This window comes from Pseudomonas lini (assembly GCF_001042905.1).
Taxonomy (GTDB): Bacteria; Pseudomonadota; Gammaproteobacteria; order Pseudomonadales; family Pseudomonadaceae; genus Aquipseudomonas; species Aquipseudomonas lini.
In genome coordinates, this window is sequence record NZ_JYLB01000003.1 from 687754 (window position 1) to 803096 (window position 115343).

Below are 115343 nucleotides of genomic sequence, written 5' to 3' on the forward strand. Positions count from 1 at the left end.
GTCCTGGCAACATTGGGATGGAGCTGGTGAGAAATCTTAGAATCAAAACCAATCTAATGCGACCACCATCATCATGAAATCACTGCTTATCATTTTCACGATAATACTCGTCGCCTTTCTCTACATCGGATTTTACGAGAAAATGGAAGACGCCTCCCCGGAAATAGTATTCTTCATCAAGAAAGCCCCGACATTTCAAATTAAGTTTGAAAATATTTTTGCGTACGAATCAGATGACAAAAAGTTGAGTGAGCTAAGCGACACGGAGCGGCAGTCGGTCATCCAGTACTGCAAATATCGATTAGGGGTGACTACGACATTGAAAAACCAAAACGAGCTTGAGGGATGTAAAAAAAGGTAATATCAACGGTTCAACAGCAAATTGGATCAATAATTACGATTAGAATATTCGACATTTTCGCCCCCCACTTTACTCACAGGACTAACTAAATAATGCGGGCAGCAGCGTTTGTCTTCTTGGCATTTTCTACCATCATAGTAACTATCACAGGGTTTTGGGGTTGGGTATCAAACAACATATTCCCAAGCCAGACTTGGGGTTTATACTCTCGTTCTTTTTTTGAAGATATACTAGCAAACGCTCATGGAACAATAATAGACCTTTTTGTGGTCGGTCTGATCCTCTACTGGTTTGAGCAGCGCCGGAACGAGAGAGACGAAACCGAACGCACTCGCCGCCTTCGCGAAGATAAAGCGCGGAGAAACCGTGAAGATCTGGCTGACTTACGTTACGACCGCTCAACTGATGCACCATACAAAGTGCTCGGAACAATTCGGCGCCTTCTTGACCTTGAAGAAAAAAAACTGAAACTTTCAGAAATAAATCTTTCAAGGTTAGAAATAAGAGACCTAAAATTAGAACATAGCGATCTCCACGCGACGATATTCAAAGACAGCCGATTACTTCGCGTAAGCATTGAAAGCTGCAGATGTGAAGCTGCTATATTTATTGACGCACAACTTGAACACACAACATTCTCTAAAACCGACCTACGTCGCGCAAAATTCCAACACGCCATGCTAAAAGGAATTGATTTCACCAGTTGTGATGTTGCTCACGCGGACTTCAGCGGAGCGGACTTGAGCAGCGCAAACTTCCGTGGTGTCGACTGCAAAGGGGTGAAGTTCACTAATGCCATTCTTCGATCGACAAACTTCATTGGCGCTAAAAATCTAGATCCGTACGTAGTCGAGCTTGAAAAACTTCCTAGGGGACCAAAAGTTACGCCTTACAAGGCCCCATAGTACGTAGAAAAAAAACTGGGGGGGAATCCAACCACCCTCTCTGGGGGTTTCCCCCTCCTCAGCAAGCAGCCAGTTGACCTTCAGATTAACATGCAGACGATACGCACAGTCAAGGCTACCTGCAGCCCATGGTATCCAGGCTCACGCTAGGCGTTACAGGATTGTGGTGAACTACTCGAAGAAGGTGCAGCAGTAGTAGAAAAAGGGGACTGATTTATTTACTCATGCTATCTCGCTTAAGCTCTCCCATTCCTTTGCTTACTTGTCCTGTACACCACAGCAAGACTCGCCCGAACCCCGCAAGCCCAATCCTGATAAACTCCCCACCTCCCAGCCTCACCCATTCCAGAAACGCCAATGTCCCCAATCACTGCCACACCCGCCCCGCTTTCCCGCCGCTTCTCCGTCGCCCCGATGATGGATTGGACAGACCTAATTAAAATTTGCTTATATTTCAGCGTAATAAAAACCAAATTGTCCTTGCTGTAGCAAAAATCAAGCAGAGAAAAAAGCAGGAATTCCCGAAAAGCTATTCTTTACACGAAAGTCAGTCCAATCCATGACATTCCGACCTGGCATCCAAGACATGGCGCTAGAAGTTTCTCAAACTAGCCAATCCCCATGACCGCTGCGTTGAAGATAAAACTGAGTAAGGGATTTGAACCCCTTTCGTCTTCACCGCATACCGCTGTAGCTCGAGCGGCCGCCAACGTACGCCCCGGCTAGTCATCTTCATCTTCTAGAGCTTCCTTATACTTTCGTTGACGCGCCATCGCCGCCCTTGAGTAGTTCGACATACAGGTCAAATGCGGACTCTGATCTTCGCATTGTCGGCTGGTGCTCAATTCGACTTCCTGCATCCGCCGTTGCATCCTAGCGCTGGTGAAATTGCGGTCGAGAATGTCACTGCTATGCTTGGGCTTTCTCGAAAGGAATCGACACCATGCCAAGCGATTATTCACTGTCGGATGTACTGGAAAGGCTGTTCGAAAACCAGCAGGCCCTGGAGGCGGCCATTATGGAGTTGACCCTGCTGATCGAGGAGCAAGGGGCACAGGAAGTGGGCGGAAATGTCCGTGGCGCACTGTGGAGCATGGGTGAAAACGCCGGTCATATCAAACAAGGCCTGGCTCGATTGAAGAAATTGGACATCGGTTAACCGACTACACACCAAGGGCCCGTCGACAGGTCATGTCGAGGTGAATTCGGTTAACCAGTCCGGTTCACCTCATAGGCAACTATCGGCCAAGAGCGGACGGTCGACGACAGCGGAGAACCGCTATCAATGACCATCAGCTTAATATCTACCAGTCTGCAACACCGCATTATCAATCGGTGACGAACCGTATGGTCATGATCGTAGTCGAATATTTAATAGGGGTAATCCCCGGCGGCCACAAATTTTTTACGACAGGACTTACAAGTGGTGAAACATCAGCTAGTTTCATTAGACACAGTCAAGCCTTTTTCGTAAAAACGAAAAATAGCAGCCTGCCGACTCCTTGAGGAGACTTTCATGAAACGCACTTTAACAGCAGCAGATTGCCATAGCAAACACTAGACTGGAACAGTGTCGAGTAGATTACCTTGGGCCAGCTGATCCAATGAAGTTATATTTCCATAAATTCCTGAAAGACAATCCGCAATCAGTATTGCACATTTTGACTAACCACTATGCGTACCGCTATAGCACTAATTCTTATCGTCGGAGTTGGATCGAATAGCGGATGCAGTAGCTTCACGTTCTCACCACTCCCAAAATTTGAAGGAAAAATTGAGGGTGCGGCGTAGTGCAAACCCCGGTACCTGGATATGGTGAAGAAATACCAGATCATTCCGCCTGAAGAAGAGACAGCCAAGAAACTTGGACTTGTAAAAGAAGGTTACGTATATAAATTGGCAGCGACTCTTACCCTCCAAGATGAAACCTCACATTCTCAGTATGACTTTACAAAACCAGATTATTTGGAGCGCATACCTAAATTGTCAGTAGATGAGTGGAATGGGTTTCAGGCTGAGACCTACAGGTACCAAAATGAAAACACTCATGGCTATGAGATGATTGTAGCTTTTCGGGGTACTGACCAATACTTTATGGATTATGTTTTTTCAGAATTTTGGTATCGTACAAATACAGAATAAACCAGCGCGGGAGTACTTGAGGAAAGCTATCGCTTACAGAGGTGCGAATCGCAATAAATTTGGTCCTAGAGTTGTGGTGACCGGTAACTCATTAGGCGGAGGTTTAGCGGTTCACATTACTAACCATCCAGAGACGGCCGATCTCGTAACTGAGGCCTAGCTCTTTAACCCAAGCCCACGATCTGGTATAGCTGCTCCTGCAATCCATCAAAGTGTCCTTGAGTGAGTATTTTATGGCTCATCCTATCCCTCGGCTGTCTACTGCGTTTACCTCCTCATTGAATAAATAATTCCAATCCTAACTTATCGAGAATATCAACAATTGAATGAGCAACTGCCACTTCTGGCTGATCTTTAAGACCGCCCACATGAAGTCCAACAACGTTGTGTGTTGCGGGGTTTATCCAAACACTCCCTGAATCGCCTTGATCACTAATTCTCTGCTCGCCACCAGGTACGGGTGTAATGCAAAAAGCTTTGAGAAAATAAGTTTGGTTGTTCAGACTTGGATATACCATTGGAAGATCCTTGCTTGGATAAGCTTCTATTATTCCGTGCGTTTCTTTTGTGGCAGCGCCGTACTTAACAACCGGTATTCCGGCCCTTGGCTGTTCAACACCTACAATAGAAAACCCAAGATTTAATATTTCACTAGAGCATGAGATCCCGCCATTCAATACAGCAAATCCAAAATCGTAACCGGTCACTGGCTCTAGCATTGACACGGTAGTGGCAACGTCTCTGGCACTTCTTGGTTGCTGAATTGTCTCCTTCCCCCAAGCTAAACTGCCCTCCAAGACATGCCAATTGCTAACCAAACCTATGCGGCCTAAGTTATCCCTAGCAAAGAAGCCAAGAGTTCCAGCGGTTTGCCTAAACAAGTTTCCTATTAGTGCTCCAGATATTAATGGATTCAGAACGTCATAGCTGTTGTTGTGTGGGTAATATATGCGCTCTATAACGTCACACCTGACGCCGTTTATATTTTTTGGTAAGACATGATCCTTTAACAGCCTATCTAGAGATATTTTATTGGGTACGTGAAAGCGAATTCCAAATTTTTTTAATCTTTTCCCTTTTTTATAGACGTACCCATAATCTACGCCAATAGAGGCTGGGTAGCTCCTTGCTAGTGCAGACGCAATTTCCAGGCACTTTTGGATATGTTTACTAATCATGAGCCCTCCTAGAGAGTACCTTGACGTAAAGGCATATTGATACTATAGCTTAGTATGTATTTAAAAAATCGCAAGGTGCAAGGGATTGGAAATGTTCAGGTAGTTGGTATGTCAGTTGAATACAGCCTATCAATAGGGGACGACCTATGAATCACTCTAAATCAATAAGCATTACTTTTTTTGTTGTCTTAGCGTTTGCTAAAACCTGCCTAGGTGCAGAGCCGGCGCAGACCGTGGCGACTTGGGATGAGTCATGCCCTATTGAAAAAAAAGACGGCACCGCTCAATCCTTTGGTGTGGCTGTAACAGCTATCCTTATACCAAAGGCGGCGGAGGCTGCCGTAGATGCAGTTGGCGCGGCTATAAAGGCTTCCGCCGACACAAGTACCGTCATCAGAGCATCACAGCCTGTTTACTCTAAATTTTACAAAGTTACTCCACTTGGGGAAATTGTCTCAAATAAAAAATGCCTTATAATTCGTAAAGGGATCTATAGTGCAAGTGATTTCAGTATTTTGGATGGAGCCCGAAGCCTTGGGGCTATGAAGCCAAACGATCAAATGTATTTTGAGCTGAGGCTTGAACAAGACCCAATTGACAAAAAATTTCTCCGATTTAGACCACTGTATGCAAATATCAAGGAGTTTGAGGACTCCAGCTTTTGGACAAAAAGCAGGCGTGTAGACCTACAAATAACATTAAAGTCAATGTATGCCGAACAAAATTTTGGCTCAATCACAATATCTTTTACAGATGTTACGAAAGGGTATGAGTTAAAAGTCAATGACCCGCGACTAACCTTCCTCACTAGCGATTCATTTGCTGCTCCTCAGTTAAACGATGTTAGCGCAATACAGGCCGCACAAGCGAAGAAGGGGAAAGATCGTGTTGATGCCATTTCATATATTGATAATGGAGGTGTAACAAACGATTTTGAATACAAGAAAGATGTAGTAAGCGTGTACTCAGTAAACGGCGCTCGGGACAACTTAATAAGTTACTGCAAGTCACTTAAAGCATCAAGCGCAGATTCACTTTGCTCCGGATGGGAGTTACAACGGCCGGAAAGGGACAAGCTTATTAAAATCTTGTCGAACGCAGAAAAAAGCGATGACTTGAAAGTTAGAAGAATTAGATGGGCTAAGGAAGTTTGCAAAGGGTATGTCTCTAAAAATGGACCGCGATCTTGCTTTGGTGACGATCAGAAAGCTGACTATCCTCAAGCAGGATATATTTCTATAGTAGGCAGCATTAGCCATACAAGAGAAGCAAACAAATTTGGAGTCGCCCTAGCAAATGTAATTAGTAACTCCGCAGGAGATCTAGGTAAAGCCGTGGGAGATCAATTGCCCGAGGCTAGGAAAAAAACCGCAGACGCTGCTGAATCGGCCAAAAGGGGGCGGACTCAAGACATAATAACCTCAAGTGCTCAGCTAGAAATATCTCAAAATATTTTGGACACAGCGCTTAAAAATAGTGCTTCCACTTCCGATGATACCATGCTCCAGTACCGCTTAGATGTTCTAAAGGCAAAGATAAAAGTCAACAACGCATACTATGCTGCGGGGTTGACTCCGCCATATTCGGAATATGAGTAATTTCATGTTTCCTCGTGATTCTCAGTCGTACAAGATCAACATAAAGGTCGGCCCACGCAGAAAATCGCATGAAAATTTCAATGAGCTTTGTGCTTTAAGCGTGACATCGAGCTAATGTCCAATAAGGGGATGCTGCCGTTCCATCGTTCAAATCCTCAGAACGTATCTGTACCCCGTTGCCAAATCCGGCAACGGGGTGTGCTTGGCAAGCATGCCTAGTCCGACGATGCCTATGAGATTCCGTACAACTTGTCGCGCGTGGTGGCACGAGGGTTTACACCGCGCCAGCGCCGTCCATTCATCCATCGGAACACTGTCCGAACAGCCCGAGATTCCCTATATGGACACAGAAGCTCCTTCAAACGTACTCCCTGGCCGATGCCCTATCGAAACAACAAGTGACCCGACGGATGAGCCTGAAGACATAGATCAAGGCACCATGAAGCTGATAGTGGGCCTTATTGCAGTGTCTCTGGGAGCAGTGTGCACCCTCTTGGCAGGCAAATGGCTTGCTTCTATCAGTGAAGCATACGTCCAAGGTGGTTGGGCGCGGGACGTATTTGTGGGGTCCCTGTTCTCAATTGCCGCGTTCCTACTTGCCTATCTTGGCGGTTCGAAGTGCGAGGCCTGGCTGAGCAAGATTGCTGCAGTCGCTGCACTCGGGGTTGCGTTGTTCCCATGTAACTGCAAGCTATGCCCAGCTGTTGACGAAGCGGTGCGCACGGCGGGAGCCGCGTTAGCCAGCTGTGTTGAGCCCCCTACGATGGAACGGGTGCCCGGCGTTCATCTGGCGTCCGCTGCAGTTCTCTTTTTAGTCCTTACCGCGTTTTGCCGCATTTTCTACCTCAGGGCTAAACGAAAATGCGAGCAGTCGCTCACTCAAAAGCCGACTATGGCCGGCCGACGAATGGTGATCTACTTAATATGCGCTATCGCAATACTCGGATCGGTTGCCGCGTTAGGAGTTGGGGCGATATTCCACTTGGACGAAAAATACCGAGGCTTTGTATTTGCAGGCGAATCGGCCGGTCTGTTCGCATTTGGCATCTCTTGGTTGACCGCCAGCAAGGTTGTACCCTGGCTTGCGGACGATAGAGAGAGGCTGCACCCCACACTCAGGAGGAAACGGAGGGCCGCCATTGATTCTGGTGCAGGCATTAGTGGGCCTAAGGCAAGGCCTTTGCGACCACAATGAAGGCGGTCGCATTCGATCAGCTCCGGCCCACAATTGTTGCGCTGTGGAAAGTCAGTGTATGACCTGGTCAGGCGATGCGATCGGCTGTACGACCAGCATGAGGACTCCGCCCTCGCTCGCAAAAAGGTTCAGGCTGACTGCAGTTTGTGAATGCAGCAGGTTTAGCAGAAATTGAAGAACTCTGGGTATGCCAGGTTGAGGTACGACTTGCAGAAGCCGGTAATGAAGACATGCCCTTCCTCGAGCGTCATCGGCTCGACGGGATTGTCTTTGCCTTTCGGCATCAACCCATGGCGAGCGTCGTAGCCGACAACGTCGAAGTTGTTAGCATTGTTTGTGAAACGCGACTTGGCTGTCTTCGCTACGGGGACACTGAAGCCCTTCTGCCTGGCTAGGGTCTCCATGGTTTCCATGACCTTGTAGTAGGTCGACCAGCTCCCAGGCTCGGAGAAGTACTTGAGCATCATGTAGATGTCTTCCTTTTCGGTCGCGAGGATCACAAGCACAAAGCGCGGCGAAACCAATGAGGCATCAGCAAGATGCTTCCGCCACTTACGGTGTGACATCCGTGGGGGGCGTCCGATGAGCCTCAACACGTTAGCCTTCGGCCGGAAGGAAATCGGGCTGTCCCGGTAGCGGATTGTCCGAACGGATTGCTTCCATGCGTCGAGGCTGAAAAACTCGGCTGTGCTGTTAAATATCCCCAAGAGCTCGTACGTCAACTGCCAGACGACTTCCTCATCCCGCAGGCCCTCGAAATACAGCGTGTTGAAGTAGTAACGGTCGTTCGGGCAGTCATGCCAGTCATCGACACCGCCCCAGATGCGGAAATAGTCTGACCTGCTTCCTGCATTAGCAAGTGCCTCGAGATCCTTGTGATCGCCTGTCAGCTCCACTGACCATTCGGCCTGTTTGTAGGGGGCCTCAAAGCCTGCTTTGTAATCGCTATAGCCCGCAGTTCCTTCCTCAAACGAGCGTTGATCGCTAAAGGCCTCTCCAAGGGATGCCTGGTACTGACCGCCCTGAAAAATACGATCGGCCAACTCCAGGGCTTCAGATACAGGCATGCGGACCCCGTCACGCTCGACCCACTCTTCTTGGTCGCTATCTGTAGGAATGTCGGTTTGGAGTTGAGTCATCATGTCACCACATACGGCTACGCACTTGTCGGGCCGCTGGCACCGTCAAATCCCCGACTTTGAGGGGCCAGGTCGGCGCCAGGGCCATTGGCTGCCGAGTATATCCAGTATCCGCTGGTGCGACACGACCTGGTGATCCTGTGAACGCGTCGCCTTCAACCTAGCCGGCCGATCTTGCGGCAGCCTTGGCACAGGCATACCCGGACCCAGTGCAAGCAGCCAGCCGACTCATTTTCCAAGGCGGCTCAGGCCGCGACTGTGGGCCTGAGCTGGGGAAGACATTCCCAAGCCTGACTCTCGATGCTCTGGCCAGCACCATGGCTCAAGGCGGTTACGCTGCGCAAGATACGAGTCGGGTCGATAACTGCCGGTCGTGGATGACTGCTTTCGACCCAGGCTGTGTGAAAACGTTTGTGAGCGTAGCGACTACCAAAAATAGGGCTGAAAACCGCCTTTCTATGCAAAATCCGACCTCACAAACCAGCCGATCAATTTCAGATTTCACGCACAAGCGCGCTCTTCAATTTCTGGTTGGGGTTTTCACACAGCCTGGACCCATAGCTGCCGGTCAGATACGGCAGAGTTCGGCCAAAAGCGGACAGTTGCGCAGAGTTAGCAGCCCTTCCTTGAAGCTTGAAGGCGTCTACAGAAGCAGGGGCGATTCAGGCTCAACGTCTTGCAGCAGCTGATCGGTCTGCCTCCAGAGGCCGGCACTGCGGGCATTGCGCCTATCTGAGCATTTGTGACAGCATCGCCCGATTATCCTCAAGAGTTTCCTGCTATCGCCATAGGACAATCAATGTCCCATAGGCGCGGGCGAAGGCTAGCCAGTGGCCAGGGGCTGAGATGAGGCGGTAGCCAGGCCACCATTACACAAGGATAGTTTTGGTTATGTCGTACATTAACTTGCCCAGTGATCAGCAAGCTGCAATCAGCGACGTCGACGAGACGGTGCTTCGGGCAGCAGTACACAAGTGCCTAGATGAAGAGCGCGTAGGGCCGATTCATGGCCTTGATCTCAGTAACTGTGGGCCCTACGTGGCTACCAAGCTCCATGGGTTCCAACAAGCGATCGCTGAGTACAGCAAGGCCAAGGCCCATGCGAAGCGCGAACGGACTCGGCAAGATGCGCTGCGTGCCGGCAGTGACCTCGTTCACGCCGTGCAACAAATGAAGGGGCGGCTCAAAACTGAGCGCCAAGAGGGGGAGCTGTTTTACATTGACGATCAGATCAGGCCGCCTTTCCACCTCAGCAAGCGGCTATCTGTGCGAGTGCCGTTCCGCTGGCGAGCGTCACAGTCTGCGGACTGGGATCACGGGCAACTGACTTTCGTCTACGACTTTTCCCCTCAACCCAACTACACCCAGTTGCCGCCCAAGCGCAAACCTAGCGCCGCCAAGGTCGCGAGGGATCTCGAAGATCGCCTGTTCGAAGAATGGGAGCGCTTGAAGATGCAGGCGCTCTTCTCTCTGAGAGAGTTCTTCCGCAAGGGTGGCGACGGTGATGCTGTGCCTGAGGTATTCTCGGTCAGGCCTAGTCCCCACGGCGGAGGCCTGAATAACTTCAGCTGCAATTTTTGGCAGCCCGAGAGGCCGGCCCCATAAATTCGAGCAAGCCATCAGCCATCAAGGCCGGTGGCTGGTGTAAACGATCGTCCGCTCACCATGTCTGCACGGACCATCCCCAGCATCGTGAACCGCACACCATCACGATGACGCCGAGCCTTGCGTTGGCTCAGGGCCAAGGCGTTGATCGTAGCCGGGCGATGCCATTGATCATTTCAGGAGTGGATGATGGAAAAGGAACAATCGGCTACCAAGATCGCTGGCCCTAAGCCGCAAGACTTCCTGCGAGCAAGACGTCCGGAGCAGTTCTCGGATACTGTAAAGCTACAAGAATCGACCATCGACCGCTCCATGCTGGAGTACCACTTCGAGACTCTGAACAATCGAAGCCAAGAGCTTCAGTTCGAGATATTCGTACGGAAGCTTTGCGAGCGAGAAATCTGTCCCAACCTGGTTCCCCAGACCGGCCCAACAGCAGGTGGCGACGGCAAAACCGACACAGAAACTTTCCCTGTCGCCAACCAGATCGCCTTCTTCTGGGGGCTAAACGAGTCCCCAGAGTCCGAGCGATGGGCATTCGGTGTCAGCACCCAGAAAGATTGGAGGGCAAAATGCAGAAAGGATGTCGAGAGCATCATGTCAACAGGGCGTGGCTACGTCCGAATCTTCTGTGTCACCAGCCGTTTCATCAAGAACAGCTCCAGGGCAGAGCTCCAAGACGAGCTTTCCGAAAAGTATGACGTCAATGTCACAATCCTCGATCGAACCTGGCTGCTTGATAAAACGCTGCAGCCCAAGAATCAGCACCTTGCTATCGATCACCTAGGTCTTACAGGCAGCATTGACAGCACAATTCAGATCGGCCCATTCGATGCTGACAAGCAGATCCAGCTAGCAGAGATCGAACGCCAGATCGACCAGATTGAAGATCCAGGCCGTTTGACCATCCCCCAGGTCGATCTCTACACCAAGCGTGCCATCATCTACAAAGAGCTTGAGCGGGATGCCGCTGCTGTACAGCATCAGTTCGATATCGCCGTACGGACAGCGAAAAAATTTGGTACCCCAAGACAGCATTTTGATGCCCTTTATCAGCTGACATGGGCCGCGTACTGGTGGCTGGAAAATGCCGAACTCTTTGAGGAAACCTTTGAAAAAGCGCTTGGCGTGGCCCAAGAGACCGACAACGTTGAGGTATGGGAGAAAGTCGTAACGTTGTTCAATCTAGTGGTCACCACTCATCGAGACGGCAAGTGCACCCTCGATGTGGTTTCCCTAGAGGCTGCCATTCGAGAGAAGTTGAACTCGATAGCCGAAGACGCGGATATGATTAGCGGCGCATTGCAGGCCAAGACTTCTTTGGCGCTTTTAGACCTGTTGACGGCTGAAAGTGAGGATCAAGTCAACACTACCTTTAACATTCTGAGCACTATAGTCGACAGCGCCCATAAGCTGATTGGTTATCCTATGGCTCGCCTCGTCAATTTGTTGGAAGCTCTCGATGTGGCCTTTGGAGATCTCAAGGCCTACGAGGATCTGATGGATAAGGTCATTGACGATGCCGGTGCACGGGAAAACAGCCGGATAAAGGCAGATAAGTACCTGAGGCGCGGAGCGCTGAGCAGCGACAAAAAGGATTACTACAGGGCGATCAAGTGCTTTGGGTTGTCCCTCTATGGGTTGTATAGCAGCGAGAGCAAGCGGGAAATTTTCGCTGCCCTTTATATGCTGTCCCATGCGTATGAGAAGCAGGGGTTGCTCTGGGCTGCGCGAGGGGCAGCGATGATGGCAGCGTACCTTGCTACCGCTGATGCGCTGAAGGAACAGCGAAGCAGTGCTAAGCAAGCCGCTATTTACCAACGACTCATGTGGATTGAAGGTCAGCTAGGTCGCTTGGGCCAGTCGCTGACTTGGTATCACCTGGCTCACCTCATCTCTCCAATGCTGGATGAAAATCCTTGGACAGATAGTCAGAAGATCAATTATGAATGTTTGATTGGTAAGCTATTCCTCAATGCCAATTTTTCAGATATTGAGAGGCTGGCGTGGTTGCCGGATAAACTGAATCAATTGGATCTAGGGCTCAGTGCGGACGCACTATTGGTTTGCTTAGGTCATGAAGATAAAGCGGGGCCTGAGGGCGAGCCAATTGATTTTCAATTTATGAACATGTGGCGCAGCATTGATATGGGAGCTCCGGTGGCTCCGCTCGACCTTTATCTAGACCGCTGGACGACCATAAGCTCCTACATCCTGGGTTGTAAGGTGTCTGTATCCTTCCCAGTGAAATCCCCCTGCATTGAGCTGGCGCAGCAATTGCTGGCTGTACTGGAAAGCTTTTGCGCACCGATGATGTCAGACCATGCAGCGGCTACAGTGCCCGCCGTGAATATTGATATCTTATTGGAAGATGAGGATGACTTCATACTGCAGCACAGATTCGATACTGCTGCGCAGGTGACTTCTGCTGAGATTCTCTGCTCGCCGTTCAGTATTGCCAATTTAACCGACGAGCAAAGAAGTAGAATCCAGAACTTTTATAGTGAATTCTGCCTTCACTTTGTCTCCATCGTTTGCCCTCAAATTGGCTGGTCGAAACTGGAAGAAATGCTTCGAGACGATAAGGCCTTGGAGCGCGCAGTTATCTTCAATTCTAATGTTGGCTTGGATAGCTATTTCATGGGGCGCGATGCAGTACCAGGTATGGTTTCTCACAATGATGCGGTCTTCGAGTTGTACAAGCCAACACGAGAAGCCACTTGGTTTGAACATCACAACATAGAACCTATGGATTGGCGCCCTAAATCGAATGTGCGCGAGGAGCGTCCAAAACATCCGTTTCAGTTTTCAACAATGAAACATAGAGAGCTTAAAGTAGTTTCTCTCATTCAGGTGAGTCTGTGGGATCAAGCCGGTTGGAAGGGCTTAGGCTTTCAAACATGCGAAGGCGAAATTCCTTTGCTGATGTTTGGCTTCGAGCACACCGCTGTTGGGAATAAAATATTCGAGAATATCGCAAAAACTATCGGGGACAAAGATCCCAATAACACTTTGCGCATCGCATTGATACGTGGCATTAGCAGGCAGAATCCTGCGCATTATCGTGTGGTTGTTACAAGCAATATTGATCGGTCTGATGATGGCTCTTCGAAAGTCCAAACAGCCCTTTCTAGAATCCATACTATGACGCCAAGCTCTTCTGTAAATATTGACAGATTTTTGAAAGATTATGAGGTGCACAAGAAGTGTGATGTTGCTACGGTGAATGCCGAAGGAAAGCTCGTTAGCCATTTATTAACCTCTGGGGTTGTTGTCATGCATGCCTGGGAGATCGATGAGAACGACCAGGAGATTTCGGCTATCAAGCCTGACGACGATGTTCTTATTCCGGTAGGCATGGAAAACCCGCCAATCAGCCGTGCGCTGGCGAAGATTCGTTCATTTGAAGCCAGATAAGGGTTAGTCACTTGCGGCTGGCTGACCCATACGGCCATCAACGGCGCCTGGGGAGCTTTGTGCCTTTGCGACGAACGACGCATTCGGCTGAAGTCAGATTGGTCCGAGCATCCGCTTCTGGGCCGAATGCGGTCATTGGGCATGGCATTCAAGTAAAGAAGTGCGGATAGGGATTCGAACCCCTTCCTAATCCTCATCAGGCCGCCACAGACCAGAAAACACACTGTTTTTACGCCGCGTGGAAGGCGCCACGCGGTCTATAGCGGCCCTAGTTTTGCCCTAAATCTGCCCTAAAACTCAAAGGGATCCTCGTGAGATTCATTACGCTTCCGTTGAGACTTCTGATACTGCTCATACTCATAGGCTTGCTCTGCTTCATGATCCAGATCCTGGTCTGTCTTGCAGCCAGTGACGGCCAACGGATCTTCTTCCACAAAGTCCCAACCATCCCGAAAAATAAGCTGTATCTGAGCATCAACATAGAATTCACTGCCGTGCCAAACCCGGTCTAGGTCCTGCTCTCCTTGGTACTCGAAGTAAACTTCAAGTGTGAGCATGCCGTTAGTTTCATCGTAATCCGCCGACGATATCTCCAGGTTTTCTATAGTGAATCCTGTTGCATTCGTATCAGCAATGGCTCCACTGAAGGCATCTTCGACCAGGGAACCCAACGCCGCCCATATAGAATCTCGGTACAGGACGTCTTCTAAGTTTGAAACGCCTACAGCCCGCCTCATGAGACGGGGATCACTGGGGTTGGCTTTTGATACTGCAACCATTTCATGGTAATGAGCGAAGCCGGCATCTCGGGCAACATGTTCTTGCGCCATGGCAAGTGGAGCACCCATGGATTTCCCGTAGGCCTTCGCTTCGCGTTTGATTAGGTTGATATAGCTGTACTGGGTCATAGCTCTACTCCAGATCGGCGCATGAATTTACGATTGCTTGCTCACCGCGCGCCTGGGTAGGAGCTACGCGAATGGGGGAACTGCGTTGTGCCACGATGGTGTTTGACTTCGCCAATGCAAGCGGCAGGCGCCCATCAGCGCCTTTGGATATCTATCCACAAAACGCGCTAGCGTTCAAGTCCTACCGTTTCGTGCCACACCCCGATTGTGTTGGAGTACTAGCGCAAAAAAGCCCTACAACCTAAAAAACAAAGGGCTGCGGGGCTTTTTTGACAAATCGTAAGCACTGTTCATTTGGCATTAAATGGCATTAGTTGGCGTCCGATTTGCCCCATTTTTGCCCCATAGAATTTTAGAGAATAGCCCCCCGCCACCTTCCACTCGCTCGATGATCGAAGCCTAACAAGCATTGAGTACTACGCAATTGCCTAACTCTCTCCAGATCGTTCTGCCGATCTACAAGCCCACGTTTTCTCTCAATTTCTGCTGCTACGCTGAAATCACCATGGAGGACTCCCGATGCCCGACTCTGACCTACTCCCTTCCCTACTGTTCAAGATCAACGAAAATCAACTCGCCCTCGAAGCCGCCATTATGGAGCTCACGAACTGGGTCGAGCAGCGGGGAGCCGCAGATGTCGCCGAAAACGTGCGTAGCGCCCTGGATGCGATCAACCGCAACGAAGAGTTCATCAAGTTGACTCTTGCGGTGCTGATGACGCCAGAGTAATCCCTGATAGAACAAACCATCCAGCCTCCGTGACGGCGCTGATAGCGGGCCGCCTTTGTAACCCTAACCTCTTGAAATTGGATGAATAGCATGAGCGTGATTTCTGGTGATCCAGCAACCCGGTTGGCGTTTTCGATGCATGAGAACAAAGGTGTGTATGCCGTACTAATCGGATCTGGCTTGTCTAGATCAGCTGGTATTCCTACCGGGTGGGAAATCACCATGGAACTCATTAAGCGTGCCGGCATAGCATCAGGGGTTCTTGATCAGGAAGACTGGCATGCTTGGTACGTTGAGCGTACTGGTAATCAACCAAATTATTCGACCTTGCTCGAAGAGCTTGCCACCACGCAAACAGAGCGCAGAGCTATCATTCAAGGTTTTCTTGAACCAACCGAACAGGAGTTGGAAGACGGCATGAAAATGCCTACCCCTGCTCACAGAGCCATCGCAGAGATGGTGAAGGCTGGTTTCATCAGAGTAATCATCACCACGAACTTTGATCGTCTCATGGAGAACGCACTACGCGAGCTCGGAATTGAGCCAACAGTCGTGAGTTCCGTTGATACGCTCGCTGGAGCAGAACCGATCACTCACACCCAATGTTATATCCTAAAAATTCATGGAGACTACAAAGATGCTCGGATTCTCAATACAGATGTAGAGCTCGGAGATTATCCATCCGAATTCAATGTCGTTCTGGATAGGATTCTCGATGAGTTTGGTCTGATCGTTTCGGGATGGTCTGGCGATTGGGATCATGCGCTGCGATCAGCTTTCACAAGAGCTCCTAATCGACGCTATCCTACTTTTTGGGTGACCCGCGGTCGATTATCTGAGCGCGGAGACGAATTAGTAATGCAACGAAAAGCAATCGTTGCCAATGCCTCGGACGCAGACTCTTTCTTTTGTTCCTTGCAGTTAAAACTCCAGACGCTAAGTGAGTATCACCAACAGAATCCGGCAAGCATGGAACTTACCATCGCCATGGCGAAACGGTTCTTATCGAAGCCTGATCACAATATCCAGCTTGATGACTTAGTGACGACAGAGTTGCGAAAACTCGCTGATCATTACTCTCCTATTTTTGCCGACCCTGGGGCTGTGATGGGGCAGGACTATGCAACCTGGATCACGAACTATGAGACCTCAACAGAGACTATGGCTCGTCTTTCAGGTGTCTTGGGTAGGTGGGGAAATGGAGCTGAAAAAGACTTGGTACTTGATGCTATTCGAGTTTTGACAGCAGAGGCGCTGAAAAATGGATCAGGGCTAAACGTATGGCTTGAGCTGAAAAAATATCCTGCTGTATTGATATTTGTGGCCTACGGATTAGGCCTCACGCGTGCAGGAAGACTTAAGGAACTCTACAGCCTACTTGAATCGACTATTGCTATCGATTCCCGCATCACCATGTCCATGGGTGAGTCATTCAATCTTGGGTATTTCGAGTCAGTTACCCAGAAATCAATCTGGCAATCACTTCCGGGACAAGATCAAATGAAAACACCACTTAGCAATCGCCTTGCTGAAGAGGTTACCCCACGCTGGGCATCAAGCTTTGCGGGCCTAGGCGATCCAGTGATGCTGTTTGACCGCTTCGAATTTTATTGTGCACTGTACTTTACAAAAACACGCAACGTCACCGAATCAAGCATCCAAGAGCATATTGAAAGAGGACAGGCTAAACACATTATTACCGGACGCTCGGGATGGAAAAGAGAAACCATTAGCACGATTGAAGAAGAGATGTCCCATGATGAATTCAGGACTCCTTTGCTTGAGGCGGGCTTTGCATACGGAAGTCAAAAATTTCTAGAATTATTTTTTGCATGCCTGCGTCAATCTGCACAGAGGTTTTGATCAACCGGTCGACTCAACACAATGGATTGACTTACTACACACCTCATCTGCTGCATTGCCAGTGGTAGGAAAGGTCCAGCACACAGGCGAAGAACAGGAAATCCGGGAACATGGGAAAGAAGCAACAGAATGACAAAAAGCGACATCACTTCGTGCCCAAAGCCTACCTAAAGGCCTTCTGTAACGAGAGTGGCCGTGTGTGGGTCTATCGAAAGGACAACCCTCAGCAACCTCGCCCTGAGAGTCCAGACTCCACCCAGTTTAGGAACTATTACTACTCACAGCCGAAGCCCGATGGTGGCCAAGACAACAACGCACTTGAGGACTTCTTTTCCACAATCGAGAGTGGTTGGCCAAAAACGGTTGCGAAACTTCGCGCCAACAGGGATATGAATGATCAGCTATCCAACCTTTTCGAGTTCATGTCACTTCAACGGGCGCGCGTACCAGCCGCAAGAGACCTAACCGAGGGTATCGATGCGCACTTCGTCAAAAGTCAGTTGACATCGATGCATGCCAGAGGGGAACTCCCTACGCCTCCTCTAGGCTTTGAAGATCTACCAAACATGGCGGAAGTCGCCATTGACCCGCATCGTAGTATCCACGCGATGGTCGACATGTTCCAAGGTATGGGTGCTTTGTATGATGTGATCGGACTTTCCGTAGTACACAACAAAACCAGTCGGCCCTTCCTTACCAGCGATAACCCTGTCATCTGGTTCGACCCGTCCATCACCTTCGAACAACAGTTGCCCTACACTGTGAATCTACCCCAAGGTCCAGTAGCCTTGATCTTCCCCATCAGCCCTCACCTAGCAATCGTCGGCGACACCGCGCTCGCCCAGAGCTATGCTAAGCAGGGATTGTTGCAAGCCGAGATCGACGACGAAGAGCTGATCAAAGCAATAAACGAGCAAATCTGCCGTTTCGCCTACGAGTCCATTCTGGCTTCAGCGCTGGGCCAAGAAGATCTGATTCTCAAACACGCTGAGTGTTCTCCTGTCCTGGAAACTAAGGAAATCCGCGGGTGGAACGGATCGATAACAGTCCATCAGCAGGTGTTCGGAAAGAGACACACGAAGCCTAAGTGGTAGCAATCGCGTCAGCGCTATTTATCAGATACCTATCACAGCGCAGCCGAGATAGTGTATAAAAATTCACCACAAATGTGCGAACCACATGGAAGAAGACTGCATGAGCTATTTCAACAACTTTGAGAGACTTTTCATGCAGAGAAGTTTAGAGCTTATTGATACATACGAGGGAGAGTATGAAACCACACAATTGCTGAACACTCTCATCGGACTTCTGTTTTTTCCAAATGAAAGAATGTCGGATATAATTCCTGAAAAATCTCTTTTAGATATAGAAGCTTGGGGTTTCAGACCAGACTGCATTGTGAATGCCGGAGCACACAAAACCCCACAAGAAATAAACCTGCGAGAATTAGTAAGACGACTTAGAAACGCCGTCGCTCATTGCAACGTTTCACCTTTCCCAAATGATCACCGACCGTGTGAAGGCTTTTTCTTCTCAGATAGAAATTATTTTGAGGCAAAGATCCCAACAGATCAACTTAAAAACCTTTTGAGAGGACTTCTTGCCAGCTTACTTAACCAGTAAAACATGAATCCCGGCTAAAGTTTTTTATCCTAATCAAAATAAAGCTATTTTTGTGATTTGCTATTCAGGTAATCATCAATCATCGCATTAAAGTTAACGCCAACCCCAGCAACATTTGGATTAAGGGTTATATATCTGTTAATTTTCGCCAAAATCGAACCTGCCTGAGCCACCCCATTTTCGGCAGGAAGTTCATACAGCGCAACCATCAGACCTTGTATCAAGTCCTTGAAAAAAGGTTCTTTAGCCACCAACTTTTTTATCAAACCCAAAGCATTTTTAACGTCTGATGAATCCTTCGTAAACAACGCAACATTGCATCTAGCAATCGCATAATCGAAACGATTAGGATTACTCATTGTCTCAGGAACGAGCGCATCCAATATTTCTTTTGCCCGTTCTGGGCGTCCCATCGCAACCTGCAAGTCCGCCAAGAATACATTCGCCAAAGGCGTAGGCTCAATTGAGAGCGACCGATGATAAAGTTTTTCAGCCATATAGAGTTCGCGAAGAATATGATAGCACTCGCCAACTTGCAGCCAAATATCTGCTATCGCATCACTTTTATAATTTTTTTCATCAACTTCAGCGACCAATAAATCGATAGCATTTCTCAGCATAGCCTCATCGTTCAGGATCCGCCCAAGCTGCATAACTGCCATGCCGAGCAACCGACGTCCATGGACACTTCTCTCAGCAACAGGAATAGCTTCATATGCCGCTACGGCCTCACGAGCTAATATCTCAGCTCGTTCAGACTCATTCAAAAGAAAATACTGGATCGCAATCAAGAATCGATAATGAAACCTCGAAGATTCCGAATCAGTCAGCTCAACTACTTTGGAGGCCAAAGTAATTATGTCGATATACCCCAATTTATCTGAATATGCATCCAGATAGACCTCAAGCAACTCAGAGCTACGTATATCTTGCCATTTATATTTAGCCAGCACAGCCCGAGCTGCAGCATAATCGTTTTTAATAGCTAAATTAAAAAGCGCTTCCTCGCAGGAGACAGCCCACCTCCACCTTACATCATCAATGGCGGTCGTTAACTCACCAAGCATCTGAGGATATAACTCAATAATTCCGCACTCACCATAAAGCTCCCGCGCGCCTTGCACTAGCTCACACAAAGCCTTTATATCTACATCTAAAAGCTCGCCATCATAATGCTTCAGCTGTAGCAGGGGAACCGTGTGAGCCATGTGACAAAGCCGATACCACGTTATGTGAGCTCGAAGATATATCAATCTTTGCACTGGGGAGTCAGATGAGTTTACTTTCTTGGTGTAGTCATACTTGCGCCACTCATCCTTGCAACAATTCTTAAACCGTTCTCCTGAACCACAGAGGCAGTTTTCCCGGCCTTTCGGCTCTAAGCTTTCCAGTGGAATACGCATCAAGCTATCTCAGTGATTTAGGCCGGGTATTCCATTACACCTCACCACAATAGTGAAGCTAGCTTTCTTGTTCAAGCGACCCCGAGGCATCTGGGGGCGCTCAACCATACCACGGCTCGCTCGGGGCTAAATGCTATCACCCATCAGCTATTCGATTAAAAAAGCAGACCAAGGCCAGCAGGCTGCCAGTTCATTATCACGAGCTCACCGCTAATCTCTGCCTTGCCCTGCCGTTGGTTAGTGTTGCTGTAACGGATGTCCAGTGTCTCGAAGTGGAAGCCCTCGAACACGCGGCGGATATCCGGGTGGTCGTTGATGCTGACCATTACTTTGCCCTTGCAACGGCGCATGAAGTCGGCCATCCGCTCGTAGTTCTCAAACGGAAAGTCCACGCCATGGCCGACCTTGCCCCTGCTACGGCCCTAGGAGGAAGACTTTCGTATTGAGACCCTGAATCATCTAGACAGGCTCGCAAGTAAAAAAGGGGACGCCCATTAGGGGCCTCCTGAGACGCAAAATTGGCCTGGGGTTTTCGACAGAGTCACGTATCCAGCCTATTCTTCCTGGGTGTCTCGCACCACCCCATTCTACGTCAGCGATACTGTGAAATGGACTTGCTGGGCTGGTGCTACAACGCTTTTGACCAGGTACCCGAAGCCGACTCTAGAGGTCTCACTGTGCCCAGCAAGAAATTTTCATCTACCAAGGGTGCATTTAAGCAAAGCATTTGGTGCCTAGCAGTAAGCCACCACGAGGGCTGACACATGAAGCTCCAGGTAGGAATCACCAGTGAAGGTCTTAGTCTATGTTTCGGAGAGTGTCAGCGACTTGAACCATCCGCAGACGCCAATCAAGTCTCGCCCAGAGGCAACTATGTCTACGCGCACTATGATGAAAAAGGCACGCCATTCTATATCGGAAAGGGGAAAGCGAAACGGGCATGGGACAACTCGCGCCATCAGCTCTGGCATCGATATGTAGAGCGTCACCTAAAAAATAAGTACACGATCCGCATACTTGCAGACAACCTCTCTCCTGCGCAGGCCGAGAGTCTCGAAAATGAATGGATTGCCCAAGAGTCAGAGACTCTAGTCAACTGGATCAATTTTGGACGAAAGACTGATTTCGATGCTCTGAATAAGTACCACGCACTTCGCGATGCAAACCGCGAACTCATTGTGGCGACGCGCTCATTGGAAAAGTCGGACCCAGAACTCGCCATTTCGCGCTACTACCAAGCCATAGCTGACACCGAGGCATACGCTTCACTGCAACTTGAGCGCGGATTGATTGGCCTCCTGCTGGATGAGGAAAGACAGGAGTTCGGCTACTCGGGTGAACTGCAAGCCCTTGATCGTCTCACTCTCTGCCTCACGTACCTTGGACGCGCCCTTGAAGCTCGGTCTGTGACAGAGGAGTACTTTGCAAAATATCGGGCCGATCAGGAGCTTCGTCTTGCCGAGTCGATCAAGAAGCGTGTTGCCAAAGCAACTCGGTCATAGCAACCACTATACTGGCTGTTGCGCTGATGAGTGATCACCTAATTGGTTGAGTAAAAGGGCCGCTGCTATGATTTCTTCTCCATTACGCGGGCGGCTGATAGGAGAGGAGAAATGGACGATGGCGGCAAGGAAATCGAAAAGGTACTGGGTCAGTTTCATAAAAGGTTTCTCCAGTCCCTGCAAGCATTGAATCAACGCATGGCAAAAGCTATACCGACAATTGACCTAGGCGCCCCCAAATTTCGCTCACTCGCTGATCGAATAGCTTCAATCAACTGGGAAGCTGTTCAGACAAAAATGGACGAATTCCCGCAGCGTTCGAAAGAGGCTATGGATATTGCCTCAGCAAAAGGTTGGTTTTTCGCTTGGACGGGATCCCTCCGAGAAGCATACGCAGTCACTGATCAGCTCCGAAGTATTGATAAAGAGCAGGTCAATGAGTTCATGGCAGAACATTACCGATCCAGAGTGGATTGCTTATCTGAAAACCTATCGAAGCAGTTCCCTGCTAGAGCGATAGCGATCAGCGCAGCAGTACGAGCCCACAAGCGCGCAGATACAGACGGCTACACGTTATCGATCCCAGTATTCATTGCTCAAGCGGATGGCATGATTTCGGAGATTCTTGGAGCGGTATCTGCCTTACAGAAAGTAGGCAGCAAGCTTACGAAGCAAGGAGCAAAGGAGGGAGAAACCAGGGCAGCCTATGCTTTGAGAAACAAGGTTGCCGACGAAGAAGACCTAAACTACGTAAACCCTATATTGGCTCTTCACGACTTGGATTTTTTGATGAACCAGGGGGACAGAGCTGCTTCTACTCAATCCTCAGGAGGTGAGTTTTCCGCGCTGAATCGCCACCAGGTAATGCATGGAGAAATATCTGACTACGGAACCGAACTCAATAGCTTAAGAGCTTTTTCTTTTCTATGTTTCGTCGGGTTACACCTACCTGCTTTTCTTAGCTGGAAGGGCCAAGATAATGTCTAGCTGAGGCATCACAAGCGTGACTGGAGTGATCCTTGAATGCTTGGTCGAAAACGAACGCAAAATACAAAACCTCACTCAGCTCCCCGACACCTTTTCGGCAAAATATGATCACTGGCAAGGTACGCTTGCAGGAGATAAAAGCCGAGTTACAGGAAGTGGCTCATGTTTAAGATTAACCCTACCCAGAACCGTATCGCACCGCTGGAAATCAAGCGCTTTGGGGAACTGGGCTTCACCGAACGCAAGCATTTGCAAGAGTGGCTGGAAAACTGCCCACAGGCTCTGGCTCAGGGCGATGGTGAGGAACTGCTGATCATTCAGAAGGAGTTTGATGGTTTCGATGATACCCGTGAACGTCTCGACCTTTTAGCCCTTGATAAGGAGGGAAATCTGGTCATTATCGAAAACAAGCTCGACGACTCTGGGCGTGATGTTATTTGGCAGGCACTAAAATACGCCAGCTACTGCGCCAATCTGAGTAAGGCCCAGGTGATTGAAATATACCAACGCTATTTAAATCAGAAAGCACATGAATTCGGCCAGCCTGCGGCCAGTGCTGCTGACAACCTGATCGAGTTTCTAGAGATCGACGGACTGGAAGCCGCACAGATCAACCGAATAAAGACACAGCGGTTGATTCTAGTCGCCGCTCGTTACCGCAAAGAAATTACTAATACGGTACTGTGGCTCAGTCAGTTTGGAATCGCCTGCCAGTGTTTCAAAGTGACGCCCTATCAGTCTGGTGACGAACTGTTCCTCAACTGTGAGCAGATTATCCCCACGCCGGAGTCTTCCGATTTTATGATCGGAATGGTAGCTAAGGAAGATGAGGAAAAAAGTGCCGACAGTGAACAGAAGCATCGTCACACCCTGCGACAAGACTTTTGGGAGCAAGCGCTGGAAGCCTTCAGTCAGAGTAATTGCTCCGTGTACAACAACATCAGCCCAACGAAGGATCACTGGCTCAGCGCCGGTTCTGGTCTGAGTGGTATGCCATATCAGCTTATCTTCGGTAAAAACGAAATACGGGTCGGTCTTAGCCTGCAAAACAGTCAGGCCGCTGCGAACAGCTTTGTGTTCGAGCGCTTGGCGGCAAAGAGAGACGGGATTGAAGCGGCGTTTGGACATAGTCTGGTTTGGTTGCCGATGCCCAACAAAAAAGCCTGTCGTATCCAGTACACCAAAGACGTTGATGGATACGACAGATCGAACTGGCCTGAGATGATCCAGTGGATGATTCAGCACATGACTCGGCTGGAGCAGGCAATGCGCGAACCGCTGAAGTTGATTAACAAGCAGCTGAAGCAGAAGAACTTATCTGCTGATGACATGCTGGAAAGTGCGGCAGACTGAGTCGTTCCTGATTTCGTAGCGCTTTTGGCCGATTCTGTTGAAAAAGTCGGTTCGGCCAAACAGCCTGGTCATTGACTGGCTAAAACGCCTTTTTTGCACACTGCTACGTGAAATCCGAGTCCGGAAGCCTCTACCGAAAGTAAAGATTTCAATCTCGGACGCATACTTTTCTGCTGCGCAAACCATGGTCGACTTTTTCAACAGAATCGGCCGATTACTGCCTGTCACCACCGGCAAAAACCGCTCCATAGTTGCCAGGCAACGATGAGGCTTAATGGTTCGTATTTCACGCATCATGAACACCAACTGAGTGTGATCGTAGATTTGTCTGTTGTCACTCAGCGCGTGTTGGATTTTCTGGGGGGGTATCGAGATGGTATTTAAGGATCCGCAGCACTCCCTCTGCCTCGTTCCCCTTCAAAGAGAGGCTCGCTATGAGACTGGAACGGCTTGAGATACTTGCGTCAGGCCATGACGGGATTGGGCCGATCAGCTTATCATCAGTCGGTTGCGTTTTTTAATTCTGCGAGTGGTGTGGGTTATGCTGTTTTATGTCCAGCAGGTGAACAAGGAAAAAGGTTCTAACTTCCATCAAGTTGTGCTCGATTTCGCGACATCGTCAGACCATGTGAGTTTTGCTCGACTCCTCAATGATCGAGCAGCCTTGGATGGTTCGGTGCAGGAGAGTAGCTCCTCGATGATCCGCTTTTCATACGAGCCAAATGGATACAGCAGTTTTCGAGAGGGGTCTTGGTATGAAATCGATCCCAAAGCCTTTGATAGTGCTGAGTATGTTCCAGTCGAGATGAATGCTGCCGGCGGTTTGTTCTTGGGCGCGGAACTCAACAACGTACCTTGGACTAAGGTTTCACATGCTAAGAAACTTGCTCCGCCTCAAGTCGCTACCGTTTCCACTGTACCTATTCAATTCCTTACCGATCCGGACCCAACCGGCATAATCACCCTCACAGTTGTGAACTGCGGCCATGCAAATTGGAACGAGATCGAAACCCCCAGCGACAGGATCATTTACGATGTTGGAGCAAGTCGCCTTTTCACCAAAGCTGAGGTCAGAGCCATCATTGATAGCCGCACGATCAGCACTGAAAAACGGCCTATATGTCTATTCATCAGTCACTGGGATGTTGACCATTACTTGGCTCTGCTTGAATTCACGCCCATCGAACTTGCCAAATTACGCAATGTGGTAGTGCCAAGTCAGGTCCCCAATACGGCTACTTTTGAGCGTGTTCGCCGCCTCTTAGCTGACAACAATGTACCTCTGACAGCAATCCCACCGGCTGAGAGACCTCCTAAGTCGTCCCGCGTAATCGCTCTTGCACAACACTGGCGCCAAGGCGCGTTTACCCTATTTCGTGCCACATCGGGACGTGCTCGTAACCAGACGGGCATTGTGCTGGGTGTTCAAGGATCGAATCAGGTGGCGCTGCTGACAGGGGACCACCATTACGACAAAGTACTGGCCGCGTCAGGAGATGTAACAAGCTACAGTAAAACTGCTTGTGTCCTTGTGACGCCTCACCATGGTGGCGCTGCTGGCAACGTGTCAGCTAAGGACTGGCAAAACTTTTTTTCAACGTTGACTACCCCGATTTCGTGTGGTGCCAATAGCTACGGCCATCCGATAGGTGAGGTGGAAGCTGCACTGAACTCTATGCAGTCAGGAGTTCCGCTTTGGCGAACTGACCAAAAAGGGACATGGATCACGACACTGTAACTACCGGAGTCTCGATTCGAGACAGCACTTTAGATGGTCGAAGTATATGGGCCAATCAAAAATGATTTTGAATAGGAGCGGCGATCGGCATTCTTTGAACTTCAGCTGGATCGCTCTCATAGGCTTTGTGCAGTGCTCATTACCGTGCGAGCATACCTGTCATAGTCATCAATCTGTTTGAGCTCTGCAGGATCTGCAGGATGAGCTGATGAGGGTAGCCCTCGCTGTGACGACGTAGCGAATGGATGCCACTGTAGACTTACGAGTTCATAGCAGACCAAGACACGTCTTTGAACTGGACCAGCATGGCCGACGCCTCAACCGGTGCTTTTTTCACGATTGCATCAACCATGTCTGAAACCTGAGGGAGCTTGTTGGCGACCCGCTCGCTTTCCACCGTTGGTGGTGCGGTGAGCTTCTGGATGGCCTGATCGGTCGCCGCGTACAGCGCATCCACATTACTCGGGAGCCAGAAACAGAGACAGTTTCCTGGCACGACCTACAGAAAAGAAAAACGGTCACCGAGATGACCGTTTGTATCGGTTGGCTTCGTACCGAAGTATTTAGCCTTGTTGCCGATAGTCCCCACCATCGGAATGACTGATACGCGTTAGAAGATAGGTGACTTGTATCGACAGGGCAAGGCCATGGCATACAGATTAGGAATAGACCTGGGCACCGCGTCCATTGGTGCTGTCGCCATCCGCATTGAAAACAACGAACCGCACAGCATTGACTGGCATGCAGTACGCATTTTCAGAGAACCAGTAGTAAACACTCCGAAAGGGCTGCAGCCCAAAAAAGCGGCCCGCCGTGACGCACGGCAATTGCGCAAACAGATTGAAAGGCGAGCGCGACGGTTGCGCCGCATTGCCAACCTGATCCCATTGCTGGGGTTGCAGAAAGCCGAAGTGAAGCTGGGGCGCGGTCAGGATTTGACCACATTGCGCGCCATCGCAGCGCGCCAACCGGTCGAGCTACACGAATTTGCCCTGGTACTGCTGCGCCTGGCCAAACGTCGTGGTTACGCTGGTGGATTTCGCGATTCCAAAGACGGCGTAGTCAAACGCTCCTGCGACAAACTGGGCGAGGAAATGAGACTTCTTGCCGAAACTCAGAACCTGCAGGAAGTAACTCTGGGCGAATACCTGCTGTATAGACAGGATCACGGGCTGCCTGTCTGGCTCAAAGCCGAGCGTCCAGGTCTGGAACCGCGCTATGCCCTGCGCGAGATGGTAATCGCCGAGTTCGAACAGCTCTGGACAACCCAGGCCCGGCACCACCCGATCCTGGCCTCCAGTCATCTCGGCAAGCCACTCAAGCAATGGTTCAATGAAGCACTGTTCTACCAGCGGCCACTGAAGTCTCCCGCCCACATGGTCGGCAATTGCCTGCTTGAGCCCAATCTGCCACGTGCCCCACGCGCTCACATGGCAGCCCAACACTTCAGAATCAATAAAACGCTCCATGACATGCGCTGGGGTAGCGGACGACGGGCTGAACGCCTGTGCAAGGCGCAACTCGACGTGCTGCGTCAGATTCTGAATGATCCAGCCAATGCCGATGGCAAGGTCAGCTTCAAACACCTGCATCAAGCCTTGAGCGAGACGGGGTTGAGCGATGCGCGAAGTCGCACATTGAATCTGGAGCGCAGCAGCCGCGATCAACTTCCCGGCAACAGCACGATTGCTCGTTGGCGCACGCTGGGACTGCACGATCAATGGCAGATGCTGGCCCCTCGCGACCAGACATCCGTCATCAACCTGCTGGCGGATCTGGGCGGGCCGGAACTGTTGAACACGGAAGACTGGCACCAGAATATCCACAAGAGTAGCGCCAAGGCTGGCGGTACCAACCTTTATCGTCGATTCCGACCCGAGGTCGTTGATTTCATCAATGCGCTTCGCGAGTGCAAGGACAACAATGGACAGCCAGCTTTCAATCGCCTGACAGCTATGAAGTTCGAGGGCGGACGCAGCAGCTATTCGGTCAAGGCCTTGGAAAAACTGAACACCTGGTTCAATGATCCTTGGTGGCCCGACGAGGGTCCGGGGGCCAAGCGTGGTAACGAAATAGACGAAGAAGCAGCACTACGGGTCTGCTATCCACATCGTTATTCGCAGCCCCAAGAGCTGCTCCAACGACTCGAGGCCGCTCCGACCACGGGCAACGACGTGGTCGACGGAGCCTTGCGCGAATTACGCAAGATCATCAACCAATGCATTGATGCTTTGGGTGAGAGGCCAGAGGAAATCGTCGTCGAAATGGCACGAGAGATCGGCAAGGGCGTCGTTTGGCGGAAAGAGCAGGAAAACCGCATACGGCAGAATGAACTCGCCCGAAGGAAAATTGCCAGCGAACTGGAAAAGCACGGACTGAGCGCCAACAACACCCGGATACTGCGCTATCAACTCTGGGAAGAGCAGGATTTGCACTGGTGCCCCTACTGCGCCCATCCCATTAATCTGGAAGCGGCCACCTCGGGCATGACGCACATAGAGCACGTCCTGCCACGCTCGCTCACCCAGATCGGGCGTAAACGCAGCGAACTGGTGTTGGCCCACGCCGGTTGCAACGACCTGAAAGCCGATCAGACACCTTGGCAAGCATTCGGCCATGATGCCGAGCGCTGGTCTGCCGTCGAACGTGCTGCCGCCCGTTTTAAGGAGCTGGGTAATAAGTCTTACGCCAAGGACCGCGCCAAGGCGCTGGGCTTCTACCGCAAGGCGGAACTTCTCCTGCTGAAGGATTACGAAAGCGAAGTACTGAGCGACGAATCCATAGCCGACTTCGCCGACCGCCAGTTACATCAGACCTCCTGGATCGCCAAGGCTGCAGCCCAGTGGTTGCGCACCATCACCCCGCTGGTTTCCGTCTCTCGCGGGGAATTCACCGCCCTACTACGCCATCAATGGCGACTCGACACAGTGATCGCAGAAGCGCGTCTTGATGAAAAACTTCCTGTTCTGGATATCGATGCGTGCCCCGTATCTCCGGAAGCATTCCAGCAGTTCCGGAAACAATGGGAAGGGCATCCACCGGACAACCTGACCGAACGGACCGAGCGCAAACTTGAAAAACGCCTCGACCATCGCCACCACGGCATAGATGCCTTGGTCATCGCGCTCACCAGCCGAAGCCTCTACATATCTCTGGCCCGGCGCTACGTTGAAGAAAGCGAAAGGCGCGCCCGCGGCGAGAGAGTCCGGCATGATTGGTCCATCGAGCCGACTATGCACAATCTGCGTAACCAAGCTCTGGGTATGGTCCGTACCTGCAACCTGACCCACAAGCCTGACCGCAACCCAGCCGGCCGACTATTCAAGGACACCGCCTATGGCGTCCACTTTCCAGAGGAGGGCGATCGGGCACAGCTGACGCTGCGTAAACCTTTGACCAGCCTGGCCGACGAAAAGTCTGCCGAGAAGACTCGCAAGAACCTGCACAGCATTGCCAGCAGTGAGGTACGCCTACTCGTTCTGGAAGCATTCGAAGCACGCCTCAGTGCCGGGCAGAATCCGAAACAGGCGCTCTCCGAACCGGTACCCTACCCCGCCTATGGCACCGGAATCTGGCGAGTCCGCTGCATGCAAGGCTACGCGGACGATGCCGTCCGTATTGTCCATAAAAGCCGTCAGGGCGAACACGAAAAGCGCCTGCTCAACGATGGCTATGCCTGCTTGGAAATAACCGCTGGGGAAAATGGCAAACACCAGGTACGCCTTGTCACTCAGCGTGAAGCACAAGGCCGCGGCTTCATGGAGAACCGGCAGCAAGCGAAACGCGTATTCAAGGGAGATACGGTGATCAACCGGCGCGACGGCCGTAAATACCTAGTGGGCTACTTCAAGGCCGAGGGCTATATTTTCCTCATCCCCCACACGGACACCCGCAACTTCGACAAGATCAAGGAGGCGAACTCGGGCAAGAAAAGGGTTTCCTTCAACCACGCTCACCAACTTGAGCGAATCTAGTCCGAGCACCGGGTACTGCTCATCGAACATCAGGCCTATCTGAGCATCGACCCTGGGGCGTCTGTGCGTCCGCCGACCACAGCAGGAGAACCTGTTCGTCCTGCCCGCTGACATTGCCGTACTCTGCCTGCACCACCCGGCCATCACGGTAACGGCCCACACCCTGCAGAACCTGAGCCAGGAAGGCGCGATCGTCTTGGTGACGGACGACCAACATCTACCGCTGGCCTAGGTCTACCCCCTGCTCGCTCCCATGCGTCAGACACTGCGGCTGCTCCAACAGTTCGAGCTGCAGGAGTCGCCGTGGCGCGGCAACGCCTAGTGCAAGCTCGCCTGCGGGGCGAAGCCGCCGTTCTGCGCAGTTTGGGCATGAAGGGCACGCTTTTCCTAGAGCGACTGGCCAACAAAGTGCAACCAGGAGACAGCGACCGATGTGAAGGCCAAGGCGCCCGCCACTACTGTAAACACCTGCTGCTTGAGGGTTTCCAGCGCAGCAAGCAGAGTGCCACCGACCAGCTGAATGCCCGCCTCAACTTCGGTTATGCCATGCTGCGCTCGCTGATCGCGCGCAATCTGGCTTGTGCCGGCCTTAATGGTTGCTTGGGCATCGGCCGCTGCAACTAGCAGACCCCCTTCAATCTGGCCGATGACGTGATAGAGCCTTACCGCTTTCTCGTCGAATGGCGGGTCGCGCGGCAACTCGAGGAGCATGGGGAGCAACCTTTCGATGCGGCCACCCGCAAGAGCCTGTTGCAGTTCATGTCCGACACCATCCCCATACTGCGAGGGGACTACCGCCTGCCTGCAGCGATAGCTGCCACGGTCGACAGCTGGGTGCAGACACTCGACGCAATTCATGCACACCGGCATCCAGGTAAGATAACGCTACCGGAGTATGAACGATGGCCATTAACGGATGGCGGGTCATGTGGGTGATCGCCGTTACGACTGCCCGATGACCAGCGCTGAAGCCCGGCACGGCTATGCGAAATTCCGAAAGTCACTGCTGCGGGCCAACTTCATCCAACTGCAGAACTCGCATTACGTCCGCCACTTTCCGAGCATGGCGACGGCGAGGCTTGCATTGCTCGTTTGCGGTACGACATTCCCGAACGTGCGCAACTGGCGTTCTTTCTTGTCACCGACAAGCAGTACGCCATGACTCGGGAGTATTTCGGCGAATGCAGCGTACGGAAAAAGCCAGAGGCCCCGGAGTAAATCGAGCTGTTCTGAAAAAAAGCGCAACCCTAACAATGGGTTGCGTAATCAAGAGATTATCAGTCATTCCGATGGTGGGGTATCGGAACTTAGAGCTTCACGCAGTCCGCGCCGGGCACAGGTTATCAGTCATTCCGATGGTGGGGTATCGGAACAGGTGCCAACGCCGTGGCTGATGACTTTCCAGGTTATCAGTCATTCCGATGGTGGGTATCGGAACTTGACCTGATCGCTGGTGGCGCCGAAGGAAGAAGGAGTACACACGAAGCTTAGTTCGCGGAAAATGCAGCAACAAAACTCGGATATCGACTATGCGACCGGATACCTAGTTTTGAAATTTTACGCTTCCGTACTGACTATTTATCGGTTACCTGAATGATTATTTGCTTGCTATTTATTCGTTTGCTTAAACGAGCAGCTAGAGTAGCACTGATAGCAATAACTTTTCTCAAAAACGATAATCGACTAAAATCATCAAGCTATTGATTAAATTGAAAATTATCTTAAAGCCCGCGAACAGATCCGCGAAGACTTTGCTTGACAAACAAGTCATCAAGTCAGTCAAGAATACTTAGTGACTTAATTTTTGAGGGGTTTCGATACGAGTTATTCTCACTTATAAATCTTTCGCTTTTTTAGCCTTCCTTTCTCATATAAATAAATAATTAATAATATATATAAGAAAGAGTAGCTAAAAGTAGCGGGCAAAGGCTCTGCCCTGCGGGAGCAGCTGAGCCCTTCCTGTCGGTTCCTTTCAGGCAGCCGTAAACCGTCGGCCAGCTTTTCAACCGGCCGTAGTTCGTTCGTACTTCAGTCCTGCGGCTAGGGTTTCGTCGCGTTTATAGTTCACTTCAAGGGTTAGGAGCGTCTGGGGGGTCGCTCCTTTTCAGGAGGGGCTCCCTTTTCGGGTGGGTGCAGGAGTGGATTAAGGACGGCCAATCAACGCCGCAACCACGCGCTGGATTTGCTCCAGTTCTGCGGCGGTTAATTGGCCTTTGTACTGCACCTTGCGCGCTACCCAGTCGACTCTTTTGACTTGATCGGCCAGCGCTGGGTTGGGCTTGGCCCCGGCAGTCGGCACCTCGAACGGATAGCCCTTGATCTGGGTCGTCATGGGCACACAGATCATCATGCCGCATGCCCAGCCTGCGGGCTGAACTGCAACCACACTACGTCGCCCGCGTTGGGCACATAGCCGCTTTTAGCCATTACCAGACCTCCTTGCCCACCGGTGGCCCCCAGTCGACCAGTTCATGGCGGTTCTCGGGGGTCACCGTGGCTAACAGGGCGGCCAGATCAATCGGCTCGCGCACCGGTTCGACGATCAGCCGGGTGCCTTCGACGCGCACGTCGACCTCCAGGTCAAGCTCAAACACGGTGCCGCCGAGCACGGACGCCGGCAGACGTAGGGCCAGACTGTTGCCCCACTTCTTGATATTGCTTTTCATAGTGGTCCCTCCGGGGTATTTGCATTCGTCGCCACACCACCGCGTATCTACAGTTGTATCTACGTGAGTGACACGGGGCAGGTCGGGCTCAGTTGAGCAGCTTGGTCACCCACACGGTGAGACCAGCCACGGTGATGAACAGGCCAATGGCGAAGGCGAGCGGATACCAGAAGGTCTCGCGGGTGAACTGCCGCGCTTCGACGTTCGGCGTTCGGGTCGCGGGACCGACAAGCTTCATGGTCTCGGCCCGTAGCCGGACAATGTCAGCGTGGATTTTTTCGAGTTCGGCTTGGGTCAACATGCGGTTCTCCTTCTGGCCCCCATGCTTCAAGTTCGCGGCCTACCGACGGCGCTTCCAGCCATGCGGTCTCTTCTGCCGACCTCGGCACCTTCCAGTCGCAGCGGGCCAGCAGCTCGTCCAAGGTGTAGTGGGGTTTCTGCTTCGTGCGCTTCATCGGGGTTGTCTCCTTCTCAGGCAGGTCCGGCTCACACATGCAGACGGACGGTCATGTGATGCCCACGGCGCGCATCACCGCTAGCATGGTCTTCAGGGTGGGGTTGCCCTTCTCGCTGAAGGAGCGGTACAGCTGTTCGCGGGCCAGTTCGGTCATGCCTTTCGCGCGGGCGACGAACACCCCGAAGCAGATCAGTCCCAGCAGCATCTGCCGGGCAAAGCGTAGCCGCTCGCCTTCATTGAGTGACACTCCCGCCCCGCGAACACCGTGGCCAGGCCCATAAGTCGGGCCTGTCCATCAGAGACCCACCACGCGGCCCATGGCCTCCAGCGTGTGGTCGTCGCGTTCCCTAACGATGCCCAGCGAGAAGCCGGGCTTGCGGTCTTCCTTGTCGGCAATGACCAGCAGGGCGAAGGCCTTGCGCATCGCTTCGGCCTTGGTGATGCCGCGACGGCGAGAAATGTCGTTGAGGGCTTGGTCGATCTCGTCGGACAGGTCGAGGGTCATGCGCGGCATGGGACTCTCCAGATAGGTGGAGGCGTAGTTACGCCGGTTTAGTGGAGCAGCCTGTAAATCACGGTCATGATCACGGCGATGACACAGTAGAGCCCAGTCACCACGGCCATCGGATACCAGAAGGTTTCACGGGTGAACTTGCAGGCCTCGACTGTCGGTTTCGGGACCTCGGTACTGACCTTGCGCGACTCTTCATTGCGCTGGATCGTCTGGTCGATCAACTGGCTGATCGCGGCATGGATCTTGTCCAGTTCGGCTTGGCTCAGGCCGTGGGTGGTCATGGTGTTGACTCCTCCTTCTCAGAAGGGGTTAAGAACGGCCAAACCTCCTTGCCAACTGGCGGCCCCCAGTCGACCGGCGGATGCCGATTCTCAGGGGTGATGGCCGCGATCAGGGCGTCCAGATCAATCTCCGGTGTATCCATTACAGGCCCACTACGCGGCCAACCGCTTCCAGGGTGTGGTCCTCACGTTCACGGACAATGCCCAGCGAGAAGCCGGGTTTCTTCTTCTCGGCGTAGGCCACCGCCAGCAGGGCGAACGCCCGGCGCATGGCTTCGGCCTTGGTGATGCCGCTTTGCTTGGCGATGTCGGTCAGCGCGCCGTCGATCTCGTCCGACAGGTCGAGGGTCATTCTGGGCATGACGGGTACTCCAGTCGAAGGAATTGAGTGGAAATCTTACTGCATATTGCAGTTACTGCCGCTACTCCGTCCGACCACTGGCCTGGTGCACCTTACGCCCGTCTACCTGCGGCTGTTTGGCGCTTGCCGCAGTTGTGGTGGAGGCGCGTGGTTTCGGCTGACCTTGGCGTAGCCAGTAGACCTCGCCCAGCGGGTCGCCGAGGTCGAAGCTGGTGGTGCCATTCGTGGTCGAAGTCGCCGAGGTGCAGCCGGGCGAAGACCATCAGATCGTCCAGCACGGCGCGGTCCAGCCCTCTGGTGGTCGCCGACCGTGCCGTTCCAGTTCGGCACAAAGGCTCAACGCGCCTCTGCGCTGTGCGCGCCCTCCCCCCGGTTCACTCAGCGGCTGTAGGCGGCGAGGCTGGACCATGGGCATAAGACCTCCAATAGCTGCGGGATGCTTGGGCATGGCAGAAAAAACCGAATTGACCCCTTCATAGTTCAGAAGTAAGCGGGACGGCTGACCGAGTCACGGCAGCGGTACGGTAAAGGGCCAATTCGCGGTAAACCGTGGCCTGCCCGACGCCAAGCTGCTTGGCAATCTCGACCTTAGTCACGCCCTCGCCCGCCAGGCGCAGTATGGCCGCGCGTTTTTCCTCATGGATTGGCTTACGTCCCTTGTATTTGCCGGCCTTCTGCGCTTTATCGATTCCTTCGCGCTGCCGCTCCAGCATCATCTCCCTCTCAAATTGGGCAATCCCACCTAGCACGGTCAGGATTAGCTTGCCGGTGGGCGTGCCGGTGTCCAATCCTAGATTGAGAATCTTGACCTCAACCTTCTTCAGTTCCAATCGGTGCAGTGTCTGCAGCAGGTCGGTGATCGAGCGAGCGAGCCGGTCGAGCTTAGTGACCACAAAGGTATCCCCCACACGGGCAAACTCAATGGCCGCTTCCAGTTGGACGCGCTGGGCCACGGACGATACCTGTTCTTTAAATATTTTTTCACAGCCACATCGTTCTAATTCTCGCAACTGGGCCTCAAAGCCAGCCTCTTGTTCGATGGTTGAAGTACGTGCATAGCCTATATCCATAGGTTTTCTCCCACATATGTTTAAGACTCTGTGATAGCGCACCTCCCAAATAAATTAGCCCACTTATATGAGAGGTTTAGGTAGGGTTTCGTCTGCTATCACAAGGGCCGGCTCTATTTGGAAATTGCATAGCGTTTTTTGTCACACAGGTGGACTTCCGCCAATGCTTAGAGGATCAGCTCGCCCAGGCTGATGCGTTCCTTCGCGCCTGTTTTCGCCAGTAACCGCACCTCGATAAACACAACAAGCGAACGGACATATCTGCCACCATCCAAACGTGGCGTTGTCAATTCTTCGTGGAAGCGCATAACTAATGCAGTACTTGATCAATTTGGATTACTGCCATAGGTACTAATAAAAGTGACTCCCTGATATAGGGTCGTGCTATTTATCAAGGGTGCACCTTCTCCTCGGCATGACTGACACATCACACGAAAAGCCATCCACATAAATATGTAAGCACAACCAACAACAGCCCAACATACATACTGCAATACAACTTAGATTATTTAGCGATACATTAAACATAAGCCGTTATATGCAGATAAAAAATGGCTTAACATACCAACAAAACCCCACCCACGATTTTTGCTATTGACTTTTTATAATCACGCAGCACCAGTCCCCCTCAGCATCTTTATCCAATCTGAAATCCCAACTGTGCACTGTACAGATTTCAAAAAAATACAAAAAAAAATCAAAAAAAATTTTTTCATACCAACAACAGCACATATCGAATCAATAGAAAGAATTTTAAACCTTAAAAATCAATAACTTATATAAATTAAAGCACATCCACAACTCTGTTACATATTAAATACCAGCACATCACCTCCCAATACTTCCATATTACAAATATCCACCATTACATAATCACCTCAAAACTATCGACTACACTTAAATAGTATTAACCAACACACAAAACAGCAATAAACTTGGGGAAACCAACATGACTACCAATAACAAGATCACTGCCGAGCCCAACTGGGATGCTAATGACATGGTGATTAAAGTGATAAAGCCCGGCAGCCTAGCCTTCGAGAACCTGACCCAAGAACCCGCAACGCGGGGCACCCATTTCCGCACAGCTTCCCTGATCTACGATTCTCTGGCCCTGCGTTACAACAAGGTGGAGCCCGGCGATTTGTTATTGGTGGCGCTGCCAAACAAGCCGAGTGCCAGCAACTTACGCAAAATCTTCATGGGGCGCGGGATGAAGGTAGACGACTACCTGTTATTTCGTTCGATATACGATGAGCGCGGCCAACGCATCCCCCAAAACAAGCGTCCTCTGGTTTTGCAGCGCATCACCGACAAAATGATGGAGACGGTACAGCCTTGCCCGGCCATCGCTGCCCAGATAGCCGAAGAAGCTGAAGAACGAGGGGCCTCGTACAACTTCGCGCAAGATGAAAAACCAGTAAATCCGGGGCCTGCAGAGGAGATTTCTGCAGAAAATCAAGACCTGGTTAATACTTGATGAGGTAAGGGTTGATTACGGGTGACCGCCCCGACTGAGAGGGCGGCACTCAAGTTTAATGACGGATTGTCCGGCAATTTTTCCTCTTCACTTCGGTACTAGAGACGGAGCCCCTTGGTTTTCAAGGGTGCGACCAGGAAGCCAAAATGACAAAAAAACCTTCCAGAACCATCGGGGAACGGATGACTGCTGACGAACGCTTGGCGTTCATCCGCCGCATCGCCAGAGCCCACAACTTATCCCACCAAGACCTCACAAAATACACCGGGTATCTGCTTGATACCGTGTCTGGCTGGTTTACCACATGCGACTCCCTTCGCCACCGACATGTCTCTGCCAGGGCTATCGATCGCCTGGTGTTGGAACTGAAACTGGGCCAAGTCAAAGGCAGCAAGGCGGGGGGGCACTAGCATGTACCATTACTACCAACGCTCTGAACATGACGCTTGGTTCCTCCTGTCCAGCCACCCCGGCGAAGACCCGGTGGTGTTGGCCAAGGCGCAAGGAGCAAAGAAGCTGACTATCCTCGCGCTAAACCAGAAGGTCAGCGATGGAAGCGAGTCGGAGATCCCGCGCAACCACGACAAGATCGGCTACCGCGGCCCGCTGTATTTCGGCATCGATTGCAAGGACGACCTCGGCCAGGCGATCAGTAGCAGTCAGGAACTGGTTGGCAAACTGGTGCGCATGGGCGTGCCAAAAGGCTGCATCGAGATCTACCTGTCCGGCAGCAAGAGCCTGCACATCCTGGTCAACGAATTGCTGTTCACGAGCAGCCGATACACCCTGCGGTTGCCGGAAATCTACAAGGAAATGGCTCGCGACCTGTTCGTCATCGGCCTTGACTACTCGGTGTACAGCAGCGGTCGGGGCAACAGCTTCCGCATCGTCAACCTCCAACGACATGACGGTAACTACCGGGTCCCGGTGACCCCGGACGAACTGGCCGAGCTGACCGTCGACCGCTACCGCGAGTGGGTCCAGGCGCCTCGGCAGGTGAAGGTTGATGCCCAACAGCCGCGGTTGGTGCACGAGCTGCGTGCCCTGTTCGAGGAAGCCAAGAAGCGCGTCAACTCCAAGCCGAAGCTGGTGATCATCGCGTCATCAGCGGACCTGGAAGCGATCCGCGAACCGGTGCCGACCTGCATCCAGATGCTGTGCGACAGCGACTCGCTGAAGGCCGACACCTCGTACAACCAGGCGGCGACCCAGTTGGCCACCTACATCGTGCGCGCCAGGGTGTCGCAGACCGTGGCCGAAAGCCTGGCGTCACGCCTGGCCAGCAGTGCTAAGTCGAGCACGTACAACACGCCTAAGCTACGCCGCGACCACATCGAAGCGCAGATCCGCTACGTCGAGCACACGCCGACCTTCAGCTTTGGTTGCAACGCGATCCGCTCCCTGCTGAGCAAGCGACCCTGCGAATGTTGTGCGATAGAGGGCGGGGCCAACAAGGACGGCAACCCCGATGCCGACCTGAGCGCGGTGGCCGAGGCAGACGGCTATTACATCCGCGCTGGCGACAGCAAGCGGCGCATCAGCAACTTCACCCTGCAGCCGCTCGACGTGTTCATTAACGTGCCGCAGGACGGCACTAGCCCCCGCCGCGTCGGCACGCGGATGAACGTGATGAAGAACGGGGTGGCGGTGGGCAAGATCATTTTCAGGGAGTCGGCGTTTGCCGGTCGTGCCGCTTTTCTTCGGGAACTTGAGGGCATCACGGACCTGGTGTTTCAGGGTACGGACCTCGATATTCAGAAAATCAAGATCGTGGTGTTTCGGGAGGACCAAGACGTGGGGGAAATCTTCCAAGTTTACACCACCGGGGTCCACCTTGACTTCGTCGACGACAGTCCCGTCTTCACTTACGTCGAACCTGACATGTCCGTGAACTCGGTTAAGGTACGCAACACCCACCAGTTCCTCGGCAAGCTGCTGGCCCGTCCGTATTTTGCGCACACCAGCATATGTGAGAAGGAGGATCGGGACGTGGATCAGGCATTGTTTCACCTCCTCAAGATCAACCAGAAATACGAAGTTGGCCTGCTAATCGGCTGGTGTGTCGCGGCGCACTTCAAGACCCACTTTATGCACCAGTTCAGCCAGTTCCCGATTCTCTGCCTGTGGGGCAGCGCTGGTTCCGGCAAGTCGAAAACCGCTGGTGTGATCACCTGTCTTAATGGCACGGACTACATACAGAAAGATTCCGGGGTGAGCGCCCCGTCAACCTCGCACTACGGGATGCTTGAATACCTATCCAACACCACGACGGTTCCTCGCATCATTGAAGAGTTCAACAAAAGCAAGATGACCAATAAGTCTTACAAGGACGTGAGCGAACGCATCAAGCAGGCATGGAACGGCGAGTCAACCCTAAAAGGTCGGTTGGGAGGATACGTCTTGGGCCGTACCAATGCAGAAGCCATCGCCATCCCGCTATCGGCGCCGGTGATTGTCATTTCAGAGCAAGAGATTGAGATGCCGGCATTACAGGAACGGTCCATCCGCGTGCACCTGACCAAGATGAAACGTAAGTACTGCCGGGAACACTTCCGGCGGGCTACCGAGGGCTGCGAACACCTGCGCAGACTAGGCAAAGCGATCATGGCCACCAGCTTGACCACGTCACCGGAGGACATCAAGCGCCTGATGGAAAAAGCCTCGCAGCTACTTCCGGAAGACATGGACGACCGACCGCGCTACTCGCAGCAAGTGGTCTTGGTGGGTCTGTGGATGCTCTTGGATATTTGTGGGCAACTGCATCTGTTCAATGCGATGTTTGTGTTGGATACAGTAATCAAGGCACTAATTGAGCGATATGCCGAGGACGGCGACGGCTATGTACAAAGCGAGATCGACCTGGTGATGCAGAAGATCGCAGTCATCGTGGCTATCTCGCGCAGCGCCGATGAGGCGGCCTCTGGCACGGCGTATTTGTTCGACGGCCAACACTACGCCATAACTTCCGAGTACCTGGTTCTCGACCCGGTCCTTTCTCATGCCTGCTACACCCGCTATTGCAGCGTCGACGAACGCACCGCGCCAGTGATCCAGAGCGGCGCGCAGTTCCTCAAGCTGATCAACGAAGAACCCTATTTCGTCAAGTACGCGCCACACGCCGGCATGGGTGGGGGGCGTCCGATGTTGTTCCTGTCGCTGCAGGAAATGCAGGCGAAGAACATCGATATCAGCCTACTCGGCTGGGGAGGTACGCATGCAAACGCCAGCGTCATCTGAACACTTCCAGCGCACCGGCATTGATCGTTATCCCGTGTTAACCCCGTTCGTGCCGCAGGGCAAGAAACCTTTCAAGTCCAAAGTGCGAATGCCAAGCCTCTGCGTGCATAACCAGTGGTACAAACTGCCCTTTGAACCGGACATAGGGAAATCAGTACCGGCGGTGGGAGCCGCCCCGCATTATATCTGCATGAGCAACCTTAAGCTGCGTCGTGTCACCAGCAAAAACTGGAACGACGCCAGCAGTGAGGGCGGCGAATACGCCCATCTCAACTTGATGCAGGGGATCTTTGCTCTTGACCACGAACTGGCCATGGCCGGGAAGTCGATAACAGGTGCGGTATGAATACGGTCTTCCTACTAATGGCTCAGTACAACGGCCAGGCAATCATCCCACTTGAGCGCGTCTGCGCTGACTACTTCAGCCATCTGACACCGGAGAAAATGAAGCTCAAGGTCGCCGCAGGCCAAATAGACTTAACACTGGTGCCAATGGAGAGGAGCCAGAAGTCCGCGCGAGGCGTCCATCTGTCTGACCTGGCTGATTACCTCGACGCTCAGCGCACCAAGGCCAAGGCCGAGCACGAAAAACTGATGGGCCGAGGTATACATCGAGCATCTTAATGCGGAATGGCCCCAATCACGGGGCCAGTTACAACTCTCTCCAACCACGGCCAATCCTTGTACGGGTCGTCACTCCCCCGCAAGTGGGTATAGCGTCGCATCGAGTTCCAATCTCGGTGTCCTGACACGCTGGCCACTTTCGGAATATCCCACCCCATTTCAAACAGCCGACTCACACCATCGTGGCGCAGATCGTGAAAATGTAGGTCTGCAATTTCGAGGAAATGACAAGCCCGGGTAAATGATGCCGATATAGATCTGGCATTGTATGGAAACACCTCGTCGGCAACCTTCGGCATGGACTTCAGTATCCTCCAGGCTTCGTCTGGAACATGGCACCAAACGTCGTTGCCATATTTCTGCCCGGGGTTCTTCATGTCGGTGATCAGCACCGACTGGCGAGTCTCGTCCATGGCGTCCCAGCGAATGCGGGTGATCTCTTCCTGTCGGCGCGTGGAGAACAGTGCGAAAGCAGTCACCCTAACCATGTCGATCTCTTGCTTACGACGTGCGCGCATATCGACAAAGTAGGTCAGGATACTGTCGAGCTCTTCCAGAGTGGGTCTGCGGCCTCGCTCCTTACTCTTGGACACGGCGCCCATTTTGCGTAACACGCGGCGTGCATCCGGCATGGCCATGGGATCGATATCAAATCCCCAGGCGGGTCGGGCAATCGATAGCACCGCGCCAAAGTGCGCTAGGTCGTTGCCAACAGTCTGTGGCTGGATGCCGTCTTTCTGCATCCTGTCGTTGGCGTACTCGACCAGCTTCTGGCTGGTGATTTCCTTGTCTTCAAGCTTACCTAGCCAAGTTTCGCCAATCGCCTTGAGGGTGGCGCGTTTGGTTTTGCCCAGTGGTCGAATTTTTTCGTACTCTTCAAGGTAGCGGTCGATCATTTGCTTGACCGTCACGCCCTTACGGTTCGCTTTGGCGATCGCCCCCGGCTCGGCCATTTCTGTCTCGCGGCGCTTGATCCAGGTTTGCGCTGTCGCCTTGCGATCGAACGTCTGGCTTTCCTGATAAACTGTGACGCCCTTTTGCATGATGCGGATCTGTGCGGTGTACGCTGCAGAGCCATTCTTGCGCTTGCGAACGGTGATCGATCCCATGATTTTGCTACACGACAGGTTTGAGTTGCTACATTGTAGCAACGACCTTGCTAAAACAAGCAAAAACAGTGGCAAACAGTAGTGAATGAGAAGTAGCTAAATGCAGATGAAACCCGCAGAAAACCTAGCCCCTCCAGCATACTCAGTATCTAGGAGGTTTTCTGTTGCGCCCATGATGGATTGGACAGACCGCCACTGCCGTTTCTTCCTGCGCCTACTCTCCAAGCACGCCCTCCTCTACACCGAAATGGTCACCACCGGCGCGCTCCTTAACGGCGATCACGACCGCTTCCTCCGTCACAACGAAGCCGAACACCCGCTAGCCCTGCAGCTCGGCGGCAGTGTCCCGCTAGACCTAGCCGCCTGCGCACGCATGGCCCAGGAACACGGCTACGACGAGGTAAACCTAAATGTCGGCTGCCCGAGTGATCGGGTGCAGAACAATATGATCGGCGCGTGCCTGATGGGGCATCCGCAGTTGGTGGCTGATTGTGTGAAGGCGATGCGTGATGCGGTGTCGATTCCGGTGACGGTGAAGCATCGGATCGGGATTAATGGGCGGGACAGTTACGAGCAGTTGTGTGATTTCGTCGGCACGGTTCGGGATGCCGGGTGCACGAGTTTTACGGTGCATGCGCGGATTGCGATTCTGGAGGGGTTGTCGCCGAAGGAGAACCGCGACATTCCGCCTCTGCGCTATGACGTGGCGGCGCGGTTGAAGACGGATTTTCCGGAGCTGGAGATTATTCTCAACGGCGGGATCAAGACGCTGGAGGCTTGTCACGAGCATTTGCAGACGTTCGACGGCGTGATGCTGGGCCGTGAGGCGTATCACAATCCCTATGTGATGGCTGAGGTGGATCAGCAGCTGTTCGGCAGCAAGGCACCGGTGATCAGCCGGGCCGAGGCGCTGGCGCAGTTGCGGCCTTATATCGCCGAGCATCTGCTGGCGGGTGGATCGATGCATCACATTACTCGGCATGTGCTGGGGCTGGGCACCGGGTTTCCGGGGGCGCGGAAGTTTCGGCAGTTGTTGTCGGTGGATATTCACAAAGCTAAAGAGCCTTTGGCGTTGCTGGATCAGGCCGCGGAGTTATTAGAGGGGCGCTGATTCCCCTACCGCTCATTCGTAATGACGAAACGGAGTATTCATCTATGGCAATGACCACGCTGACCTCTAAAGGACGGATCACCCTTCCAGCCGAGCTACGCGCCTCACTGGGGCTTCGCGCCGGTGATCGCGTTCAGTTTGTTTCGTTAGAAAATGGCAGCTTTGAAATCGTGGCCGCCACTTGTTCGGCCCGAGCGCTCAAAGGATTAATCCGTAAACCGTCCAAATCGGTAAGCATCAAGGACATGGCCCAAGCCTGCCCAGCACGCTAGCCGTCACCTGCGTTGAACCTGTCCCCCATTTCAGCATCGTATCTACCGATACCGCGCCCCGCCTTTCAAACATCCGTTTTCAGGATGTTGCCGCTGGGGCCATCGATACACGTACGCGCCCTTGAGTGGCTGCAAGCGCTCGGGTAATGTCATTGGACCCATAGGACAGAGCACGCTCATGACTTCCAAGCTGGAACAACTCAAACAAATGACCACCGTGGTTGCCGACACCGGCGACTTCGAAGCAATCGCTCGCGTTAAACCCGTGGACGCTACCACCAACCCTTCCCTGCTGCTCAAAGCGGCGGCCATTCCCGCTTATGCCGAGTTGCTGAACGCTTGCGTTCACGACTGCAAGGGCGATGTAGGCCTGGCCAGCGACCGTTTTGGCGTTGCGGTAGGGCAAGAAATTCTGAAGGTTGTACCGGGCCGTATTTCCACTGAAGTGGATGCGCGCCTGTCGTTCGACACTGACGCCGTATTGAAGCGTGCGCACCGTCTGATCGACCTGTACGACAAGGCTGGCGTTGGCCGTGACCGTGTGCTGATCAAGATCGCTTCGACCTGGGAAGGCATTCGCGCTGCCGAGAAGCTGGAAAAGGAAGGCATTCAGACCAACCTGACCTTGCTGTTCTCGTTCGCTCAGGCGGCGGCTTGTGCTGACGCTGGGGTTTTCCTGATTTCGCCGTTCGTGGGTCGTATCTATGACTGGTACAAGAAGGCCACCGGCAACGACTACACCGGCGCGGATGATCCGGGCGTGCAGTCGGTGACGCGTATCTACAACTACTACAAGGCCAATGACTACAAGACTGTGGTGATGGGCGCGAGCTTCCGTAACCTGAATCAGATCGAGCAACTGGCTGGGTGTGATCGTCTGACCATCAGCCCGGATCTGTTGGAGAAGCTGGCGGTGGACACTGGCAAGCTGGAGCGCAAATTGGCGCCGGGGCATGCTGGTGAAGCGCGTCTGGGCCTGAATGAAGCGCAGTTCCGTTGGTTGTCCAACGAGGATGCGATGGCGACCGAGAAGCTGGCTGAGGGGATTCGTCAGTTTGCTCGGGATCAGGAGAAGCTTGAGGCGTTGTTGCAGGCCAAGCTGTGATCTAGCTCGCAGCAATGCAAAAAGGGCGAACCTTGGTGGGTTCGCCCTTTTTTTGCGTTGAATTTGGGTATTGGATGGCTGCGCGCGGAGGGATGTGGCGTTTGTGATGACGCCATCGCGGGCAAGCCCGGCTCCCACAGGGGTTCTGTGGTGGGTCGCGATAGTGTTTACGACTGAGGCTTATGTGGGAGCTGGCTTGCCTGCGATGGGGCCCATAAGACCCACATCACTTCTGGAAATCAGTGCCGCTCCAGCGCATTTACCAGGTCATGGAACGCCTCACGATTGGAGTCGTTCAGGCCCATGAGAATTTTGTGCGCTTCGAGGACTTTGACGCGTACCACTTCTTCGGACTGGTCCTGGTCTGGCAGGTCGGTCAGGCATTCTGGGCATGGGATCGGGCGGTCAACGATGTTGAACACTTGCTCGAAGCCCATGGACTGCAGCAGACGGGTGATGTCTTCGTGGGTGGTGACGACGGTCGGCAGCAGGCCGACCTTTTGCCGCGACAGGATCGACAGTTTGGCCAGCAGGCCCAGGGTGGTGCTGTCGATGCTGCGGGTTTCGGTCAGGTCGATCACGATGGCGTTGAAATTCAACGCGGTGAAGATCCGCTCAATAGTCGCATCCAACGCCGAACACAGGGTCAGGCGAACTTCACCGACGAACTTCAGGACGAAGGTGCCGTCCTGCTCGGCGAACTGGATTCTACCGGTACTCATTAAAGATTCCTGCTCAACACCAACAGGGCGATATCATCCGGCATCTCCCCTAGCGTGGCCAATCCAAAAACCTGGCGCAGACCATCCAGGCTGCCGCCCGCTGCCTTCACCCGTTGAGGTAAAGCAGCTTCTTTATCTTTGAGTGTGGGTTCTGGCAAAAGGTCCAAAATGCCATCAGACATCAGCGTCAAGCTGAACACTGGCGGCAATTCCAGTACGTGGTCTTCGTAAGTGGCTTCATTGAAGAGGCCCACCGGCAGACCGCGCCCTTCCAGGTAACGAACACTGTCTGGCGTGTACAACACAGGCAACGGCAGATGACCGCCGATGCTATAGGTCAACAAACCGGTCTCCTCGTCGATGACTCCACCGACCATTGTGACGTGTTTACCCAGCTTACAACTGATCAGGCCCCGGTTGATATGACCAAGAACCTCTGAAGGCTTGAACTCCGGCAATGTGCCGTTGCGCTTGGACTCGAACAGCAAGCGCGTGGTCATGAATTTCAGCAGCACGGTAACGAAGGCTGAAGAGGCGCCATGACCGGAAACGTCCGCCAGGTAAAACGCTACCCGACGCTCGTCGACCCGAAAGTAATCAACGAAATCGCCCGAAAGGTACAGTGACGGAATGATCTGGTGCGCAAACTGGAACTCATCGATGCTCCAGGGGCTGACCGGCAGCATGTTCATCTGCACCTGGCGACCGGCGTTCTGGTCTTCCTGGAGCAGGTTCAGGCTGGCCTCGAGCTCGCGGTTGGCCTTTTCCAGCTTCTCGCGGTAGCGCTGGTTTTCCAGCAGCAGGCGCGCACGATCCAGGGCCCGGCGCACGGAGTGCTCAAGCACGGCCAGATCTTCGAGAGGCTTGATCAGGTAGTCCGCCGCGCCAAGGCGCAGGGCCTCAACCGCGTCGTTCATCACGCCGGCGCCCGACACCACGATTACCGGTGTTTGCGGCGACAGCTCGGTGACCTGGCGAATGAGTTCGAGTCCGCCCATCTGCGGCATGCGCAGATCGCAGATGACCAAATCGGGCTTGTCTTGCTCGAATACCTGAAGACCCTGCTGGCCATTGCTGGCCTGCAGGACACTGAAACCACTGTCTTCCAAGTAGGCCGCGAGGCTCGCGCGCACTACTTCGTCATCATCGATTATCAGCAGCGTGGCACTGGTTTTTGGCATGTGGGCAAACGGCGCCAGAATTAGGTTGGCGTAGCAGGCTGGGCATTTGGCCCTGCTCACACTACTGGATTCGCTTTCTAGCCTCTCTGACTGCACTGTTTTCGAGCGTTTGCCCTACTCACAAGTCCACCAAAGGTGCCCTTCTAAGGCGCAGACGGTACTCCCATCCGCGAGGCGTTTCAAGCTCACGCCGATGGTCGCTTGACGTCTTTACTTGTCAAATCACCGAGAGTTATAAGAACAGGCAAAACCGTAACCCAAAGGAAGGATCGAGCCCATGAGCCAAACTGATCGGGACTACAGCGAAAAGCGCGATTTCATCCGCATGCGGGTCGATGCCGATGTGGCGCTGATTCATGAGGGCGACGAGGTGCAAGCCGTCTGCATCGACCTTTCCAGCAGCGGCATGCAGGTTGAGGCGCCCCGCTTATTCAAGGTCGGTGACCAGCTTAGCGTGCGGATCGATTCCGATCATGCGGCGCTAAAAGGCCTTGAGGCCGATACCGAAGTGGTGTGGGTGAAAGCACAGGACGGTGGCAGTCAGAAACTCGGGCTTACAATCCTGAAGATGAAATAACCCCGATTAACCCTTAAGCCAAACGAAAGAAGGCGACCAAATGGCCGCCTTCTTCGTTTTACCGGTCGAGATTAAAAATCGTCTTCGACCTGGCCGTCCTTGACCTTGAATTCGCGATTTTGCAGGTACGCATTGCGAATAAAGGTGTATTTGTCGCCGCTGACCAGTTTCTCGGCCGACAGCAGGTTGGCGCGGGTGTCGACGATGTTCAGGCCGAAGATCGAATTACGCACCGGCACGTCGTGGATGTAGCGGTATGGACCGGTATAGCCGTCGACATACTTGGAAGGCGCATCACGCAAGGTACTTGGACCCAGCAGCGGCAGCATCAAGTATGGGCCGCTGCCCACGCCCCAGTAACCGAGGGTCTGGCCGAAGTCTTCATCATTGCGATGCAGGCCCATCTGGGTGCCCACGTCGAAGAAGCCCAGCAGGCCGAAGGTGGTGTTGAAGATCAAACGCGCGGTGTCGACGCCTGCCGCGGCGGGTTTGACCTGCAACACGTCGTTGGCGAGGTTGGTCACGTCGCCGACGTTGCGGAACATGTTGTGGATGCCATCTTCCAGAAACTGCGGCGTGACGAATTGATAGCCCTGAGCCAATGGCTTCAGTGCGTAGGTGTCGACAAAATCGTTGAACTTGTAGATCGGGCGGTTAATGCTTTCCCAAGGATCTTCTTCCGTGGCAGCCTGAGCCGCAAACGGAACCAGCAATACACTGGCACACATACAAAGCTGAGCGAGTCGATTGCTCCAGCGCATAGAGAAACTCCTTGGATTCATACTGGCGCGAGGGGCTTGGCCCAGGCGCAAAGGCCGCTAGTATATGACGGAAAACCCGGTTTAGGCAGCATCGCGCGCCATAGCCTGCGGCTGACTCTTCTGGCTGTGAGCGATTCACATCAGTGTCACTCAACTGTCACCGTCCACGAATAGCCTTGTTACTATTTCAAGGATGTTGATATGCCACGCGCCGAAACCTCGCCTCTCATCGCCCCCAGCCTGACCGCTGTACTGTTCGGCCTCAGTGGATGCCTGGTGGATTTCGGCGCACGCACTCGCCAACCCGGCACACTGACTGCCGAGCACGCCGAAGTCACGCTTGGCGCTCTGGATAGTCTATCCAGCTTGCAGCGCCAACAGATTCCTTGCGCCTGGCTCGATGAACTGCCCCCCGCCCTCAGCCACTCTCTGGCCGTGGCACTCCCGGACTGGATCAAACCTTCGCAACACCCGGCAACAATCAATCCATGGCCGGCCCCGAACGCCTGCTGGCAAGCCTTGATGGCGTTGAATGTCGAGCGTCTGGACGGTTGCGTGCTGGTCAGCGGCGAACCGCGGCTTCTGCAATCAGGCCTGAATGCCGGGTTGTGGACCATTGGCCTGGCGTCCTGCGGCTCGCTGTGCGGGCTGGCACCAAGTGAATGGCAGGCCTTGAGTCAAAAGGAACGGGAACACTTGCGCGGCAAGGCGACAATGCAGTTGTTCGGCTTGGGCGTGCATTCGGTGATCGATCATTTGGGCGAACTCGACACCTGCCTTGCCGATATCAGCCTGCGCCGACTCAAGGGCGAGAAGCCCTGATCGAGATCATGCAGGTTGTTCAAGAGTGGATTAATCTAAAGGTCAGCCATAGACCTTTGGCGCGCCGCTGCGGTCTATGCCAGTGCCTATCGATAAAAGGAAGAACGCCATGCCTGCCCGCGAACTGCAAGAACAACTCAACAAACTGCGCGAGCAATTGGAACAGAATCCACCGCTTTCCGAAGTCGAGCGTGCTGACCTGCACGCGCTGATGCAACAGATCGAACTGGAACTTGAACTCGAAACCAAAACCCAGGACACCAACCTCGCCGACAATGTGAACCTGGCCGTCGAGCGCTTCGAACTTGAACACCCTACCCTTGCTGGCACCTTGCGCAACATCGTTCAAGCCTTGGGCAATATGGGGATCTGAACCCGCCAAATGCAAAAAAGCCCCGCTATCGATAGCGGGGCTTTTTGATTTCCAGCCGTTGAGTTATTGGGCGATTGGAATTGCGCCAAGATCGCAGCCTGCGGCAGCTCCTACATTGGGACGGCGTACACCCTGTAGGAGCTGCCGAAGGCTGCGATCTTTTGATCTTGATCTTACTGACGGACCAGGCGATGGTTCGGCAGTTGCACTTCTTCGGTGCTGCGATACGGGTTGATGTCCAACCCGCCGCGACGCACATACCGTGCATACACCGTCAGCTTCTCTGGCTTCAGCAACCGTTGCAGGTCGAGGAAAATCCGCTCCACACACTGTTCATGGAAGTCCGAGTGCTGGCGGAAACTCACGATGTATTCCAGCAAACTCGCATGGTCCAGCGCCGCTCCGCGATACTCCACCGCTACGCTGCCCCAATCCGGCTGGCTGGTGACCGGGCAGTTGGATTTGAGCAAATGACTGTGCACGCACTCTTCAATAATGAGCGACTCATCGCACCGCAGCAGTTCCGGGCGCGGATGCTCATAGTTGCTGACGCTGATGTCCAGGTCATCGATGCACACGCCCGGCAACGCCACGACGCCTTCTGCCTCAACATCTTTCAAGCTGCGAATCCGCACGCCCACCGGTTTACCGGCAGCGGCCGAGAGGTCTTTCGCCAGTGTCGCTTCAAGGCTTGCGGTATCGGCAAACGCTGTTTGGTTCAGCGAGTTGAGGTACAGCTTGAACGACTTCGATTCGATGATGTTTGGCGAATCCGCCGGAATGCTGAATTCGCCAATCGCCACCACAGGCTTGCCGGATGGCAACAGCCACGACAGTTCGAAGCAGTTCCAGAAGTCCACGCCCTTGTACGGCAGGGTTTCAGCCGTCAGGCCCAGCTCGGCCCATTTCGCGGTGCGCGGGATCGGGAACAGTAAGGACGGCGTATAGGTGGCTATGTATTCGCTGGATTTGCCCAGCGGCGAATGTTCGGCTGCGGGATGCATGGCGGAAACCTGACTGAAGAATCAGCGGATTCTACCAGCCTTTGCTCCCGCCTTTGAGTGCTTACTGACTGACTGTCAATTTGCCGACCATGCCAGCCTGATAGTGGCCGGGAACATTGCAGGCAAATTCCAGGTTGGTGGCTTTGGTGAAGGTCCAGGTCAGCTCGACGGTTTTGCCCGGTTCCACCAGCACACTGTTCGGGTCATCGTGTTTCATACCATGCCCTTTTGCGGCCATGGAGCCGTGGTCCATGGCCTTCATGCCTGTAGGCATCAGCATGCCGCTTTGCTGCATCTGGAGCATTTCCTGCTGGTGCCGGGCATGCATCGCCGCGTCGCCGAGGTTGAATTCGTGCAGCAACTGGCCTTTATTCACCAGTACAAAGCGAACGGTCTCACCGGCCTTGATCTCGATGGCTTTCGGATCGAACGACATATCGCCCATTACCACTTCAATGCTGCGGGTAGTCTTGGTCGCCGTCGCCGGTTGACCGAAGTCGTAGGAATGCGCCGGCGAAGCCTCCAGCCCTAAGCTCAGAGTCAGCAAGCAAGCGGCCAGTACCAGACGATTTTGCAAAAACATAGTCGTACTCCAACAAGATGAGGTTCAGCTTGTGGGAAACTCTAATCCGCGGGCTCTGCCAGCCACCTGACAGGCAGATTACAACTTTGTCAGGTTGGCCTTTATCGCCGCCGCCCACGGTATAACGCACCTGTTCCAATTGCCCGAGCCGCCCATGAAACTGCTGATTGTTGAAGACCAACCGAAAACCGGCCATTACCTGCGTCAGGGCCTGACCGAAGCCGGGTTCACCACCGAATTGGCGGCAGACGGCAACACCGGCCAGCAACTGGCGTTAAGCGGCGATTACGCCTTGTTGATCCTCGATGTGATGCTGCCCGGTCGCGATGGCTGGCAGATTCTGCAAGCGGTGCGCGGTGCTGGCCTGGACACACCGGTACTGTTTCTTACAGCCCGAGACGCGGTGGAGGACAGGGTTCACGGTCTGGAGTTGGGTGCCGACGACTATCTGGTCAAACCGTTCGCCTTCTCCGAACTGCTGGCGCGGGTTCGCAGTCTGCTGCGGCGCGGCAGCGTCACGCCTCAGGAAACCAGCTTGCAACTGGCCGACTTGCGCCTGGACCTGATCCGTCGCCGGGTCGAGCGCAACGGCCAGCGCATCGACCTGACCGCCAAGGAATTCGCCCTGCTGGAAATGCTCCTACGGCGCCAAGGCGAAGTGCTGCCCAAATCGCTGATCGCTTCCCAAGTGTGGGACATGAATTTCGACAGCGACACCAACGTTATCGAAGTGGCGATCCGCCGTTTGCGCCTGAAGATCGACGACGACTTCCCGAACAAGTTGATCCACACCGTGCGCGGCATGGGCTACGTCCTTGAAGAGCGCCCTGCCTGATGCGCCGACTCTCACTAAGCAATCGTCTGGCGCTGCTGTTCGCAGCATGCACCGCGGTGGTGTCGTTGTTCGCCGGGGTGTTGTTCAGCCGCGCCAGCGAGGCGCACTTTGTCGAACTGGATCAGCAATTGCTCGACGGCAAACTGATTGGCTTGCGCCGGGCGCTGGATGACATTCAGTCCAGCGAAACCGAAGCCAGGCTAGCCGATGAATTGAGCCGACAAGCCGATCTTTCACTGCGCATCATCGGCAGCGACGGACAACGTTTGTACGACAGCTCAGCCGGTTTACCCAAAGACTTGCCGCGCCAGTTGGGCCTGTCGACGGTGAGCGACGACGGCACCGACTACCGTGTCCTGAATGCGCCGCTATTTCTCGACAAGCCCGACTCACCGCAACTGACCCTGCTGCTGGACATCACCCATCACCAACACTTTCTGCAACGCATGCAGCATTTGATCTGGCTGACGGTCGGTTTGTCGGCGCTGGCCACCGCCCTGCTCGGAGCCTGGGCGGCACGCAGTGGGTTGCGCCCTCTGCGACGCATGAGTGCGGTCGCCAGCGGCGTTTCGGCGCAATCGCTCAACGCGCGCCTGCCGGAAGCAGACATGCCGCCAGAGCTCGCGGAAATGGCCCACAGCTTCAACGCCATGCTCGGACGCCTCGACGACTCTTTTCAGCGGCTCTCGGCGTTTTCCGCCGACATCGCCCATGAACTGCGTACGCCGCTGTCGAACCTGCTGACCCACACCCAGGTCACCCTCACCCGCCCTCGCCCCATCGAGGATTACCGCGAAGCGCTGCACAGCAACCTCGAAGAACTGCAATGGATGGCGCAACTGGTCAACGACATGTTGTACCTGGCCAAGGCTGACCACGGCTTGCTGATGCCCAAGCGCGAACCGCTGGAACTGGCGGAAGAAGCCGATGTGCTGCTGGAGTTTTTTGCGCCGCTGGCCGAGGACGCTCAGGTGAAGTTGAGTCGTGACGGCAGCGCGAGCATGCAGGGCGACCGCAGCATGTTGCGTCGGGCGCTGTCCAATTTGCTGGACAATGCGCTGCGGTTTACCCCGGTCGGTGGCGAGGTGCGGGTGAAGATAATCGAACAGCCGACAGGCGTGAGCCTGACTGTTGAAAACAGTGGTGAAGGGATTTCTGAAGACTTGTTACCGCGTTTGTTTGACCGCTTCTACCGGGCAGACCCAGCGCGTCGTGAAGGCAGCAGTGAGCATGCGGGGTTGGGATTGGCGATCACCCAATCGATCATCCGTGCCCATGGCGGGCAGATTCGTTGCGAATCGGATAAGGGGTGGACGCGGTTTGTGATTGAGTTGCCGAAGGGGGATTGAGGGTGGCATGTCTGGCCCCTTCGCGAGCAAGCCCGCTCCCACAGTGACCGAGTTGAAACACAATGATGTGAACGACTCGAAACCCTGTGGGAGCGGGCTTGCCCGCGATAGCGGTCTACAGGCTTACGAATACCGCAACGCCGTAGCTGGCTCGACTTTCGCCGCCCGCCACGCCGGGTACACCGTCGCCAAAAAGCTCATGATGAAACCGGCGGAACAGATCAACAACACATCCGCGCCCTGCAATTCCGACGGCAAGTTACTGACAAAGTACACATCGGAACTGAAGATGTGCTGCCCGCTGACCCGCTCCATCCAGCCCACCAGCTCACTGACGTTCAGCGCTGCGATCACGCCCAGCACGCCGCCAATCAAGGTACCGACAACCCCGATCACCGTGCCCTGCACCATGAAGATCGCCATGATCTGCCGAGGCGTCGCGCCAATGGTGCGCAGGATTGCGATGTCCGCGCCCTTGTCGTTCACCACCATGATCAGGGTGGCGATGATGTTGAACGCCGCCACCGCGACGATCATCAGCAACAGCAGGCCGATCATGGTTTTTTCCATTTTCATCGCGCTGAACAGACTGCCTTGGGTGTGGGTCCAGTCGTCAGCCTTGTAAGCGGCGCCCAGGCCTGTCGCGATGTCGCTCGACACTTGCGGCGCGGCGTACAAATCCTTCACCGCCAGGCGCACGCTCTGCACCTGATTCGGCTGCCAGTGCTGCATCTGCGCGGCATCGGCGAGGTGGATCAGCGCCATGGAGCCGTCCAGCTCGGCGCCAACCTTGAACACGCCCACCACGTTCAGCCGCTGCATGCGCGGGGTAATCCCGCCCGGTGCGGTGCTGATTTCCGGCACGATCAGGGTGATTTTGTCGCCGACATTCAAGCGAAAGCGTCGCGCAGTGATCTCACCGACCACCACGCCAAACTCGCCCGGCTTCAAGGCATCGAGACGCCCCTGAACAATGTGCTTGGCAACGATCGAGACTTTGCCTTCCAGTGCCGGGTCGACACCGCTGACCTGGATCGGCTGCATCGTGCCCTTGTAGGACAGCATGCCCTCCATTTCGGTAAACGGCACCGCCGCCGTTACTGCAGGATTCTTCATCGCCGCGGCGGCCACCGGCTGCCAATCGTCGATAGGGTTCACGCCGACGATGGTCGCGTGGGGCACCATGCCGAGGATGCGCGAGCTCATTTCGCGCTGGAAGCCATTCATCACCGACAGCACCACGATCATCGCCAGCACGCCCAGGGCGAGGCCGATCATCGAGGTCATCGAGATGAAGGAAACAAAGCGATTGCGGCGCTTGGCGCGGGTATAGCGCGTGCCGATAAAGATCGATAACGGTCTGAACATTCGCTGGGGCACCGTATAAAAATAAAAGACCCGACGCACTGTTCAGTACGCCGGGTTTCGGTCAATCAGATAGGCGTCAGGTAACCTTCCTGCAAATGCAGGACGCGATCCATCTGGCGAGCCAGGTTCATGTCGTGAGTCACCACCAGGAACGCGGTGCGCATCGAGGTGCTGAGTTCCAGCATCAAATCCTGAATGCCCTGTGCGGTGTGGGAGTCGAGGTTGCCGGTCGGCTCGTCGAGCATCACCAGGCCTGGCTTGTTCACCAAGGCACGGGCGATGGCCACACGCTGGCGTTCGCCACCGGACAATTCCGCCGGTTTGTGCTCCAGACGGTGGCCCAGTCCTACACGCTCCAGCAACGCTGTCGCACGCTGGCGCGCTTCCGGGATCGCGGTTTTACCAATCAGCAACGGCATGCAGACGTTTTCCAGCGCGGTGAACTCAGGCAGCAAGTGGTGGAACTGGTAAACGAAACCCAGCGACCGATTGCGCAGCAGGCCACGGGCTTTTTCGTTCAGTGCCGAGAGTTCTTCACCGGCCAGCCAGACGCTGCCCTTGGTCGGTGTATCGAGACCGCCCAGCAGGTTGAGCAAGGTACTTTTGCCCGAACCCGACGTACCGACGATCGCCACGCGCTCACCAGGGTGCAGCTCCAGTTGCAGACCCGCCAGAACCTCTACCGATTCCGGACCTTCCACGTAGGACTTGCCCAGGTTGCGGCAGCTCAAGATTGCTTTATCACTCATGCCCGACTCACTCATAACGTAGCGCCTCCGCAGGCTGGGTGCGCGCGGCACGCCAGGCTGGATACAGGGTGGCGAGGAAACTCAGGATCAACGCGGCGGCGCAGACCATCAACACGTCCTGGCTCTGCACTTGCGACGGCAGGTAATCGATGAAATACACGTCGGCGTTCAGGAATTTATGGCCGATCAGCCCTTCAAGGGCCGAAATCGCGGCGCTGACGTTCAGCGCGGCGAAGATCCCGACCACGGCGCCGATCAGCGTACCGACCACACCAATGACCGTGCCCTGAACCATGAACGTCGCCATGATCGAACCCGGCGTGGCGCCGAGGGTGCGCAGAATCGCGATGTCGCCCTTCTTGTCGTTTACCACCATCACCAGCGTGGAAATGATGTTGAACGCCGCAACGGCGACGATCAGCAGCAACAGCAGGCCGATCATGGCTTTTTCCATGCGGATCGCCTGATACAGATTGCCGTGGGTGCGGGTCCAGTCGCGGGCGTAATACTTGTCTTCGCCGAGTTGCTGGGCGATGGTCCATGCCATGCGTGGTGCCTGGAACAGATCGTCGAACTTCAAGCGAATGCCCTGGACCTGATCCGGCTTCCAGCGGTGCAGCTTCGCCAGATCCTGCAAATTGGTAATGCCCAGATACCCGTCGATCTCACCGGCACCGACGTGGAAGATGCCGACCACGGTAAAGCGTTTCATGCGCGGGAACATCCCGGCCGGGGTCACGGTGACTTCCGGCGCGACAAACGTCAGTTTGTCACCGACCGCCACGCCGAGCTTGGCTGCGGCCTTGTCGCCGATGACGATGCCGAAACTGCCCGGCGCCAGGTCGTCGAGCTTGCCCTGCTGCATGAAGTTATCAATGATCGACACCTGCCGCTCCTGCACCGGGTCGATGGCATTGAGCAGCACTTTGGAGACCTTGCCGTTGTTGGTCAGCAGGCCCTGCATCTGGACGAAGGGCGCAACCGCCGCCACCTGCGGGTTCTGCTTGACCTTGGCGGCCAGGCTTTGCCAGTCGCTGATCGGCTCACCGGACTCGATGGTCGCGTGGGGCACCATGCCCAGCACGCGGGTGCGCATCTCATGATCGAAGCCGTTCATGACCGACAGCACGACGATCATCACGACCACGCCAAGGGCAAGTCCGATCATCGAGGTCAGGGAAATGAACGACACAAAATGATTGCGACGCTTTGCACGGGTATAACGCGTGCCAATAAATACGAAGAGAGGTCTGAACATGTCGGGGCTTGTTCGGAGGGAAAAGGAACGTCCTTGTGGCGGGGGTCGATAACCAGCTTTACACTCAGACCACCGCCGCTACCATGGGTTCGCCATGTCGACATTAGATGAAGAAGATCGCCGCGAATACTACCGTATCGAGGACACGATCGCACTGGAAATTCGGCCCCTGTCTGCTCCCGAAGCCGCAGGCCAGGAAGTGTTGCAGGATGCTTCCCCTCTATTCAACCTGCTCAGCGAACTGCACCTGAGCGAATTCGAGTCGCAACACCTGCTGCGACAGATCAGCGAACGTGACCGGACCATCGCCGCGTTCCTGAAATCCCAGAACAAACGCATCGACCTGCTGAGTCAGGTGGTCGCCCTGACCGTGCTCGGACAGATCGGCGAACCGCAGCCGGTGATCCTCTCCGAAGGGGGCATCGACTTTCAGCATCCGACGCCCATCACCACCGGCACACACCTGTCGGTCAAACTGGTGCTGATGCCGCAAGCCCTGGGCCTGTTGCTGCGAGCCCGCGTCACCCATTGCGACCGCAAGGGCGACGGCTACGACGTCGGCACCGAGTTCGAACATCTGTCCGATGCCCAGCGGCAATTGCTGGCCCGTTACATCTTGCAGCGACAGGCACAAGAACGACGCCTGGCCCGCGAACAAAACGAATCAGGCATTTAATTTAAGGAAGAACCGTGACTCTCATCTACGGCCATCGCGGCGCCAAGGGCGAAGCACCGGAAAACACCCTGACCAGCTTTCAGGAATGCCTCAAGCACGGCGTTCGCCGTTGCGAACTGGACTTGCACCTGTCCATGGACGGCGAGTTGATGGTGATCCACGACCCGACGCTCAAACGCACCACCGAGCGTCGCGGCAAAGTAGTCGAACATACCGCCGCGGAGCTGGTGACCTACGACGCGCGCAAGGGTGGCCCGGGCTGGATCAAACCCTGCCCGATTCCAACGCTGGAAGAACTGTTCGAGAAATGCGATTTCGAGCACTGGCAGCTGGAGGTCAAAAGCGCTTCACGCACCCGTGCCGCGACCACCGTGCTGGCGATTCGCGAAATGGCTCAGCGTTTCGGCATGCGGGACAAGATCACGATTACGTCGAGTTCACGCGAAGTATTGAAAGCCGCGCTGGACCTGGTGCCGGACGTGTCTCGCGGATTGGTGGCCGAGTACGCCTGGCTCGACCCGCTGAAGGTCGCGCAAAACTATGGCTGTGAGATGCTGGCGCTGAACTGGACCCTGTGTACGCCGGAACGCCTGCAGAAGGCGCAACGTCAGGGGCTGCATGTGTCGGTGTGGACAGTCAACGAGCCCGCGCTGATGCGCAGACTCGCCGACTTCGGCGTTGACAGCCTGATTACAGACTTTCCCGGTTTGGCCACTGCCACGCTCGAGAATTGCTGAAATCGGTCTCCCCGGCCGGCTCAGGCCACCGGCCGGAGCCGCTCAAAAAAGCCGGTTGAGGCCATCGTACGCCGCTACCCGATAGGCTTCGGCCATGGTCGGGTAGTTGAACGTCGTGTTGACGAAGTACTTCAGGGTGTTCAGCTCGCCCGGCTGGCTCATGATCGCCTGACCGATGTGCACGATCTCCGACGCCTGATAACCGAAGCAGTGAACGCCCAGCACTTCCAGCGTCTCGCGGTGGAACAGGATCTTCAGCATGCCTTGCGGCTCGCCGGCGATCTGCGCACGCGCCATGCTCTTGAAGAACGCCTTGCCCACTTCGTACGGCACCTTGGCCTGAGTCAGCTCTTGCTCGTTCTTGCCGATCGAGCTGATCTCCGGAATGGTGTAGATGCCGGTTGGCACGTCGTTGACGAAGCGCCAGCTATTGTTATCGACGATGCTGCCAGCGGCCGAACGGCCCTGGTCGTGCGCTGCGCTGGCCAGGCTCGGCCAGCCGATCACGTCACCGGCACCGTAAATGTTCGGTACGCAGGTGCGGTAGGCTTCGTCGACTTCGATCTGGCCACGGCTGTTGACCTTCACGCCGATGTTTTCCAGACCCAGCTGATCGGTGTTGCCGGTACGACCGTTGCACCAGAGCAAGGCATCGGCCTTGATCTTCTTGCCGGACTTCAGGTGCAGGATCACACCGTTGTCAACGCCCTCGACGCGGTCGTAATCTTCGTTGTGGCGAACCGTGATGTTGTTGTTGCTGAAGTGATAGCTCAGGGCCTGGGAAATTTCCGAGTCGAGGAAGCTCAGCAACTGACCGCGGTTATCCACCAGCTCAACCAGCACACCCAGACCACTGAAGATCGAGGCATATTCGCAACCGATCACGCCAGCACCGTAAACGATGAGTTTGCGCGGGGTATGGCCGAGGCTGAGGATGGTGTCGCTATCGTAGATACGCGGGTGATGGAAATCGATGTCCGCCGGGCGATAAGGACGCGAGCCGGTGGCGATGATGATGTGCTTGGCCACCAGTTTTTCGACCACGCCGTTGGCGCAGACCACTTCGATGGTTTGCTCGTCAGCGAAGCTGCCGGTGCCGAAGAACACGTCGACACGGTTACGGGCGTAGTAGCCGGTGCGCGAGGCGACTTGTTTGGAGATGACTTTTTCGGCGCTTTTCAAAACGTCCGGGAACGAGAACCAGCGCGGCTCACCAATCGCCCGGAACATCGGGTTGGTGTTGAACTGCATGATCTGCCGGACCGAGTGACGCAAGGCCTTGGACGGGATGGTGCCCAGGTGGGTGCAGTTGCCGCCGACCTGGCGACGACTATCGACCATCGCCACCTTGCGTCCTGCCTTGGCGGCATTCATTGCCGCGCCTTCTCCCGCCGGGCCGGAACCCAACACCACCACGTCGTAGTTGTAGACAGCCATGCATACTCCTCAGAACAGGCCGCGGCGCCCTCGGCACCTGCGGCTAAATCACGCCGATCTGCGGCGTGAAGGAACAATTTGGGGCCAGTGCAGAACCCGGACACAGTCTATAGAAGCGTCAACGCCGGGCACATTAACCCTTGGTCGCGTCGTAGGCTAGTTTTGCCTGCACTACAACGCCATCAATAATGCTTTTTAAGCCGCAATCACTTGGTTTTCTCACCCGCCAGGCGCTCAAAAGCCTGATTGGTGCGGGTGACGAAACCTGTATCGGCACGAATCACAAAGAATGCACCAATGTCATGGGTTTCGGCATAGTCCCAACCCCGTTCAGGACCGAGAATCAGCAACAGCGTCGATAGGCCATCGGCCATTAACGCTGAAGGATGAATCACTGTGACTGACGCCAGGGCGTGTAGGACCGGAGCGCCGGTGCGGGCATCGAAGGTGTGGGAATAGCGCCGGCCATTCTGCTGAAAATAATTGCGGTAGTCGCCGGAGGTGGACACAGCGTAGCCGTCGACGGCGATGATTTTTTGCGCAACTAGCTGGTCGTCCCGAGGTTCTTCTAACGCGATGCGCCAAGGTGAACCGTCGAGCTTTTTGCCGGCAGCCTTGAGTTCGCCAGTGACTTCCGCCAAGTAATTCTGGATGCCCTGCCCTTCAAGCTTTGCGGCAATCGTGTCGACCGCGTAACCGGCCGCGATGCTGTTGAAGTCGACCTCGACCGCGGCGTCCTTGCACAACTGATCACCGTCGATGCGCAAGTGGCTGTGGCCGACGCGTTGCTGCACCTCGGCGAGCGCTTTGGCACTCGGGACTTTTTCCTCACGCGCCTGCGGACCGAATCCCCAAAGGTTGAGCAGCGGCTCCACCGTCAAGTCGAAGGAGCCGTCGCTTTGGGATGACAACTGCTCGCCCACACGGATCAATTCGAGCACAGGGCCAGGCATGACCTGACAGCGACCGGCCGGCAGTGCGTTGAAGCGTACGGTGTCCGAGTCGCTGCGATAGGTCGAGAATTGTCGATCCACTTCGGCGAGGATATTTTCTACTTCGGCCTGCACCGCTTTCGGCCCGGGCGTGGAGGAATGTCTTACGTATTGGATGGAATAACGACTGCCCATGGTCGGACCGTCGAAGCGTTCCAGGCTGTCGCCATTGCCGCAACCGGACAAAACGCCGGCCAGCACCACAAGCCCACTCCACCGTCCAGTTAACAAATCTTCATCTCCCCTCAAAACCGCGCCCGCCATTATGGGCCTCAGAGCGCATTAGAGCGAGGTCTGCCAGCGCCCGTCAGCCAGACGCCAAACCTGTGGGAGCGAGCCTGTGTGGCGAGGGGGCTTGCCCCCGGCCGATTGCGAAGCAATCGTAAATCCGGTCACCGCTATCGCGAGCAGGCTCCCACAGGTGCAGCGTTTTCAAACAAGATTTACCAGCGTGAGTACTTACAAATGTCTTCCAATACGAGCAATGGCAAAGCAATTTTTCGCGTCGTCAGCGGAAACTTCCTGGAGATGTTCGACTTCATGGTCTACGGCTTTTACGCCACGGCCATTGCTAAAACCTTCTTCCCTGCCGACAGCGCTTTCGCGTCCCTGATGCTGTCTTTGGCCACTTTCGGGGCCGGCTTCCTGATGCGTCCGCTGGGGGCGATTTTCCTCGGGGCTTACATCGATCGTCACGGCCGCCGCAAAGGCTTGATCATCACACTGGCAATGATGGCCGCCGGCACACTATTGATTGCCTGCGTGCCGGGTTACGCGACGCTGGGTGTCGCGGCGCCGCTGATTGTATTGTTCGGTCGCTTGCTGCAAGGCTTCTCGGCGGGCGTGGAACTGGGCGGTGTGTCGGTGTACCTCGCCGAGATCTCCACACCAGGCCGCAAAGGCTTCTTCGTCAGTTGGCAGTCCGCCAGCCAGCAAGCCGCGGTGGTATTCGCCGGCCTGCTCGGCGTGGGCTTGAACCATTGGCTCAGCCCGGAAGAAATGGGCGAATGGGGCTGGCGCGTGCCGTTCCTGATCGGCTGCATGATCGTACCGGTGATCTTCGTGATCCGCCGCTCTCTGGAAGAAACCCCGGAATTCCAGGCGCGCAAGCACCGCCCTACCCTGCAAGACATTGTCCGCTCGATTGGTCAGAACTTCGGCATCGTCCTCGCCGGCATGGCGCTGGTGGTGATGACTACTGTGTCGTTCTACCTGATCACCGCCTACACCCCGACCTTCGGCAAAGCCGAACTGCATCTGTCGGATCTGGATACGTTGCTGGTGACCGTGTGCATTGGCCTGTCGAACTTCTTCTGGCTGCCGGTGATGGGTTCTGTGTCTGACAGGATCGGGCGCAAACCCCTGCTGTTGGCGGCGACGATTCTGGCGATCCTCACGGCTTATCCAGCGCTGTCATGGCTAGTTGCGAACCCGAGCTTCAGCCATCTGCTGATCGTCGAGTTGTGGCTGTCGTTCCTGTATGGCTCGTACAACGGCGCCATGGTGGTGGCCCTGACCGAGATCATGCCGGTGGAAGTTCGCACGACTGGTTTCTCCCTTGCCTACAGCCTGGCGACCGCGACCTTTGGTGGTTTCACACCGGCGGCCTGTACGTATCTGATCCATGTGCTGGACAACAGGGCGGCGCCAGGGATCTGGCTCAGTGGCGCGGCGGTGCTGGGGTTGATTGCGACGCTGGTGCTGTTCCGGGGCAATCGTCACGAGTTGCGGACTGCGCAAGCGGCAGTAGTCGGCGGCGCCTGATCCATCGCCTTCGCGAGCAAGCCCGCTCCCACATTTGACCGCGTCCGCCGGGACAACTCGATCAAATGTGGGAGCGGGCTTGCTCGCGAAGAGGCCAACACCGACAACACACCTGCAACTGACCAAACCGCACAACAAAAACGCCCCGACCTAGGTCGGGGCGTTTTCATTTACAACCAAAAGCGCTTAGCGCGGGAACGCTGGCGGGTTTACACCGGCCATGTCTTCCATCACGCGAACCACCTGGCAGCTGTAGCCGAACTCGTTGTCGTACCAGACGTACAGAACAACGCGGTTATCCTGAACGATGGTCGCTTCAGCGTCCACAACGCCTGCGTGGCGCGAGCCAACGAAGTCGGTGGAAACCACTTCCTGCGAATTGACGTAGTCGATTTGCTTGTGCAGATCGGAGTGCAGCGCCATGTAGCGCAGGTACTCGTTCATCTCTTCACGGGTGGCGGCTTTCTCAAGGTTCAGGTTGAGAATGGCCATCGACACGTTTGGCGTCGGAACACGGATCGCGTTACCGGTCAGCTTGCCGGCCAGCTCAGGCAGCGCCTTGGCGGCAGCGGTGGCAGCACCAGTCTCGGTGATCACCATGTTCAACGCGGCGCTACGGCCACGACGATCACCCTTGTGGAAGTTGTCGATCAGGTTCTGGTCGTTGGTGTACGAGTGAACGGTTTCGACGTGACCGTTGATGATGCCGAACTTGTCATTCACAGCCTTCAGCACCGGCACGATGGCGTTGGTGGTGCAGGAAGCGGCGGACACGATCTTGTCGTCAGCAGTGATTTCACCGTGGTTGATGCCGTGAACGATGTTCTTCAGCTTGCCTTTGCCAGGCGCGGTCAGAACAACGCGGTCGATACCCGGACATGCCAGGTGCTGGCCCAGGCCATCGGCGTCACGCCATACACCGGTGTTGTCCACCAACAGCGCATTTTTGATGCCGTACTGGGTGTAGTCCACTTCAGTCGGGTTCTTCGCGTAGATAACCTGGATCAGGTTGCCGTTGGCGGTGATGGTGTTGTTGGCTTCATCGATGGTGATGGTGCCATTGAACGAACCGTGCACCGAGTCGCGACGCAGCAGGCTGGCACGTTTGACCAGATCGTTCTCGGCGCCCTTGCGGACAACGATGGCGCGCAGACGCAGGCCGTCGCCACCACCGGTTTTCTCGATCAGGATGCGCGCCAGCAGACGGCCGATACGACCGAAGCCATACAGGACAACGTCGGTGCCGGTACGACCGGAACCATTCTGCTTGCCGACCACATCGACCAGTTCGTCACGGACGAACTCTTCGGCGGTACGGCCATTGCCTTCGGCTTTGAATTTGACAGCCAGCTTGCCCAGGTCTACCGAAGCAGCGCCGAGCTTGAGCTCACTCATTGCCTTGAGCAGAGGGAATGTTTCGTGGACGGACAATTCGCTGTCATCGGACTGGCGATGGCGAGCAAAGCGGTGAGCTTTGAGAATCGCGATGACAGACTGGTTGATCAGACTGCGGCCATAGATCGAGCTCACCACGTTGTTATTGCGGTAGAGCTGACCGATAAGCGGAATCATCGCTTCTGCGAGTGCTTCACGGTCGATCCATTCACCAAGACACTGGTCGGGCTTCTGAGTCACGGGAACCTTCCACATGTAGGGGCAGAAAAAAGGGGCTACATTATGCCGCCGACTGCCTCCCGTAGCAATGCGCGCCTGTCGCACGGGCAGTAACAGAATCCCGTTCAAAAAAATTACGCCCCGCTCCAGCCCAGTAAAACCGGGGCCTCCAGCATCGTCAATTTTTTGGAGATATCGCCACCTTGTCCGTAACCATCCGTAACACACGTTCGTTTTGCCACTACATAATCAGTAGTTTTCACTAAAAAACCGCTCGATTTTGTCATTACCACTACATTTTGCCCAACCCGCGTAATAGACATATCTGCAACTGACAGCCGGCACCTGAGGCCGTTACAATTGTCGACTTTGTCGCAACGCTTGGAGCTCAACCTTCCGTGCCCGTTCTGCGTCTACCGCTTCTCCCTGCCGCGGCAGGTAAACAGCACTGGGGCAACTTGCCCGGTGCCGCCCTGAGCCTGGCCATTGCCGAGGCCGCCAGCGCTGCCAAGCGCTTTACCCTGCTACTGACCGCCGACAGCCAGAGTGCCGAACGGCTGGAACAGGAGCTGAGTTTCTTCGCCCCGGATTTGCCTGTCCTGCATTTCCCCGACTGGGAAACCCTGCCCTACGACCTGTTCTCGCCACACCAGGACATCATCTCTCAGCGCATCTCGAGCCTGTATCGGTTGCCGGAGCTGGAGCATGGCGTGCTGGTCGTGCCGATCACTACGGCCCTGCACCGCTTGGCGCCGACCAAATTCCTGCTCGGCAGCAGCCTGGTACTGGATGTCGGCCAGAAGCTTGATGTCGAGCAAATGCGCAGCCGGCTTGAAGCTAGCGGCTATCGTTATGTCGATACCGTCTATGAGCATGGCGAATTCACCGTGCGCGGCTCGCTGATCGACCTGTTCCCGATGGGCAGCAAACTGCCCTTCCGCATCGATCTGTTCGACGACGAAATCGAAACCCTGCGTACCTTCGATCCGGAAAACCAGCGCTCCATCGACAAGGTGGACACCGTTCGCCTGCTTCCGGCGCGGGAATTCCCGCTGCAAAAGGACGCGGTCACCCGTTTCAAGGCGCGCTTTCGCGAGCGTTTCGATGTCGATTTCCGTCGCTGCCCGATCTTTCAGGATTTGAGCAGCGGGATTACACCGGCGGGTATCGAGTACTACTTGCCGCTGTTCTTCGATGAAACCTCCACCCTGTTCGATTACCTGCCCCAGGACACGCAAGTGTTCTCTTTGCCGGGCATCGAACAGGCGGCAGAAAATTTCTGGAACGACGTGCGCAATCGTTACGAAGAGCGCCGCGTCGATCCATCCCGTCCTTTATTGCCACCGGCCGAGCTGTTCTTGCCCGTGGAAGACTGCTTTGCCCGCCTGAAGAGCTGGCCCCGTGTGGTTGCCAGTCAACAGGATGTGGAAACCGGTGTCGGTCGCGAGCGCTTCCCCGCTCAGCTGCTGCCGAACCTGGCCATCGAAGCCAAGGCCACTCAGCCGTTGGCAGCGCTGGCCGGTTTCCTCGACGAATTCCCTGGCCGCGTGCTGTTTACCGCCGAGTCCGCGGGCCGTCGTGAAGTGCTGCTGGAATTGCTGGAACGCTTGAAGCTGCGACCGAAAACCGTCGACAGCTGGCCAGACTTTGTTGCGAGCAAGGAGCGCTTGGCGATCACCATCGCGCCGCTCGACGAAGGTCTGTTGCTGGACGATCCAGCCCTGGCTCTGGTCGCTGAAAGCCCGTTGTTCGGGCAGCGCGTGATGCAGCGCCGTCGTCGCGAGAAACGCGCCGATGCCAACAACGATGCAGTGATCAAAAACCTCACCGAGCTGCGCGAAAACGCACCGGTGGTGCACATCGATCATGGTGTCGGCCGCTATCTGGGGCTGACGATCCTGGAAATCGACAATCAAGCCGCCGAATTCCTGACCCTTGAATATGCCGAGAACGCCAAGCTGTACGTCCCGGTAGCCAACCTGCACTTGATCGCTCGTTACACCGGCAGCGACGATGCCCTGGCGCCGCTGCATCGCCTCGGCTCCGAGACCTGGCAGAAAGCCAAGCGCAAAGCCGCCGAACAGGTGCGCGACGTGGCCGCCGAGTTGCTCGACATCTATGCCCGCCGCGCCGCTCGCGAGGGTTATGCCTTCGCCGACCCGAAAGCCGATTACGCGACCTTCAGCGCCGGTTTCCCGTTCGAAGAAACCCCGGACCAGCAAACCACCATCGAAGCGGTGCGCGCCGACATGCTCGCGCCGAAACCAATGGATCGACTGGTCTGCGGCGACGTCGGTTTCGGCAAGACCGAAGTGGCGATGCGCGCGGCGTTCATCGCGGTGCACGGCGGTCGTCAGGTGGCGATTCTGGTGCCGACCACCCTGCTCGCCCAGCAACATTACAACAGCTTCCGCGACCGCTTCGCCGACTGGCCGGTGAGCGTGGAAGTGATGAGCCGCTTCAAGTCGACCAAAGAAGTCAACGCCGCGGTCGCGGACCTGGCCGAAGGCAAAATCGACATCGTCATTGGCACGCACAAGCTGCTGCAAGACGACGTGAAGATAAAAAACCTCGGGCTGGTGATCATCGACGAAGAGCACCGTTTCGGTGTCCGTCAGAAAGAACAGCTCAAGGCACTGCGCAGTGAAGTCGACATCCTGACGCTGACCGCTACGCCGATTCCGCGCACGCTGAACATGGCGGTGTCGGGCATGCGTGACCTGTCGATCATCGCCACGCCACCGGCCCGTCGCCTGTCGGTGCGCACGTTCGTCATGGAGCAGAACAAGAGCACGGTCAAAGAAGCCCTGCTGCGTGAGTTGCTGCGCGGTGGTCAGGTCTACTACCTGCACAACGACGTGAAGACCATCGAGAAATGCGCCGCCGACCTCGCCGAACTGGTGCCGGAAGCGCGGATCGGCATCGGCCACGGGCAGATGCGTGAACGCGATCTCGAACAAGTAATGAGCGACTTCTACCACAAGCGCTTCAACGTGCTGATCGCCTCGACCATCATCGAGACCGGCATCGACGTGCCGAGCGCCAACACCATCATCATCGAGCGCGCCGACAAGTTCGGCTTGGCGCAGCTACACCAGTTGCGTGGCCGCGTCGGTCGCAGCCACCACCAGGCGTATGCTTACCTGCTGACACCGCCGCGCCAACAAATCACTCCCGACGCAGAAAAGCGTCTTGAAGCGATCGCCAATACCCAGGACCTCGGCGCGGGCTTCGTACTCGCCACCAACGACCTGGAAATCCGTGGCGCCGGTGAACTGCTGGGCGACGGTCAGAGCGGGCAGATCCAGGCCGTCGGTTTCACCCTGTACATGGAAATGCTAGAGCGCGCGGTGAAGTCTATCCGCAAGGGTGAACAGCCGAACCTCGACCAACCGCTGGGTGGCGGTCCCGAAGTCAATCTGCGTGTACCGGCATTGATTCCCGAGGACTATCTGCCGGATGTTCATGCTCGATTGATTCTCTACAAACGCATTGCCTCGGCCACCGATGAGGAAGGCCTCAAGGACCTGCAAGTGGAGATGATCGACCGTTTCGGTTTGCTGCCGGAGCCGACTAAGAACCTGGTGCGGATCACGGCGCTGAAATTGCAGGCCGAACAACTGGGCATCAAGAAAGTCGACGGTGGCCCGCAAGGCGGTCGTATCGAGTTCGCGGCGCAGACACCGGTCGACCCGCTGACACTGATCAAACTGATCCAGAGCCAGCCCAAACGCTACAAATTCGAAGGCGCCACGATGTTCAAATTCCAGGTGCCAATGGAAAGCCCGCAAGAGCGTTTTAATACTGTAGAGGCGCTGTTCGAGCGCCTCATTCCGACCACTGCTTAAGGACGCCGCATGCGCCTGTTTCGCTCACTGACCTTGTTGACGATGTTAATCACGACGCTGGTCGCCCCCACGGCGTTTGCCGATGATCTGTATCAGGTTGAAATGATTCTGGTGCGGCAAAACACCGTGCCCGCCATCGTCAGCCGCGCCGCGCCAGAAGACTGGGATGCCGGTGCTCAACGCATCAGCCCCGACAGCTTTCGCACGCCGAGCCTTAATCCCGAGGTGGAAAAGCTCACCGCCAGCAACGAATACACCGTGTTGCTGCACAAGGCCTGGCAACAGAACCTCGGCGAAGAGGCCAGCAAAGTCGCGATCAGCGAAGGCACCGAACAGTTCGGGCAGTTCCCGATCGAAGGCACGCTGAGCCTGAAATTGGGACGCTTCACCGACGTCGACGCCGACTTCTGGGTCAATCAGATCGATGCCAACGGCTTGGTCACCGCCAGCGAACGCCTGAAACAGGAAAGCCATACCAAGAACGGTCAGCTGAACTTCCTCGACAACGGCCATCTGGGCCTACTTATCAAGATCACCTCGTTGACCGCCCCTGCGCCTCGGCCAGCCCCCGATGTAATTCCGGACTGATTGAAGCCCTTATGTCCTCCGCGACCCTGAGCAAACCCCTGGCAACATCCTGGGTCAGCCGATTCAAGGAACAGAGCCTGGAGCGTGGCCGTCGCTACGCTCTGGAGAACCGCGTCAGGATCGTCGAAGTCGGCGATGCCACCATCACCGCCAGTTGCGAAGGCTCTGGCGGTAACGTTTACCGTCAGACCATTCGCCTGCGCGAGTCGGCCAAAGGCACCTTGCTGATGATCGACGCCACGTGCACCTGCCCGGTTCATACCAACTGCAAACATTGCGCGGCAGTGTTGCTGCAAGTGCAGGAAACCCTCGCGTATCCGGCCGCTGCCAAAGACGCTGAACTGCTGGAAAAACTTCAGGCCGTACTGGAAAACCGTAGCCCGAAAGCGCCGCCGCAAGTGTTGGTGGACAACGTGCAACCGGTGCCGCGCCTGTGGCTGGCGAGCATCGAGTTCAGCGCCTTCGAACCGCGCAACGGCAAGATGCAGCGGTACATCCAGCATCGCGCGGCGCTGTCCTTCAGCTATCTGGATGAATACGTCAGTGGACAGAAAAACACTGACATCCTGATTCGCCAAGAGACGCAGACACTGCGGATAAAACGCCACCCGGAAGTCGAACAAGCCTACAGGGAACAGCTGCGAATCCTCGGTTTCAAGATCGCCACCCGACAAAGCAAGGCCCTGCCGGAAAGTGCCGGCGAACTCTACGAGATGGTCAACGACAGCGCCTGGCTGACCTTCACCCTCAACGAGCTGCCGAAGCTGCGCACCCAAGGGTGGGAGTTGCAGATCGACGAGGATTTCGGCTTCGACCTGACCGCCGTTGATGACTGGTATGCCACCGTCGAGCAGGCACCCGAGCGCGACTGGTTCGACCTGGAATTGGGGATCATCGTCAACGGCGAACGGCTGAGCCTGTTGCCGATCCTGTTGAACCTGATGCGCTCTCACACCGAGATCCTCAACCCGGAACGGCTCGCCCGACGTCGCGACGACGAACTGATTCTGGTGAACATTCCGCAGCGCCGCAGCACCGACCAAGGCCCGTTGCAGGTCGCCCTGCCCTTCGGTCGCTTGAAACCGGTGCTGGCGACCCTCGGCGAGTTTTATCTGCAAGAGCCCGGCGAAACCACGCTGCGCCTGAGCAAGGCCGACGCCACGCGACTGAATCCGCTGGAAGGCCTGCCGTTGCTCTGGGAAGGTGGCGAGCAGATCCGCACCTTTGCCCAGCGGCTGCGCGACATCAAGGACCACACCGCGGTGGCCCCCGAAGGGTTGAATGCCACCTTGCGCCCGTATCAGCTGGAAGGCCTGAGCTGGATGCAGTCGTTGCGGCAACTGGAAGTCGGCGGGATTCTCGCGGACGACATGGGGCTGGGCAAAACCCTACAGACCCTGGCGCATATTCTCAGCGAGAAGAACGCCGGGCGCCTCGATCGACCGTGCATGGTGGTCATGCCCACCAGCCTGATCCCCAACTGGCTCGACGAAGCGGCGCATTTCACGCCGCAGCTCAAAGTGCTGGCGCTGTACGGTGCCAGTCGCAAAAAGCATTTCGACAACCTGGCCGATTACGACCTGATTCTGACCACCTATGCGCTGCTGCCCAAAGACGTCGAGCGCCTGGCCGCGCAACCGCTTCATGTACTGGTGCTGGATGAAGCGCAGTACATCAAGAACCCCAACAGCAAGGCCGCCCATGCAGCACGTGAGCTGAATGCTCGCCAGCGTCTGTGCCTGAGCGGCACGCCACTGGAAAACCATCTGGGCGAGCTGTGGTCGCTGTTCCACTTCCTGCTGCCCGGCTGGCTCGGCGACGTGAAAAGCTTCAACCGCGATTACCGCGTACCGATAGAAAAGCGCGCCAGCGAAGTAAGACTTCAACACCTCAACGGTCGGATCAAACCGTTCCTCCTGCGCAGGACCAAGGAACAGGTGGCCACCGAACTGCCGCCGAAAACCGAGATCATCCATTGGGTCGAACTCAACGAAGCCCAGCGCGACGTATACGAAACCATGCGACTGGCCATGGACAAAAAAGTCCGCGACGAAATCACCCGCAAGGGCGTGGCGCGCAGCCAGATCATCATTCTCGAGGCCCTGCTGAAGCTGCGTCAGGTGTGCTGCGATTTACGCCTGGTCAACGATGCCGCCCTGCCCGCGCGCGGTAGCACTTCCGGCAAGCTCGATAGCCTGATGGAAATGCTGGAAGAGTTGTTCGAAGAAGGTCGACGGATTCTGCTGTTCTCTCAGTTCACCTCAATGCTGTCGTTGATCGAAGACGAGCTGAAAAAACGTGGCGTGGCGTATGCGATTCTGACCGGTCAAACACGCGACCGACGCACGCCAGTGAAGGAGTTCCAGAGCGGCAAGCGTCAGATCTTTCTGATCAGCCTGAAGGCTGGTGGCGTAGGACTGAACCTGACCGAAGCGGATACGGTGATTCACTACGATCCCTGGTGGAACCCTGCGACGGAGAATCAGGCGACTGATCGTGCGTATCGCATTGGTCAGGAGAAGCCGGTATTCGTCTACAAGATGATTGCCAGGGGCACGGTGGAAGAGAAGATTCAGCATCTGCAGAAAGAAAAGTCCGATCTTGCCGCTGGCGTGCTGGATGGGCGCAAGACCGGGGACTGGAAATTGCAGAGCGATGATATCGAGGCGTTGTTTGCGCCACTGCCGGAAAAAATTGATAGGTAGCGGCGATAGGTAGATCGTCTTCGCGGGCAAGCCACGCTCCCACAGGAAATCACTGTACCTGTGGGAGCGTGGCTTGCCCGCGAAGGCATCACTGCGGACTCACTGAAGAGGCAAACTATCAAGACTTGGGATCAGACAATGGCGCGAACAGCGCTTCAATATCACTCTGTTCGAGCTTCCACCCCCCACTCGCCCCACCTTCAAGCACCGCCCCGGTCAACGCTGCCTTTTCCTGTTGAAGCGCTTGTATTTTTTCTTCGACCGTACCGCGGGCAATCATCTTGTAGACGAATACCGGTTTGTCTTGACCAATTCTGTAGGCTCGGTCGGTCGCCTGGTTTTCCACCGCCGGGTTCCACCAAGGATCGAAGTGAATCACCGTATCCGCCGCCGTCAGGTTGAGACCGGTTCCCCCAGCCTTCAGGCTAATCAGGAACAACGGCACCTTGCCACTCTGAAAATCTTTTACCGGTGTGCGCCGATCCGTCGTGTCGCCGGTCAACAACGAGTAGTCGATACCGCGCTGCTGCAGTTCCTGCTCAATCAACGCAAGCATCGAGGTGAACTGCGAGAACAGCAAAATCTTTCGATCTTCACTGAGCAACTCTTCGAGCATCTCCATCAAGCTGACCAGTTTTCCGCTGCCCGAGCGAAGGACCTTTGCCGTCAGAGGCGTTTTGATCAATCGCAGATCGCAGCACACCTGACGTAACTTGAGCAAAGCGTCGAGGATGATGATCTGACTGCGCCCGACGCCGCTGCGGGCAATTTCATCACGCACCTTCTTGTCCATCGCCACACGCACGGTTTCATACACATCCCGTTGCCCATCGCTAAGGTCGACCCAATGCACGATCTCGGTCTTGGGAGGCAGTTCGGTAGCGACCTGTTCTTTCTTGCGACGTAGCAGAAAGGGTTTTATACGGGCCGTCAGGTGTTGCATCCGCTCGCTGTTACCGTGTTTCTCGATCGGGGTGCGATAGTCGCGATTGAAGGTTTTACTGTCGCCGAGCCAACCGGGGAGCAAAAAGTGAAACAGCGACCACAACTCGCCCAAGTGGTTTTCCAGTGGTGTGCCAGACAAGCACAAACGCTGCCGAGCCTCTAATTGTCGGGCTGCCTGAGCAGCTTTGCTGACCGGGTTCTTGATGTTCTGCGCTTCATCGAGAATCAGCACACTCCAGAGCTGAGGTTGCAAAACCTCCAGATCGCGCGGCAACAACGCGTAAGTCGTCAATACCAGGTCGTAGTCGGCAAGGCTGGCAAAATCGTTTTGCCGAGCGGCGCCATGGAGCGCCAGTACTTTCAGTTGCGGGGTGAAGCGTGCCGCCTCATCGAGCCAGTTGGGGATGAGGCTGGTAGGCATCACGGCAAGCGCTGGACGATCGAGACGCCCCGCCTGTTTCTCCAGCAGTAAATGAGTCAGGGTTTGCAGCGTTTTGCCCAAGCCCATGTCGTCGCCGAGGATACCGCCAACTTCCAGTTCGCGAAGGGTCTGCATCCAGTTCAGGCCTTCGAGCTGATACGGCCGCAGCACCGCGTTGAGGTCTTCTGGAGCAGCAACGTGTGCATGAGTCGATTCACGCAAGCGTTTCGCAAAACTGCGCAAACGCTCACCGCCCTGCCATACCAGTGGCAGCCCTTCCAGCTCACTCAACCGCGCCGCATCAGGGGTATTCAGCCGAAGCGAATTACCGTTGCTCACCCTCAAATACAACTCACCCAGCGTAGCCATCAATGGCTTGACCCGCCCGAGAGGCAGGGCGACTTTCGTACCTGGTTTCGCTCCGAACTGCCCACTATTGAGATCGATCAATACCTGATCGTTATCGTCGCGGCGGACTAGCTCAGCCGGGTTCATCAGCTGTGGCTGATTGCGTAACAAATGCAGCAGAATCGGTAGCAAGCTATGGCGCTCGCCATTGACCACGATCCCCAATTGCAGATCGAACCATTCGCGGCCCGGCGATTCCTCGATATCGGCATACCATTCTTCTACGGGCTGCAAATTAAAATGAAAGCCGTCAGTGATACTGATCTGCCAGTTGGCCTCTCTGAGCGCTGGCACTCCGGATTGCACAAAAGCAAGCCATGCCGATTCATCCGGCAAATCGAACATTTCGCCTGCGCTGTCGGGTAACGCATCACTTTTACGGGTGGCCTTTTTGAAGCCTTGTTTTTGCAAGGCCTGGCGCAGGGCTTTTTCGGCAGTCGGTTTACGCTGAATGCGCTGTGTTTCGGTGCCGATGAGCACCGATACTTCCGTGGATTTTTTGTCCGCGGCCATATGGCCGTTGTAAGTGAACGCCAGCGCTGCGCGGTGCTCCGGCTCGTGTTTCCAGTTTGTATAACGCTTGGTTGTTGCGAGGGTCAGGAAGGCCTGAGGCTCAATATCATCGACGATCCGCTCAGTCAACGTATGCGGCGGGGGGGCTAATCGAGTCGCAGCACTCATCCGATGGCTGAACTGCATGGCCTGACGTGCCGGGATGTCTGGGGCCAACGACAGGTGACAAGCAAGCTTGTGGTCAAACCCGCTCGCCAGCAGCCCGACTTCCAGACGTTCGCGATCCACGTAATACAAAGGCTCAAGCGCGAGAAAAGTCTCCAGCGGCGCTTCATTGATTCGCCATTTTGGACGAAAACTGCCATTGGCCTGCTCGGCCCAGACAAATTGAGCAGGCTTTTCGAGTCCAGCGGCCAAAGGTTGCCGTTGCTCAAAATCGAGAAACAGGCGCGAAGTCTTTAGTGCCAGCTCAAGGACTTCTGCCCCGCTGCTGCCCTGTAAGGGGTAGTCGCTGTAAAACCCATGATGTGAGTGAACGGCAATCACCAACCGGATGAGTCGCAGATCCACTTCAGTCAGATAGGCAGGTTGGCGCATCAGCGTCTCTTCCAGCGAAAACACTGGCTTGATGTCCTGTAACTGGCCATCCTTGAGCTGACGCGCCCGGAAAACTTCCAACGACCACTTGCCGGCAGTAGACGCCGGTTTGAGTTTGTACACCAGTCGTGTGCTTGCCCCTGGCACTGCCTCCTCGAAATGACTTCCCTCGCGAGGAACATCATTGAGCCAGCGCTCCAAATCGCGATTTAGCTGGACCGGGGCAGTGCTTTTGAACGAGTCCACGGGAAGCTCTTGCAAGTTATACAGCACGGTTGCGCAGTGCTTGCAATTGACCACCACAGGACATGAACAACAGCAAACCAGTTCAAACTCACCATTAAAGTCTTCGATGAGCTCAATGGTTTGTTCATAGATATAGCCTTGGGAACCCTTGCAGGTCGCGAGAACGATAGCGTCCTCTATTTCGCGGATCTGTACCCGATTTTCTACAGCGTATTTGCGAGCCTTGTCCAGAGCACGATGACTGAACTCCTCCGCCCACGGCAGCTCATGAAGTTGTTCAATTATTGTCAGCATAAAATCAACGCTTCTGAAAATTTCTGGAGTCTGGGACGACAAGCTCAGCCTTTCAACACCCGCGCCAACGTCGACTTCACCTTGCCCATCCCGTCATGCAATGCCTGCTCGATCTCGGCCATGGTGATCACTGCTGTCGACTTGCCCGCCGCCGGGTTCACCACCAGCGCCAGACAGGCGTAATCCAGTTCCAGTTCTCGCGCCAACGCTGCTTCCGGCATGCCGGTCATGCCGACGATGTCGCAACCGTCACGTTCCAGCCGAGCAATTTCAGCGACGGTTTCCAGACGTGGTCCCTGGGTGCAGGCGTACACGCCTTGGCTGCTGTAGCCAACCCCTTCAGCCGCCAACGCCGCGATCAATTGCTGACGCAGGGGTTCGCTGTAGGGATAGCTGAAGTCGATGTGCGTGACCTGTTCCAGGTCATCGGCGAAATAGGTGTGTTCGCGACCGCTGGTGTAGTCGATCAATTGATGTGGCACGCAGAAATGTCCGGTGCCCATCGCAGTGTGAATCCCGCCCACGGCGTTGACCGCGAGAATCGCTTCGGCACCCGCCTGCTTCAAGGCCCACAGGTTGGCGCGGTAGTTCACCTGATGCGGCGGGAAACGGTGTGGGTGCCCATGACGCGCGAGAAACAGCACTTCCTTGCCAGCATATTCACCGATCTGCACTTCGGCCGAAGGCGTGCCGTAAGGCGTGTCCACCGCCAATGACTGACGAATGCTCAGACCTTCGAGTTGAGTCAGGCCGGTGCCACCGATAATCGCGTAAACCGTCATAACGAAGAGTCCTTAATCGATCAATTGAGCCTCTCTGAGCGCGCCGACGGCCGCCAGCCAGCGTGGGTCTTGACGGTATTCGGTGCTGGCGTACGCCTGCCCGCGCATCCGCGCAATACGCGCCGAAGGTTTGACCTTCAAACGCTGGGCGGCGCTCAAGGCCAGCTCGGCAGCCGCGCGATCGTTGCACACCAGGCCCATGTCACAACCGGCGGTCAATGCTGCTTCGATGCGACTGGCGGCATCGCCGACCACGTGGGCGCCGGCCATCGACAGGTCGTCGCTGAAGATCACACCGTCGAACTGCAGCTCGCCGCGCAGGATGTCCTGCAACCAGCGACGGGAGAAACCTGCAGGTTGGGAATCGACCTGTGGATAAATCACATGGGCCGGCATGACGGCGGCCAGTTGTTTGCTCAATCGCGCGAACGGCACCAGGTCGTTGGCGCGGATTTCGTCGAGGCTGCGCTCGTCGTTGGGAATCGCGACATGGGAGTCAGCTTCAGCCCAGCCATGACCCGGGAAATGCTTACCGGTGGCGGCCATTCCGGCACTGTTCATGCCGCGGATGAATGCACCGGCGAGCAAGGCGGCGCGCTCGGGATCACCTTCGAACGAACGGGTGCCGACCACTGCGCTGCGCTGGTAATCCAGGTCCAGCACCGGAGCGAAGCTCAAGTCGAGACCGACCGCGAGCACTTCGGTCGCCATGATCCAGCCACACTGCTCGGCCAAGTCTTCGGCATTCGGGTTATCGGCGATGGCACGCATCGCTGGCAGTCGAACGAAGCCCTGACGCAGCCGCTGAACCCGACCGCCCTCTTGATCCACCGCCAGCAGAAGATCGGGACGAATGGCACGGATCGAAGCGCTCAATTCGCGCACTTGACGCGGATGCTCGATGTTGCGGGCAAAAATGATCAGGCCGCCCACTTCGGGCTGGCGCAACAATTGGCGATCTTCAGCCGTCAACCAGGTACCGGCGACGTCCACCATCAACGAGCCTTGCAGGCCAGCAGTCATAGAGATTCCTTGATTACGATAAACCCGGCTCGCACGAATTCGCCGCCATGGGCTGGGCCCGGCAGGTCGGCGATATCAATGAGGAGCGGGTTCAGAACGAGAGTCGGCATGGGCGGCTAGCTTAGCGGATGTCAGCTGCCGCGCCCACCCGTGTGCGGTTAAACCTTGGCGGCGACCGGGGCCGATTTGCTGCGCGGACGCAACTGCGCGGTGGCCATGGCAGTGTCGGTGACGCCGGTTTCGGCCCGCATGCCAGCGGCCAGAAATGGCACCATCAGACGCATTACTTGTTCGATGGAGGTGTTGACGCCGAAATCAGTCTCGGCAATCGCACGCAAGGCCTTGATCCCCGACATGCTGAACGCCGCGGCACCGAGCATGAAATGCACACGCCAGAACAGTTCGATCGGGGGAATGCGCGGAGCGGCCTCGTTGACCAGCATCATGTAGCGGCGGAACACCTTGCCGTACATATCTTCCAGATAACGACGCAAGTGCCCTTGGCTCTGACTGAACGCCAGCCCCAGCAAACGCATGAAAATGGACAGATCATTGCCGCTGCGTGGCTGCACCACCAGAGCTTGCTCGACGAGGATCTCCAGCAGCTCTTCAAGGGTCGGCTTGTTCTCAGGCTTGGCCTGACGGCGCTCCAGTTCTTTATCGAGACTGAGACAGAACGGCCCGAGAAAACGCGAGAAGACCGCCTGAATCAGCGCCTTCTTCGACCCGAAGTGATAATTCACCGCCGCCAGATTGACACCGGCCTTGCTGGTGATCAGACGCAATGAGGTTTCAGCAAAACCTTTTTCCGCGAACAACTGCTCGGCAGCATCGAGAATGCGTTCAACGGTTTCCGACTGGGCCATGGCTACTCCGCCTGACAAACACTTGTTTGAAACATACGTTTCAGCCTTGGCCTTGTCAAGTCTGGCGGTTCGTTTTGGGAATGGTCGGTCAGGTATTTAACCATACAACAGTGCCGCTTCAATCAGCGAGCGAAATGACCGTCCAGCGGCCGACAAAAAAAGGGGCATTGCCAAGACCCGTTCACTGTATATAATCCCAGTCACTGTATAAAAAGACAGAGCGATCAATATGCTAAAGCTGACGCCACGCCAAGCAGAGATTCTGGCCTTCATCAAACGTTGCCTCGAAGACAACGGCTACCCGCCAACCCGCGCGGAAATCGCTCAGGAACTGGGTTTCAAGTCGCCCAATGCGGCGGAAGAACACCTCAAGGCACTGGCTCGCAAGGGGGCGATCGAGATGACCCCGGGCGCCTCCCGCGGCATCCGCATCCCTGGCTTCGAAGCCAAGGCCGACGAGTCCAGCTTGCCGATCATTGGCCGGGTGGCTGCCGGTGCACCGATCCTCGCCCAGCAGCACATCGAGGAATCCTGCAACATCAACCCTTCCTTCTTCCATCCTCGCGCCGACTATCTGCTGCGGGTCCATGGCATGAGCATGAAGGACGTCGGCATTTTCGACGGTGACCTGCTGGCCGTCCATACCACCCGCGAAGCCCGTAACGGCCAAATCGTGGTGGCGCGGATCGGCGACGAAGTGACCGTCAAGCGCTTCAAGCGCGACGGTAGCAAAGTTTGGTTGATTGCCGAAAACCCTGAATTCGCCCCTATCGAAGTCAACCTGAAAGATCAGGAACTGGTTATCGAAGGCTTGAGTGTCGGCGTGATTCGCCGCTAAAGGAGGCTTTATGCAGTTCCCACATACCTCACAGCAAGCCCAACTGCCGTTGTTCGAGGCGTTCATGGCACAGCCATTGGCGCCGATCCTGAAAGATGTGGTCGAATCGCCCTGGAGCGCCGAGCCTGAAGTCTTCAGCGAGCTATCACTGCGCGGCGCGGCCGGGAACTGCCTGAACCTTCTGGCACCGATTCTCAGGGAACTGAGTCAGGATCAGGATGCACGCTGGCTGACACTGATCGCACCGCCCGCCAGCCTGACACAAGCCTGGTTACGGGACGCCGGTCTGAACCGTGAGCGCATTCTGCTCCTGCAACCGCGCGGCACGCAGAGCGCTCAGCAGTTGACCTGCGAAGCCTTGCGACTTGGCCGCAGCCATACGGTCGTCAGCTGGCTTAACCCGCTGAGCACAACGTCGCGGCAACAGCTGATCAGCGCCGCCCGTATCGGGGATGCGCAAAGTCTGAATATTCGACTGGGTTAACTGACAAACACTGTGCGCGCTGAACAGCGCGGGGCTTCTCCAGGGATAGAGAAGCCAATCTGTAGAGGTATCCGAAGAATCCGACGGGCGGGATCAATGAAGAACCCGCGGCCCCTCTTCCTTATCAAATTCACCTTCAACCAGGCGTCCTGCCATCTGAACACCGACGCTCAACATCGCCTTGGCGACTTCCACATGCTGGCCTTGCAGGAAAACCTTGGCATCCTCGGAGAAATCCAAAGTAACCAGAGAACCCTCGTCCTCGGCCCTGCGCAGCTCGATTCGGCCGTCTGGTAACTCGACAATTTCTAGAAAGGACGTTGGCATAAAGGTCTGTTCTCCACGAAAGGCGGGGATTATATAGGCATCAGCCAAGCTTCGCTCGGGATCTTGACCAAATGCCATCACGAAGAGAAATTTCTGACATCGCTCTTCCTTGAGCGGACCCGCCCCTAAACACTCAATCTTTCAGCACTCGTTCAACCCTTCGCGAAACCGAATCGCCAGGCCTTTAAGGTTCTGACGCCAGCTCTCCAGCTCTTCCCGACTCAGCTCTTCCGGCGCCTCTTCTTCATCCAGATTAACGGCCAGAATAAGCGGCTGCGTCACATCGCCCTTGGGCTTGTGCGGAGCGCGAGGCGGCTGAAACAGTGCGGCATGTGCCGACAGCAGCTTGGCTAGCCAGGTTTCAGGGTTTTGCGCCAGTTCGACCATCTCGGCCATTTCCGGAATAGCGATGGTTTCGAGCACTTCGCGGGTCAACAGCATCTCTGCCCGCGGCGCATTGGCCTGAGGCAGGCGATAGAAACCGGCGATTTCATGGCACAGCCCCAACAGCGCACCGTACAGGTGAAACAACGCCGATTCGCGCCCGGCCTGAATCAGCGCCAGGGAGTTCATCGCCCGCCCCTCTTCGGCTTTGGCGAGCGCTTCCAGCGACAGGCCGGCGAAATAAATCTTCTGATTGGTACGGGTATAGAGTTCGTGGGCCATGACGGCAGCCTCCACAACGAAATAATTGCTTCACGCAGGTCAGACAGTGTCGTGGATCACCCGAGCTTCCCGCAAGCCCAAAACAAAAGGCCGCATGAAAACCCGAGGGTTGTCATGCGGCCTTTTGTGTACAGCCTTTTAAGCCTTGGCTGATGGACGCTTGTCTTCAACCGTCCACTTGCCGCCGTCGTAATACGCCTTCCAGCCAGTCGGCTTACCGTCGACCTCTGTCTGCACGTACTGCTCTTTGGTCTTGCGGCTGTAACGAATTACCGAAGGGAGGCCATCCGGGTCTTTCTTCGGCGCTTCGCAGAGGAAGTGGTACTTCGGATCGATCTCATCCTTGTGCGGCACGATCTCCATGACCAATGGAGCACGAGTCTCGCGGTTTTTCGGAAACTGACTGGCCGCCAGGAACAGACCGGAAGCACCGTCGCGCAGGATGTAGGTGTCGTTAACCTTTTCGCATTTGAGCTCAGGCATCTTCACCGGGTCCATCTTCGGCGGCGCCGCGTCACCGCTTTTCAGCAGCTTGCGGGTGTTCTTGCAGGTGGCGTTGGTGCAACCGAAGAACTTGCCGAAACGACCGGTCTTGAGCTGCATCTCGCTACCGCACTTGTCGCATTCCAGGCTCGGACCTTCGTAGCCTTTGATGCGATAGGTGCCTTCTTCGATTTCGTAGCCAGAGCAATCCGGGTTGTTACCGCAGATGTGCAGCTTGCGCTTCTCATCGAGCAGGTAAGCGTCCATCGCGGTGCTGCAGATCGGGCAGCGATGCTTGCCACGAAGGACCAGCGACTCGGATTCACCCTCGTCGTCCGCGGCGATTTCATCGCCTGGCACCAGGTTGACGGTGGCTTTGCAGCGCTCTTTCGGCGGCAGGCTATAGCCCGAGCAACCGAGGAATACGCCCGTCGAGGCCGTACGAATCTGCATTGGACGACCGCACAACACGCACGGAATGTCAGTCATTACCGGCTGGTTGGCGCGCATGCCGCCTTCGGCGCTTTCAGCCACTTCGAGTTTTTTCTTGAAGTCGCCATAGAACTCGTCGAGCACGTTTTTCCAGTCGCGTTCGCCCTGAGCCACGTCATCGAGGTTCTCTTCCATGCCGGCGGTGAAGCCGTAGTCCATGAGATTGGAGAAGCTCTCGGCCAGACGCTCGGTGACGATGTCGCCCATCTTTTCCGAATAGAAACGACGGTTGTGCAGCGCCACGTAGCCGCGGTCCTGGATGGTAGAGATGATCGCCGCGTAAGTCGAAGGACGACCGATGCCGCGTTTTTCCATTTCTTTAACCAGGCTCGCTTCCGAGTAACGCGCTGGCGGCTTGGTGAAGTGCTGGGTCGGATCAAGCTTGATCAGCTTCATCGCGTCGCCCTGAGCCATATCCGGCAGCACGTCGTCATCGCCAGGCTTGGCAATTTGCGGCATGACGCGGGTGTAGCCGTCGAACTTCAGGATGCGGCCCTTGGCACGCAGCTCGAAGTCGCCGGCACCGACGGTGACCGTGGTCGACAGGTATTGCGCCGGCAGCATCTGGCAGGCCAGGAACTGGCGCCAGATCAGCTCGTAGAGCCGCTCGGCATCACGCTCCATGCCCGACAGCTTGCTTGGCTCGGTATTGGCGTCGGACGGACGAATCGCTTCGTGAGCCTCTTGTGCGCCTTCCTTGCTGCTGTAGACGTTCGGGTTTTCCGGCAGGTACTTCTTGCCGAACTCGCCTTCAATATAGGTACGCGCCATCGTCACGGCATCGGCCGAGAGGTTGGTGGAGTCGGTACGCATATAAGTGATGTAGCCGGCTTCGTACAAACGTTGGGCCATCATCATGGTTTTCTTCACACCGAAGCCCAGGCGGTTACTCGCGGCCTGTTGCAGGGTGGAAGTGATGAACGGTGCCGACGGCTTGCTGCTGGTCGGTTTGTCTTCGCGCTTGACGATGCTGTAGCTGGAAGCCTTGAGCTTTTCCAGCGCGGCCATGGCCTGGGCTTCGTTCAGCGGCTTGAAGGCTTCGCCTTTCTCGCGGGCTACGTCAAAGCGCACGGTCGCGCCCTTGGCGGTACCGAGATCGGCGTGGACTTCCCAGTACTCTTCCGGGTTGAACGCGCGGATTTCACGCTCACGCTCGACCACCAGCTTCACGGCAACCGATTGCACGCGACCGGCGGACAGGCCACGGGCGACCTTGGCCCATAGCAGCGGCGAAACCATGTAACCCACTACGCGATCGAGGAAGCGACGCGCCTGCTGGGCGTTTACTCGATCGATGTCCAGCTCGCCCGGTTTGGAGAAGGCTTCCTGGATCGCTTTCTTGGTGATTTCGTTGAACACCACACGCTTGTAGCGGCTGTCGTCACCACCGATGGCTTCGCGCAGGTGCCAGGCAATGGCTTCCCCCTCGCGATCCAAGTCGGTTGCGAGATAGATGGTGTCAGCATCTTTGGCGAGCCGGCGCAGCTCTTCGATGACCTTTTCCTTGCCCGGGAGGATCTCGTACTTGGCTTTCCAGCCATGATCGGGATCGACACCCATGCGCGAGACCAGCTGCTTGCGCGCTTTCTCTTTCGGCGTGAGCACCGGACCTTCACCTGCGGCGGCCTTGCCGCGCTTGGCGGCAGGCTCTTTGCTGGCGCTAGCCGAACCGCTGGTGGGCAGGTCTCGGATATGGCCGATACTCGACTTCACCACGTATTGGTTACCCAGATACTTGTTGATGGTCTTGGCCTTAGCCGGGGATTCCACAATGACCAGCGATTTGCCCATGGATCAGAAAATTCCTGAATTCTAGAAGTGAAAGGCGGTTGGCGCCTGACGCGGCACCGCTATATATAGTGGCTACAAGGTGAGGTCAAGCGCAGGGTTCTGCGCGCACTCCCCTTATGACTGCGGAAAAACGCTCGGTTCGGCTTGCACCAAAGCAAAGCGTGGCACCTGTTCACCGTCAACCTCGACCGACTCCAGGAACATGCTCAAGGGGCGCACCCAAAAGCCGTAATCGCCATACAGGGCTTGGTAAAAGACTACTTCCTCTTCGGTTTCCGAATGCCGCGCAACAGCGAATACGCGGTACTGCGGACCTTTGTAATGTTCGTAGAGCCCAGGTTGTATCGGCATGCTTTGGCCCTCACTGAAATTTTTTCAAAATAAAAACAAAATAAATCCGCAAAAACAAAAACCGGGGCACTTGGCCCCGGCTTCCATCAGCGAAACGCTTAAACGCGTTCGAAGACGGTGGAGATGCCTTGGCCGAGACCAATGCACATGGTAGCCACCCCAAAGGTGCCGCCATTCTGCTTCATCACGTTCAGCAAAGTGCCAGAGATACGGGCACCGGAGCAACCGAACGGATGACCCAGGGCGATCGCGCCGCCGTGCAGGTTAACCTTCTCGTTCATCTTGTCGAGCACTTTCAAATCTTTCAGCACTGGCAGCGCCTGTGCGGCGAAAGCTTCGTTGAGCTCGAAGAAGTCGATATCGTTGATGCCAAGGCCCGCGCGCTTCAGTGCTTTTTGTGTTGCCGGTACTGGACCATAGCCCATGATCGCCGGGTCCACACCTGCCACTGCCATCGAACGAATCACCGCCATCGGCTGGATGCCCAGATCCTGGGCACGCTGCGCCGACATCACGATCATGCACGAAGCACCGTCGGTGATCTGCGACGAAGTACCGGCTGTCACGGTGCCGCCCTTCGGGTTAAACGCTGGCTTCAGGGCCGCCAGGCTTTCCAGGGTGGTTTCCGGACGAATGGTTTCGTCGTAGTCGAACAGTTTCAGGAAACCGTTCTCGTCGTAGCCCTGCATCGGGATGATTTCGTCTTTGAACTTGCCTTCCAGAGTCGCCTTGTGGGCGAGCTGGTGGGAGCGCACGCCAAAAGCGTCCTGTTGTTCGCGAGTAATGCCGTGCATTTTGCCGAGCATTTCCGCGGTCAGGCCCATCATGCCCGAAGCTTTCGCCGCGTACAGGGACATGTGCGGGTTCGGATCGACACCGTGCATCATGCTCACGTGACCCATATGCTCGACGCCACCAACCACGAATACGTCACCGTTACCGGTCATGATCGCTTGCGCAGCGGTGTGCAGAGCACTCATTGACGAGCCACACAGACGGCTGACGGTCTGGCCGGCCGCGGTGTGCGGGATCTGCGTCATCAGGGACGCCATGCGGGCGATGTTCCAGCCCTGCTCCAGGGTCTGGTTCACACAGCCCCAGATCACGTCTTCGACTTCGCTCGGATCAACCTTGACGTTGCGTTCCAGCAATTTGCTGATCAGGTGCGCCGACATGTCTTCAGCGCGGGTGTTGCGGTGCATGCCGCCCTTGGAGCGGCCCATCGGCGTACGACCGAAGTCGACAATCACGACGTCTCTAGGATTCAAGCTCATATACTTTCACTCTCGCTCTAGTGTGGGCGCTTAACCGAAGAAGCTCTGGCCGTTTTTGGCCATTTCACGCAGCTTTGCGGTCGGGTGGTACAGCGCGCCCAAATCAGCGTACTGGTCAGCCAGGGCAACGAACTCTGCAACACCGATCGAGTCGATGTAGCGCAGCGCACCGCCACGGAATGGAGGGAAACCAATACCGTAGACCAGGCCCATGTCGGCTTCGGCGGCAGTTTCGACGATGCCGTCTTCCAGGCAACGCACGGTTTCCAGGCACAGCGGGATCATCATCCAGTTGATGATGTCTTCGTCAGTGACTTCGAGCTGTTGGAAAACGATCGGCTTGAGCACTTCCAGTACCGAAGGATCGGCGACTTTCTTCTGCTTGCCGCGCTTGTCGGTCTCGTAGGCGTAGAAGCCCTTGCCATTCTTCTGGCCCAGGCGCTTGGCTTCGTAGAGCACGTCAACGGCCGAACGGCGATCGTCCTTCATGCGATCAGGGAAGCCTTCAGCCATTACATCGCGACCGTGGTGACCGGTGTCGATGCCGACCACGTCCATCAGGTACGCCGGGCCCATCGGCCAGCCGAATTTTTCCATGACCTTGTCGATGCGGACGAAGTCCACGCCGGCGCTGACCAGTTTGGCGAAACCGCCGAAGTACGGGAACAGCACGCGGTTGACCAGGAAGCCCGGGCAGTCGTTGACGACGATCGGGTTCTTGCCCATTTTCTTGGCGTAGGCAACGGTGGTGGCAACGGCCACTTCGCTGGACTTCTCGCCACGGATCACTTCAACCAGCGGCATCATGTGCACCGGGTTGAAGAAGTGCATGCCGACGAAGTTTTCCGGACGCTTGAGGGCTTTGGCCAGCAAGGTGATGGAAATGGTCGAGGTGTTGGACGCGAGGATGGTGTCCTCTTTGACCTTGCCTTCAACTTCGGCCAGAACGGCTTGCTTGACCTTCGGGTTCTCGACAACGGCTTCGACAACCAGGTCGACGTGGCCGAAATCACCGTAGGACAGGGTTGGACGAATGCCATTGAGCACTTCAGCCATTTTCGCCGGAGTCATGCGACCTTTATCAACGCGGCCCACCAGCAGCTTGGCGGCTTCGGCCAGACCTTGCTCGATGCCGTGCTCGTTGATGTCTTTCATCAGGATCGGCGTACCTTTGGAGGCCGACTGATAAGCGATACCGCCACCCATAATGCCAGCGCCCAATACGGCGGCCTGCTTCACGTCTCTGGCGATTTCGTCGTAGGCCTTGGCCTTTTTCTTCAGCTCCTGATCGTTCAGGAACAGACCGATCAAGCTCTGCGCGGCAGAGGTCTTGGCCAGTTTGACGAAACCGGTGGCTTCGACTTCCAGCGCCTTGTCGCGACCGAAGTTCGCGGCTTTCTGGATAGTCTTGATCGCTTCAACCGGTGCAGGGTAGTTCGGGCCCGCTTGACCGGCCACGAAACCTTTGGCGGTTTCGAACGACATCATTTGTTCGATGGCGTTGAGCTTGAGCTTTTCGAGCTTCGGCTGACGCTTGGCCTTGTAGTCAAACTCGCCGGAGATGGCGCCTTTGACCAGGTTCAGAGCCGCTTCCTGCAATTTCTCTGGAGCGACCACGGCGTCGACGGCACCGACTTTCAGCGCGTCTTCAGCGCGGTTTTCCTTACCGGCAGCAATCCACTCGATGGCGTTGTCGGCACCGATGATGCGCGGCAAACGCACAGTACCGCCGAAGCCCGGGTAGATGCCCAGCTTGACTTCCGGCAGACCGATTTTGGCGGTATTGGCCATGACGCGGAAATCTGCCGCCAGGCACATTTCCAGACCGCCACCCAGTGCGATGCCATTGATCGCGGCGACAGTCGGGACGTTGAGGTCTTCGAAATCGCTGAAAATCTTGTTGGCTTCGAGGTTACCAGCGACAAGCTCTGCATCCGGCAGCTTGAAGTTGTCGACGAATTCGGTGATGTCGGCGCCGACGATGAATACGTCCTTGCCACTGCTGACGATCACACCCTTGATCGAAGCATCTGCCTTGATGGTGTCTACAGCCTGACGCAGTTCGTTCAGGGTAAGACGGTTGAACTTGTTGACGGACTCACCCTTGAGGTCGAATTTCAATTCGACGATGCCACTTTCAAGAGCCTTAACCGTGATGGCTTTACCTTCGTAAATCATCAACTGATCTCCACGATATGGAAGCTGAACAGTACACGTCGGACGCAGGCGACTGGCTCGGCAAGGACGTTTATCGTCGATGCTACGCCAATTCACCCGGCACACCCGCCAACGCGATAGTCGGGATTCTGTAGGAGCGCTCTGTAATACAAACGCTCAATTCATACGCCCGTTTGATTTGGGTATGTCACCTTCACGGAATTTCCGGCAATTGTCAATCGCCCAAAATACTGGTTGAAACGCGACTTTCCGGTCACTTCCGTACCACGAAGCCCTGCAACACGCTGATGCATGTGAGGCCATTCATAGAATCAATAGTTAGAAAAGTCGCCCTAATTAGCGGCAGCCTGTGTTTAACAAGCTACGCTGGCGGGACCCTGAAGAAAAAATTTGAACGCTTTGACGAATGCCCAGCGTAAGATCAGCGCACAAAGAATTACCGGCCTGCCTGGCCAACCTCAGCCCGATGATGATGTCGGGCTTTTTATTGCCTGTCTGTCAGGCGACGACGCGCCAATGCGTAGGAGCTGCCGCAGGCTGCGATCTTTTGATGTTGCGCTTAAAAACAAAATCAAAAGATCGCAGCCTGCGGCAGCTCCTACGGGGGATCAGGTTTCAGGCCAGCGCTTTCAGCAGCGCATCAATGTCCTGCAAAACATTCGATTCGCCCTTCTCGCCCCAATACAGAGCAATCATTTGCTTGTCTGCCTCAACCTTGTAGACGTTGGCAGGCAATTTTTCGAAATGATTCAGCAGTATTCCATCCTCACAGACCTCCTGCCACTGATTGACCCACACACCCGGTGCCTTCTGCCAGTAACTCCAGCACGCCGGTCGCGTGCCACGGCGCGGCCGATGATACTGGGCGCAAGGGCTTGGCGGCTCCTGGCTCAGCCAATGTGGCCATTCCTGGGGCGCCAGCTGCATGGCCAGGCCAATGCGCCGCGCCTCCATGCGCAGGGCTATGCGCCCGCTCTGAGCACGGGAGGGTCGCAACCAGGCCAGCGGACTCAAGACCACCAGCAGGATTGACACCACTATCCAGACCGTCATATGTGTACTCCCGATTCTTGATGAGCCCATTGAGTCACTTTGAAACCAATGCGCTTGAAACCAGCCATACTTACCAATATTGCAATCCTCAGGAGGAGCACCTCATGCCCTACCACCATATTCTGGTCGCTGTAGATCTAACCGAAGAGTGCGATCCTGTAATCCACCGAGCTCGCGAACTCTCGGTGAGCAATGGCGCGAAGCTATCCCTGGTGCATATCGTCGAACCGATGGCCATGGCCTTTGGCGGCGACGTGCCGATGGACCTTTCCCAGTTGCAACAGCAACAATTCGATCAAGCCAAAGAGCGCCTTGAGCGATTGATCGTGAAATACCCGGAACTCTCCAAGGAATACAGTCACTTGACCTACGGCCAGCCGCGTCAGGAGATTCACCACCTCGCCAAGGAGCAAACGTGCGACCTGATCGTGGTGGGCAGTCATGGCCGACATGGCCTGGCATTGCTGCTCGGCTCCACCGCCAATGACGTACTGCACGGCGCGCCTTGCGATGTGCTGGCGGTGCGCCTGATCAAAAGCTGACAACACAAAACCCTGTAGGAAAAAAGCCCGACACTCGAGTTACCGAAGTCGGGCTTTTTTATCGCCGGATCAATCAGGCATCCAGCTCGGCCCAGCGCTCGACCATCACGTCGAGTTCAGCCTGCAACTGCTCCAACTGAGCGATCACCGCAGCCGTCTCGGCAGCAGGACGCTGATAGAAGCCGGCATCCGCCATCTGCGCTTCAACCACCACGATCTGCTGCTCCATGGCTTCGATCTGACCTGGCAACATTTCCAGCTCACGCTGCAACTTGTAGCTGAGCTTCTTCTTTGTCACCGGCGCCTCTACTGCCGCAGCGACTGGCACGGGTTCAGCAGTGACGACAGCCGAGTTCAGGTCGGCCTTGCCGGACTTGCTCTCGGTCACGCCCAACAGGCGCGGCGAGCCGCCCTGACGCAGCCAGTCCTGATAACCACCGACGTATTCGCGAACCTTGCCTTCGCCTTCGAAGACCAGGGTGCTGGTGACCACGTTGTCGAGGAATGCCCGGTCGTGGCTGACCATCAGCACGGTGCCGTTGAAGGTCAGCAAGACCTCTTCCAGCAACTCGAGGGTTTCCACGTCCAGGTCGTTGGTCGGTTCATCGAGTACCAGCAGGTTCGCCGGTTTGCTGAACAGTTTGGCCAGCAACAGACGGGCACGCTCACCACCGGACAGCGCCTTGACCGGCGTGCGGGCACGCTGCGGGCTGAACAGGAAGTCGCCGAGGTAGCTCAGCACGTGGCGGCTCTGACCATCGATATCAATGAAATCGCGACCTTCGGCCACGTTGTCGATCACGGTCTTTTCCAGGTCCAGTTGATGGCGCAACTGGTCGAAGTAGGCCACGTCGATGCGCGTCCCCTCTTCCACTGTGCCGCTGGTCGGTTGCAGACCGCTGAGCATCAGTTTCAGCAGCGTGGTCTTGCCGGTACCGTTGGCGCCAAGCAAACCGATACGGTCGCCGCGCGTCAGGACCATCGAGAAATCCTTGATCAGGAACGGGCCACCCGGGTGAGCGAAGCTTACGTTCTCGAGGACCATCACCTGCTTGCCGGACTTGTCGGCAGTGTCCAGCTGAATGTTGGCCTTGCCGGTGCGCTCACGACGCTCGCTACGCTCAACGCGCAATGCTTTCAATGCGCGAACACGGCCTTCGTTACGGGTGCGGCGAGCCTTGATGCCCTGACGGATCCAGACTTCTTCCTGGGCCAGTTTCTTGTCGAACAGCGCGTTGGCGGTTTCTTCAGCAGCCAGAGTCGCCTCTTTGTGCACGAGGAAACTCGCGTAGTCGCCGTTCCAGTCGATCAGGCCACCGCGATCCAGTTCCAGGATGCGGGTCGCGAGGTTCTGCAAGAATGAACGGTCGTGCGTGATGAACAGCACGGCGCCCTGGAAATCCTTCAGCGCTTCTTCGAGCCAGGCAATGGCGCCGATGTCCAAGTGGTTGGTCGGTTCGTCGAGCAGCAGCAGATCCGGTTCGGAAACCAGGGCCTGAGCCAGCAGGACGCGGCGACGCCAGCCGCCGGACAATTCGGCGAGGGTCTTGTCCGCCGGCAGTTGCAAGCGGCTCAAGGTGCTGTCGACCAGTTGCTGCAAACGCCAGCCGTCGCGGGCTTCGAGGTCGTGCTGGACGTGCATCAGTTTGTCCAGATCGGCGTCGGTGACGATGTTCTGGCTCAGGTGGTGATACTGCGCGAGCAGCTCGCCGACACCGTCCAGACCTTCGGCAACCACGTCGAACACGGTCCGCTCGTCGGCTACCGGCAATTCTTGCGGCAATTCGCCAATCTTTAGACCAGGTGCGCGCCAAACAGAGCCCTCATCAGGCTTCTGGTCGCCTTTGACGAGCTTCATCATGCTGGACTTGCCAGTGCCATTGCGGCCGATGATGCACACCCGCTCACCACGGGCGATCTGCCAGGACACCTTGTCCAACAACGGCATAGCGCCGAAAGCAAGGGACACATCGCTGAATTTGAGCAGGGTCATGAGCTTCTCCAAAAACCGGGCGCGCATTCTACCTGACTTGAGGCTTCAGAAGGCCGGCAATTTCAATGTCGAAGCACTCTGCACAACAATTGTTGCGAACTTGTGCCGGCAGCTCGGCAAAGCTTTCACCCGCTGCTGGCAAAAGGCTAAGCTACGGATAATTCAGTGCCGCGCTTGCCGGCACTTGTCATGATTTCTCTGCCCGGACGTCTCATGCGCAGTCGCCTTTTCAATCTTTTTTCATGTTTGCTTCTTACAGCCGCTGTCGCTCAATCCGCCCAGGCGGTGGACCTGTCCACCCAACGCCAGTACTACGATGAAGCCAAGCGTGCCTTGGCCAAAGGCGATTCCGGCCCTTATTTCCGTTACAGCCAGGCTCTGAGCGATTATCCGCTGGAGCCCTATCTGGCTTATGACGAACTGACCGCACGCCTGAAAACCGCGAGCAACGCCGAAATAGAGAAATTCCTCGCCGAACACGGTGACCTGCCCCAAGCCAACTGGATGAAGTTGCGCTGGCTGCGTTGGCTGGCCGAACGCGGCGATTGGGCGACCTTCGTCAAATATTATGACCCCAAACTCAACTTCACCGAGCTGGACTGCCTGAACGCGCAGTATCAGATCAGCCATAACCGCAAGGCTGAAGGCTACGCCAACGCCGATAAACTCTGGCTGACCGGCAAAACCCAACCCGACGCTTGCGATGGTGTGTTCGGCATGTGGGCCGCCGAGGGTCAACTGACTGAACAGAAGCGCTGGGAACGCACCAAGCTCGCCGCCCAGGCACGCAACTATCCGCTGGTCAACAGCCTGATCAATGGCCTGACTACACTCGCACCGCGCGGTCGCCTGCTGGTGGAGGTGGCGCAAAAACCCGAGCTGCTCAATCAGCCGTCGCGCTTCATCCCGGCCGATGAACCGATGTCCGACATCGTCAGTCTCGGCCTGCGCCGTCTGGCCCGTCAGGATCCGGACAAGGCCATGGCCCTGCTCGACGGTTACGCCAGCAGCATGCACTTCTCCCGCGACGAAAAAGTCGCGATTGCCCGGGAAATCGGGCTGACCCTCGCGCGTCGTTTCGACAGTCGCGCGCTGGACGTAATGACCAAATACGACCCGGAACTGCGGGACAACACCGTTTCCGAATGGCGTTTGCGCCTGCTGTTGCGCCTGGCCCGTTGGGACGATGCCTATCAGCTGACCCGCCGCCTGCCTCAGGATCTGGCCACCACCAACCGCTGGCGTTACTGGCAGGCTCGTAGCCTGGAGCTGGCGCAGCCGCAGAATCCGGAAGCACAGACGCTTTACAAGGGCCTGGCTCGCGAGCGCGACTTCTACGGTTTCCTGGCGGCCGATCGCTCGCAATCCCCCTATTCGCTGAACAACAAACCGCTGGTGCTCAGTCAAGCGCTGATCAACAAGGTGCGTAATACCCCCGGCATACGACGCGCCCTGGAATTCCATGCACGCGGGCAGATCGTCGACGGTCGTCGCGAGTGGTACCACGTCAGCCGGCACTTCAGCCGTGACGAAATGGTCGCCCAGGCGAAACTGGCTTACGACCTGAAATGGTATTTCCCGGCGATCCGCACCATCAGTCAGGCGAAGTACTGGGACGACCTGGATATTCGCTTCCCGATGGCCCACCGCGAAACCCTGGTCCGTGAAGCCAAGGTCCGTGGCCTGCACTCGAGTTGGGTATTCGCCATCACTCGTCAGGAAAGCGCCTTCATGGCCGATGCACGCTCCGGCGTCGGTGCCAGCGGCTTGATGCAACTGATGCCCGGTACCGCCAAGGAAACCGCGCGCAAGTTCAGCATTCCCCTCGCTTCGCCGCAGCAAGTGTTCGATCCGGACAAGAACATTCAGCTCGGTGCCGCTTACCTGAGCCAGGTCCACAGCCAGTTCAACGGCAACCGCGTCCTCGCCTCTGCCGCCTACAACGCCGGCCCCGGCCGCGTCCGTCAATGGCTGCGCGGCGCCGATCACCTGAGCTTCGATGTGTGGGTGGAAAGCATCCCGTTCGACGAAACCCGCCAGTACGTGCAGAACGTGCTGTCGTACTCGGTGATCTACGGACAGAAACTCAACTCACCGCAGCCGCTGGTGGATTGGCATGAGCGGTATTTCGACGATCAATGACCGGCAATGCCGGATATGTAGGAGCTGTGTAGGAGCTGCCGCAGGCTGCGATCTTTTGATCTTTTGATCTTTTTCGGCTCAGCTAAAAACCAAGATCAAAAGATCGCAGCCTGCGGCAGCTCCTACACCTGCACACAGCCGCCACCCCAATTTGCAGCCGAGCGGGTGGAGATGGCCGTGAGAGTGTAGGCGCTACCCCAGATGCCCGGCGCCAGGATTAACGTTTCACTTGTCCTGCCTGTAAATCCGATTGGGGTGGATAACCAGACGCTTGACCTGTGCATCCAACTCGTTGCTGTGATACAGGTCCAGGCATTTCAGCAAATCGAAACGCACGCCCTGGACTTCCGACTCGACCAGCGGGTTGTGATAGTCACGTGCCAAGTAACGATCCACCTGGGTCTTGATCGCGTCGGGGGCCTTTTCCAGGTCGTATTCGGTCCAGTCGCGCAATGCGCTGACGCTGCTTCCTGCGTCAATGGCTGCTGACTTGTCCTCCTTGTAGGCGTTCGCAATGCAGGTCGCGAGCACCATGTCTTTGTAATTCTGCCCGTAGGTACGTGCACTGGCCTCCGGGGATACACCCCCAGTGTCTTTCGCATAACCAGCAGAGGCCAGCAACATGAGTGGCAGGATGCCCAATAGAACCTTCTTCACAGCAAGCTCCAGAAGTTCGCACGGTCGGTGCGATAGTTCACGCCGGGTTCGTTGAAATAGCAGTGGTCGTAGCAAGTACTGCCGTTGAACAGCGTGGCATGCCCCTGGGCATCCCACCAACCCTGCACTTCAAACAGGATCACCCCCTTCTTGCCTCTCAGGGTTCCGCCACCCGAGGGTGGATACTGCACGACTTCAGCTTTGCCCCAGCGTTGCTCCAGAAAGGCAATAAGGTTTTTGACGCGGAAGAAGTACTGGGACTTGTCGGCACCGGACACGGTTTGCCCCGGCACACTTGGAATTTTCAGGCCTGCCTGGTTCAGGATATAGCTCATCCGTACCGCGCAGGTGTTGCTCCAGCGCTGTGTCGGGTCAGGGTTGTTGATATTCTTTTCAACATATCCCCCAATGACTTCGGCGACCTTGACTCCCGAGTTGGAGGGATCATAAATTTGCTGCGAAGCCGTCCAGGCAGCAATGAAAGGAATTCTTTTCATCGGTACGTCCTTGTTTTGAATATTCAGCAAAATCGTCGTGAGGCCCTGCTCATGATTGCTAAGGCCCCAGCAGTCCGGCGCAGGGGCACGGATAAAGCCTAGGTCATCGTACTGATGACGGAAGGAGCCAAATGACTGCCCTATTGACCCGCTTTCAGTCAGAAAAGTGCATCAAAAGGTGGTTTTTTTTCCTGGTTGAACGCTGTGGAGGGCTGGTTCGCGCAACTGGAAAGACTAGCGCTGTACCGGGGCGCCAGCAGAGCCTACACTCGCAGATCGGTTTCGGCCTTGCCGTCATTGAACTGCAACGCTGCCAGCCGTGCATACAGCGCATTACTCGCAATCAACTCCTGATGCGTCCCCACCGCCACCAGTTTCCCTTGGTCCATCACCGCGATCCGGTCAGCATTCTTCACCGTGGCCAGTCGGTGGGCGATGACCAGTGTGGTGCGGTTTTTCATCAGGCTGGGCAGGGCTTGCTGGATCAGGTGTTCGCTCTGGGCATCGAGGGCGCTGGTGGCTTCGTCCAGCAGCAGGATCGGCGCGTCCACCAGCAGCGCACGGGCGATGGCTAGGCGCTGGCGTTGCCCGCCGGATAAACCGAGACCAGCGTCACCGAGGTGAGTCTGGTAGCCGTTGGGCATTTGCTCGATGAAGTCGTGGGCATAGGCGATTTTCGCGGCTTCCTGGACTTGGGCCAAAGTTGCCGTCGGGTGACCGTAGCGAATGTTCTCTTCGATGCTGCCGTAGAACAGCGCCGGGGTCTGCGAGACGAGGGCGAAACAGCGACGCAGGTCCAGAGGATCGAGTTGAGTCAGCGGCACGCCGTCCAGCAGGATGTGTCCTTCGATGGGGTCGTAAAAGCGCAATAGCAGGTCATACACCGTCGACTTGCCGGCACCGGACGGCCCTACCAATGCAAGCGTTTCGCCGGCGTTGATCGTCAGATTCAGACCATCGACTGCATAGCTTTGCGGACGCGACGGGTAGGAAAAACGCACATCTTGCAGCACCAGATCGCCCTTCACCCGCTCAGGCAACGTCACCAGGTCCTGGGTCGGTGGCTGGATGATGTTTTCCGAACGCAATAACTCGGCAATCCGCTCCGCCGCCCCTGCTGCACGCTGCAGTTCGCCGATCACCTCACTCAACGTGCCAAAGGCACCGCCGACGATCAGGCTGTAAAAAACGAACGCTGCCAGCTCACCCGCGGAAATCCTCCCGGCGATGACATCCATGCCGCCGACCCAGAGCATCACCCCGACGGCGCCCAACACCAGCAGGATCACCAGGGTAATCAACCAGGCCCGCTGGAAAATGCGCTTACGGGCGGTGTTGAAAGCCTCTTCGACGGTCGTGGCAAAACGCTGCTCGTCCTGAACCTGATGGTTGTAGGCCTGCACGGTTTTGATTTGACTCAGGGTTTCGGAGACATAGCTGCCGATATCGGCAATCCGGTCCTGGCTCAAACGCGACAGGGTGCGCACCCGGCGACCAAAAATCAGGATCGGCGCGACCACCAGCGGCAACGCGACCACCACGATGCTGGTGAGTTTGGGGTTAGTGATAAACAGCAAGACAATCCCGCCGATCACCATCAGCCCATTACGCAGGAACAGCGACAGCGAAGAGCCGATTACCGATTGCAACAGCGTGGTGTCGGCGGTCAGCCGTGACTGAATCTCGGAGCTGCGGTTGTCTTCATAGAACCCCGGATGCAGGTAGACCAGATGGTTGAACACCCGACGGCGGATGTCGGCGACAACACGCTCGCCGATCCACGACACCAGATAAAACCGTGCAAAGGTGCCAATTGCCAGACCGACCACCAGCAGCATGAACACACCGATGGATCGGTTGAGCAAATGCGGCGACTGGGTCATGAAACCCTGATCCACCAGCAGGCGAATCCCCTGCCCCATGGACAAGGTGATACCGGCAGTGACGATCAACGCCAGCAAGGCACCCAAGGCCGGCCAGCGATAAGGCGCGAGGAAACGGCTGGCCAGACGAATGGCGCGGCGGTGACGGGAAGAGAGCATGAAGATCATCCGATGGCGCAACCAATGGTTTTAACTCGACCAAGCCTACACCGGTCAATGGGATTGAACGCTGTAAATCATAATGAGTCAGGTTAATTATGACCGCCAAGACTAGTGGCTAGATATTATTGGTCTAAAGTCCGGGTGGAAACATCCAGGTATTTCTGGTGGACTGAAGATGCCGACCTGAAGATCGCAGGGAGTTGTCACAGCCCGGTCACCTGGCGGTTTTACAGTAAGCACACAACCTGATGAGGAGACAGGCCATGTCCTTGCAAAACAGCAGCGATGACAAGATTCCAGTGATCCGCACGCAGCCAGACCAGTCTCTGGGTTGCTCGATTATTGATAAGGATGGGCACGAAGTACCGATCACTGAAAACATGATCCAGGACGCTTGCCGCGAACTGGAAAAGCGATTGGTCAAGCCTGCCGAACAAGAGTGATGTAGCCACCGTCTTCTTGGCCCGGCTCTTTTAGCCGGGTTTTTTATGGGTGCCTTTTGAGGGTGCTGCGCGCCCTATCGCGGGCTCCCACAGGATTACCGCGATTTCAAAATTGACGCATGACCTGTGGGAGCGTGGCTTGCCCGCGATAAGGCCAATGCGGTACTCAGACAGCCGAAGCACCCAACGCCGCCACGATCCGCTGCAACGCCGGCGAATCCCCCTCGATCCGCACCTTCAACCCATCGATCTCACGCCGCAGCGGGTAATGCTTGCGCAAAGCATCGAACGCCGCGCGCTGCTCGCTCACATTACCTACAAGGCTGCGACGGAAATCCGCGTCGTCACGGCGCGGGTCGTACACGCCACGGCACAACATCGCCAGTGCCCAGGCCGGATCACTGTCGGCGTTCAACGTCACTCCCGACAACCAAGGCGCTGGCAGCAAGTCGCTCAGGTGAACCTGTTCCGGTTGCCCGAGGAACTCGCAAAACGCCTGATAGATCTGCGCCGTCCCGCGCTGTTTGCCGTCCAGGCTATAACCGGCAATGTGCGGCGTCGCCAGCACACACAACTCGACCAGTGCCACATCGACCTCGGGCTCAGCCTCCCAGACATCCAGCACCGCTTGCAAGTCTTCACGCTGCAACAGCACCTGGCGCAGGGCGGCATTGTCGATGACCGGGCCACGACTGGCGTTGATCAGCCATGTGCCTGGCTTGAGTTGGTTCAACCGGTTTTTATCGAACAGATGCCAGGTCGACTGAGGCCCCTGCTTGTCCAGCGGAGTGTGCAGACTGATGACGTCGCATTGCTCGATGATCTGCTCGAGGCTAACGTAATCGCCCCCTTCAGCGGCTTGCCGTGGGGGATCGCAGACCAGCACGTTCCAGCCCAGGCCTTGCAGAACCTTGACCAGCCGCCCGCCCACTTCGCCGGCGCCGACCACGCCGTAGGTTCGTTGAGTCAGGTCGGCACCTTCGATTTCGGCCAGTGTCAGCAGGCTGCCCAGCACGTAATCGACCACACCCCGGGCATTGCAACCTGGCGCGCTGGACCAGGTGATGCCGGCCTGTTGAAAGTAATCCAGGTCCAGGTGATCGGTGCCGATGGTGCAGGTGCCGACGAAGCGCACCTTGCTGCCTTCGAGCAATTGGCGGTTGACGTTGGTCACCGAGCGCACCAACAGAACATCGGCCTGCTCGACATTGGCGCGGTCGATGACACGTCCCGGTACCCGGCGGATTTCACCGAAACCTGCGAAGAAGGCATCGAGCAGCGGGATATTTTCGTCGGCAACAATCAGCATGGCAGGCTCCTTTGGCGGATCGGCAGTTTAGGCGCAGATGACACCAAACGACTAGCACCGATCCCCCGTAGGAGCTGCCGAAGGCTGCGATCTTTTGATCTTCGCTTTTGGCTTGAAAGGTTTGTTGACCGGTTATTGAAAAACAAGATCAAAAGATCGCAGCCTTCGGCAGCTCCTACACAGGGTGTGCGCAGGATTCAGAGATTACAAATCGGTAACACAGGACTTTTCCTGACCACTGCGTCAAGGCGTAGAATGCGCCGCCTGCGCATCAAAACCCTTTGGACGTTTCGCCTTGAATTCCGTGACTGACCGCCCCTCCGCTATTTCCCTCAATCGCCCGGCCCGGGTTCGCCTGGAGCTTAAAAACCTGCTCGGCCTGGCGTTGCCGATCATGATCGCGCAACTGGCGACCACCGCCATGGGCTTCGTCGATGCGGTAATGGCCGGTCGTGTCGGGCCTCGAGATCTGGCGGCCGTCGCGCTGGGCAACTCGATCTGGGTCCCGGTGTTTCTGCTGATGACCGGCACACTGCTGGCCACCACCCCGAAAGTCGCCCAGCGCTTCGGCGCCGGCACTCACAGTGAGATCGGCCCGATCGTGCGTCAGGCCTTGTGGCTGGCGCTGGTGGTGGGTTTGATGGCAACTGGCATGCTGTTCAGCGCCGAACCGATCCTGCACATCATGAAGGTTGACCCCGAGCTGATCGGCCCGTGCATGCAATATCTGCATGGCATCGCCAGCGGCTTGCCTGCCGTCGCGCTCTATCACGTGCTGCGTTGCTTCAGTGATGGCCTGGGTCGTACCCGTCCGGCCATGGTCCTTGGCCTGTGTGGGCTGGCGCTGAATATTCCACTGAACTACATCTTCATCTATGGCCACTTTGGTGTGCCGGCCATGGGCGGTGTCGGCTGCGGCTGGGCCACGGCGATTGTGATGTGGGTGATGGCGTTGGGCATGGCTGGCTGGGAACGCTGGGCGCCGGCCTATCAGTCGAGTGAATTGTTCAGCCGTTTCGACTGGCCACAGTGGTCGGTGATCAAGCGTCTGCTGGGCATCGGCCTGCCAATCGGCATCGCAGTGTTCGCCGAGTCGAGCATCTTCGCCGTGATCGCCCTGCTGATCGGCAGCCTCGGTGCCACCGTGGTCGCCGGGCACCAGATCGCGCTGAACTTCAGCTCGCTGGTGTTCATGATCCCCTACTCCCTGGGCATGGCCGTGACCGTGCGTGTCGGCCAGGCACTCGGCCGTGAGGAACCGCGCGAAGCCCGCTTCGCCGCCGGTGTCGGCATGGGCACCGCCCTGGCTTATGCGTGCCTGTCGGCGAGCATGATGCTGTTGCTACGTGAACCCATCGCTGCGATTTACACCGCCGACCCGACGGTGATTCAGGTGGCCGCGATGCTGATCGTGTATTCGGCACTGTTCCAGTTTTCCGACGCTATCCAGGTGACCGCGGCGGGCGCACTGCGTGGCTATCAGGACACGCGGGTGACGATGATCCTGACACTGTTCGCGTACTGGGGGATTGGTTTGCCGGTGGGTTACGCCCTGGGCCTGACCGACTGGCTCGGCGCGCCGAGCGGCCCGAGCGGGCTGTGGCAGGGTTTGATCGTCGGCTTGAGTTGCGCGGCACTGATGCTGTCGATCCGCCTGACGCGCAGTGCACGCAAGCGGATCCGCATCAGTCGTTCGGCGGGTTAGTAGGAGCCAGGCTTGCCGGCGAAAGCGCTCTCAAGGACGCCTTCGCCGGCAAGTCGAATCGCTATGCAGGCCCTTTTTTTGTGCCTGATTAAGCAAGTTTCTTGCGGATCCAGTAGAGGTAGGTGCCTGCCTCTTCGTGCTGCGCGACCAGTTCGTGGTCGAGAAACACGCAAAACTTGGGGATGTCGCGACGGGTCGACGGGTCGGTGGCGATCACCTTCAGCAGGCCGCCGGGCACCAGGTCACGGATGTGCTGGTGCAGCATCATCACCGGTTCCGGGCAATTGAGGCCGGTGGCGTCGAGGGTGCCGTCTACCGGCGTATCGATCATTTCACTCATGATTTACTCCTGAAACTTGCCGGCATTGTCGCGCATTGCCGGGTGTTCGGTCACCTGTGGGAGCGGGCTTGCTCGCGAATGCGGACTGACATTCAACATTGATGTCGACTGAGCCACCGGCTTTCGCGAGCAAGCCCGCTCCCACATGGGTCCGTGTGAATCAGCGGGACTTGGGTTTTTTCACGTCCAATCGGCGCAAATGGCAGGTCACTTCCTCACGGTCGTGATACAGCTGCTTGCAGCCGATCTCGACCCGAATGCCCCGCGCCTTGAACCCTTCGGCAATACGTTCCAGCAGGCGTTTCACTTCGGCATAACGCTGTTTCATCGGCAGCTTGAGGTTGACCACCGCTTCGCGGCAATGCCCCTCGCCAATCCATTCTTCCAGCATCGCCGCGTTGCGCGCCGGTTTCTCGACGATGTCGCAGACCATCCAGTCCACTGGTTGCTTGGGCTTGAAGGTGAAACCGTCGGCCATCAAGTGCTGCACCAGACCGGTGTCCATCAGGCTTTCGGCCATCGGACCGTTGTCGATGGCGGTCACCAGCATGCCGCGGTTGACCAGTTGCCAGGTCCAGCCGCCGGGTGCGGCGCCGAGGTCGACGCCAGTCATGTCGCTGTGCAGGCGCTCGTCCCACTGATCGCGCGGGATGAAATGGTGCCAGGCCTCTTCCAGCTTGAGGGTCGAACGGCTCGGCGCTTCACGCGGGAACTTCAGGCGTGGAATGCCCATCGGCCACATCGCCGAATTGTTCGATTCCGCCAGGCCCATGAACACTTCGCGACCACTCTTGAAGGTCAGCAGCAACCGTGGCTTGTGGGCGTCTTCCACTAGTTTGCCGGCCGCCATCAGCGCCTTGCGCAGGTGGCCTTCGAACTTTTTGCAGAAGTTCGACAGCTCTTTGCCATCGTTGGTGTCGACCATTTCCAGCCACAGGCTGCCGCACAGCGGGAAGTCCGCCATGTGCACGAGGATCACGCTGATGCGGTCGGTTTCCGGCAGATCAATGAAGATCCCACGGGCCCACTGACGCGGGAAGATCAGGTCAGCGAAACGCTGGCCACGCATCAGGCGCTCGGCGCCGTCTTCTTCGGTGCAGATAAATTCGGCGCAGGCGCTGGCGGTTTTGGCCTTGGCATAACCGGCCACGTTCAGCCGCGCGGCATGTTCGGAAATCTCGGAACAGACTTCGCTTTCGAAGCCCGGCCGGCAATGCATAAAGAGGGTGTTCATTCTTACTCCTGGGCAGTTGGCGAAGAATTCAGCCACTGCGCGATGCCCAGACTTGCGTTGAAGCAAAGCCTGTCACGAAAACCGGCGCATGATAGCCGAGATCGGAACCTTGGACTTGTCCTTAGGGTCCAGTTATTAGCCTTAATGTCTAAACGGGGCTAGGTTAAAAGCTCTGCCCGCCCCTCAGTCCGTAGCCGTGCGGATTTAAAGGAGTCATTTCAATGCCGTCCCTCGATAGCCTGAAAACCCTTAAAACCTTACAAGTCGACGACAAGACCTATCACTATTTCAGCCTGCCCGAAGCCGCCAAAAGCCTGGGCGATCTCGACAAGCTGCCGATGTCGTTGAAAGTGCTGCTGGAAAACCTGCTGCGCTGGGAGGACGAGAAAACCGTTACCGGCGCCGACCTCAAGGCGATTGCCGCCTGGCTCAAGGAGCGTCGCTCCGATCGCGAAATCCAGTACCGCCCGGCGCGGGTATTGATGCAGGACTTTACCGGTGTCCCCGCCGTGGTCGACCTGGCCGCCATGCGCGCCGCCATGGCCAAGGCCGGCGGCGACCCGCAACGGATCAATCCGCTGTCGCCGGTGGACCTGGTGATCGACCACTCGGTGATGGTCGACAAGTTCGCCAGCTCAAGCGCCTTCGAACAGAACGTCGACATCGAAATGCAGCGCAACCATGAGCGTTACGCCTTCCTGCGCTGGGGCCAGAGCGCCTTCGACAACTTCAGCGTAGTGCCACCGGGCACCGGCATCTGCCACCAGGTCAACCTTGAGTACCTGGGCCGCACGGTCTGGACCAAGGACGAGGACGGTCGCACCTATGCCTTCCCCGACACCCTGGTTGGCACTGACTCCCACACCACCATGATCAACGGCCTCGGCGTGCTCGGCTGGGGCGTGGGCGGGATCGAAGCGGAAGCGGCGATGCTCGGCCAACCGGTGTCGATGCTGATTCCGGAAGTGATCGGCTTCAAACTCACCGGCAAGCTCAAGGAAGGCATCACCGCCACCGACCTAGTGCTGACGGTGACCCAGATGCTGCGCAAAAAAGGCGTGGTCGGGAAATTCGTCGAGTTCTACGGCGACGGCCTCGCCGACTTGCCGCTGGCTGACCGCGCGACCATCGCCAACATGGCCCCGGAATACGGCGCCACTTGCGGCTTCTTCCCGGTGGACGAGGTGACACTGGAGTACTTGCGCCTGTCTGGCCGCACACCGGAAACCGTGAAACTGGTGGAGGCCTATAGCAAGATCCAGGGTCTGTGGCGCCTGCCCGGCAAAGAGCCGGTGTTCACCGACAGCCTGGCCTTGGACATGGGCAGCGTCGAGGCCAGCCTTGCCGGGCCGAAACGCCCGCAGGACCGCGTCTCGTTGCCGAATGTCGCGCAAGCGTTCACTGACTTTCTCGGGCTGCAATTCAAACCCTCCAGCAAGGAAGAAGGTCGCCTCGAAAGTGAGGGTGGCGGTGGCGTCGCGGTGGGCAACGCCGATCTGATCGGCGAAACGGACTACGACCACGAAGGCCGCACGTATCGGCTGAAAAACGGCGCGGTGGTGATCGCCGCGATCACCTCTTGCACCAACACCTCCAACCCCAGCGTGATGATGGCGGCCGGGCTGGTGGCGAAGAAAGCCGTGGAGAAAGGCCTGAAGCGCAAGCCGTGGGTCAAAAGTTCGCTGGCCCCTGGCTCGAAAGTGGTCACCGACTACTACAAGGCAGCGGGCCTGACCCAATACCTTGATGAACTTGGTTTTGCGCTAGTCGGTTATGGCTGCACCACCTGCATCGGCAACTCCGGACCGTTGCCGGAGCCGATCGAAAAAGCCATTCAGAAAGCCGACCTGACGGTTGCCTCGGTGCTCTCGGGCAACCGCAACTTCGAAGGTCGCGTGCATCCGCTGGTGAAAACCAACTGGCTGGCCTCCCCGCCTCTGGTCGTCGCCTATGCGTTGGCCGGGACGGTGCGCATCGACATCAGCAGCGAGCCCTTGGGTAACGACAAGGAAGGCCACCCGGTTTATCTGCGAGACATCTGGCCGAGTACCCAGGAAATCGCCGACGCGGTGACTCAGGTGAATACCGCGATGTTCCACAAGGAGTACGCCGAAGTGTTTGCCGGCGACGAGCAGTGGCAGGCCATCGAAGTGCCGCAGGCGGCGACTTATGTCTGGAACAACGATTCGACGTATATCCAGCATCCGCCATTCTTCGATGACATCGGTGGCCCTGCGCCGGTGGTCAAGGACGTCGAAGGGGCGAAAGTCCTCGCGCTGCTTGGTGATTCAGTGACCACCGACCACATCTCCCCGGCCGGCAACATCAAGGCTGACAGCCCTGCCGGCCATTACTTGCGCGAGCAAGGGGTGGAACCGCGGGACTTCAACTCCTACGGCTCCCGTCGCGGCAACCATCAAGTGATGATGCGCGGCACCTTCGCCAACATCCGGATTCGCAACGAGATGCTCGGCGGCGAAGAAGGCGGCAACACGATTTATATTCCGACCGGGGAGAAGCTGCCGATCTACGACGCGGCCATGCGTTACCAGGCGTCGGGTACGCCGCTGGTGGTGATCGCCGGGCAAGAATATGGCACCGGCTCGAGCCGCGACTGGGCGGCCAAGGGCACCAATCTGCTGGGGGTCAAAGCCGTGATCGCGGAAAGCTTCGAGCGGATTCACCGTTCCAATCTGGTGGGCATGGGCGTGTTGCCGTTGCAGTTCAAGCTGGATCAGAACCGCAAGAGCCTGAACCTCACCGGCAAGGAAACCCTGGACATCCTTGGCCTGACGGGCGTCGAACTGACTCCGCGGATGAACCTGACGCTGGTCGTCACCCGTGAAGACAGCAGCAAGGAAAAAATTGAGGTGTTGTGCCGGATCGATACCCTCAATGAGGTGGAGTACTTCAAGGCCGGAGGGATTTTGCATTACGTGTTGCGGCAATTAATTGCCTCGTAACAACCTGCTGACAACGACACCGCCTTCGGGCGGTGTTTTTGTTTACGCGGTGTGCGTCTCTATAATCGCGCGCCCCCCAAAAAGATCGCAGCCTTCGGCAGCTCCTACATTGGATTGCATTTCCCCTGTGGGAGCTGCCGAAGGCTGCGATCTTGGGGCCCGAATAGGCTCCTCCGCTCAAAAGGACTCCACATGATTGCTCTGCCATGGACTTATCTGGCACTTCTCTCCATGGGCTATGGCCTGGCTTTGATCTACGGCCAACTCGGCTGGCTGGCCGCTATCTCTTTCGCGTTGCTGCTGTTTGCCGGTTTCGCCGTTCGCCAACAACAGATTCCCATCGGCCGCTTCCTCGGCCACGGTTTGTATATCTTCCTGGCAGTGGCACTGGCAATGCACTGGCTTCCCGGTTTCTACAACGGTCGCGCCATTGATCCCCAGCGTTTCACCGACGATGCCGTGCCATTTGCGATGTACCTGAATCAGGACAAACCGCTGATCGGCTTCTGGCTATTACTGGTTTGTCCATGGATTGTCGGCCGGCGCTCGCTGCGATTGTCCGTTTATGCCACCGCCCTCGCCCTTACCGTAAGCGCCGTGCTGGCCTTGGGTGGCGCGCTGTTGCTGGGCGTGATCAGTTGGGCCCCGAAATGGCCGGATCAAGCCTGGTTGTGGGTGCTGAACAATCTGTTGCTGGTGACGCTGGTGGAAGAAGCGTTGTTTCGCGGCTACATCCAGGGCGGCCTGAGTCGGCAGTTCAAACACCTGCCTTATGGCGAAAATCTTGCCTTGTTGCTCGCCTCAATGCTGTTCGGCCTCGTTCATCTGGGCGCTGGCTGGCAATGGATGTTGTTGGCGAGCCTGGCCGGTGTCGGTTATGGCCTCGCCTACCGTTTCGGCGGATTGGGTGCGGCCATCGCCACGCATTTTGGTTTGAATTTGTTGCATTTCGGGCTGTTCACTTATCCGATGCTCGCTGGCTGACGCAACGGTCGTTTTGCGACGCGTTACTGATAAATGAAAAAAACATTTCAATAAATACCTGACGATGCCGACAACCTCTCAAAGCCTTGCGGATCGAAAAAGCCATGCGTAACAACCAGCCCATTACACAACGCGAACGGACCTTCCCCGCTCAGCAACGGTTGATTTCCACCACCGATGCCAAGGGCGTGATCACCTACTGCAACGACGCTTTCGTCGAAATCAGCGGGTTTTCTCGTGAGGAACTGATCCGTGCGCCGCATAACCTGGTCCGTCACCCCGACGTCCCGGCTGCGGTGTTCGCGCACATGTGGGGCACACTGAAACAAGGCTTGCCATGGATGGGCATTGTCAAGAATCGCTGCAAGACCGGTGACCACTACTGGGTTAACGCCTATGTCACACCGGTGTTCGACGGCAATCAGGTGATCGGTTACGAGTCGGTGCGGATCAAACCCACCGCCGAACAGATCCGCCGCGCCGAAGCGCTCTACCAACGCATCAACCAGGGCAAGTCTGCGGTTCCCTCTACAGACAAATGGCTGCCGGTGCTTCAGGACTGGCTACCGTTCATTCTTGTCAGCCAACTGAGCTTCATGATCGGCGCTACCCTGACATCTCAATGGGGCTTCGCCCTCGCCGCCGGCCTTTCGGTGCCGTTGGGCTTGATGGGTTTGAGCTGGCAACAGCGCGGTATCAAGCGTTTGCTGCGTCTGGCCGAACAGACCACGTCCGACCCGCTGATCGCACAGATGTACACCGACAGCCGCGGTGCCCAGGCACGCCTGGAGATGTCGATCCTCAGTCAGGAAGCACGCCTGAAAACCTGTTTGACCCGTTTGCAGGACACTGCCGAACACCTGACCGAACAAGCGAAACAGTCCGACGCCCTGGCCCACAACAGCTCAAGCGGCCTGGAACGTCAACGCGTCGAAACCGAGCAAGTGGCGACCGCTGTGAATCAGATGGCTGCCACCACTCAGGAAGTCGCCAGCCACGTGCAGCGCACTGCTGACGCCACTCAGGAAGCCAATCGCCTGACCGGTCGCGGTCGTGACATCGCTGGGGAAACCCGCGAAGCCATTCAGCGTCTGTCGGTGGTGGTCGGTGAAACCGGCCTGACGGTGACGCAACTGGCCAAGGACAGCGACGAAATTGGCGGCGTGGTCGATGTGATCAAAGGCATCGCCGACCAGACCAACCTGCTGGCCTTGAACGCTGCGATTGAAGCCGCGCGTGCCGGCGAGATGGGCCGTGGTTTTGCGGTGGTGGCCGACGAAGTACGCCAATTGGCGCAACGCACCAGCGAATCCACCGGGCAGATTCACGCCCTGATCGCCAAACTGCAGCAAACAGCCAGCACCGCGGTGCAAACCATGGAAACCGGGCATCGTCAGGCCGAAGAAGGTGTGGCCCGGGTGTTGGAAGCGGACCAGGCTCTGGTAGGTATCAGCGAAGCGGTGGCCAACATCACCGACATGACCACCCAGATCGCTGCCGCCACCGAAGAGCAAAGCGCCGTCGCCGAAGAAATCAGCCGCAACATCAGCAACATCTCACAACTGGCTGACCAGACCTCGGAACAGGCACAGCACTCGGCGCTGCTGAGTGAAGAACTGACCAAGACGGCGAATACCCAGTATTCGTTGGTGGAGCGGTTTAACCGCTGACAACAACGTCAAAAGATCGCAGGCTGCGCCAGCTCCTACATTTGAACGGCGTACACCCTGTAGGAGCTGCCGAAGGCTGCGATCTTTTGATCTTGCTTCTCACAAAAACTCAGCAACCTTCCTGGCTGTCGCATCCAGATGCTGCTCATGCGTAAACCCCGAAGCCTTCAACGGCTTCAAATCATGATCCCCTGCCGCCAACCAGAACACCTCGATACTCGGCGCCAGCGTGTAAGCCTCAACCGCCGCCCGATTACCCAACGCATCCCGCTCACCCTGCACAATCAACGTGCGAGTCTTCAACCCCGCCAGATGCTCGACCCGCGGCTTCTCTGGTTTGCCCACCGCATAAAACGGATACCCCAGGCACACCAGTGCATCCGCGCCCAACTCATCAGCCAACAAACTCGCCATTCGCCCGCCCATGGACTTGCCGCCAATGGCCAGGTGCCCAGCGACATGGCGTCGCACCACGACATACACCTCACGCCAGCATTCCTGCAGTTTGGGTGCAGGGTTCGGGGGGCGTTTACCGCCATCGATACGTCGCTGCGCCATATAGGGAAACTCGAAACGCAACACGTTGACCCCATGCGTGGCAAGGCGCGCAGCCATGTCGCTCATCCAGCCGCTGTCCATCGGCGCACCGGCTCCGTGAGCGAGAATCAGTGTCGCCGAGGCCGGCACTGAGGCGGCATTCCACAACCATCCATGATCCCGCACGCACTGCGCCCATTGATCCCCGTCAATACTGGCCTTGTGCTCTTTGTCCATGCTTGCCTCGCTTTTAGTCTGCCTATAACTCCAGGCGAAGGGAGCGTTGCCTCGCGCAAACGTTCTCACTTCGGCTGAACCGTGGATGGGGAACCATGAACACTTCTATCAGTACCGCCTACAACTACAAGGTGGTCCGCCAATTCGCCATTATGACGGTGGTGTGGGGCATCGTCGGCATGGGGCTCGGGGTTTTTCTCGCCGCCCAATTGGTCTGGCCTGAACTCAACTTCAACCTGCCGTGGACCAGCTTCGGCCGTTTGCGCCCGCTGCACACTAACGCGGTGATCTTCGCTTTCGGCGGTTGCGCCCTGTTCGCCAGTTCGTTCTACTCGGTACAACGCACCTGCCAGACCCGATTGTTCGCACCGAAAATCGCCGCGTTCTGCTTCTGGGGCTGGCAGCTTGTGATTCTCTTGGCGGCCATCAGCCTGCCACTGGGTTACACAAGTTCCAAGGAATACGCCGAACTGGAATGGCCGATCGACATCCTGATCACCGTCGTCTGGGTGGCCTATGCCGTCGTGTTTTTCGGCACGATCATGCAGCGCAAGACCAAACACATCTATGTCGGTAACTGGTTCTTCGGTGGATTCATCATCACCGTGGCGATCCTGCACATCGTCAACAACCTTGAGCTGCCGGTGAGTTTCACCAAGTCCTACTCGGTGTACGCCGGTGCGACCGATGCCATGGTGCAGTGGTGGTATGGACACAACGCCGTAGGTTTTTTCCTCACCGCCGGTTTCCTCGGGATGATGTACTACTTCGTGCCGAAACAGGCCGAGCGCCCGGTGTATTCCTATCGCCTGTCCATCGTGCACTTCTGGGCGCTGATCACCCTGTACATCTGGGCCGGCCCGCACCACTTGCACTACACCGCGCTGCCGGACTGGGCGCAGTCGTTGGGCATGGTGATGTCGCTGATCCTGCTGGCGCCGAGCTGGGGCGGGATGATCAACGGCATGATGACGCTCTCGGGCGCCTGGCATAAGTTGCGCAGCGACCCGATCCTGCGCTTCCTCGTGGTGTCGCTGGCGTTCTACGGCATGTCGACCTTCGAAGGGCCGATGATGGCGATCAAGACGGTCAACGCCCTCTCTCACTACACCGACTGGACCATTGGCCACGTTCACGCTGGCGCGCTCGGCTGGGTGGCGATGATTTCCATCGGTGCGCTGTACCACATGATTCCGAAAATCTTCGGTCGCACACAGATGCACAGCATCGGCCTGATCAACGCGCACTTCTGGCTCGCGACCATCGGCACCGTGCTGTACATCGCCTCGATGTGGGTTAACGGCATCGCCCAAGGCCTGATGTGGCGCGCCGTCAACGAGGACGGCACGCTGACCTATTCCTTCGTCGAAACCCTGGTGGCCAGCCACCCAGGCTTCGTCGTGCGACTGGTGGGCGGCGCGATCTTCCTCAGTGGCATGTTCCTGATGGCCTACAACACTTGGCGCACCGTGCGGGCCTCGCAGCCTGCCGAAGTCGCCGCTGCTGCGCAGATCGCCTGAGGAGGCCGCCATGAAACACGAAACGATCGAGAAAAACGTCGGCCTGCTGATGCTGCTGATGGTGCTGGCCGTGAGCATCGGCGGCCTGACCCAGATCGTCCCGCTGTTCTTCCAGGACGTGACCAATAAACCGGTGGAAGGCATGAAGCCCTACACCGCGTTGCAACTGGAAGGTCGCGACATCTATATCCGCGAAGGCTGCGTCGGCTGTCATTCGCAGATGATCCGGCCGTTCCGCGCCGAAACCGAGCGCTATGGCCACTACTCCGTGGCCGGGGAAAGTGTCTGGGATCACCCGTTCCTTTGGGGCTCCAAGCGTACCGGGCCGGACCTGGCGCGCGTCGGCGGTCGCTACTCCGAAGACTGGCACCGCGCGCACTTGTACAACCCGCGCAACGTGGTGCCGGAATCGAAGATGCCGGCCTACCCGTGGCTGGTCGACAACAAGGTCGATAGCAGCCACACCCAAACCAAAATCCGCGCCATGCGCACCCTCGGCGTGCCGTACACCGACGACGACATCGCAGGCTCAGTCGCCTCGCTCCAGGGCAAAACCGAAATGGACGCGCTGGTCGCCTACCTGCAAGTGCTCGGCACTGCCATCAAGAGCAAGAGGTGAGCCATGTCCATGCCCTTTGAAATAGTAAGCGAAATGAGCAGTGGAATGATCCGCGGCCTGGGCACGGTCGTGGTGTTCGTGGCCTTCGTCGGCCTGACGCTGTGGGTGTTCAACAGCAAGCGCAATCCGGAATTCGCCGAAGCGCGCCTGCTGCCGTTCGCCGACGAGCCGCAATCGGAAAACAGCACCCAACAAGAATCTGCCGCAAGGAGTACCCGGCCATGACCACCTTCTGGAGTACGTGGATCTGCGTACTGACCATCGGCAGCCTGATCGGCCTGACCTGGTTGCTGATCGGTACACGCCGAGGGGAAACCAAGGGCAGCACTGACCAGACCATGGGCCACAGTTTCGACGGCATCGAGGAGTACGACAACCCGCTGCCGCAGTGGTGGTTCATGCTGTTCGCCGCAACCTTGGTATTTGCCGTCGGTTATCTGGTGCTTTACCCGGGCCTGGGCAACTGGAAAGGCATATTGCCCGGTTATGAGAACGGCTGGACCGGTGTCCACGAATGGGAAAAGGAGATGAACAAGGCTGACGCGAAGTTCGGGCCGATCTTCGCCAAATTTGCCGCCATGCCCATCGAAGAAGTAGCCAAGGATCCGCTAGCACTGAAAATGGGCGGTCGCCTGTTTGCGTCCAATTGCTCGGTGTGCCACGGCTCGGATGCCAAAGGCGCGTTTGGTTTCCCGAACCTGGCCGACAGCAACTGGCGCTGGGGCGGCGATGCCGAAATGATCAAAACCACAATCATGGGGGGTCGCATGGCCGCGATGCCGGCCTGGGGAGAAATCCTCGGCGACGCCGGCGTGAAGAACGTCGCAGCTTATGTGCGTCATGAACTGGCCGGCCTCCCCTTGCCTGCCGACAACGGTGCCGACCTGCATGCCGGACAGCAAGCGTTCAGCACTATGTGCGTAGCCTGTCATGGGGCAAACGGCCAGGGCACTGAAGCCATGGGAGCGCCGAATCTGACGCAACCGGCCGGATTTATCTACGGTACAAGCCTGGCGCAACTGCAACAAACGATTCGTCATGGCCGCCAGGGCCATATGCCGGCGCAGAACGAACTGCTCGGCAACGACAAGGTGCAATTGCTGGCCGCTTACGTGTACAGCCTGTCTCAGGGGCTGAGCACCGAGCGTTTGCAGGCTGAAGGCAAAAGCGAATAAATCTCGTCCGCTCTGCTGCCGCATTCACCCGGATGCGGCAGTTCCCTGCCCCTTTGCGACGCATTGTCGCACCCTCCCTTGGTCTTCCTTTCGGTTCGCCGGATTCGGGTCTAAGCTTCCCTGCGATGCGGACTGGCCAGCGTCGGTTCCAGGTCGATTCAACCCGATGTGTTCGACGAATTTGCTCGATGACAGGCCGCAAAGGCTGGTAGACACCGGCTATCGTCCCCGTTGCCCTCTGTTACCCGATCGTCGTGTTTGAACATACCCCGTTACAACTGACCTGAACCCCTCGCCTCTTTCATCCGTTGCGACATTTTGTCCGAGGGCAATTTTGTCCTTACGCGGCGCATGGAAAGGCCGCAGAATCAGCTTTTGAAAGCATTGACCCACGTCATGGCGCGTTGCAATGACCCCCCGCTTTCTACATACTTGCGGCCGATTTTTACTCCTAATAAAACACCCAAACCGTGGAACCTTAGAATGAGCACAGCAATCAGTCCGACTGCTTATAACTATAAGGTAGTCCGCCAGTTCGCCATCATGACGGTGGTCTGGGGGATCCTTGGCATGGGGCTCGGTGTCTTCATCGCCTCGCAACTGGTCTGGCCGGAGTTGAACTTCGGTCTGGCATGGACGAGCTTTGGACGCCTGCGCCCGCTGCACACCAACCTGGTGATTTTCGCCTTCGGTGGTTGTGCTCTGTTTGCCACTTCCTATTACGTCGTGCAGCGAACCTGCCAAACGCGACTGATTTCCGACAGCCTCGCGGCCTTCACCTTCTGGGGTTGGCAAGCGGTGATCGTCGGCGCGATCGTTACCTTGCCGATGGGTTTCACTACCACCAAGGAATACGCGGAACTGGAATGGCCTCTGGCTATTCTGCTGGCCATTGTCTGGGTCACCTACGGTCTGGTGTTCTTCGGCACCATCGTCAAGCGCAAGACCAAGCACATTTATGTCGGTAACTGGTTCTACGGTGCCTTCATCGTCGTGACCGCGATGCTGCACATCGTCAACCACGCGTCCCTGCCGGTCAGTTTCTTCAAGTCCTACTCGGCTTACTCGGGTGCGACTGATGCGATGATCCAGTGGTGGTACGGCCACAACGCCGTGGGCTTCTTCCTGACCACCGGCTTCCTGGGGATGATGTACTACTTCGTTCCGAAGCAGGCCGAGCGTCCGATCTACTCTTATCGTCTGTCGATCGTGCACTTCTGGGCGCTGATCACCCTGTACATCTGGGCCGGTCCGCACCACCTGCACTACACCGCGCTGCCGGACTGGGCTCAGTCCCTGGGCATGGCGATGTCGATTATCCTGCTGGCACCAAGCTGGGGCGGCATGATCAACGGCATGATGACCCTGTCGGGCGCCTGGCATAAGCTGCGCACCGACCCGATCCTGCGTTTCCTCGTGGTATCGCTGGCGTTCTACGGCATGTCGACCTTCGAAGGCCCGATGATGGCCATCAAGACCGTCAACTCGCTGTCGCACTACACCGACTGGACTATCGGCCACGTACACGCCGGTGCCTTGGGCTGGGTAGCGATGATTTCGATCGGCGCGATCTACCACATGATCCCGAAACTGTTCGGTCGTGCGCAGATGCACAGCATCGCCCTGATCAACACGCACTTCTGGCTCGCGACCATCGGTACCGTTCTGTACATCGCTTCGATGTGGGTCAACGGCATCACCCAGGGCCTGATGTGGCGTGCAATCAACGACGACGGCACCCTCACCTACTCGTTCGTTGAAGCGCTGCAAGCCAGCCACCCTGGCTTCATCGTTCGCGCCCTGGGCGGTGCGTTCTTCGCCAGCGGCATGCTGTTCATGGCCTACAACGTATGGCGTACCGTACGTGCCTCGAACCCGGCTGAAGCCAAAGCTGCTGAACAGATTGCTGTAGTTGGAGCTCACTGATGAAGCATGAAGCAGTCGAGAAGAATATTGGCCTGCTGGCCTTCTTCATGGTTATCGCCGTCAGCGTCGGCGGCCTGACTCAAATCGTTCCGCTGTTTTTCCAGGACGTCACCAACAAGCCGGTCGAGGGCATGAAGCCACGCACCGCCCTTGAACTGGAAGGCCGCGACGTTTACATCGCCAACGGTTGTGTCGGCTGCCACTCGCAGATGATCCGCCCGTTCCGTGCTGAAACCGAACGTTACGGCCACTACTCGGTCGCCGGTGAAAGCGTTTGGGACCACCCGTTCCTGTGGGGTTCCAAGCGTACCGGTCCGGACCTGGCCCGTGTCGGCGGTCGTTACTCCGATGACTGGCAGCGTGCGCACTTGTACAACCCGCGCAACGTAGTGCCTGAGTCGAAAATGCCGGCTTACCCGTTCCTCGTGGAAAACAAGCTCGACGGCAAAGACACCGCCAAGAAAATGGAAGTCTTGCGCACGCTCGGCGTCCCTTACACCGACGAAGACATCGCCGGTGCCAAGGATGCTGTGAAGGGCAAAACCGAAATGGACGCGCTGGTGGCCTATCTGCAAGGCCTGGGCACCATCATCAAAAGCAAACGGTGATTTAGATGGATATCGGGATGATTCGTGGCCTGGGCACCGTTGTTGTGATGGTGGCCTTCATCGGTCTGGCGCTGTGGGTGTTCAGCCCCAAGCGCAAGTCGGAGTTTGAAGACGCGACCTTGCTGCCTTTCGCGGATGATCCCGAAGCCATCAAGCACGTCGAGCAAGCTTCTAGGAGTAACAAAGAATGACTACGTTCTGGAGTCTGTACGTCACAGTCCTCAGTCTCGGCACCATCTTCGCCCTGACCTGGCTGCTGCTGTCCACCCGCAAGGGCCAGCGCAGCGAATCCACCGATGAAACGGTCGGCCACTCCTTCGACGGGATCGAGGAGTATGACAACCCGCTGCCGAAATGGTGGTTCATGCTGTTCGTGGGCACCATTATCTTCGCCCTCGGCTATCTGGTGCTGTACCCGGGCCTGGGTAACTGGAAAGGCCTGTTGCCGGGTTACAACTACCTCGATAACGAGAAGCAGACCGCGTTCGCCAACGGCCAGACTGGCTGGACCGGCGTTCACGAGTGGGAGAAGGAAATGCTCAGGTCGGACGCCAAGTTCGGCCCGATCTTCGCCAAGTTTGCCTCCATGCCGATCGAAGAAGTCGCCAAAGACCCGCAAGCCCTGAAGATGGGTGGCCGCTTGTTCGCCTCCAACTGCTCGGTCTGCCACGGTTCCGACGCCAAAGGTGCCTATGGCTTCCCTAACCTGACCGACGCTGACTGGCGCTGGGGCGGTGATGCGGCAACCATCAAGACCACCATCATGGGCGGTCGTCATGCCGTGATGCCGGCCTGGGCTGCAGTGATCGGCGAACAAGGTGTTGCTGACGTTGCCGCGTTCGTGCTGACCAACCTGGATGGTCGCAAGCTGCCGGAAGGCACCAAGGCCGATCCGGTTGCCGGCCAGAAACTGTTCGCCGCCAACTGCGTGGCGTGCCACGGTCCAGCAGGCAAAGGCACCCCAGCCATGGGCGCCCCTGACCTGACCCACCCAGCCGGGTTCATCTACGGTTCGAGCTTCGCTCAACTGCAGCAGACCATCCGTTACGGCCGTCAGGGCCAGATGCCTGCGCAAGAACAGCTGCAAGGCAACGACAAGGTTCACCTGCTGGCGGCTTACGTCTACAGCCTCTCTCACGGTGAGAAGGCAGCGGACGCAGATGCCAAGTAAGGCAAACGCTTGACAAAAAACGGCCCCGTCAGATGACGGGGCCGTTTTCGTTTCAACTGGATAATCGCAGGTTATCGAACCTCAACCGTCTGGATCTCTTTGCGGCTTGGCCAGTTATTCTGGTTGACCTGAAACACCTTCAACGTTTTGCGATCCGTGGACATATCGGCGATCAGGTAGGTCTGGTTCGACGCCCCACCGCTCAAGAATACCGGCACATCCCCGAAGTAATCCCGTTTGTTCCATCCGTAGTAACTCCCGGGTTCGGTATGCAAATGCCCGGCAAACACCGCCGTTACCTTGTATCGCTCGATTATGGCCTTGAACCGGGCAATCTGTTCGGTACTGCCCTTCCAGCGATCCGGCTTGTGCATATTCAGAAGAATGATCTTTGCGCTCTCACGTGCGCGTTTCAGATCTTCCTCCAGCCAATCCAGAGACTCGGAAATCTGGTAACCCGTGGGCACTCCCCAATCCCAGGCGGTAAACCCGGCGGTATAGGTGGGCTCATTATGTAATTGAACAATGTGTACATCACCAAAGTCCTTGGAATAAGCAAGGCTACCGAAAATACCTTTTTTGACAGCACCTTCATCCGATACTCGCATATCCAACGCCGCCAACTTACCCAAGTAACGATTCTTGAAATCAACAATACTGCCGGCCGCACAATTATTCAAAAAACAATCATCGACATTGTTTTCATAATCATGATTCCCCAGGCCATAGTCATAAACACCCCCCAGCTGCTTATCCAGTATCGACCGGATCATGTCACGCTGGTAGCCGTGCCCGAAAGCGGTCATGTCGCCGTTTACCATGACCGGAATGTGTGCCGGGTCAACAGAATGATTACGCCTGAAGCTGGCGACATCGGAATATTGGGTCTCAATCAGCCACTTTGAACGCTGTTCCTTCTCCGCGGTTGTTTCATCCCACCCATGGTCGGAACTTTCAGTCCATGGATACTGAGGATCCGAGGTAAACACTAAATGCCGGGGCAGGTTATTATCTGCCGAATGCGCACCAAACGTAGCGACACATAACAATGCGCCTAATAGCGCATTGACTTTATTATCAAGAAGCATAGAAATCCATCTCTATTGAAGTTAGGTACAAGACACACCGTCTTGCCCGAGCAAGTTATGACAACTTAGAAATCAAAACAAATGTCTATCGCTTCAATATCAATAGTTGATGTTTCCCGCGAGCTCATTAGTGCGCTATCGGAGATAGCCAGATGCACCGCTGCGACCGACGGTCCCCCAACAAGGTTGCGAGCCCCTCAGTCAAGTAGTAACGTTCCTACATCGATGCTTTTGCAGGAGCCTACGCATGATGGCCATCACCACCATTTCCAGTCGTGAATTCAACCAGGACACAAGTAGTGCCAAAAAAGCCACCCGTCATGGGCCGGTTATCATCACCGACCGTGGCAAGCCTGCTCACGTACTGCTAAGCATTGAGGAGTACCAAAAACTGACCGGCATAAACGCCAACATCGTCGACCTGTTGGTGATGCCAGAAGCGGCAGACATCGAATTTGAAACCGAGCGTGCCGTCATCACTCATCGACCCGTGGATCTGTCCTGATGTTTCTACTCGACACCAACGTGATTTCTGAACTGCGCAAACCTCAGGCTGACGCGAATGTCGTCGCCTGGGCCAAAAGTGTTATTGCACCACGCCTGTTTATTTCGGCCATTACTTTGAAGGAACTGGAGACAGGGGTTCTTCGAATGGAGCGTCGTGACCCCGTTCAGGGAAAGGTATTGCGCACCTGGCTGAAGCGCCATGTGATACCGGCCTTCGATGCCAGAATCTTGCCGGTCGATGCCGCCGTGGCACTGCGCTGTGCCAGCTTGCATGTTCCGGATCGTGCCAATGAAAGCGACGCCCTGATCGCAGCAACTGCACTGGTTCATGGCCTTACGGTGGTCACCCGAAACATCAGCGATTTTCAATCCAGCGGTGTGGCACTGATCAATCCATGGGACGAATGAGTTCGCTGCCCCTGCAAAACCGTCCATAATTCACAAGTCAATTGATTCAAGTCATTACACCATCAATTGATTTCCCCCAACGCGACCAAAGGTCGCACCCTTGTGCTAGAGCTACAGGCGTATCATTGCGCCACTGCAACACCTCTTTTTGACCGCGGTTGGCACGTACTGACCGGGGCATTTTTCCACTGCCGTGGGATGCAATGATGAGCAATCAGATTCCGGTACACGACGTCACTCCGCCTGCCAAGAACGCGAACAACAGCGTCGACCTCTACGCCTCTCGAGAAAAGATCTACACCCGCGCCTTCACCGGCCTGTTCCGCAACCTGCGGATGATTGGCGGTGCCGGGCTGTTTCTGTTGTATTTCGGCACGGTGTGGCTGAACTGGGGCGGCCATCAGGCCGTCTGGTGGAACCTGCCGGAACGTAAATTCTTCATTTTCGGCGCGACCTTCTGGCCTCAGGATTTCATCCTGCTTTCAGGGATTTTAATCATCAGTGCCTTCGGCCTGTTCTTCATTACCGTGTACGCCGGTCGCGTCTGGTGCGGCTACACCTGCCCGCAAAGCGTCTGGACCTGGATTTTCATGTGGTGCGAAAAAGTCACCGAAGGCGATCGCAACCAGCGCATCAAGCTCGACAAGGCACCGATGAGTGCCAACAAATTCCTGCGCAAGTTCAGCAAGCACACAATGTGGCTGCTGATCGGCTTCGTGACCGGCATGACCTTCGTCGGTTACTTCTCACCGATTCGCGAACTGGTGATCGAGTTCTTCACCGGCCAGGCTGATGGCTGGTCGTATTTCTGGGTCGGGTTCTTCACCCTAGCCACCTACGGCAACGCCGGCTGGTTGCGCGAGCAGGTGTGTATTTACATGTGCCCGTACGCACGCTTCCAGAGCGTGATGTTCGACAAGGACACGCTGATCGTCTCCTACGACCCGCGTCGTGGCGAAAGCCGTGGGCCGCGCAAGAAAGGCATTGATTACAAGGCGCAGGGCCTGGGTGACTGCATCGACTGCACCATGTGCGTCCAGGTCTGCCCCACCGGTATCGACATCCGCGACGGCCTGCAAGTCGAATGCATCGGCTGCGCGGCGTGCATCGACGCCTGCGACAGCATCATGGACAAGATGGA

97 protein-coding genes and 5 pseudogenes (2 of these 102 only partly in view) are annotated in these 115343 nt (G+C 56.3%); 56 read left to right on the forward strand and 46 right to left on the reverse strand.

The annotated features are described in order from the left end of the window. The 5 genes and pseudogenes from TU81_RS11750 to TU81_RS11770 form a co-directional block, all read left to right on the forward strand. Positions 1-77: the end of a peptidoglycan recognition protein family protein gene (locus tag TU81_RS11750; protein WP_048395191.1), read on the forward strand. 637 nt of this gene lie to the left of the window's left edge; only the last 77 of its 714 coding nucleotides appear in the window; its start codon lies off the left edge, out of view; the stop codon is at positions 75-77. Positions 78-453: 376 nt separating this feature from the next. Then, positions 454-1266 carry a pentapeptide repeat-containing protein gene (locus tag TU81_RS11760; RefSeq protein ID WP_048395195.1) on the forward strand — a complete coding sequence of 271 codons (813 nt, stop codon included), beginning with the start codon at positions 454-456 and terminating at the stop codon, positions 1264-1266. Positions 1267-1623: 357 nt separating this feature from the next. Beyond that, a pseudogene (locus tag TU81_RS31105) lies at positions 1624-1752 on the forward strand (tRNA dihydrouridine(20/20a) synthase DusA); the annotation flags it as partial. Positions 1753-2209: 457 nt separating this feature from the next. Continuing rightward, complete coding sequence (locus tag TU81_RS11765; RefSeq protein WP_048395197.1) at positions 2210-2425, forward strand: hypothetical protein; 216 nt, start codon at positions 2210-2212, stop codon at positions 2423-2425. Positions 2426-3078: 653 nt separating this feature from the next. Continuing rightward, on the forward strand, positions 3079-3408 hold the full coding sequence (locus tag TU81_RS11770; RefSeq protein ID WP_048395199.1) for a hypothetical protein: 330 nt from the start codon (positions 3079-3081) through the stop codon (positions 3406-3408). Positions 3409-3683: 275 nt separating this feature from the next. Here TU81_RS11770 and TU81_RS30295 read toward each other — a convergent pair whose 3' ends face one another. Then, complete coding sequence (locus tag TU81_RS30295; protein WP_151152260.1) at positions 3684-4586, reverse strand: chymotrypsin family serine protease; 903 nt, start codon at positions 4584-4586, stop codon at positions 3684-3686. Between the two features lie 146 nt (positions 4587-4732). On the opposite strand from TU81_RS30295, the gene TU81_RS11775 reads away from it, so the two are divergent. Beyond that, a complete protein-coding gene (locus TU81_RS11775) occupies positions 4733-6184 on the forward strand; it encodes a hypothetical protein (RefSeq protein ID WP_048395201.1) in 1452 nt (483 codons plus the stop codon). Positions 6185-7540: 1356 nt separating this feature from the next. On the opposite strand, the gene TU81_RS29110 is transcribed toward TU81_RS11775, so the two are convergent. Continuing rightward, positions 7541-8521, reverse strand: coding sequence for a hypothetical protein (locus TU81_RS29110; RefSeq protein ID WP_053078286.1), 981 nt, complete (start codon positions 8519-8521; stop codon positions 7541-7543). 888 nt (positions 8522-9409) lie between these two features. Between TU81_RS29110 and TU81_RS11790 the strand changes: the two genes are divergently transcribed. Further along, a complete protein-coding gene (locus TU81_RS11790) occupies positions 9410-10123 on the forward strand; it encodes a hypothetical protein (RefSeq protein WP_048395203.1) in 714 nt (237 codons plus the stop codon). A 189-nt stretch (positions 10124-10312) separates the two neighbouring features. Beyond that, complete coding sequence (locus tag TU81_RS11795) at positions 10313-13540, forward strand: hypothetical protein (protein WP_048395205.1); 3228 nt, start codon at positions 10313-10315, stop codon at positions 13538-13540. 290 nt (positions 13541-13830) lie between these two features. Here the strand turns inward: TU81_RS11795 and TU81_RS11800 are convergent, their stop codons facing one another. Next, entirely contained in the window at positions 13831-14448 is a 618-nt protein-coding gene (locus tag TU81_RS11800) for a hypothetical protein (RefSeq protein WP_048395206.1), read from the reverse strand. 519 nt (positions 14449-14967) lie between these two features. On the opposite strand from TU81_RS11800, the gene TU81_RS11805 reads away from it, so the two are divergent. The 4 genes from TU81_RS11805 to TU81_RS30300 all read left to right on the forward strand — a co-directional run bounded on the left by TU81_RS11805 (position 14968) and on the right by TU81_RS30300 (position 18663). Next, positions 14968-15177 (forward strand): hypothetical protein, encoded by a 210-nt coding sequence (locus TU81_RS11805; protein ID WP_048395208.1) that lies wholly within the window; start codon positions 14968-14970, stop codon positions 15175-15177. Positions 15178-15267: 90 nt separating this feature from the next. Continuing rightward, positions 15268-17040, forward strand: a complete 1773-nt coding sequence (locus TU81_RS11810; RefSeq protein ID WP_048395350.1) for an SIR2 family protein — start codon at positions 15268-15270, stop codon at positions 17038-17040. Positions 17041-17150: 110 nt separating this feature from the next. Then, the gene (locus TU81_RS11815) at positions 17151-18134 is read left to right on the forward strand and encodes a DUF4238 domain-containing protein (protein ID WP_048395210.1); all 984 of its coding nucleotides are present in this window, start codon (positions 17151-17153) and stop codon (positions 18132-18134) included. A gap of 100 nt (positions 18135-18234) precedes the next feature. Then, entirely contained in the window at positions 18235-18663 is a 429-nt protein-coding gene (locus TU81_RS30300; RefSeq protein WP_151152261.1) for a HEPN family nuclease, read from the forward strand. A gap of 44 nt (positions 18664-18707) precedes the next feature. Here TU81_RS30300 and TU81_RS11820 read toward each other — a convergent pair whose 3' ends face one another. Then, entirely contained in the window at positions 18708-20066 is a 1359-nt protein-coding gene (locus TU81_RS11820; protein WP_151152262.1) for a hypothetical protein, read from the reverse strand. 155 nt (positions 20067-20221) lie between these two features. Next, a pseudogene (locus TU81_RS11825) lies at positions 20222-20467 on the reverse strand (DNA adenine methylase); the annotation flags it as partial. 363 nt (positions 20468-20830) lie between these two features. Here TU81_RS11825 and TU81_RS11830 point away from each other — a divergent pair. From TU81_RS11830 to TU81_RS11845, 4 genes are all read left to right on the forward strand, one after another. Beyond that, on the forward strand, positions 20831-21568 hold the full coding sequence (locus TU81_RS11830; protein WP_048395217.1) for a GIY-YIG nuclease family protein: 738 nt from the start codon (positions 20831-20833) through the stop codon (positions 21566-21568). Positions 21569-21679: 111 nt separating this feature from the next. Beyond that, positions 21680-22555 carry a hypothetical protein gene (locus TU81_RS11835; RefSeq protein WP_048395219.1) on the forward strand — a complete coding sequence of 292 codons (876 nt, stop codon included), beginning with the start codon at positions 21680-21682 and terminating at the stop codon, positions 22553-22555. A gap of 162 nt (positions 22556-22717) precedes the next feature. Next, positions 22718-23908 (forward strand): DUF4268 domain-containing protein, encoded by a 1191-nt coding sequence (locus TU81_RS11840; protein WP_048395221.1) that lies wholly within the window; start codon positions 22718-22720, stop codon positions 23906-23908. Between the two features lie 541 nt (positions 23909-24449). Then, positions 24450-25646, forward strand: a complete 1197-nt coding sequence (locus TU81_RS11845) for a ComEC/Rec2 family competence protein (protein ID WP_053078287.1) — start codon at positions 24450-24452, stop codon at positions 25644-25646. Between the two features lie 139 nt (positions 25647-25785). Here the strand turns inward: TU81_RS11845 and TU81_RS31110 are convergent. Then, positions 25786-26142: pseudogene (locus TU81_RS31110) on the reverse strand (DUF6988 family protein). 151 nt (positions 26143-26293) lie between these two features. Between TU81_RS31110 and cas9 the strand changes: the two are divergent. Both cas9 and TU81_RS31115 read left to right on the forward strand, forming a co-directional pair. Then, complete coding sequence (cas9, locus tag TU81_RS11855) at positions 26294-29620, forward strand: type II CRISPR RNA-guided endonuclease Cas9 (protein WP_048395223.1); 3327 nt, start codon at positions 26294-26296, stop codon at positions 29618-29620. 369 nt (positions 29621-29989) lie between these two features. Further along, complete coding sequence (locus TU81_RS31115) at positions 29990-30244, forward strand: CRISPR-associated endonuclease Cas1 (RefSeq protein WP_390176086.1); 255 nt, start codon at positions 29990-29992, stop codon at positions 30242-30244. Positions 30245-31763: 1519 nt separating this feature from the next. On the opposite strand, the pseudogene TU81_RS11875 reads toward TU81_RS31115, so the two are convergent. From TU81_RS11875 to TU81_RS11910, 8 genes and pseudogenes are all read right to left on the reverse strand, one after another. Continuing rightward, positions 31764-32012: pseudogene (locus TU81_RS11875) on the reverse strand (type II toxin-antitoxin system PemK/MazF family toxin); the annotation flags it as partial. A gap of 34 nt (positions 32013-32046) precedes the next feature. Beyond that, on the reverse strand, positions 32047-32286 hold the full coding sequence (locus tag TU81_RS11880; protein WP_048395230.1) for an AbrB/MazE/SpoVT family DNA-binding domain-containing protein: 240 nt from the start codon (positions 32284-32286) through the stop codon (positions 32047-32049). A gap of 88 nt (positions 32287-32374) precedes the next feature. After that, positions 32375-32587, reverse strand: coding sequence for a hypothetical protein (locus TU81_RS11885; RefSeq protein ID WP_231983802.1), 213 nt, complete (start codon positions 32585-32587; stop codon positions 32375-32377). A gap of 185 nt (positions 32588-32772) precedes the next feature. Continuing rightward, positions 32773-32915: pseudogene (locus TU81_RS11890) on the reverse strand (helix-turn-helix domain-containing transcriptional regulator); the annotation flags it as partial. A gap of 123 nt (positions 32916-33038) precedes the next feature. Beyond that, a complete protein-coding gene (locus TU81_RS11895) occupies positions 33039-33257 on the reverse strand; it encodes a ribbon-helix-helix domain-containing protein (protein ID WP_048395232.1) in 219 nt (72 codons plus the stop codon). A 38-nt stretch (positions 33258-33295) separates the two neighbouring features. Further along, the gene (locus tag TU81_RS11900; protein WP_053078290.1) at positions 33296-33538 is read right to left on the reverse strand and encodes a hypothetical protein; all 243 of its coding nucleotides are present in this window, start codon (positions 33536-33538) and stop codon (positions 33296-33298) included. A 142-nt stretch (positions 33539-33680) separates the two neighbouring features. Then, a complete protein-coding gene (locus tag TU81_RS11905) occupies positions 33681-33899 on the reverse strand; it encodes a hypothetical protein (protein WP_048395234.1) in 219 nt (72 codons plus the stop codon). A gap of 473 nt (positions 33900-34372) precedes the next feature. Further along, the gene (locus TU81_RS11910) at positions 34373-34969 is read right to left on the reverse strand and encodes a recombinase family protein (protein WP_048395236.1); all 597 of its coding nucleotides are present in this window, start codon (positions 34967-34969) and stop codon (positions 34373-34375) included. A 949-nt stretch (positions 34970-35918) separates the two neighbouring features. Between TU81_RS11910 and TU81_RS11915 the strand changes: the two genes are divergently transcribed. From TU81_RS11915 to TU81_RS11935, 4 genes are all read left to right on the forward strand, one after another. Next, on the forward strand, positions 35919-36449 hold the full coding sequence (locus TU81_RS11915) for a hypothetical protein (RefSeq protein WP_048395238.1): 531 nt from the start codon (positions 35919-35921) through the stop codon (positions 36447-36449). A gap of 411 nt (positions 36450-36860) precedes the next feature. Continuing rightward, positions 36861-39686 (forward strand): hypothetical protein, encoded by a 2826-nt coding sequence (locus TU81_RS11925; RefSeq protein WP_048395241.1) that lies wholly within the window; start codon positions 36861-36863, stop codon positions 39684-39686. Next, positions 39664-40032, forward strand: a complete 369-nt coding sequence (locus TU81_RS11930) for a hypothetical protein (protein ID WP_048395243.1) — start codon at positions 39664-39666, stop codon at positions 40030-40032. Before TU81_RS11925 ends, TU81_RS11930 begins: the two co-directional genes overlap by 23 nt. Further along, positions 40029-40310 carry a pyocin activator PrtN family protein gene (locus tag TU81_RS11935; protein WP_048395244.1) on the forward strand — a complete coding sequence of 94 codons (282 nt, stop codon included), beginning with the start codon at positions 40029-40031 and terminating at the stop codon, positions 40308-40310. The genes TU81_RS11930 and TU81_RS11935 overlap by 4 nt, the downstream gene beginning before the upstream one ends. Here TU81_RS11935 and TU81_RS11940 read toward each other — a convergent pair. Next, positions 40307-41419, reverse strand: coding sequence for a tyrosine-type recombinase/integrase (locus tag TU81_RS11940; RefSeq protein WP_048395246.1), 1113 nt, complete (start codon positions 41417-41419; stop codon positions 40307-40309). The genes TU81_RS11935 and TU81_RS11940 overlap by 4 nt on opposite strands. 106 nt (positions 41420-41525) lie before the next feature. On the opposite strand from TU81_RS11940, the gene dusA reads away from it, so the two are divergent. The 3 genes from dusA to tal all read left to right on the forward strand — a co-directional run bounded on the left by dusA (position 41526) and on the right by tal (position 43907). After that, positions 41526-42530 (forward strand): tRNA dihydrouridine(20/20a) synthase DusA, encoded by a 1005-nt coding sequence (dusA, locus tag TU81_RS11945; protein WP_088500331.1) that lies wholly within the window; start codon positions 41526-41528, stop codon positions 42528-42530. A gap of 44 nt (positions 42531-42574) precedes the next feature. Then, positions 42575-42802: an AbrB/MazE/SpoVT family DNA-binding domain-containing protein gene (locus tag TU81_RS29545; protein ID WP_082157839.1), complete on the forward strand. Its 228-nt coding sequence runs from the start codon at positions 42575-42577 to the stop codon at positions 42800-42802. 178 nt (positions 42803-42980) lie between these two features. Then, complete coding sequence (tal, locus tag TU81_RS11950) at positions 42981-43907, forward strand: transaldolase (protein ID WP_048395248.1); 927 nt, start codon at positions 42981-42983, stop codon at positions 43905-43907. A gap of 239 nt (positions 43908-44146) precedes the next feature. Here the strand turns inward: tal and rssC are convergent, their stop codons facing one another. Both rssC and rssB read right to left on the reverse strand, forming a co-directional pair. Beyond that, positions 44147-44629: an anti-sigma factor antagonist RssC gene (gene rssC / locus TU81_RS11955; protein ID WP_007897104.1), complete on the reverse strand. Its 483-nt coding sequence runs from the start codon at positions 44627-44629 to the stop codon at positions 44147-44149. After that, positions 44629-45810 (reverse strand): two-component system response regulator RssB, encoded by a 1182-nt coding sequence (rssB, locus tag TU81_RS11960; protein WP_038979995.1) that lies wholly within the window; start codon positions 45808-45810, stop codon positions 44629-44631. The genes rssC and rssB overlap by 1 nt, the downstream gene beginning before the upstream one ends. Before the next feature lie 277 nt (positions 45811-46087). Between rssB and TU81_RS11965 the strand changes: the two genes are divergently transcribed. Continuing rightward, on the forward strand, positions 46088-46387 hold the full coding sequence (locus TU81_RS11965) for a PilZ domain-containing protein (RefSeq protein WP_048395250.1): 300 nt from the start codon (positions 46088-46090) through the stop codon (positions 46385-46387). Between the two features lie 71 nt (positions 46388-46458). Here the strand turns inward: TU81_RS11965 and TU81_RS11970 are convergent, their stop codons facing one another. Further along, entirely contained in the window at positions 46459-47148 is a 690-nt protein-coding gene (locus TU81_RS11970) for an MlaA family lipoprotein (RefSeq protein WP_048395251.1), read from the reverse strand. Positions 47149-47349: 201 nt separating this feature from the next. Here TU81_RS11970 and TU81_RS11975 point away from each other — a divergent pair, with 201 nt between their 5' ends. Beyond that, positions 47350-47970: a hypothetical protein gene (locus TU81_RS11975; protein WP_038979992.1), complete on the forward strand. Its 621-nt coding sequence runs from the start codon at positions 47350-47352 to the stop codon at positions 47968-47970. 109 nt (positions 47971-48079) lie between these two features. Then, entirely contained in the window at positions 48080-48343 is a 264-nt protein-coding gene (locus tag TU81_RS11980) for a DUF4404 family protein (RefSeq protein ID WP_038979991.1), read from the forward strand. Between the two features lie 173 nt (positions 48344-48516). Here the strand turns inward: TU81_RS11980 and queF are convergent, their stop codons facing one another. Both queF and copI read right to left on the reverse strand, forming a co-directional pair. Continuing rightward, positions 48517-49347, reverse strand: a complete 831-nt coding sequence (gene queF / locus TU81_RS11985; RefSeq protein ID WP_038979990.1) for an NADPH-dependent 7-cyano-7-deazaguanine reductase QueF — start codon at positions 49345-49347, stop codon at positions 48517-48519. 61 nt (positions 49348-49408) lie between these two features. Beyond that, positions 49409-49930, reverse strand: coding sequence for a copper-resistant cuproprotein CopI (gene copI / locus TU81_RS11990; protein WP_038979989.1), 522 nt, complete (start codon positions 49928-49930; stop codon positions 49409-49411). Positions 49931-50084: 154 nt separating this feature from the next. Here copI and TU81_RS11995 point away from each other — a divergent pair, with 154 nt between their 5' ends. Both TU81_RS11995 and TU81_RS12000 read left to right on the forward strand, forming a co-directional pair. After that, positions 50085-50765 carry a heavy metal response regulator transcription factor gene (locus TU81_RS11995; protein ID WP_038979988.1) on the forward strand — a complete coding sequence of 227 codons (681 nt, stop codon included), beginning with the start codon at positions 50085-50087 and terminating at the stop codon, positions 50763-50765. Next, entirely contained in the window at positions 50765-52114 is a 1350-nt protein-coding gene (locus TU81_RS12000; protein ID WP_048395253.1) for a heavy metal sensor histidine kinase, read from the forward strand. Before TU81_RS11995 ends, TU81_RS12000 begins: the two co-directional genes overlap by 1 nt. 123 nt (positions 52115-52237) lie before the next feature. Here the strand turns inward: TU81_RS12000 and TU81_RS12005 are convergent, their stop codons facing one another. From TU81_RS12005 to TU81_RS12015, 3 genes are all read right to left on the reverse strand, one after another. Continuing rightward, positions 52238-53482 (reverse strand): lipoprotein-releasing ABC transporter permease subunit, encoded by a 1245-nt coding sequence (locus TU81_RS12005; RefSeq protein WP_038979986.1) that lies wholly within the window; start codon positions 53480-53482, stop codon positions 52238-52240. 65 nt (positions 53483-53547) lie between these two features. Then, positions 53548-54231, reverse strand: a complete 684-nt coding sequence (gene lolD, locus TU81_RS12010) for a lipoprotein-releasing ABC transporter ATP-binding protein LolD (protein WP_020700644.1) — start codon at positions 54229-54231, stop codon at positions 53548-53550. A gap of 7 nt (positions 54232-54238) precedes the next feature. Then, complete coding sequence (locus TU81_RS12015; protein ID WP_048395256.1) at positions 54239-55489, reverse strand: lipoprotein-releasing ABC transporter permease subunit; 1251 nt, start codon at positions 55487-55489, stop codon at positions 54239-54241. A 94-nt stretch (positions 55490-55583) separates the two neighbouring features. On the opposite strand from TU81_RS12015, the gene TU81_RS12020 reads away from it, so the two are divergent. Together TU81_RS12020 and TU81_RS12025 are read left to right on the forward strand one after the other, a co-directional pair. After that, positions 55584-56165, forward strand: coding sequence for a PilZ domain-containing protein (locus tag TU81_RS12020; RefSeq protein ID WP_038979984.1), 582 nt, complete (start codon positions 55584-55586; stop codon positions 56163-56165). A gap of 14 nt (positions 56166-56179) precedes the next feature. Continuing rightward, positions 56180-56902 carry a glycerophosphodiester phosphodiesterase gene (locus tag TU81_RS12025; protein ID WP_038979983.1) on the forward strand — a complete coding sequence of 241 codons (723 nt, stop codon included), beginning with the start codon at positions 56180-56182 and terminating at the stop codon, positions 56900-56902. Between the two features lie 42 nt (positions 56903-56944). Here the strand turns inward: TU81_RS12025 and sthA are convergent, their stop codons facing one another. Next, the gene (sthA, locus tag TU81_RS12030) at positions 56945-58339 is read right to left on the reverse strand and encodes a Si-specific NAD(P)(+) transhydrogenase (protein ID WP_007907752.1); all 1395 of its coding nucleotides are present in this window, start codon (positions 58337-58339) and stop codon (positions 56945-56947) included. A 206-nt stretch (positions 58340-58545) separates the two neighbouring features. Next, entirely contained in the window at positions 58546-59595 is a 1050-nt protein-coding gene (locus TU81_RS12035) for an FAD:protein FMN transferase (protein WP_390176084.1), read from the reverse strand. Positions 59596-59796: 201 nt separating this feature from the next. On the opposite strand from TU81_RS12035, the gene tcuC reads away from it, so the two are divergent. Beyond that, positions 59797-61095 (forward strand): MFS transporter, encoded by a 1299-nt coding sequence (gene tcuC, locus TU81_RS12040; protein ID WP_048395259.1) that lies wholly within the window; start codon positions 59797-59799, stop codon positions 61093-61095. A gap of 186 nt (positions 61096-61281) precedes the next feature. On the opposite strand, the gene TU81_RS12045 is transcribed toward tcuC, so the two are convergent. Then, positions 61282-62745 (reverse strand): glyceraldehyde-3-phosphate dehydrogenase, encoded by a 1464-nt coding sequence (locus TU81_RS12045; RefSeq protein WP_038979981.1) that lies wholly within the window; start codon positions 62743-62745, stop codon positions 61282-61284. Positions 62746-63107: 362 nt separating this feature from the next. On the opposite strand from TU81_RS12045, the gene mfd reads away from it, so the two are divergent. Genes mfd through TU81_RS12060 form a run of 3 tightly spaced genes read left to right on the forward strand, consistent with a single transcriptional unit; the run spans position 63108 to position 69850 of the window. Further along, positions 63108-66557, forward strand: a complete 3450-nt coding sequence (mfd, locus tag TU81_RS12050; protein WP_048395261.1) for a transcription-repair coupling factor — start codon at positions 63108-63110, stop codon at positions 66555-66557. Positions 66558-66566: 9 nt separating this feature from the next. After that, a complete protein-coding gene (locus TU81_RS12055) occupies positions 66567-67145 on the forward strand; it encodes a CsiV family protein (RefSeq protein ID WP_038979979.1) in 579 nt (192 codons plus the stop codon). A gap of 11 nt (positions 67146-67156) precedes the next feature. Next, positions 67157-69850, forward strand: coding sequence for a DEAD/DEAH box helicase (locus TU81_RS12060; protein ID WP_048395263.1), 2694 nt, complete (start codon positions 67157-67159; stop codon positions 69848-69850). A gap of 118 nt (positions 69851-69968) precedes the next feature. On the opposite strand, the gene TU81_RS12065 is transcribed toward TU81_RS12060, so the two are convergent. From TU81_RS12065 to TU81_RS12080, 4 genes are all read right to left on the reverse strand, one after another. Then, on the reverse strand, positions 69969-73274 hold the full coding sequence (locus TU81_RS12065) for a DEAD/DEAH box helicase (protein WP_050682463.1): 3306 nt from the start codon (positions 73272-73274) through the stop codon (positions 69969-69971). 44 nt (positions 73275-73318) lie between these two features. Further along, positions 73319-74056 carry an S-methyl-5'-thioinosine phosphorylase gene (locus TU81_RS12070; RefSeq protein WP_038979977.1) on the reverse strand — a complete coding sequence of 246 codons (738 nt, stop codon included), beginning with the start codon at positions 74054-74056 and terminating at the stop codon, positions 73319-73321. A gap of 12 nt (positions 74057-74068) precedes the next feature. Beyond that, positions 74069-75079 carry a beta-N-acetylhexosaminidase gene (gene nagZ, locus TU81_RS12075; RefSeq protein WP_038979976.1) on the reverse strand — a complete coding sequence of 337 codons (1011 nt, stop codon included), beginning with the start codon at positions 75077-75079 and terminating at the stop codon, positions 74069-74071. 158 nt (positions 75080-75237) lie between these two features. Continuing rightward, positions 75238-75945 (reverse strand): TetR/AcrR family transcriptional regulator, encoded by a 708-nt coding sequence (locus TU81_RS12080; RefSeq protein ID WP_007907768.1) that lies wholly within the window; start codon positions 75943-75945, stop codon positions 75238-75240. A 229-nt stretch (positions 75946-76174) separates the two neighbouring features. Between TU81_RS12080 and lexA the strand changes: the two genes are divergently transcribed. Further along, entirely contained in the window at positions 76175-76783 is a 609-nt protein-coding gene (lexA, locus tag TU81_RS12085; RefSeq protein ID WP_007907770.1) for a transcriptional repressor LexA, read from the forward strand. Positions 76784-76793: 10 nt separating this feature from the next. Continuing rightward, positions 76794-77267, forward strand: coding sequence for an SOS-induced cell division inhibitor SulA (gene sulA / locus TU81_RS12090; RefSeq protein WP_008073066.1), 474 nt, complete (start codon positions 76794-76796; stop codon positions 77265-77267). A 93-nt stretch (positions 77268-77360) separates the two neighbouring features. On the opposite strand, the gene TU81_RS12095 is transcribed toward sulA, so the two are convergent. From TU81_RS12095 to TU81_RS12125, 7 genes are all read right to left on the reverse strand, one after another. Beyond that, the gene (locus TU81_RS12095; protein WP_007907774.1) at positions 77361-77594 is read right to left on the reverse strand and encodes a hypothetical protein; all 234 of its coding nucleotides are present in this window, start codon (positions 77592-77594) and stop codon (positions 77361-77363) included. 141 nt (positions 77595-77735) lie between these two features. Continuing rightward, a complete protein-coding gene (locus TU81_RS12100; protein WP_038979974.1) occupies positions 77736-78260 on the reverse strand; it encodes a DUF6586 family protein in 525 nt (174 codons plus the stop codon). A gap of 138 nt (positions 78261-78398) precedes the next feature. Further along, positions 78399-81026, reverse strand: coding sequence for a type I DNA topoisomerase (topA, locus tag TU81_RS12105; RefSeq protein WP_038979973.1), 2628 nt, complete (start codon positions 81024-81026; stop codon positions 78399-78401). 114 nt (positions 81027-81140) lie between these two features. Beyond that, positions 81141-81377, reverse strand: coding sequence for a DUF1653 domain-containing protein (locus TU81_RS12110; RefSeq protein ID WP_008007078.1), 237 nt, complete (start codon positions 81375-81377; stop codon positions 81141-81143). 98 nt (positions 81378-81475) lie between these two features. Next, complete coding sequence (gene fadA, locus TU81_RS12115; protein WP_008007076.1) at positions 81476-82651, reverse strand: acetyl-CoA C-acyltransferase FadA; 1176 nt, start codon at positions 82649-82651, stop codon at positions 81476-81478. A 30-nt stretch (positions 82652-82681) separates the two neighbouring features. Further along, entirely contained in the window at positions 82682-84829 is a 2148-nt protein-coding gene (fadB, locus tag TU81_RS12120; protein ID WP_048395266.1) for a fatty acid oxidation complex subunit alpha FadB, read from the reverse strand. 615 nt (positions 84830-85444) lie between these two features. Beyond that, positions 85445-85882 (reverse strand): hypothetical protein, encoded by a 438-nt coding sequence (locus tag TU81_RS12125; protein WP_038979971.1) that lies wholly within the window; start codon positions 85880-85882, stop codon positions 85445-85447. A gap of 104 nt (positions 85883-85986) precedes the next feature. Here TU81_RS12125 and TU81_RS12130 point away from each other — a divergent pair, with 104 nt between their 5' ends. Continuing rightward, positions 85987-86424 carry a universal stress protein gene (locus tag TU81_RS12130; RefSeq protein ID WP_030128421.1) on the forward strand — a complete coding sequence of 146 codons (438 nt, stop codon included), beginning with the start codon at positions 85987-85989 and terminating at the stop codon, positions 86422-86424. A gap of 73 nt (positions 86425-86497) precedes the next feature. Here the strand turns inward: TU81_RS12130 and TU81_RS12135 are convergent, their stop codons facing one another. Further along, complete coding sequence (locus TU81_RS12135; protein WP_048395268.1) at positions 86498-88417, reverse strand: ATP-binding cassette domain-containing protein; 1920 nt, start codon at positions 88415-88417, stop codon at positions 86498-86500. A gap of 213 nt (positions 88418-88630) precedes the next feature. Here TU81_RS12135 and TU81_RS12140 point away from each other — a divergent pair, with 213 nt between their 5' ends. Beyond that, positions 88631-90559, forward strand: coding sequence for a transglycosylase SLT domain-containing protein (locus tag TU81_RS12140; protein WP_048395270.1), 1929 nt, complete (start codon positions 88631-88633; stop codon positions 90557-90559). Positions 90560-90784: 225 nt separating this feature from the next. On the opposite strand, the gene TU81_RS12145 is transcribed toward TU81_RS12140, so the two are convergent. From TU81_RS12145 to TU81_RS12155, 3 genes are all read right to left on the reverse strand, one after another. Beyond that, positions 90785-91183, reverse strand: a complete 399-nt coding sequence (locus TU81_RS12145; protein ID WP_048395363.1) for a type VI secretion system amidase immunity protein Tai4 — start codon at positions 91181-91183, stop codon at positions 90785-90787. Positions 91184-91212: 29 nt separating this feature from the next. Next, the gene (locus TU81_RS12150; protein WP_038979968.1) at positions 91213-91713 is read right to left on the reverse strand and encodes a type VI secretion system amidase effector protein Tae4; all 501 of its coding nucleotides are present in this window, start codon (positions 91711-91713) and stop codon (positions 91213-91215) included. A gap of 263 nt (positions 91714-91976) precedes the next feature. Further along, entirely contained in the window at positions 91977-93755 is a 1779-nt protein-coding gene (locus TU81_RS12155; RefSeq protein ID WP_048395365.1) for an ABC transporter transmembrane domain-containing protein, read from the reverse strand. 266 nt (positions 93756-94021) lie between these two features. Here TU81_RS12155 and TU81_RS12160 point away from each other — a divergent pair, with 266 nt between their 5' ends. Continuing rightward, a complete protein-coding gene (locus TU81_RS12160) occupies positions 94022-94201 on the forward strand; it encodes a PA1571 family protein (protein ID WP_007907798.1) in 180 nt (59 codons plus the stop codon). 166 nt (positions 94202-94367) lie between these two features. Here TU81_RS12160 and pdxB read toward each other — a convergent pair whose 3' ends face one another. Next, complete coding sequence (gene pdxB / locus TU81_RS12165; protein ID WP_048395272.1) at positions 94368-95510, reverse strand: 4-phosphoerythronate dehydrogenase PdxB; 1143 nt, start codon at positions 95508-95510, stop codon at positions 94368-94370. A 295-nt stretch (positions 95511-95805) separates the two neighbouring features. Here pdxB and TU81_RS12170 point away from each other — a divergent pair, with 295 nt between their 5' ends. Beyond that, complete coding sequence (locus TU81_RS12170) at positions 95806-97215, forward strand: MATE family efflux transporter (RefSeq protein ID WP_048395274.1); 1410 nt, start codon at positions 95806-95808, stop codon at positions 97213-97215. A gap of 88 nt (positions 97216-97303) precedes the next feature. On the opposite strand, the gene tusA is transcribed toward TU81_RS12170, so the two are convergent. Beyond that, positions 97304-97555, reverse strand: a complete 252-nt coding sequence (tusA, locus tag TU81_RS12175; protein ID WP_007907805.1) for a sulfurtransferase TusA — start codon at positions 97553-97555, stop codon at positions 97304-97306. A 160-nt stretch (positions 97556-97715) separates the two neighbouring features. Further along, positions 97716-98789, reverse strand: a complete 1074-nt coding sequence (rlmM, locus tag TU81_RS12180; RefSeq protein ID WP_048395276.1) for a 23S rRNA (cytidine(2498)-2'-O)-methyltransferase RlmM — start codon at positions 98787-98789, stop codon at positions 97716-97718. Between the two features lie 221 nt (positions 98790-99010). On the opposite strand from rlmM, the gene acnA reads away from it, so the two are divergent. The 3 genes from acnA (at position 99011) to TU81_RS12195 (ending at position 104406) form a co-directional block, all read left to right on the forward strand. Continuing rightward, positions 99011-101752: an aconitate hydratase AcnA gene (acnA, locus tag TU81_RS12185; protein WP_048395278.1), complete on the forward strand. Its 2742-nt coding sequence runs from the start codon at positions 99011-99013 to the stop codon at positions 101750-101752. A 192-nt stretch (positions 101753-101944) separates the two neighbouring features. Beyond that, positions 101945-102736: a CPBP family intramembrane glutamic endopeptidase gene (locus TU81_RS12190; protein WP_048395279.1), complete on the forward strand. Its 792-nt coding sequence runs from the start codon at positions 101945-101947 to the stop codon at positions 102734-102736. 104 nt (positions 102737-102840) lie between these two features. Further along, the gene (locus TU81_RS12195) at positions 102841-104406 is read left to right on the forward strand and encodes a methyl-accepting chemotaxis protein (protein ID WP_038979962.1); all 1566 of its coding nucleotides are present in this window, start codon (positions 102841-102843) and stop codon (positions 104404-104406) included. Between the two features lie 99 nt (positions 104407-104505). Here the strand turns inward: TU81_RS12195 and TU81_RS12200 are convergent, their stop codons facing one another. Continuing rightward, positions 104506-105180 carry an alpha/beta family hydrolase gene (locus TU81_RS12200; protein ID WP_048395282.1) on the reverse strand — a complete coding sequence of 225 codons (675 nt, stop codon included), beginning with the start codon at positions 105178-105180 and terminating at the stop codon, positions 104506-104508. Positions 105181-105275: 95 nt separating this feature from the next. Between TU81_RS12200 and ccoN (TU81_RS12205) the strand changes: the two genes are divergently transcribed. The 8 genes from ccoN (TU81_RS12205) (at position 105276) to ccoP (TU81_RS12240) (ending at position 112199) form a co-directional block, all read left to right on the forward strand. After that, positions 105276-106700 carry a cytochrome-c oxidase, cbb3-type subunit I gene (gene ccoN / locus TU81_RS12205; protein ID WP_048395285.1) on the forward strand — a complete coding sequence of 475 codons (1425 nt, stop codon included), beginning with the start codon at positions 105276-105278 and terminating at the stop codon, positions 106698-106700. Positions 106701-106710: 10 nt separating this feature from the next. Then, positions 106711-107319 (forward strand): cytochrome-c oxidase, cbb3-type subunit II, encoded by a 609-nt coding sequence (gene ccoO / locus TU81_RS12210; RefSeq protein WP_038979959.1) that lies wholly within the window; start codon positions 106711-106713, stop codon positions 107317-107319. Positions 107320-107340: 21 nt separating this feature from the next. Further along, positions 107341-107544, forward strand: coding sequence for a cbb3-type cytochrome oxidase subunit 3 (locus TU81_RS12215; RefSeq protein WP_048395367.1), 204 nt, complete (start codon positions 107341-107343; stop codon positions 107542-107544). Next, positions 107541-108494: a cytochrome-c oxidase, cbb3-type subunit III gene (gene ccoP, locus TU81_RS12220; protein WP_048395288.1), complete on the forward strand. Its 954-nt coding sequence runs from the start codon at positions 107541-107543 to the stop codon at positions 108492-108494. Before TU81_RS12215 ends, ccoP (TU81_RS12220) begins: the two co-directional genes overlap by 4 nt. 483 nt (positions 108495-108977) lie before the next feature. Next, positions 108978-110420 carry a cytochrome-c oxidase, cbb3-type subunit I gene (gene ccoN / locus TU81_RS12225; RefSeq protein ID WP_038979957.1) on the forward strand — a complete coding sequence of 481 codons (1443 nt, stop codon included), beginning with the start codon at positions 108978-108980 and terminating at the stop codon, positions 110418-110420. Continuing rightward, complete coding sequence (gene ccoO, locus TU81_RS12230) at positions 110420-111028, forward strand: cytochrome-c oxidase, cbb3-type subunit II (RefSeq protein WP_007905434.1); 609 nt, start codon at positions 110420-110422, stop codon at positions 111026-111028. The genes ccoN (TU81_RS12225) and ccoO (TU81_RS12230) overlap by 1 nt, the downstream gene beginning before the upstream one ends. 5 nt (positions 111029-111033) lie before the next feature. Then, positions 111034-111219, forward strand: coding sequence for a CcoQ/FixQ family Cbb3-type cytochrome c oxidase assembly chaperone (locus TU81_RS12235; RefSeq protein WP_003175465.1), 186 nt, complete (start codon positions 111034-111036; stop codon positions 111217-111219). Next, positions 111216-112199 carry a cytochrome-c oxidase, cbb3-type subunit III gene (gene ccoP / locus TU81_RS12240; protein ID WP_048395290.1) on the forward strand — a complete coding sequence of 328 codons (984 nt, stop codon included), beginning with the start codon at positions 111216-111218 and terminating at the stop codon, positions 112197-112199. The genes TU81_RS12235 and ccoP (TU81_RS12240) overlap by 4 nt, the downstream gene beginning before the upstream one ends. A 71-nt stretch (positions 112200-112270) precedes the next feature. Here the strand turns inward: ccoP (TU81_RS12240) and TU81_RS12245 are convergent, their stop codons facing one another. Beyond that, complete coding sequence (locus tag TU81_RS12245) at positions 112271-113287, reverse strand: metallophosphoesterase family protein (protein WP_053078292.1); 1017 nt, start codon at positions 113285-113287, stop codon at positions 112271-112273. A 250-nt stretch (positions 113288-113537) separates the two neighbouring features. Between TU81_RS12245 and TU81_RS12250 the strand changes: the two genes are divergently transcribed. The 3 genes from TU81_RS12250 to ccoG all read left to right on the forward strand — a co-directional run. Continuing rightward, complete coding sequence (locus TU81_RS12250; protein ID WP_038980251.1) at positions 113538-113792, forward strand: type II toxin-antitoxin system Phd/YefM family antitoxin; 255 nt, start codon at positions 113538-113540, stop codon at positions 113790-113792. After that, positions 113792-114202: a type II toxin-antitoxin system VapC family toxin gene (locus TU81_RS12255; RefSeq protein ID WP_048395292.1), complete on the forward strand. Its 411-nt coding sequence runs from the start codon at positions 113792-113794 to the stop codon at positions 114200-114202. The genes TU81_RS12250 and TU81_RS12255 overlap by 1 nt, the downstream gene beginning before the upstream one ends. 206 nt (positions 114203-114408) lie before the next feature. Further along, a protein-coding gene (ccoG, locus tag TU81_RS12260) for a cytochrome c oxidase accessory protein CcoG (RefSeq protein ID WP_038979953.1) crosses the window boundary here: on the forward strand, positions 114409-115343 show its 5' portion. 481 nt of this gene lie beyond the right edge of the window; 935 of the gene's 1416 nt are visible here — the first part of the coding sequence; it begins with the start codon at positions 114409-114411; the stop codon falls past the right edge of the window.

Coding starts and splice junctions, on each gene's coding strand:
- TU81_RS11760 (WP_048395195.1), top strand. CDS start 454: ATGCGGGCAGCAGCGTTTGTCTTCTTGGCATTTTCTACCATCATAGTA.
- TU81_RS11765 (WP_048395197.1), top strand. CDS start 2,210: ATGCCAAGCGATTATTCACTGTCGGATGTACTGGAAAGGCTGTTCGAA.
- TU81_RS11770 (WP_048395199.1), top strand. CDS start 3,079: ATGGTGAAGAAATACCAGATCATTCCGCCTGAAGAAGAGACAGCCAAG.
- TU81_RS30295 (WP_151152260.1), bottom strand. CDS start 4,586: ATGATTAGTAAACATATCCAAAAGTGCCTGGAAATTGCGTCTGCACTA.
- TU81_RS11775 (WP_048395201.1), top strand. CDS start 4,733: ATGAATCACTCTAAATCAATAAGCATTACTTTTTTTGTTGTCTTAGCG.
- TU81_RS29110 (WP_053078286.1), bottom strand. CDS start 8,521: ATGATGACTCAACTCCAAACCGACATTCCTACAGATAGCGACCAAGAA.
- TU81_RS11790 (WP_048395203.1), top strand. CDS start 9,410: ATGTCGTACATTAACTTGCCCAGTGATCAGCAAGCTGCAATCAGCGAC.
- TU81_RS11795 (WP_048395205.1), top strand. CDS start 10,313: ATGGAAAAGGAACAATCGGCTACCAAGATCGCTGGCCCTAAGCCGCAA.
- TU81_RS11800 (WP_048395206.1), bottom strand. CDS start 14,448: ATGACCCAGTACAGCTATATCAACCTAATCAAACGCGAAGCGAAGGCC.
- TU81_RS11805 (WP_048395208.1), top strand. CDS start 14,968: ATGCCCGACTCTGACCTACTCCCTTCCCTACTGTTCAAGATCAACGAA.
- TU81_RS11810 (WP_048395350.1), top strand. CDS start 15,268: ATGAGCGTGATTTCTGGTGATCCAGCAACCCGGTTGGCGTTTTCGATG.
- TU81_RS11815 (WP_048395210.1), top strand. CDS start 17,151: ATGGGAAAGAAGCAACAGAATGACAAAAAGCGACATCACTTCGTGCCC.
- TU81_RS30300 (WP_151152261.1), top strand. CDS start 18,235: ATGAGCTATTTCAACAACTTTGAGAGACTTTTCATGCAGAGAAGTTTA.
- TU81_RS11820 (WP_151152262.1), bottom strand. CDS start 20,066: ATGCGTATTCCACTGGAAAGCTTAGAGCCGAAAGGCCGGGAAAACTGC.
- TU81_RS11830 (WP_048395217.1), top strand. CDS start 20,831: ATGAAGCTCCAGGTAGGAATCACCAGTGAAGGTCTTAGTCTATGTTTC.
- TU81_RS11835 (WP_048395219.1), top strand. CDS start 21,680: ATGGACGATGGCGGCAAGGAAATCGAAAAGGTACTGGGTCAGTTTCAT.
- TU81_RS11840 (WP_048395221.1), top strand. CDS start 22,718: ATGTTTAAGATTAACCCTACCCAGAACCGTATCGCACCGCTGGAAATC.
- TU81_RS11845 (WP_053078287.1), top strand. CDS start 24,450: ATGCTGTTTTATGTCCAGCAGGTGAACAAGGAAAAAGGTTCTAACTTC.
- cas9 (WP_048395223.1), top strand. CDS start 26,294: ATGGCATACAGATTAGGAATAGACCTGGGCACCGCGTCCATTGGTGCT.
- TU81_RS31115 (WP_390176086.1), top strand. CDS start 29,990: ATGAAGGGCACGCTTTTCCTAGAGCGACTGGCCAACAAAGTGCAACCA.
- TU81_RS11880 (WP_048395230.1), bottom strand. CDS start 32,286: ATGAAAAGCAATATCAAGAAGTGGGGCAACAGTCTGGCCCTACGTCTG.
- TU81_RS11885 (WP_231983802.1), bottom strand. CDS start 32,587: ATGTTGACCCAAGCCGAACTCGAAAAAATCCACGCTGACATTGTCCGG.
- TU81_RS11895 (WP_048395232.1), bottom strand. CDS start 33,257: ATGCCGCGCATGACCCTCGACCTGTCCGACGAGATCGACCAAGCCCTC.
- TU81_RS11900 (WP_053078290.1), bottom strand. CDS start 33,538: ATGACCACCCACGGCCTGAGCCAAGCCGAACTGGACAAGATCCATGCC.
- TU81_RS11905 (WP_048395234.1), bottom strand. CDS start 33,899: ATGCCCAGAATGACCCTCGACCTGTCGGACGAGATCGACGGCGCGCTG.
- TU81_RS11910 (WP_048395236.1), bottom strand. CDS start 34,969: ATGGATATAGGCTATGCACGTACTTCAACCATCGAACAAGAGGCTGGC.
- TU81_RS11915 (WP_048395238.1), top strand. CDS start 35,919: ATGACTACCAATAACAAGATCACTGCCGAGCCCAACTGGGATGCTAAT.
- TU81_RS11925 (WP_048395241.1), top strand. CDS start 36,861: ATGTACCATTACTACCAACGCTCTGAACATGACGCTTGGTTCCTCCTG.
- TU81_RS11930 (WP_048395243.1), top strand. CDS start 39,664: ATGCAAACGCCAGCGTCATCTGAACACTTCCAGCGCACCGGCATTGAT.
- TU81_RS11935 (WP_048395244.1), top strand. CDS start 40,029: ATGAATACGGTCTTCCTACTAATGGCTCAGTACAACGGCCAGGCAATC.
- TU81_RS11940 (WP_048395246.1), bottom strand. CDS start 41,419: ATGGGATCGATCACCGTTCGCAAGCGCAAGAATGGCTCTGCAGCGTAC.
- dusA (WP_088500331.1), top strand. CDS start 41,526: ATGAAACCCGCAGAAAACCTAGCCCCTCCAGCATACTCAGTATCTAGG.
- TU81_RS29545 (WP_082157839.1), top strand. CDS start 42,575: ATGGCAATGACCACGCTGACCTCTAAAGGACGGATCACCCTTCCAGCC.
- tal (WP_048395248.1), top strand. CDS start 42,981: ATGACTTCCAAGCTGGAACAACTCAAACAAATGACCACCGTGGTTGCC.
- rssC (WP_007897104.1), bottom strand. CDS start 44,629: ATGAGTACCGGTAGAATCCAGTTCGCCGAGCAGGACGGCACCTTCGTC.
- rssB (WP_038979995.1), bottom strand. CDS start 45,810: ATGCCAAAAACCAGTGCCACGCTGCTGATAATCGATGATGACGAAGTA.
- TU81_RS11965 (WP_048395250.1), top strand. CDS start 46,088: ATGAGCCAAACTGATCGGGACTACAGCGAAAAGCGCGATTTCATCCGC.
- TU81_RS11970 (WP_048395251.1), bottom strand. CDS start 47,148: ATGCGCTGGAGCAATCGACTCGCTCAGCTTTGTATGTGTGCCAGTGTA.
- TU81_RS11975 (WP_038979992.1), top strand. CDS start 47,350: ATGCCACGCGCCGAAACCTCGCCTCTCATCGCCCCCAGCCTGACCGCT.
- TU81_RS11980 (WP_038979991.1), top strand. CDS start 48,080: ATGCCTGCCCGCGAACTGCAAGAACAACTCAACAAACTGCGCGAGCAA.
- queF (WP_038979990.1), bottom strand. CDS start 49,347: ATGCATCCCGCAGCCGAACATTCGCCGCTGGGCAAATCCAGCGAATAC.
- copI (WP_038979989.1), bottom strand. CDS start 49,930: ATGTTTTTGCAAAATCGTCTGGTACTGGCCGCTTGCTTGCTGACTCTG.
- TU81_RS11995 (WP_038979988.1), top strand. CDS start 50,085: ATGAAACTGCTGATTGTTGAAGACCAACCGAAAACCGGCCATTACCTG.
- TU81_RS12000 (WP_048395253.1), top strand. CDS start 50,765: ATGCGCCGACTCTCACTAAGCAATCGTCTGGCGCTGCTGTTCGCAGCA.
- TU81_RS12005 (WP_038979986.1), bottom strand. CDS start 53,482: ATGTTCAGACCGTTATCGATCTTTATCGGCACGCGCTATACCCGCGCC.
- lolD (WP_020700644.1), bottom strand. CDS start 54,231: ATGAGTGATAAAGCAATCTTGAGCTGCCGCAACCTGGGCAAGTCCTAC.
- TU81_RS12015 (WP_048395256.1), bottom strand. CDS start 55,489: ATGTTCAGACCTCTCTTCGTATTTATTGGCACGCGTTATACCCGTGCA.
- TU81_RS12020 (WP_038979984.1), top strand. CDS start 55,584: ATGTCGACATTAGATGAAGAAGATCGCCGCGAATACTACCGTATCGAG.
- sthA (WP_007907752.1), bottom strand. CDS start 58,339: ATGGCTGTCTACAACTACGACGTGGTGGTGTTGGGTTCCGGCCCGGCG.
- TU81_RS12035 (WP_390176084.1), bottom strand. CDS start 59,595: ATGGCGGGCGCGGTTTTGAGGGGAGATGAAGATTTGTTAACTGGACGG.
- tcuC (WP_048395259.1), top strand. CDS start 59,797: ATGTCTTCCAATACGAGCAATGGCAAAGCAATTTTTCGCGTCGTCAGC.
- TU81_RS12045 (WP_038979981.1), bottom strand. CDS start 62,745: ATGTGGAAGGTTCCCGTGACTCAGAAGCCCGACCAGTGTCTTGGTGAA.
- TU81_RS12055 (WP_038979979.1), top strand. CDS start 66,567: ATGCGCCTGTTTCGCTCACTGACCTTGTTGACGATGTTAATCACGACG.
- TU81_RS12060 (WP_048395263.1), top strand. CDS start 67,157: ATGTCCTCCGCGACCCTGAGCAAACCCCTGGCAACATCCTGGGTCAGC.
- TU81_RS12065 (WP_050682463.1), bottom strand. CDS start 73,274: ATGCTGACAATAATTGAACAACTTCATGAGCTGCCGTGGGCGGAGGAG.
- TU81_RS12070 (WP_038979977.1), bottom strand. CDS start 74,056: ATGACGGTTTACGCGATTATCGGTGGCACCGGCCTGACTCAACTCGAA.
- nagZ (WP_038979976.1), bottom strand. CDS start 75,079: ATGACTGCTGGCCTGCAAGGCTCGTTGATGGTGGACGTCGCCGGTACC.
- TU81_RS12080 (WP_007907768.1), bottom strand. CDS start 75,945: ATGGCCCAGTCGGAAACCGTTGAACGCATTCTCGATGCTGCCGAGCAG.
- lexA (WP_007907770.1), top strand. CDS start 76,175: ATGCTAAAGCTGACGCCACGCCAAGCAGAGATTCTGGCCTTCATCAAA.
- sulA (WP_008073066.1), top strand. CDS start 76,794: ATGCAGTTCCCACATACCTCACAGCAAGCCCAACTGCCGTTGTTCGAG.
- TU81_RS12095 (WP_007907774.1), bottom strand. CDS start 77,594: ATGCCAACGTCCTTTCTAGAAATTGTCGAGTTACCAGACGGCCGAATC.
- TU81_RS12100 (WP_038979974.1), bottom strand. CDS start 78,260: ATGGCCCACGAACTCTATACCCGTACCAATCAGAAGATTTATTTCGCC.
- topA (WP_038979973.1), bottom strand. CDS start 81,026: ATGGGCAAATCGCTGGTCATTGTGGAATCCCCGGCTAAGGCCAAGACC.
- TU81_RS12110 (WP_008007078.1), bottom strand. CDS start 81,377: ATGCCGATACAACCTGGGCTCTACGAACATTACAAAGGTCCGCAGTAC.
- fadA (WP_008007076.1), bottom strand. CDS start 82,651: ATGAGCTTGAATCCTAGAGACGTCGTGATTGTCGACTTCGGTCGTACG.
- fadB (WP_048395266.1), bottom strand. CDS start 84,829: ATGATTTACGAAGGTAAAGCCATCACGGTTAAGGCTCTTGAAAGTGGC.
- TU81_RS12125 (WP_038979971.1), bottom strand. CDS start 85,882: ATGACGGTCTGGATAGTGGTGTCAATCCTGCTGGTGGTCTTGAGTCCG.
- TU81_RS12130 (WP_030128421.1), top strand. CDS start 85,987: ATGCCCTACCACCATATTCTGGTCGCTGTAGATCTAACCGAAGAGTGC.
- TU81_RS12135 (WP_048395268.1), bottom strand. CDS start 88,417: ATGACCCTGCTCAAATTCAGCGATGTGTCCCTTGCTTTCGGCGCTATG.
- TU81_RS12140 (WP_048395270.1), top strand. CDS start 88,631: ATGCGCAGTCGCCTTTTCAATCTTTTTTCATGTTTGCTTCTTACAGCC.
- TU81_RS12145 (WP_048395363.1), bottom strand. CDS start 91,183: ATGTTGCTGGCCTCTGCTGGTTATGCGAAAGACACTGGGGGTGTATCC.
- TU81_RS12150 (WP_038979968.1), bottom strand. CDS start 91,713: ATGAAAAGAATTCCTTTCATTGCTGCCTGGACGGCTTCGCAGCAAATT.
- TU81_RS12155 (WP_048395365.1), bottom strand. CDS start 93,755: ATGCTCTCTTCCCGTCACCGCCGCGCCATTCGTCTGGCCAGCCGTTTC.
- TU81_RS12160 (WP_007907798.1), top strand. CDS start 94,022: ATGTCCTTGCAAAACAGCAGCGATGACAAGATTCCAGTGATCCGCACG.
- pdxB (WP_048395272.1), bottom strand. CDS start 95,510: ATGCTGATTGTTGCCGACGAAAATATCCCGCTGCTCGATGCCTTCTTC.
- tusA (WP_007907805.1), bottom strand. CDS start 97,555: ATGAGTGAAATGATCGATACGCCGGTAGACGGCACCCTCGACGCCACC.
- rlmM (WP_048395276.1), bottom strand. CDS start 98,789: ATGAACACCCTCTTTATGCATTGCCGGCCGGGCTTCGAAAGCGAAGTC.
- acnA (WP_048395278.1), top strand. CDS start 99,011: ATGCCGTCCCTCGATAGCCTGAAAACCCTTAAAACCTTACAAGTCGAC.
- TU81_RS12190 (WP_048395279.1), top strand. CDS start 101,945: ATGATTGCTCTGCCATGGACTTATCTGGCACTTCTCTCCATGGGCTAT.
- TU81_RS12195 (WP_038979962.1), top strand. CDS start 102,841: ATGCGTAACAACCAGCCCATTACACAACGCGAACGGACCTTCCCCGCT.
- TU81_RS12200 (WP_048395282.1), bottom strand. CDS start 105,180: ATGGACAAAGAGCACAAGGCCAGTATTGACGGGGATCAATGGGCGCAG.
- ccoN (WP_048395285.1), top strand. CDS start 105,276: ATGAACACTTCTATCAGTACCGCCTACAACTACAAGGTGGTCCGCCAA.
- ccoO (WP_038979959.1), top strand. CDS start 106,711: ATGAAACACGAAACGATCGAGAAAAACGTCGGCCTGCTGATGCTGCTG.
- ccoP (WP_048395288.1), top strand. CDS start 107,541: ATGACCACCTTCTGGAGTACGTGGATCTGCGTACTGACCATCGGCAGC.
- ccoN (WP_038979957.1), top strand. CDS start 108,978: ATGAGCACAGCAATCAGTCCGACTGCTTATAACTATAAGGTAGTCCGC.
- ccoO (WP_007905434.1), top strand. CDS start 110,420: ATGAAGCATGAAGCAGTCGAGAAGAATATTGGCCTGCTGGCCTTCTTC.
- TU81_RS12235 (WP_003175465.1), top strand. CDS start 111,034: ATGGATATCGGGATGATTCGTGGCCTGGGCACCGTTGTTGTGATGGTG.
- ccoP (WP_048395290.1), top strand. CDS start 111,216: ATGACTACGTTCTGGAGTCTGTACGTCACAGTCCTCAGTCTCGGCACC.
- TU81_RS12245 (WP_053078292.1), bottom strand. CDS start 113,287: ATGCTTCTTGATAATAAAGTCAATGCGCTATTAGGCGCATTGTTATGT.
- TU81_RS12250 (WP_038980251.1), top strand. CDS start 113,538: ATGGCCATCACCACCATTTCCAGTCGTGAATTCAACCAGGACACAAGT.
- TU81_RS12255 (WP_048395292.1), top strand. CDS start 113,792: ATGTTTCTACTCGACACCAACGTGATTTCTGAACTGCGCAAACCTCAG.